This window comes from Chryseobacterium ginsengisoli, assembly GCF_039542325.1.
GTDB lineage: Bacteria > Bacteroidota > Bacteroidia > Flavobacteriales > Weeksellaceae > Chryseobacterium > Chryseobacterium ginsengisoli.
Genome location: NZ_BAABHX010000005.1, coordinates 1 through 115343, shown reverse-complemented (window position 1 = coordinate 115343; position 115343 = coordinate 1). Strand labels below are relative to the sequence as shown.

Below are 115343 nucleotides of genomic sequence, written 5' to 3'. Positions count from 1 at the left end.
ATATCTGCCCCTATTTTTCCATCTTTCAATAAATATTCGGAATTTAAAGAGTAAACCTGTGATTTCTCCGGTGAAGGCAGTTTTCTTACGGCTCTGTAATCTCCCATGTTTGGACCGACATATTCAAAAACACGTCCATTGTTGGTTGTTTGAGCTATTTTATATTCTCCCAAATTAGAGCCGAAATACGTGTAAGAAACCGTGTAAAGTGTTTGTATAGCATCCGTTGAAAATTCATAATAACTTCCACCCGGACTCTGAACCAAACGATATAAAATTTTATTAACATCATATTCAGTTATAACGCCGGAAGGAGCATACATCAGATTTGGATTGTTTCCAGCTTCAGCGAGAATTTTTTGATCTTCAGGAGAAAGATTTAGGGAAAGTGGTGCATTTTTATTGTCATTTTCCATGAACCAGTTTAAACCTAATCTTAATTTTTCTCTTTTATGTTCAACTTTTCCCGTGAATAAATATCTGGAATAATTTCTGTTCGCGTAATTGTAAGAAATAGTAATGAAGTTCTGTTGGAAAATCGGTCTGAAACTGGTAAAAGTAACTTCTCCGGTATTATAATTAATAATGTAATCCTGATTTTCTCCACGCTTCATCAAAATACCGTCAATAAAAACCTGCTCAGAACCTGAAATCAATGTGATAAACTGTTCGCCGTTTTTACCGGTCAAACGATAAGGTCCCTGATTTCCTTCAACCCCTTGGAAACGAATTCTGTGAAATTCACTTCGCGCCACACCCATAGAAACATCAACGAAAGTTTTATTTTCTTTTCCAAATTCTGTCTGGAATTCAAGCCCCATGCTTCGTCTCTGGTATTTTGCAAAATAATTCTTAGCTTCAACCAAATCTAAATGTCCGGCTCTAAGAATTGATTTGTCCTTAATGTTGAGCTGCATGTAAATTTTGTCGAATTCCTCCAAAGTCTGCGTATATCCGTCTGCCTGAATCGGCAAATTATGATCTGAAATACTGGCAAGAATAGTCACATCTTTAGAAAGTCGACCGGAGATCTGCAAATCCATTGAACTTTGAACAGACTGACCTTGATTATTACCAAAAGTAATTCCACGAATGATTGATCCTTTTGAATTTAGCTCTCCTAAAAATCTTTTTTTATCATTTTTGGCAAGAACACCTTCATCTACAATAATTCTGTTATTAGTTTTAACAAAATCCATTGTGTCTTTAGCAAAAATATCCTGCTCAAATTTCAGAGCAAGAATGCTGTCCTGTCTTATGCTGTCTTGCTTTAAACTGTCTTGAGGAAGGTTAGGATTTTTCCACGTGAAAACTTGGGCATTGGTAATTGTTATGCCCATAAATAATAACACGAATAATAAAATAAAATTCCGCAAGAACTTAAAAATAATTGGTAAAAATAACTAAAAATTGGTTACAATTATGGTTTTAGCATTATTAACAAAAATTTACACAAATTATTGTGCTAAAAATAAAAACGAGGCTAATTTAGCGGTGTAAATTATTAATAATTAAATATTAAAATCATGAAAAAGATTTATTCTCTTTTTGCAACAGTAATTTTTGCTTCTACGGTTTGTGCTCAGATTTTTAGTGCAAACTTTAGTGATTTGAATGGAACTGGAGGAAACGATGGTTCTTGGAGCGGTAATGTAGGGACAAGTTCTCTTAATACATACACTTCCGCGGGATGGACTTTTGGATCGGCTGGAGGAGCCGCGCAATGTGTAAAAGCTGGTTCGGGAAGTAATCCGGGATCTGTAACTACACCAGTTTTGGCAGGTCTTTCGGGAAATGCAGCTGTCAGCTTCAGAGCAGGAGGTTTTGGTACAGATGATACAACTTTAACAGTTTCTGTAACTGGCGGTGGAAGTGTGAGTGGAACAAAGACTTTTACACTTACTAATGGAGCGTTTACTACATTCAATACAAGTATTACAGGAGGAACGGCTTCTACAAAATTAGTATTTTCTTCTTCAGCGGGAGGCAGAAGATTTTTTATAGATGATATTATTGTTTCTGCAGGTAGTGTTCTTGCTGTTTCAGATATTAAAGGAAATAAAGTATCTCTTGTAAAAAATACATTAGTAGATAATAATATTGTATTCGGAACGAAATCTGAAATTAAAATTTTTGGAGCTACTGGAAATTTAGTTAAAACAGCATCGGTTTTTGAAAACGAGGTTTTAGATATTTCAGGTCTTCCGAAAGGGAATTATATTGTTTCAGGAATCGTAGCAGGAAAGCTTATTTCAGAGAAAATTCTTAAAAAGTAACTTTAACAATGTGTTAAATATGACCACCATTTGATATAAAATGGTGGTTTTTTTGTAATTTTGTTTTCGTAAATTATTAATAATTAAATTTTTAAATCATGAAGAAGATTTATTCTTTATTTGTTGCATTAGCAACAACGACAGTTATGTTCGCTCAAACGACTATAACTCAATGGAATTTTGATGCAAGCTCAAATGCTCCTTCAACAGGTTCTGGAACTGCTACTATTCTTGCAGCAACTGGAACGCCATCTTTTCCTGGAGGAAATCCAGCAGCTGGTAAAGCTTGGAGTACTACTGGGTTTCCAGCTCAAGGAACTGGTTCAGGAACGGCAGGATTTAATTTTGCAGTTAGTACTGTAGGTTATACAGGTATTTCTGTATCTTTAGATATTTCTGGCTCTAATACAGGATCAAAGTACTTCCAAATGCAATATACTACTAATGGGTCTACTTGGACAAATATTGGTTCTGCTACAGAAATTGGAGCTACAGGTGCTACGCCTGCAACATGGGTAACTATGACAAATGCAATACCAGCTGTAGCGAATAACAATGCTAACTTTGCTGTCAGAGTTGTATCTGTTTTCGATCCAGCTAACAATGCTACTTACACTGCAATTGGAGCAAGCAGTTCATACGGAACTGGGGGAACTGCAAGAGTTGATAATGTAACAATTTCAGGAACATCAGGTTCATTAGCTGTTTCTGATTTATCTTCTGTAAAAGGAAGCTTCGTGAAAAACACTTTCGTAAAAAACAATGAAATCACTTTCGGAGCTGAAGCTAAAGACGTGAAAGTTTACAACATGTTCGGACAGATTGTAAAATCTGCTTCTGTTAAAGAAAATGAATCTGTAAGCGTTGCAGAATTGGCAAAAGGGAACTATATTGTAACAGGTACAGTAAATAACAAGCCGGTTTCTCAGAAAATCTTGAAAGACTAAGAAATTAGTTTTTAATCATAATATAATCTCCGTTTCTTTTTGAAGCGGAGATTTTTGTTTTTGATACGTGACAGTATTTGATTGATAATTATTTATGTAATTCCCTTTGGAAGAGTATTTCATGAAGGTGGTATTGTTTTTGTATTTTTTCAATGACAACACAAAATAAATTATCATGAGAAAAACTTTTACTCTTATCGTATTCTTTTCCTTTATAATATTTAATGCTCAGATTGTAATTAATGAAATATATGGAGGCGGCGGAAATTCTGGTTCTTCCCTGAAAAATGATTATATCATTCTGAAAAATATAGGTTCTGAAACATCTTCCTTAAACGGAGCAACAATACAATATGCTTCTGCATCAGGAAAGTTCAACCAATATCACACTTTACCGAATATCGTATTAAATCCGGGACAAAGTTTTCTTATTCAGGAAGGTACAAGTGGTGGTGGTGCAACTGATCTTCCAACTCCTGATTTTATTGCAACTGATATTTTGAATTTTGATGGTTCATCAAATTCTTCTTTTGGGTTGCAAATTGCAACTAATTCAGGAAAAGTAGCCTTAGTAAATAATTCAACGCAAATTACAGATCTGAAAAGTTCAAGTATTATGGATTTAGTTGAATACGGAACAACTGAAAATCAATTGACAAATTCGGAATCAATACCTTCGCTTTCATCAACTACAGCACTTAGAAGAACCTCGGATAATTTACCAAATAACAATTTTATTCTTACAACTCCAAATCCGATCAATTCAACATATGGAAATCCGGCAATTGCAGATGTTGATTATAATTATTCAAAATTCAATTTTATCGTTAATTCTTTTGTGAAAGAAAATAACGAAGTTGTTTTTGGAGGAGAGGTTCAGGATGTAAAAGTTTATAATGAATTCGGGAAAGTTGTTTTAAAATCTCCTACTAAAACTGCATCTGGTTTAAATCTTATTGAACTTCCGAAAGGAAAATATACAGTTACGGGCATGATTAATAATTCTCCTGTTTCTCAACAAATTGTAAAAGATTAAAGTTAGTTTTTAGATATATTCAATTGATAGTTGTACAATTTTGTGCAACTATTTTTTTTAATACCAACCTCTTCTTGCAGCGTTGATGATGGAATTTAAATTTAGAACCAAGGTATATCTTATTCTTCTCGCATAATCTTTAAATCCAGGCTCAAATCCTAAAGAAGATTGAACCGGAAAATAAATTTCAAGGAAATCCGGAATGACTCTTACTTTCACACCGCTATCCCAAATAAATTTCGTCGGCTTATTTTTATTGTCGTAAACTCCAGCATCCGCATACACGTGGAAAATTTTCCAAACACTTGTATCAACATTTACAGAAGTAATCCATTTATTAACACTTCCGGGAAGGAAAGATTTAAAACCTCCGTCTGCCAAAATAAACTGTTGAGATAAAATTCCTCCTGTTGCACTTTGCCCTAAAAGATTGTAGGAAAAAGAGTAGTCGGAAACTCTGGAAATTCCATAATTGAAAGTACTGTTTCGGGTATCATTCTTTACAAAATATCCGGCAAATAATCTCAGACTTAGTTTTTGTCTCGGTGCAAATTCCCATCGATAATATCCTTCCGCAGTTACTTTGTGAAAATCTTCCATCCATTGGGTGCTTATTCCCAAACTTTTTTCATGGATACTTTGGCTGTCATTATATCCATAACCAACGCTCCAAAGATTATATTTATCATAATCGTTGTTAGCAATCATTAACGGACTCAGATCTCTTTCAAAATAATTGTAGGAAGCTGCAATGCTTCGACTCACCGTACTTCTCGGATTTTTTCTGAAATTAAGATTTGAATAAATTGAACCTTTACGATAAGCCAGATCATAATCATAATGAAAATATGAACCAGAAACGCCAAAAGTAAGACTTCGGATAATGCTTTCTGCAGGTAAAAATGAGTAGGCAACTGCTCCGGAACCCGTCAGTTTTCCTGTTCCTGTACTGTAAGTTGGTGTAAAAGAATACAAAAATTTCTGATCAAAAAAAGATTGATTTTTAAAATTAAATCCAATCAAAAATTTATCATACGTATTATTAAAGCGAACTCTCGGACTGATGTAAATTTCATTAAATTCGGGATTCGGAATGTCTTTAATCAGTTTTAATTTAATTTTCTTTGTGTTGGAAAAGAAGCCTTTAGCATACAAAAAATTATCTCTATAATTCGATTCAGGGAAAATATAATCGTCATTAAGAGTTATTTTGTAAGTATCCAAAGCCGGGATTGAAACGGTTTTTGTCTTTTCATTTTCCTCGGTTTCTACCCAATATTCTGTTGTTTTGCCATCTTTTGATGTAGTTTGTAGTTTTACAGGAATATTAGATAATGTATTTTTATTGATTTTGATATGTAAAGAATCACCTTCTTTTTTAAATCTTTTCAGTTGAAAATTAACTCTGTTTTTGTGTTGAATAAATTCCGACAAATAAGATGTTCTTTTGTCCTTTTCAGCTAATTCTTTTAAAAAATATTTTGGATCGACCTGTTTATCAGTGTTTTTTGCAATGAAACTCTGAACCAGATTGTCAAAATTCTCATATCCCATTTTGTCTGCAGAATAATTGAATAATGTTCCAGTTTCAAAATTACTGATCGCCATATCATTAAAATTACTCAGAACGGCATATCTTTCATCAATTTTCTGATCTAAGTTTTGAGACATAATATATTGATAAGCCAAACCATAACGCTCAATCAATTTTACATCAGAAGCATGGAATAATTTTAAAGGTTTTACACCGAAAATTTTAGTTTCAGGTAAAGTTCCCAATAATTTTGTGTCTGCGTAGAATTTTTTTAAATACTGAATTTCAAGATAAGATTTTAATCCACTTTTGAACCAGTGATAATTTTGCTTATCGGTAATGATACTTTCGTCTAAAACTTTTTTAGCAATAATCCCGAAATAATCGAGATCTGTATTTTCTTCAGGCGTAAATAACTGAAATCTGAATTTCAAGAAAGTAATATCATTATTTCCAAAAAAATCTTCTTTGTTTCTGAACTTTTCCGAGATAAAAATCCTTTCCGGAAGAAAGCCAATTCTTTCTTTAATGAATTTTAATTGTAAAGGAAGATAAAATTCTAAGTTCTGTTTTTCTTCAGGTCTTAAATTATATCCAAATTTCACTTCAGTATTGATTCCGTCAGTATTTATTTTAATAGAAGGATATTCGTTTTGTGAAATTAAAAATTCAGGGTCAGAATCCAGATAACCGTTGAAGGAATTCATTTGAGTCTGTGTCAAATTACTTTCAACGAAATAATTAATGGGAAGATCAAAATTTACAGTCCAGAAAGTGTTGAAACTTACGGATTCTTCAATGTCGTGATAATCTCTCTTGGAAATATTGTCCGGATCAAAACGATCCGGAACAATAAAGAAATATTTTAGTGCTATATTTTTATCAGAAGTCCCGTATCCTGTAAATTTTTTATCAGGAAGCTGAATCTGATATTGCAGCTGCAGTTTTACTTTTTCTCCCGGCTTTAAAATTTCTTTTAAAGGAAGAAAAAAACTTTCATCAGAAATATTGCTGACAGGAATTTCCTGATCAGAGCTTTTTACATTCAGGCTTAATAATTTACCAAGCTCATTTTTTTTTGCAAAATGAAGATCTGTATTTCTGTCTTCCAGTTTTCTGTAAACGAGTGAAGTTCCTCTTTTTTTATAAGCGGAAACCCAGTTTAAAAGCTTTACGGTGTTGAGATCTTTTTCAGAATTGTTATAATAAATTAATTCCTGATTAACGCTCAGCGTTTTTTTATCTGAAGACAATTTCGCTTCAATATAAATGCTGTCTTTTTGCGCAGAAACTTCTACAACACCCAAAAACAAAATAAGACAAATACTAATCCTTTTCAATATTCCTATGATAAAGTATCAAATATAACTTATTTTGCAGAAATTTCGTAATGATTTTAGTTCTGAATTGCTTTTTTTTCTAAAGAACTCAAATACGCATTCCAACCTTCATTTTTATATGTAATCGCAGCTTCTGCAGGATTTTCAGATTTATAAATTCCTCTTCCAACAATGATGAAATCTGTGTGAAGTGTTTTGAAAACATGTTCCGGAGTATTGTACTGCTGTCCTTTTCCATCACCTGAATCTGCAAGATTTACACCCGGAGTGAATAATAAAATTTCTTCAGGAAGTTCATTCTGAGAAACTCCTCCGATTACGTTTGGATGAGAAAGTACAACTTTTAATGCTTCTTCTCTATAAGAATTTGTCGTTAGAGTTCCTTTTGAAGACATGCCAATAATTGCAACAACACCTACATTTTTGAAGCAATCTAAAGATTCAAAACCTCCAATAACCTGTGAAGTCACGAAATCTGCCCAATCCGTAATTTTGAAAACTCCGCTTGTAAACTGAAGTTCTTGAGTATTTCCGATGTCTGCAAATTTTCTGTCTTCCATTAATAAGAAGTTGTGTTTTGCCGCCAAAGCTTTTAATGGAGGAATTGTTTTTTCGTATTCGAAATCAGAAAGAATATCGATGTGAGTTTTTAATGCAATAACGTGCGGACCAACTTTTTCAGCCAAATCCAATAATTCCTGAGTTGTTGTAACATCCGCAGAAGCAATTAGATTAGATTTTTTTGCTAATGCTGTTTCCAATAATTTTTTAGAAACCGAATGTTGAGCATTTTCAAATTTCTCCTGATAAGAAAGTCTTGTTTTTTCTTCAAACTGAATATGATTTCCCTGTAAGAAATCCTGAATTCTTTTTACTTCTTCGTCAGATAATTCGCCATTTTCCTGAAGAATTTCGCAAACTTCTGAAATATTAAAAAGTGTGTGAACTTTGTATCCTTTGCTTTCAAGAAGTTGTTTTCCGCCTTGTTCTCTGTCTAAAACAACAACAATATCGGCAACTTTAAGATCTTCCTGTTCAACTTCTGCAATCGTTTCGATCAAAGATTTTCCGGATGTGATAACATCTTCTACCAAAAGACAATTTTGTCCTTTCTGGTAAATTCCTTCGATTAGTTTTTTTGTACCGTAGTTTTTAGCTTCTTTTCTTTTAATAATTAATGGAATATAGCTTTCTAACGACATCGCTGTAGCCATCGGAAGCGCAGCGTAAGGAACTCCGCAGATCAGATCAAAATTATCCAAAGGAAGCATTTCCAATAAATAATTAGCCAAATTTTTCAAAATTTTCGGATCTGAAGCCAAAGGTCTTAAGTCTACATAAAATGGACTTTCAATACCGCTTTTTAATGTAAATCTTCCGAATTTGATGATGCCTAGTTTGTAGCACTCCAAAAAGAATTCTTTTTTACTTTCCATTATTTTTTATTAGATGTTGCAAATTTAAGGATTTGGAAGGGAACTGAGAAATATGACGAAATTTATTGCCCATTCATTATTCATTTTAAAAACTTCCCACAAAAAAACCATCCTTTAGAGATGGCTTTTAATTTATTTTACGATTTCGGCATCGATTATCTTCGTATTGCCTGTACTGTATTTTTGCTCAGCTTCCCAAAGCAGAAACTTATCTACTTCTCTTATCAGTTTCGGAATTGCAAGTGATAAAACTGCAAGGTCATCCAAAACTCCTATTACAGGAACTGCAACTTCCGGCAGAAGGTCAATCGGCGAGATTACATATAAAAGTCCTATCAAAGGCAAAATAATATCAATGGATCTCATGGGATAATTTCCTTTTCTCCACATTTTTACCATTCTGAAAATGTCAGGAATCTTTTTTACGAAACCTTTATGACTGATGGCTTCTTTTGCCAGGTTCAATTTTGAATACTTCATTTTTGTGTTTGAGTTTAAATAATTTTTTAACTCTGTAAATTTCGCAAATTCCGTACCAATAATCTATAAATTTTAGTTAAAATTATTTAATAATATTATCAATGAACTGATGGGTAGATTCTGTGTTCCAATCTCTTGAGGCATCTTCTTTAATTAAAATTCTTCCGTCTTTGTCTAATAAATAGGTTGTAGGAAACACTTTCGGAAGTATTTTCTCTGAAATCGGACTTTGAGCAATATAAACAGGAACGTTGTAATTATTCTCCTTTAAAAATTGTCTCACCGCATCTTCTTTATCTTCCATCGCAATCAAAACAAAATTTACATGATCTTTTCTTGTGTCATATAATTTCTGAATCGAAGGCCATTCTTTTCTGCATGGAGGACACCATGTTCCCCAAAAATTTAAGAAAACCGCTTTGTCCTTAAAAGTTTTAAGATTCGTACTCGGAACATTGATTCCTTTTAATTCAATATCGTAATCTTCATCGCTGATGTGAACGGCATTTTCAATTGTTGCAATCGGAAAGAAGGTATCCTTCAGTTTGTCTTTCACGCCCGGAACAAAAGCGATTACTCCGATGATGGCGATTAATACGAGATAAATTATGTTTTTTTTCATTTTACTTTTTAATAAAATTAATCACTCTGTTTGTCATTCCGTAGGAATCTCAACAAAATAATTAACAATAAATTTAATAAATTCAGCTTAGATTCCTACGGAATGACAAACTGAATGTAATATTGTTGATAAATAAATTAATAATTAAAATTTATAACAATTCCAAAATTTCCTGAACCGCGTCTTTTCCTCTGTTTTTAGCATAATAAATCTGCAAATCATTATAAAAATGATCTTTAGTGTAATTTTCAGGATCTGCTTTGTATTTCACTAACAATTCTTTACCATATTTTGGACGTGATCCCCAAGAATTTTTTACATTAAAATCTTTATCCAAAATAATAACTTTCGGGATAGATTCTGTTCCGTTGGTCTGAAATTGATTGATTAAACTTTTATCGCTGTCTCTAAGAAAAATTCTCACTTCGTTTTTGTCTTCAAAAAACTTAACCAAAGCCGGAACGGTAGAACTTGCATCACCACACCAAACTTCGGAAATAATTAAAATTTTTCCGTCAAAATTTTTAGATTCCAATTGCTTTAACTGGTCTTCATCGGCAACATATTTTTTTAATGTTCTGTCGATTCTCTGAAGTCCCAATTCGTAATATTGTTTATAATCGATCTCCTGTTGAGTTGCAGGATTTGCTAATCTTTGTTTTCCGATTTCAAGATATTCCTCGAAAGAAATACTTTTTTCCCAGTAATTTTCCATTACTAAAAATATTTATATTTAAAAATTATTGATATTTCTTGTTTTATTGATCAAAAATAAATCAGCCAAAACAAAAGCTGCTAAACTTTCCACCACAGGAACCGCTCTTGGAAGTACACAAGGATCATGACGTCCTTTTCCCTCTACAATTGCAGGATTTCCGTATTTGTCAACACTTTCCTGAGGTCTCAAAATCGTTGCGACAGGTTTGAAAGCCACTCGGAAATAAATATCCATTCCGTTAGAAATTCCACCTTGAATTCCACCTGAAAGATTGGATTTTGTTGTAAAATCTTCGTTGAAAAGATCGTTGTGTTCGCTACCTGTCATTTTTGCGCCACAGAATCCGCTTCCGTATTCAAAACCTTTTGCAGCATTGATATTCAGCATCGCTTTTCCTAATTCTGCCTGAAGTTTTGAGAAAACAGGTTCACCAATTCCTACAGGAACGTTTTTGATGACACAAGTGATTGTTCCACCGATCGTGTTGCCTTCTTTTTTGATCTCTTTAATTCTTTGGATCATTTTTTCGGCAGTTTCTCCATCAGGACAACGAACTTCATTGCTTTCCGTTTTAGAAAAATCTAAAGCCTGATAAGGTTTTTCACAGAAAATATCGCCAACCGAAGAAACATAAGCATTGATCTCAATATCTGACAATAATTGTTTTGCTAAAGCTCCTGCAACCACCCAGTTCATGGTTTCTCTTGCCGAAGATTTTCCTCCGCCACGATAATCTCTTAAGCCAAATTTTTGGTCATATGTAAAATCTGCATGACTCGGACGATAAGAATCCGCGATATGATCATAATCTTTTGATTTCTGATTTTCGTTTTCGATGATAAAACCAATGGGAGTTCCTGTAGTTTTTCCGTCAAAAATTCCTGACAGAAATTTTACCGTGTCACTTTCTTTTCTTTGGGTTACGATTGCGGATTGTCCGGGTTTTCTACGATCCAGTTCGTATTGAACTTTCTCAAAATCAACCGTTAAACCTGCCGGAAAATTATTAATGATTCCACCGTAAGCCAGACCATGACTCTCTCCAAATGTTGTAAGACTGAGAAGATTACCTAAAGTATTTAACATGATGCAAATTTACGGCTTTTTCTTCAGATGGAAACGCCATAAAATTTACTTCTGTTTATATGAATTGTTGATAGAATTGATAATGTTTTGTGCGTCTTTTTTTTCTTTTAAGTTTAATTTTTTCCAGATGAATCCTTTTTCGATATTTTTTTCGTCGATCATTTGAGGAAAAATTCCGGCTTTTACATCATCAAAAATATAACTTTCTGAAATTGCGGGTAATGGAGTCTCAAAATTATAAGGATACTTTTCAGAAACATTAAATTTCAAGTTTCCGATTTTATAAGAATTATAATTGTTATAATCGTAAGTTGAAGGTTTGTATAATTGTTTCATTTCAAATTTCCCCATAAAATTTCCGAGCCTGAAACTGGGTAAATAAGTTTGAAGAATATTCGGCGAAGTGAGAAATCCGATGAAAATGATACTTAAAACAGAAAATACGGTGATTGATTTTTTTTGATTAAAATAATTATAAAAGATCACAAAAAAGATCACAAAGAAGGCATCAATGAAAAATCTATACTGAGCGGAAAAAATTAAAACTAATGCCGTTTTTATTAATAATGAAACTAAGATTAAAGTGTAAATTCCTTTTTTCTTTATTGCTGCGTAACCTGTAAATATTAATAAAGATAAAATAAGGAGAATATTGATTTTAGATTTAATCCCTTTTATTAAAAACCAATTTTTAATAATATCTGTACTTGAAAATTTCTGAATTTCCTGATAAGAATACTGCATATCATAAGTCTTCAAAATTGCATACTGAGAAGATATTTTCAACACTTCAGGATTTGGTTTCCAGCTTACACCAAAATCTCCGATTGAAACAGGGAAAATTGGATAACCAAAAATGTAAATATTTTTAATGAAAAAGAGTAAAACGATTAAAATTCCAAGAATTAGATTTTTAAGATTTGATTTGACAATTAAAATAGAGTAGGAGAAACTTAAAATCGGAAGCCAAATCATTGTTGGTTTAATAGCAAATACAAAAACCGAGAAAGCAAATAGGAGAGAAGTGTTTTTATTTTCTTTTAAAATTTCATTGAGAATAATTAATGAGAAAATTATAACAGGCAAATCTGGACTTGGTGATTGTGAAAATAATAGTAAAACGGGAAGAAAACATAAATGAATCCAGTTTTTATTCTCTATTATATATAAGGTATAAACAATTAATAAAATTGAATTGATTCTTAAAAATGGATCTGAAAAATTTGAAAATCCAGCCTGAAAAATATGCCAGATCGACATTTGTCCTAAAGTAAGATCAAGATTTGAAATTCCTTTTATCAAACCAAATTCTGTGAGCCATTTTATCGATGGAACATAATACCCGAAATGATCTAATATATAAGGATAGAAAGATCCGCAAAATAAAATAACAAGTGAAATTATAAAAATTAATGAAAATTCTTTCTTCGAAAACGTATAAAATTCTTGGGATAATTTATCCTTAAAAAAATAAACCAATCCTATTAAAATCGTAGGAATTTCTACATAGATATTTGACGGGATAAAAAATGCAATTATTGTCCAAAATAAGCTGATTCCCAAAATTCCATGTAAAATCTTTCCTGAAATTCCGGCAATTAATATTCCTGAAAAATTTTCTACAATTTTCCCTAATCCCATTAAAACAGGAAGGAGTAAAACCGTCGAAAGAAGAATTAAAATCATAAAAAAAGATTGCCTAAAAATAAGCAATCTTTCTCTGTTATCGTGAAAAATAATTAATTACGTGGCTGAACACGACCGCTTTTTCTATCCTGCGATCTACCTAAAGTATAACCTGTAGCACCTCCAATGACACCACCAATTGCAGCACCGGCTCCAGGACTTTTTTTGTTAACAATAGCACCCAACGCGGCACCACCTACAGCACCAATGATGGTACCTTTTGCAGCTTCACTCATCCCTTTTTTCTTAGCTGTGGTTTGAGATGAAGTTCCGTTACTTGCAACCGATCCACTGTTTGAACTTTGGCTTGGTCTGTCTCTATAAACTGTATGTGTTTCTCTTATTACCTGTGGTCTTGCATTGGCAGCTGCTGTTTGAGCTTTTTGAACTTCTATCGTACTATCGGCTTTTTTCTGAGCTTCGTAAGCCATTTTTTCTTTTTCGATGGCTAATTTCTGTTTTTCAATTTCCAACTGTCTCATTTGGAACTCCATTTTCTGTTGTTCCAAAGATTGTTCGGCTATCTGATCATCTTTTTTATTACAGGCTGCCAATAAAAAAACTGACAATAATCCTGTTAACACTATATTTTTCATAATTCAAATTTTAATAAGGATGTTAAGTCAAGTTGACTTTGATTTTATAGTATTTCCAATTATGAAGCCAAGCTTTAGTTAAGTAATGTTAAAAAAGCTAAAAAAGTATTAAAAAGTAGATTTATTGATGTTGAATTAGAAGTGAAATGGAAGAATTTTTAATTAAATAAATGTATTGCTTTTTGTCTGAACTTACTTTCTAGAAGCTGATGTAAGATGTAACCTTTCGTTAATTTTCCCTTCTTATTGAATTAATATTAATTATCTAACTTTGATTCTACCAAATTACATTATTATGAAAAACCCAATTGTAAAAATCCTGTTTTTTACAGGTATGGCGCTTGTTGCAAGTTCTTTTTCAGGAAAAGAAAATGATACTCAAAAACATGAAAAGATCCCGAGAGAAGTCTCAAAAGCGAAAACATATAATATTCGTTACGGACTTCTTACAAAGAGTGGGGTAAAAACTCTTTCGGGAAGTTATGATGTAGGAAGTTTTGTGGCTACAAATACAGTAACCGGAGAAACTTTCGAAACTTATGCGGGAGGAGGAATGCAGTCTTTGCCGAAGTATTTTGATGGTCTTCCAGCGGGAAATTACACCTTCACAGCCATGCAGGGACAAGGTGGTTGGGTAGGATATGGATCTGTAACGGCTGAAGTTTCAGATGCGAAGATAGATGCGGATGGTTATGTAACTGTTTATGTACCTATCGCTTGGGAAGAATAGATTTGTTTTATGTCGTAGTGCAGTTTAAATTCATTTACAGTGTTTTTGATATGTTTTATTTCATAAAAACGATTCTTATTCATTGAAATAAATTTATTAAAACCTATAAATAAACTGAAAACGACGTATCAATGGACAATTTTGATTTTTCTTTAATTTTAATGCTAACTATTTTGCTTATCTCATTATTGCTTGTTATCTTTGGACTTTCTCGATTTCTTCAAAAGAGAAGTTATAAATCCGGATTTTTACATTACAATGATCATCCACACTGGAAGAAATATTGTAAAACTAAAATATAGCAGCATTTGCTGCAAACAAGCTCTGTTCAGAGCAATCTGAATAGATTTTTTTTCATCATTTGTGTTTTTACGGCCTCCTGAAAGGGAGGCTATTTTATTTGTATGTATCTGAAATTATTTGCTTTCTGTGTTATAATTCGGTTTATAGAAGTATTGGTTTTTAGGTCTCTGTTTTGAGAGGATTTTATTTTGAGTTATTTTAAAATTTATTGAAAATATAATTTATTTGAATTGAATTTTAGCTTTTGTAAATGCTTATAGTTTGTCAATTTTTTATTAAATAATAATAATTTAAAAGTTTGAGAATTGTTTAATTCATTTTTGATTAACAAATTGAAATCTCGAATATTATTAATCTGTTGACTTTTATGCTTTCAAAATAAATAACAGATACTAAAATTAAGTGCAGAACGTTTATCTTAAAACATGTATATATTCGTGTTTCAGTAAATTCTATATTGAAAATTATAATAATTTCTGTAAAAAACATTGTAATTTATACTATATATTATCAAAAAACGAATTAGATTTGCAATAACTAATAATAAATTTTTAGCCTATGATGAATTTTTTTACTTTTTTTCAACTTCATGACAAACGCAATCTTTTGAATGTATTAATTTCAAAGGATTATTCTCTAATTAAAATTTATAACTTTCATATCCTTAGAGGATCTAATATCTACTAATATGAAGAAAATTCTATTATTTTTTTTCTTGGCGCTTTCATATATAGTGAATGCACAAGTAAGTTCCTACAGCTTTGCACAGTCGTCGGGAACTTATACTCCTTTGCCAAGTACAGCGACAGTACTGGCAACAGCAACTGCTAATACGGGTGCAGCTTCGTTGGACAACGTTGTTTATCCCGTAACTCTTCCTTTTGCGGTTTCATTTAATGGAAGTAATTATACTTCTTTAAATGTTTCCACTAATGGTTTTATTACTTTTGGTGCTACGACTCCCGGAACTGCTACTTACAGTCCGATCTCAAGTACTGAAACATATGCAGGTGCAATATCTGCATGGGGAAAAGACCTTAATACTATTTTTAATCTTGGGTCTACAACTGGTAACATCAGTTGGAGTGTTGTTGGGACTGCTCCTAACAGAGAGGTTGTAATACAGTGGGCTGATTTCAGACCTGCTTATTCTACGTCTACAACTGCTGTTTATACTTTGTCTTTTCAAATCAGACTTAGAGAAACTACAAATACTATTGCTATAGTATACAAAGGTGGCTCGAATCTGGTGGGAACTACTTCTGCAAGTGGTACTATTCAAGTAGGATTAAGAGGAGCTACTAATGCTGATTTTAATCATAGACTTAATGCTACAACTGCATTGTTTACGAGTTCAACATTAGCAACTGCAAATACAAGCACTCAGTCATTTAATACTACAGCTGCTACACCAGGAATGCCAACGGATGGTTTAACTTATACTTGGACTCCGCCATCTTGTTTTGGTCCGTCTGGTTTTACTTCTACGGGAGTAACGGCTTCAAGTGCTACTGTTAGTTGGGCTACACCTTCTACAACTCCAGCTACTTATGATATATATTATAGCACAACTACAACTGCACCTACAACTCCACAGGTTACTGGTATTGCAGGAACAAGTACAAGCTATATAATTCCGGGGTTATCTGCTAACACAACATACTATATCTGGATTACGGCAAATTGTAGTTCAACTGCTAAAAGTGCATTGGTAGGGCCAATTAGTGTTTACACAGGATATTGTACTCCTACCGGAGGTTCATCTTCAACAAGTTATTATTTAAACAATATTACAACTACAGGAGGATGGACAAACCTAGCTTATACAGCTTCTTCACACCAAGGGTATGTAAACTCACCTGCAACTGTAATCAGTTCACCAGGATATAGTGTTGTTACAAACTTGGCTTCAGCTGGAGGTGGTACATATTATTACTATGTATGGGTTGACTGGAATAATGACCTTGATTTTAATGATCCAGGTGAAACTATTTTAGCGACAACTACATATACTGCAACAGGAACTGCAACAATTGCAATACCTGCAGCACAACCATTAGGAAATTATAGAGTTCGTACATCGTCTTCTTACATTGGAGCTGTTACAGCTTGTGGACCTGCATCATACGGAAACTATGTAGATTTTACATTATCTGTTGTTGCTCCTCCTACATGTTTACCTCCAACAGGTTTAACGATTACAACTACGACAACAAATAGTACTACAATCCAATGGACGGTTCCTACTCCGGCACCTACAGGTGGATATGACGTTTATTATAATACGACAGGTGTAGCTCCTACTGCAGCGACTATTCCTCAGTATACAGGTGTAACGGGACCTAGTCAGTTAATCTCTGGATTAACTTCAAATACTACTTATTATATTTGGGTAAGAGCTAGATGTAGCAGTACTGATATTAGTTATTGGTCTGGTCCTCGTACAGTTTTCACAAATTATTGTGCTCCTACGGGAGGTTCATCTTCAACGAGTTATTATTTGAATAATATTACAACTACTGGAGGTTGGACAAACCTAGCTTATACAGCTTCTTCATATCAGGCTTACGTAAACTCTCCTGGAGTTGTATTGAGCTCTCCTGGATTTAGTGTTGTTGCAAACTTAGCATCAGCTGGATCAGGTACTTATTATTATTATACATGGGTTGACTGGAATAATGACCTTGACTTTAATGATCCGGGAGAAACTATTCTAGCTACAACTACATATACTGCAACAGGAACTGCAACAATTGCAATACCTGCAGGACAAGCGTTAGGAAATTATAGAGTTCGTACATCGTCTTCTTATATTGGTGCTAATACAGCTTGCGGACCTGCACCATACGGAAACTATGTAGATTTTACATTATCTGTTGTTGCTCCTCCGACATGTTTACCTCCAACAGGTTTAGCTATTGGAGCTACAACAACAAACAGTACTACAATCCAATGGACGGTTCCGACTCCGGCGCCTGCAGGTGGATATGATGTTTATTATAATACAACGGGTGTAGCTCCTACTGCAGCAACTATTCCTCAGTATACAGGTGTAACAGGACCTAGCCAGTTGATTACTGGATTAGCTACAAGCACAACTTATTATATCTGGGTAAGAGCTAGATGTACAGGTACTGATATTAGCTATTGGTCTGGTCCTCGTTCGGTTTATACAAATTATTGTGTTCCGGCAGGAGGTTCGTCTTCAACATCTAATTATCTGAAGACTATTACAACTACAAATGGTTTTACTAATTTAAATTATACAGCTACTACATATAGTGCATATGTAAACAATTCTGCTACTAGTTTCTCTGTATTGCCAGGTGGAGTAGCAAACGTTTCAATGAATGCCGGAACGAGCACATACTATTATTATGTATGGATCGACTGGAACAATGATATGGTATTTGATACAGCTACTGAACAAGTATATTATTCAGGTGGTTATGTCAATTCAGTTACTAATGCACCAATTACTTCTGTAGGTCACCCTTCAGGTTCTTACAGAGCGCGTTTTGCGGCATCTTATATTGGTACTGTTACGCCGTGTGGACCTGCTCCTTATGGAAATTATGTAGACTTTACATTTGTTATTAAACCTTGTTCTACTACAGCTCCTACGAATGTTTATGTAGACGCAATTGCTCATAATGCAGCGACTGTACATTGGACAGCTTCTACAGACAATCTTGGTTTCAAAGTATATTGGAGAAAACAAGGGGTGACGACAGGATGGCCAAATTCATCTACAGTGTTAGCGCCACCTACGAACAGTTATATTATGACAACAGGTTTAGATCCTGCTACTACATATGAAGTAATGGTAGTTGCGGTTTGTAATAGTACTGAAGGAACAGCAACACCTAAAGTATTTACGACAAGATGTGATCCTACGCCTCCAAACGTAACGATTAGTAATATTGGTACTACTTCTGCTTTAATTACTTGGTCGCCATTGGCAACAAGTTCACATTATTTCTTGAGATATAGAATCGTAGGAAGTGGAACTGCTGGATGGAGCGCAAATATTGCTTTGCCTTTAGCTCCTGCAAACACTTATACGCTTGGTTCATTAACTCCATTAAGTGTTTATACTTCATATGAAGTTCAGGTTGCTAACATGTGTGATAATGAAACTACATTAAACACTTGGTCTAATCCTAAAGTATTTACTACAGAAAGAACTTGTGATATTGCTCCTCCGGGATTAACGATTACAAATATTACGACAACTACAGCTCAGGTTACTTGGGATCCTTTCCCTGGTGCTACATATATCTTAAGATATAGAAAAGTAGGTATTCCAAGCTGGACGACTGTTACATCTAATACAAATACTATTACATTAACAGGTTTATTAGAATTAACTCAGTACGAAATGCAGGTTGCAAACGTTTGTAGCGGAACTCCTGGAACATATACATTACCATATTTGTTCACTACACCAACAGTAGTTTATTGCCAATCACATTCTACGGCTTCTAATTCTGAATATATTTCAAAAGTTACCGTTACTCCAAATGGTAAACCTGAAATGATAAATACATCTTTGGCTTCAAATTATACAGATTATACAGGCGTTACTACTACGTTTATCGAATTAATCCAAGGTTCTTCGAACAACAAAATCACAATCGATAAAAAACTTACAGGTAACTCAAATGCAGGAGTTGCTGTATGGATTGATTTCAACAGAAACGGGTACTTTGATATCAACGAAAGAATATTAGTTGCAGGATCAAATACCGACCAAACTGTAAGCGGAACATTCACTGTACCTACAGATGCTTTCATCAGCATGACAGATTACAAATATGTTGTAATGAGAGTTGCGATGCAGAAAGACGGAATTCCTGTAAACTGTGCAAACTTCCCGACAGGAGAAGTAGAAGATTACACAGTAAGAATTTCTAAACCGATCGTTCCGAATCCAATCAATCAAACAGACATCTTGATTTATCCTAACCCGGTAAAAACAGTAATGTATGTTAAGAACGTTAGCAACAGAGCTAATTATAAGATTTACAACTCTGCGGGACAGATTGTATCATCAGGAATTATCTTAAACAATAAGATTGATGTACACGCATTAATCAATGGAGTTTATGTAATTGATATTGACGATGCAAAAGGAACTGCACAGAAGAAATTTATCAAAGAATAATCATTAATTGATAATTGAAAATAGAATAAGCTCTCATTTCTGAGAGCTTATTTTTTTATATATGCTAAATTTTTTTTTAACATTTGTTAAATGATTGTTTAACTTTTTGAAATATGTATTGACGTTTATTTATTCCCAGTATCAAAGGATATTTTGGCTAAAACACATCATTAACACCTTTTTAATTTTTGATAAAAATTGTTAATTGATTTAATTTATATTACAAATAGACCCATATAAAACATACATTTCTTAAATTTGCAGTCACTCATGTTTAATTTGAGTTTTCATGGTTATTAGTTTTTAATCCTCGTAGAAATACGGGGATTTTTTTATTCGTGAAAAATATATAGTTTTTCTTATCTGAATTATAAAACTTCCTGAACTGAATTTTTCGCAAAAAGGAATACTTTGAATTGAGAATCACTGCTGTATGTTTTACAGCTTTCGTCAAAAAAAGAAGATGGTGATTTTCGGAACTCATCCATATATTTTTGTCCTTCTTCTTTTATGGCAGGAATGATAATGTAATCGTAAAGAGTTTTTGTGAATTCACTTGAGTTTTTTAAAATGTTTTTCTTGTGTTTTAGTGCTTCGTTAAATGTCATGATTTTAGTTTGTGCAAATTTAATCAATATTGTGTGAAAAATTCAAAAAAAACAGCACCAAATTATAGATCTAAATCATAAATTTTCAAAAAAATAATTTGATACATTTATAATGATTCTCATATTTAAATGAGTTTTCATGATTATTAATTATCGTAGAAATACGAAGACTTTTTTATTGTTTGTGACCGGGGTCATAAAAGTTTCTATTCATTACTTTATATTTTTACACCAACAATAACACATATTTATTCTCAGTAAGTTTGCCTCTCACTATAAGGGGTTTTTATTTTGATAATTGTAGTCGGAGATGATAAAGTTGATTTTGTCTTAATTTTGTAACGGTCAAATTTCTATTTGTTTTAAACAGTTTTTTTACTTTTCAGACATCTGTGAAGGTAATGTATAGGAAACCTTTTATAATAGTTTAAAATTCACTTTCTTTGTGGAAAATTATTAACGATGAAGGATAAAATTACCGCAGGGCTTTTTGCCTTACTTTTAGGCGGTTTCGGTGTTCATAAATTCTATTTAAATAAACCTGTGCAGGGAATTATTTATATTCTGTTTTTCTGGACTTTTATACCTGCGCTTATTGCTTTAGTGGAAGGAATTATTTATTTAACGATGGATGATAATACATTCAACCTAAAATACAACGAAGGTCGTTCTAAGCCAATATCGTTCAGTAGTAACGTTGATGAGCTTGAAAAACTGGCAAAACTTAGAAATAGTGGTGCGATCTCTGAACAGGAGTATAATACTTTGAAGGAGAGAATGTTTAATTTATGATAACTTTCTAAGCTAATAAAATAGAATCCTTACCATTTTTTGGTGAGGATTTTTTTTAATTAAATACAATTTGTTTGTGGATATTAGTATGGAAATTTTAATACTAAAATTATTGTCGGGAAAATATCGGGAAACAAATAAATAAAAAACCTCTAATCTTTGATTAGAGGTTTTTACTAGGTGCATATCGTACCTAAACAAAAACATTTCATACATTCGAATACTTTATTAAAACACCTTTATTACGCTATTATAAGGGTTTTTGAATGTTTTTAAATATCATGAAGTTTTATTTAATTGCAAAAATGTAGACACAAATGTAGACACATATAAAAATAATTTCTATCTTCGTATTGTTCAAAATAAGTAAATGGCTACGATTAGATATTATTTGCGTAATAAGGCTGCAAATTCAAAAATACAGGTTCAATTGTCTATCTCAAGAGAATTGAAATTACGTACATCTACGGATCTCGTAGTGAATCATATTGATTGGAGTTCTGATACTAATCTTCCAAAACAAAACAATCCGGAAAATAAAATCCTTACTAAGCAATTAAGAGAATTATCTAATTATTTACTCAATGAGTATAATTCAGATTTTACTGCGGGTATAATATTCGATACAAATTGGCTTAAGGAGAAGCTAAACAAACAGTTTAACCGAATGGATGAAAAGGTAAATGATAGTATCTTCTTAAATTATCTCGCTGGTTTTATTGATTTCAAAAAAAGCATTGCTTCTTATACAGATTGTACAATTCGAAAGTTGAACAATTTAAAGGATCGTTTTGCAGCTTACGAGAAAAAGAAAAAAAAGCACTATTTAATTGAAGATATTAGTGGAAAGATATTAATTGACTTTAAAAACTACCTCATCGTAGATTGCGGATTAATGGAATCAACAGCAACACGATTTATCAAAAACTTTAAGACCGTAATATTTGATGCCCGAAATAATGGAAAACAAATACATCATCAAATTACCGGGTTTTCTGCAGGGAATACAAACAGTGAATATAAAGTTTTCTTATCCTTTGAAGAAATAGGAAAGATCAAGGACATCGTGACTTTAAATGAAGATTGGAATAAAGCTAAAGATTGGCTTATTTTAGGCTGTTATTTAGGGCAAAGAGCAAGTGATTTGCTTCGAATGAACAAACGTATGATCTATACAAAAACAGATTCAGAAGGAAATTCGTTTCGATTCCTTGAAATTACACAACAAAAGACAGGTGAGAAGGTTGTAATACCTTTACATGATGAGGTTGAAAATATACTTAAAAAATATAATGGTGATTTTCCTCCGGTATTTGCAACTAATTCAGGTTCTAATTCAGCATTATTTAACCGTCATATAAAAAAGATTTGTGAATTAGCTGGAATTCATGACATGGTAAAGGGAAAAGTGTATAATGAAAACACAAAAAAGAATGAGATTGTAGAAACAGAAAAATGTAAATTGATTTCTTCACACGTTTGCCGTCGATCCTTTGCAACAAACTTCTACGGAAATAAAATGTTTACTACACCTCAACTAATGTCGATAACCGGACATAAATCAGAACACATGTTTCTTCAATACATAGGAAGAACTGCAGATGATTGGGCGATGCAGACAGCGAAAACATTTAGGGAAATTTCAAATCAGAAAATATCATGAGTAATAAAGAATTGTCAAAATGACTAAAAAAAAGCACAAGAACTTATTCAAATGTGTGATCAGTTTGAAGAGTATACAATATCATTTACTGCCTTTGTTAAAGCTGAAATGAACGCTTATCTGGGTGGTGTGGGAACTGCCCGCGGTAAGCGAAAATCAATCTCAAAAGAAAAAGTTGAATTGGAAGCCAAAATAAGAGCACAGTTCAGAAGAAAATAAAAAAAGGCTATCCGTTGCAGCGGAGAGCCAAAGTTGAACAAATAAATATTTATTCGAATTATGGGAACAAAAGTACAAAAAAAATCAGATGAGGTAAAATTGAATAATCAACCATTTCCTGCATTGAGAAACATTGAATTAATAAATGGAAAATCAGGCTATTTTGATAGATTCAGAAGTGGTCTTTTAGATTTCACTTCAGTTTTAGATCATTACAATTGGAATTTTAATGATGATAAAGAATTGCCTCATTTTCACAGTCTTGGTTTGTCAATGACTGATTTAGATAGAGCCGGAGCAATCAGCAAATATCAGAGATTCTGTATTATAAAACTATCATCTATTCTTTACGATGCAAGACTATTATATGAAAATAACATAATAAGCTTTTCTGAGTTACGTAATATTGTAGCAAGAGTTAAGAAAGATGCTTACAAAAGATTTAAATCTATCGAAAAGTCTCATGCAAAAAATGAATTAAAGAATCAAAAATTAGATTCTGATTCTTTATTGATTTTACAGGCAAAATTAGCAATTCTAGAAAATGAAAATTGATGTTTCAACACTTAAAATGATTACTGAAGCTAGCTTATCAGTAGTCCCTGATGCAATTGAACAACTTGAAAAATATGACGACGATTATGCTAAATGTCTAATAAAGGTTTTTACAGACTTTCAAAATCATAAATCTTTTGAAAAAATGAGAAATGATTATAATGAGATTGATAATTCTTTCAATTATAGTCTTTACGGATTTAACGTAAACGCGTGTATTCAGGAAGTTATTTACCCTGCAATTTAATTTTTAAGCAATCAATAAGCAGAGAAATTTACGATCAGGATTAAGATTATTATCCGCTTCACATTTTGTGAAGCGGATTTTTTTTATTTAAATATTATCAAAATAGACTTTAACAATTGGGTAATAGATAAAAAGTATTAAAAATTAAAAAGTTGCATCAGCAAGACCAATTATAGACCTGAATACCTTTGAAACAGAATAAAACAAAAAAGAATTATAATGAAGACAATTCAATTTGTCGGGACATCGGATTCCGAATTATTACAAAGGTTTAAGGATGAAATTATTCCTGAATTAAAATTACAACTTGCAAAAGAGTTCCAGCCTAAAGAGCCGGATGAGTTTTTAACAAGAAATGAAGTTTGTGAACTTTTAAAAATCGATCTAAGTACGTTGCATAGATGGAGAAAAGACGGTATGATTCCTTCGTATGGCTTTGGTAATCGTGTTTATTTCAAAAGAAGTGAAGTAGAACAAATTATTAATAAAAATAAACTTAGTTAATAATTATGGCGACAATCACACCCAGACAGGAAGCGTATCTTAAAATTAAAGATACAATAACAGAAAGAATGAACGAAATTTTATCTGTTATAAAAAGGATCCAACCATGTACATACGAAGACATTGCCGACGAATTAAAGACAAGAACGAATTTAGTCACAAATCGACTTAATGAATTAGAAAAGACAGGTTTAATACGTGTATCAGATAGAATAAAACAAAAAGGAAATACCCGAAGTCTTTTCGTTGTCTGCAATGAAGATGAAACAAAAGAATTACAAGAAAAATTCTTTTTAAAATACCGAACAGAAAAAGAAGAATTGGAATCAGCATTTCTTCAAATACAAGACAATCCGGCAGCGAAAGACGTTATAAAAAGACGTGTTACCTATTGTAAATACAAACTGCGATTACTAAATAAATATGCCATTTAAGAACAAAAAAAAGGAGCCATTAGGTTCCCTCGTGTTCAAAATATGTGATGGCGACAACCGATCACAAAGCAAAGATAGGAAAATAATGCTTGATAATCTCAAATTTTCAATAACCGATCAGAGTATCGTACAAAGATTATTAGGTTTTGCGGAAAAGGAAATGATTTCTCGTAAACCTCAGAATAACAATTATGTATGCTATTCTAAGTTTGGTGCTTTAATGAGGTTTGATTTCCGTAAAAGTATGGAGAACGGTGTTTTGATCGGTTTTAGACACGTTGAGGTGTCAATTAGCCCGCATTACCACTTTAATAACTATTTGCACAATGGAAATGATTTTAAGCCTTTAAACTGCTTAAAAGCCTTAGAAGATATACTTACACTATTGCAGATCAGAAAAGCGGAATTTGATCTATTAAAAGTGGTGAATATTGAATACGGCTTAAATCTAGTTCCAGGTGTTGATATTAAAAACCTCATCGATGGCATTTCTTTCCATAAACGAACGTCTTTTATAATTCCAGATCTAACAAAACCCTATTTCAAAATCACAGATGCAACAAAGTATAAGCAAATTAAAGCTTATGCAAAAGGTCTGCAGTTTATTGATTATCCGGAATATGAAATTGATCTTAATACTTTTCGATTTGAGATAAAGAGTAAGCAAAGTAAATGTATTTCGAAAACCGGAATAAGAACCGTAAAAGATCTTTTTAATGAAAAAGTCTATGATGAATTGCTTCAGTCAATTTTGGATGAATGGGAATGCGTTTTAGTAGTAAATAATTGCTTACAAAATACACCGTACTTAAAAGAAGCAACTCAAGGAGACTTTTGGATAAAAATAATGGATGATAAGCACCGAATTAAATTTATTAGAGAAAGGGAAAAGTATTACAAAGAATTAACAGTAAAAAACAATTTTCATCACCAAATAAAACTGCTAATTATTGATAAAGTTACATCATTTCAAAATGTAACGAATTCCACACAGAAAATATCGATGAATAGGGAAAAAGTTAATATTAGGGGAAAACCATCTCCACTGATAAACTTGGAATCCGTTACAAACAGCCAAAATATTAGTAAGAATAATAGGTTTGGTTTCGGGACCTCATCAATATAGATGAAAAATAAATTTTGGGGTCAAAAAAAATAAATAATGGAATTTTTTGAGTCCATAAAAAGAAAAGAATTGACCGTTTCTCTTACCCATAAAAAATAGAGAAAAAGATCCGTTTTCTTACACATAAAAAAAGAATTACGAACAATGTATGTAAAGAGATTTTAATAAATAAAATTTTAACAAAAAAAAATAAATTATGATTCCAATAAGTCAATTAGCCTATCAAATGGGCGTTAAAAAAATATTTAGATTAGTTGTTCCCGATGGAGAATTTCAGGGAGAATACGAAATTATCGATCAGCCTGAAGGATGGGAAGAAGTCGATTCTGTAATTAATATGGATGAGGTTAATTTTAATATTACCGATTTTATTATTGGTGATAATTTGAAACTTAAGATCTCCGAGTATACTAATAAGAAAATCTTTGATTTGATCCGGAATGTTTACCGTGTTCACGGCGGCGACGGAAGAATAATATTCAAATGGATTGCTGTTAAAAATGGTATTGAATATGATCTTCTTGGAGATAATTTCGAAATTAACATGAATAAAGATAATGAGTCTTTTGATAAATCAATGATGTTGAGAGAAATCGAATTAATCAAAGCTGAATCGCAAAATAAATTCATCAACCGTCAGGAAACAACAATTGATCTGTTTGCGGTCAAAGATTTAGATAATAAAGATATAACCCCTGCAGTCGCAAAAACTATCGGATATAAAAGAGGGGAATCTACGTTGACAAATTTTTACGCTTATAATATTACACAACATCCAATAGCTAAATATTCATCAAGTGAAAAGTTCTTTGCTTTTACAGTTGCAAATAGGGAATTTGGAACAAATACTAATGAAGATTGTGGGAGAGATAATTATAAAGAGGTTCAAAGTGGAAAATGGTATAATGATTTAGATCCATTTGTTGAAACTGCAACTACTTTAACTCTTTTCAAATTACAGTTATCTAATTTTAAGGTAAACTGCTATACGCCTGGAAGAAATGTATTTCCTAATGTTAGACTTAGGATTGTTTATAGAAACGGTGTTAATCAGGTAGCCTACAAAGATTTAGTTACATATACAGAAGTCTTATCTGGAACTTCCGGAACAGAACATTATAGTCAAATCACAGTAAATGATACAACTTTTGAATTAGATAATGTTCAGCCAAATTGGAATGTGAATTTTCAGGTCATAGATCTTGACGGACATGATTTTTTAATGACAAATCTAAATGATGATTGTACGATAAAATTAACTACAAATATCGAACTTCCTTTAGTTAGGACAAAAGGCGTAAGATTAATCGATGCTTTAAATCAAATTGTAAAGAGTTCCACATCTTCTGAAATGTCAGCCATTAGCAATTATATAGGTGATGGAGGAATTTTTTATAATTCAGCGATTGCCACAGGAATGTATTTGCGTGGACTTCCTGAAGTTTATTTAAGCAATAAATTAAAGACAAATTTTAAAGATCTGTTTGATGATGGAATTTCGAAAATTATTCCGATGGGTTACGATGTTTTGTCTGATAAAGTAATATTTGAAGATTTGAGATATTTCTTCAAAGATATTCAAAGTTATGATTTGTCACAAAAAGAATATTTGACAGAAGATTTCAAAAAATACAATGATGAAGATCTGTCATATAACACTTTATTATTTGGCTCTAAAAAGATCTCGACAAAATCTCAGAATGATATTAAAAACTTTGTCACAACTTCCGAGATTACTACAACAATTACAAGTAAGAAAAATAAGTTTGATAAACAGACTAATTTGATCATTGATGAATATAAAATTCAGGAGTTAATAGATGATCAAACCAACCAAACAAATGACAATGATGACGATTTAGTTTTAATTGATTTGGTTGAAGTTGAAACTTTGACAGATGAAGGTGTTTTTGAAGATTGTGAACATTTGAACGAAAACGGGAACTTAGTACTTAAGTGCATTGCAAGACCTTTTGACACAACTATGATTGAAGTAGGATCATTGATAAAGATTAAAGAAGGAAAAAATGTAAATAATAATTCAACCGGTCCTTTTTATACTGTTTTAGCTATCACAGATCGTAAATTAAAATTAAGTAAAACATCACAAATCGAAACGGGAAAAGTTGACACTTTGATAACTTATACTTTATCCAATTTTACTAAGAATAGAACAAACGAGGGTTTTTCTGATCCTATAGAAATACGGAATCTTAAACTAGCGACAAACGTTAGACACAATCCAAAATATCAAACGTTTAGATGGTTTCCGTGGTTCGGTTCCGGATTACGGAAAAAACCGGGTACGGATATTTTAAAAACTACCAATTATAAAAATAATTCTTCTGCATCTGTTAAAATAGTTCCGCCGGAAATGGCTAATGAATTACAGGGGCAAATTGTAACCGGAGCGGATGAGACGTTGCAGCATTTTAGAGATCAGGCAACATCATTGTTTTCCGGAGAATTGATTGAGATTTCTTATAGACAAATCAGATTTGGTCAATTTATAGATATTTTCAACTTTTGGAGATATGGAATTGATAATGATAGAAATAAAAGCCGCGGTTATATAACTTGTAATACTCCTTTGGGATTATACGACGTTTATCCTTTTGGCAAAGAAATGTTTAAACATAGTCCCAATGACAACATATTAACGATAAAAGGAAAAATTAAAGGAAAGCATGTTGAAAATCCTGTTTTATTAACGGTTAATCAGGTTGATAAAAATACAGTTTCTTTAACATGGGATTACGTTATAGATTACGTTTATCCTGTGATAAAAATTCAGTATTCTTTAGATAGCTTCAATTGGACCACAGTCCATGAGGTTAATGATGTAAAAACGGTAACTTTCTCTAATCCTATCTTTGATACAATTCTTACAGGTGAAAACGTTCATTTCAGGATAATAGTTTCAACGGCTGATTATTACAATAAAGTTTCCAATGAATTAAGTCTCATTTGGCAGTTTAACGACTGGATTTTGAAGGAAATCTCAAGAAGTGAAAACACAAATTGCGGCTATAGTTATCTGACTTTTGAAGTAAGAGGAACTGTTAATTTGGAAATAACTTGGAATTATGAGGATAATCCGGGATCAGGAAGTTATTCTGTGATTGATTCAGTTGCGGGATTGCCTATTGCTTCGTTTGCCAGTCTTCCGGGAATAGGAGAAACTGATCAGCAAATTATTTCACTTTCTCTAACGAATGAAATAAGAGCGTTTTATGTTCAGTTAAAAAATGCTGATTCAATTGTATTTCCCTACGATAGACCTTTGAATTGTACAACGGGAAATCACACAATTTCAGTCTTGGCAAGTTTGGGAATTGAATTAAAGGATTTAGCAACAGACGATATTACTAATATTTCATTAAATACATTGACAACGAAAAAATATTTCTATCGACCTCCTAATCCAGGAGGAGGCGTTGAAATACCTTAATTTTTTACGGTATCAAGATTGGTTACAAGTCCAAACGAAATATTAACCTCAGCTTTATTTGCTGAGGTTTTTAAATGCGTATAATCAATTAAAATGAATAAAATCGAAACGGTACGCGCGTGCGCACGCGAGGGAATATTGATTTTTTGAATATTCCACTATCTGTTCACGCGTGAAAAGGATTAAAAAAATTGGCTTATTTGATTGAGGTTGAGGTTTTCCGTAAAGATAAAATATTATATATCTGTATATTGCGGAAAACTTTTAACATGAGAAATTTTATTTATTCTGCATTTCTAATTTTGAGTTTTAACTGCATTTCAGCTCAAGAAAGTGAGGATATGCAAAAACTTTCTTCTTTGATAAATAAAATAAAAAGTAATATGGATAATCCTTCAACACTTGATTCAATTGTTGTCGAAACAGAAAAAATTTACAAAAAATCAAATAGTCTTACAGTTAGAAATACTTCTAAGCAATTAATAGCACTAGCTGTAGATTCCAAAAACATAAGATATACTTCCAAGCCAATTATAGTAAATTTCGAATCCTTAGATAAAGATATTCAGAGAAAGTATTCATATAAATTTGATAAATTTAAAGATACGGGATTTATAGAAGTAAAAAGAGCGAGCCAAAACAAAATAAAGGGTTATCTGGTTATCAAAGAAAATAAAATTATGCTGAGATTAGTCACTTCGTATTCAGGTAACGAATGGCTTTTTTTTGACAAAGCAATATTTTTAATTGATGGGAAAAATTATCAGTATGATACACCATCTCCAAGAAGGGATATTTCTTCCGGCGCAAGAGTTGAAGAAACGTCTGATCTTGGAGTAAATGAAAATATGCTAACATTAATGAATGCAATAGCAAACTCAAATTCTAATTCCAAAATAGAATATAGACTAACAGGCGATAAATATTCTGATGCTAAATTAACAGAGAATGAAAAAGAGTGTATAGCATTAGTTCTTGACTTATATAATAAAATGACTAATTAGCATATATAAAAAGTTAATTGGTAAAATTAAAGGGTATTAATTTGATTCTTAAGTATAAATAAATGTGAATTTACGAACTCTGTATGTAAAGGACAAAGGAAAAGGAAACAATACGCGCACGCGCGAGGGAAACAATCTTCAGCAAAACGCAACTTTTTAGCTAAAATTATAAGACTAAAATAAAAATCCCCAGCCAAACCCAGGAAAATAATTTGAAAGGTATATAGTGGATTGATAAAAATTCTTTTCAAGTTTTATTCCGTTTTCGGATTTTTTGTATATTCGGAAAACTAAATTAAGATCATGGATCCGAAAAAATTAATAGAACTTTTTAATGAATACACTGCACAAAAAGAAGCAATGTCTTTACGTCATCTTGAGCACATAAAAGAGTTAAAAAGTAAAGATGTTCATGAGGCTAAAGTTCATGCTGCAAAATATAGAATAATTATAAATGTGATTAATGATGATTTCCTAAATAATGCAGCATCAAAAGCGGGGGTAGATCTAAATTTTGAACATATTAGAGAAAATGAAACTCCAATAACCTTGAGAGAAGCAATAATTAAAAACTCACTTCCTCTTTTGGATCAAACAATACTGAATAACTTCGATATAAATTTTAATAAGTTATTCAATTAAAAAAATTCCCCACCTAATAAAGCGGGGAATTTTGTTAGCTTTTATTTTTATTCTTGAATTCCTGAATATTCTTTACTAATTTATCCAGAACGTTTATTGCGTTTTTGAATATCAGTTTACAAAGCCTATATCATTTTGAAGTTTTAAAAGAAATTTTTTACAATCACTTAATGCAGAAGTGTAAATTAAGATTCGAATATCATAATCTTTTTTCCAAATTTCACTATCATAAACATTTTGTAATGATATGAATAATTCATTAATATCAGACTTTGTATTTTGGCTTATCAACAAAGATTGTTCAGAAATAGTGTCTTTTAATTTGTCATAGATAAGAAAAAAATTATCTCCATCTCTTCTTGCATAGTAAGAATTTCTGATTTTCTCCATACCACTCATAGTTTCGGTTATAATTCTCGCTATCTCCATGTAAGACTTTATCTTATACGTGAACAAATGTTCTCGGATCTTGTCTTTTCTCTGTAATCGAGAATTTAAGAATGCTCCAACTACAACACCAACAAGTGCAGCAATTGGTAGAGAAGCTTTAAAATATTCGATATTATCGGACATTGAAATTGGATTTAGTCAAATATAATTATTTATCACGCAGAAAATATAAAATATTTACTTCCCTGGCTTTGACTGGGGATTTTTGGTTATTTTTGAAGTCCTGAATATCTGTGATGGGTTATTTGTTATTGGTGTAATAAGTTAGGTGAGCCTAACAATTATGTTCAATAAAAAGAACCGATAAAACTAAAATGAAATCAGGTTTTCTTTGAGGTTGACACAAAAATAGACACAAAATAAAAACGCTTCCTTATAACTTATTGAAATTCAATATTGTATAAAGAAGCGATGAGGTGCCTAGCGGATTCGAACCGCTGTAGATGGTGTTGCAGACCACTGCCTAGCCGCTCGGCCAAAGCACCGTTTTTACCATTTTTAGGTGTGCAAATATAGCAAAATATATTATTCAACAAAAATTTTCATGCAATTTCTTTCGTGCCAATGCTCTCTATTTCGCTTTTTGACTGTGTTTCAGTCTTATAATTTTTAATATTAATTACTCTTGTGTCGCTCCAGCTGTCATGCCATCCATTTTCTCCGAAAAAAGAAAGCGCATCAAAAGGAACAATTCTCGAAAGATTTCGAATAACATAGTCATGAAATTTTGGTTCGGTACCATCTGTAGAAATCACTTTGCTTCCCGTAATATATTTTCCGACAGTTCTGCCTTTGGTAAAATATTCCATCAAGGTGAGATAAAGAAGATAAACCAACGTTGTAATTATAATATCCGTGAATTTATTTACTGACGCCAGTTTTTCAGCGATCTCAATAAAATATTCGATTCCAAGTAACTGATATGTTAAAGATGAGAAGACTCCGAAAGCGGCAAAAAGCGAAAAAACAACAATTCTGTCAATTATCAAATGTGCGAATCTGATCCATAAATTCGTTTTGTTGTATTCTACGACTCTTAATAATTTTTTCATGGTTTTGGTATTAGTTTAAATTCCGTTTAATATAAGTTTTAGCGTTGCATTTGTATCAATAACTGCGGTGATACCTGAAGGGTTCATAAGAATTTTGCTGGGCTTTAAATCGAAGACTTTTCCACTCATCTTCATACCTTTATAATATTCTTTATTGAAAGCTTCCTCAATACTTTTCCTTGAATTATTTTCGAGATCCTGCGTCGGAATTCCATATTCGTCCTCGATCATTTTTACAATTTTACCTTTAAATAGGAGAGTGGCGGTTTTCTGTAAAATATTGGCAGTTCTCAGATTAAATTTGGTGTTCGACAAAACAATTTTCTTTTTCGTATCATCATACACGGGAATTCCTGAAATAAAAGCTTTTCCGTTCACATAGCCCTCCGTTTCCGCCTCGATCATTACTCTGTCATCGACACCATAAACTCTTATATCTTTAATTTTAACTGAAGATCCTCTTACGTCGTATTCTTTATTTAAAAACATATTTCTGGCAATATTTGTAGCCTCTGTAAACGGAACATTTGCCGTTGTCTGAAGTAAAAATTTATCGCCTAAAACAGGAATAAAGCTAAAATTTGCTGCAGATTTAATCGGTTGTGAAGATTCGGGCTTGCTTCCTGTAAAAGTTTCAGAAAATACATCAATTCCTAGGTTTGTATTGATCTGATTGGCGTAGAATTTTAGAGGAGTGATATTTACATTGATCGGAGTTACTTTAAGCCATGTATTATATTCTTCCGAAATATTAAACGGATTTGAAAAAACATTCCAGGCCATCACAGCATACTGTTGGAAATTCAGTTGAGTTGCCATTTGCTGATCGATTGTTTTACAGAATTTTTCCTGTTGTTCTACCAAACTTTTTTCAACCAAAGAAGTGATCGGAATCTGAATCTTTCCATAATCCAATACAGGTTTCGTTACCCATCTGAAACCGTTTGGTTTCGTATTTGTCGTTATCGTCCAGTTATTTTGAAAGTTTAAAGAGGTGTTAAAAGACATCACCGTCTCAAAAGTCGTATTTTGATAACTGTAAACTCCCAATGTTCCGATACCTTTTTCTGCCCATATTTTTAATGGAACTTCTATCAGTAAATTTTGACTTGTCCCTCCAACCAAACGAATTGGTCGTGTTTTCCAGACTTTTACTTTAAACTGATCGTTATTATTATCCGTGTAAGAATCGTCCTGATAAATAAGTTCTTTTACCGAAGCATTGATCATATTGCTGATCTCCGAAAGCGGAATCGTCACAGGCATTGTAATGCTTGATCTCACTTTTGGGAAATTATAAGTCGCAACCTGATTATCAGCATTTGTTTGTCCAAAAACATTGATAAAAAGAGTCAGAAATAATATTTTAATGATTTTCAATTGTGTAATTTTTTTATAAAACTAAATTAGTAAAGATTAATTGGCAGGTTTAAAACTTCTTTCCAGTTCAATACTTGCACCTTTCATTTCACCTTTCATTGGTGGAGCCGTTTTGGTGATCTTTAATTTAATATAATCAACCTGCGGAAATCTGTCATGAATATTGGAAATGATTCTTCCTGCAACATGCTCCAATAACTTAGATTTGATTTTCATTTCGTCATGAATGATGTCGTTAATATCTGCATAACTTATCGTATCATTCAAATCATCGGATTCTGCGGCTTTCCACAAATCTGTGTGAATCTCTAAGTTTAGAATGTAATAAGTCCCAATAATATTTTCTGCGGGTAAAACTCCGTGATAAGCATATATTTTTACGTCTTCAAGATAAATCTTGCTCATGTTTTCTTAATTTTTATTTAAGCAAAAATCGTTTTAATTCTTCAAAATCGGGATTTATTTCTGTACTTTTTTTCTCTTTTTTTATTAATTGGGTTAATGATTCCGGGAGTTCAATTTTTAAATTGATGGCTTTTTCCACAGCATCAGGAAATTTTACAGGATGAGCGGTACTCAAAATAAATCCTTTTTTACCCGGATTTTCTTTCAAATATTGTTCCAGAGCAGAATAAGCAACGGTACTGTGAGGTTCAAGAACATAATTGTATTCTTGATAAACTTTTGTAATGGTTTGTAAAGTCTTTTTATCATCAATAGAATAACCGGAAATTTTATTTTTTAAATCTTCAAATTGATTATTAAAAAGCTCCAGAATTCTCACAAAATTACTTGGATTTCCTACATCCATCGCATTAGAAAGAGTTGCAACAGTTTTTTTTGGTTCTAATTTTTCACTTTTTAAATAATTCGGAACAACATCATTTTCATTACATGCCGCAATAAAATGTTCGGCAGAAAGTCCCCTGAAATAAGCAAGAAGTCCGGCACAAATATTCCCAAAATTTCCACTGGGAACGCAAATAACAGGATTTTGTTTTTCTAATTTCTGCCATTGTTTTAGTGCTAATAAATAATAAATCTGTTGAGGAAGCCATCTCGCAATGTTGATGGAATTGGCTGAAGTCAAAAATAAATTTGAATTAATTTCATCATCCGAAAAAGCCTGTTTTACCAAACTCTGACAATCATCAAAACTGCCATCAACTTCCAAAGCATAAATATTTTCACCTAAAGCTGTCAATTGTTTTTCCTGAACAGGACTTACTCTGTTTTTCGGATATAAAATCACAACGTTAATTCCTTGAGTTTTGTAAAATCCATTGGCAACGGCTCCTCCTGTATCTCCTGAAGTAGCAACCAAAACTGTAACTTTTTTATTTTCATCTTTCAGAAAATAAGAGAGACAGCGACTCATAAATCTTGCTCCGACATCCTTAAAAGCCAAAGTCGGTCCGTGAAAAAGTTCTAAGGAATAGATATTTTCATTAATTTTTTTCAAGGGAATCTCAAAATTGATAGTTTCTGAAACGATTTGCTTTAAAATATCAGAAGGAATTTCATCTCCGACAAAACCTTTCATACATTGAAAAGCAATTTCTTCGTCTGAATATTGATTAAGATTTTCAATAAAACTATTATCAAATTGTGGAATAAATTCAGGAAAAAATAAACCTTTTTCTTTGCCTTGACCTTTGATCGTTGCAGTTTTAAAATCTACAACTTCTTCTTTATCTTTTAAATTGTAATACTTCATTTTGGTTAATTTTTTAATCTTCAATGATTTTAATCCCCGACGGATTTATTTTAGAAACATACACGAAACTTTCAATGTTAATCTCATCATAAACAGATTTCATCATTTCTGCGATTTTGTGTGAAATTTCTTCTTTTTCCGAAAGCATAAAAATCGAAGGCCCTGAACCAGAAATTCCGCCACCTAAAGCTCCCAATTCCAGACTTTTTTCTTTGATTTCATTAAATTTCGGAATTAAAATACTTCTGATAGGTTCGACAATCACATCATTCAAACTTCTGCCGACCAATCCAAAATCATTTTTCTGAATTCCTGCAACCAATCCGGCAATATTTCCCCATTGTTCTATTGCGTCTTTCAAAAGAATATTTTTCTTTAAAATCTGTCTTGCATCGGAAGTTTTTACTTCAACCTGCGGATGAACTGCCGTCACAAATAAATCAGGAGAGTTTAACGGAATAATATCAACCGGATTTGAAGATTTAACCAAAGTTATCCCGCCAAAAATACAAGGCGCAATATTATCTGCATGTTTCACACCGGAAGCCAGCTCTTCGCCAAACATTGCAAAATATACGAGTTCCTCTTTAGTTAAAATATTTCCTAATAACTCATTAGCTCCGAATGCGGCTCCTGCAGCACTCGCAGCACTTGAACCAAGTCCGCTTCCCGGTTTTATTTTTTTATGAATGATGACTTCAAAGCCAGTTTTTAAATTTAATTCTTCCTGAATTTTCAACAAAACAACTCCGGCAACATTTTTTGAAGGCTCTTCAGGTAATCTGAAATTGTCTGTATGTTTGATGATGATTTCAGGAGTTTCGAGCAATCTCAATTCCATTTCATCATAAGGTTCATGAATTGCCATTCCCAAAATATCGAATCCACAAACCAGATTAGCAACGGTTGCAGGAACTTTTAATCTAATTTTTTTCATAATTTTAATTTTATATAGAACGAACAATATCCGCAAAAACGCCACTTGCAGTAACTTCCGCTCCAGCTCCGGCTCCTTTCACAACCAATGGCTGTTCAGAATATCTTAAAGTTTTAAAAATGACAATATTATCTTTTCCATACAGATGAAAAAGGTCACTTTCGGGAGCAATATGCTTTAATCCGACTTTTGCTTTTCCATCTTTAAATTCGGCAACGTATTTTAAAATTTTCCCGTCATTTTTGGCTTTTTCCAATAAATTTTTAAAATGACTTTCATATTTAGAAAGCGCTTTGTAAAAATCTTCGACACTTCCGTTCATACATTCTTCAGGAAGAAAACTTTCATTTTCAATTTCATTAAATTCAAGTGAATATCCTGCTTCTCTTGCCAAAATCAGTATTTTTCTGGCAACATCGGTTCCTGCCAAATCAAGTCTAGGATCTGGTTCTGTATAACCTTCCTTTTGAGCTTGAGTTACAATCTCAGAAAATGTTTTGCTTCCGTCATAATTATTAAAAACAAAGTTCAAAGTTCCGCTTAAAACCGCTTGAATAGATGTGATTTTATCACCACTTCTTATTAGATCGTTGATTGTTCCGATGATGGGAAGTCCGGCTCCAACGTTGGTTTCGAAGAAAAACTTACAACTGTGATTTCTGGCAATTGATTTTAAATTTTTATAATTTTCAAAATCAGAAGAAGCTGCAATTTTATTACACGCAACAATATTTATGCTCTTTTTCAATAATTTTTCATAAATATTCGGAATATCTGAACTTGCTGTAACGTCTACAAAAACAGAGTTTCTTAAGTTTCGTAAAATAATTTCCTGAGCAAATTTTTCTGGAGAAGATTCTTCACCGTTTTCATTAAAATCTGCAAATTCATTTTCTGAAATTCCTTTTTCAGAGAAAATCATTTTGCGACTGTTGGAAAGTCCTGCAATTCTTAAATTAATCAGAAGGTTTTCTTTAAGATATTCGTTCTGATCATAAATTTGCTGAATAAGTTTTTTTCCCACATTCCCTGTTCCGCAGATGTAAAGATGAACCTGTTTTATTTCCGATTCAAAAAATTCTTCATGTAAGACATTCACTGCTTTTTTAGTGTCTTTTTCCAAAATAACAATGCTGATGTTTTTTTCTGAAGAACCTTGTGCAATCGCACGAATATTGATTCCGTTATTTCCCAGGCAACCGAACATTTTGGCACTTACGCCGCTTCTGCTTTTCATATTTTCCCCAACCAAAGCAACGATGGCAAGATTGGTTTCAATTTTTACAGGCTCGACTCTTTTTAGTTTTAAATCATCTTCAAAAGCAGAATCGATAGCATTTTTTGCATTAAAAATATCTTTTTCATTGATGGCAATTGTAATTGAATGCTCAGATGAACTTTGAGTAATGAGAATAACATTTACCTTTTCATCACTTAAACATTGAAATAATTTCGCCGAAATCCCTGGAATTCCAATCATTCCGCTACCTTCTAAAGTCAGCAAAGCAATATTGCTCATGTTTGAAATTCCAACCGCAATCTGTTGGCTTTCAATTTCTGATTTTTTTAAATGATGAGAAATTAAAGTTCCCAAAGCGTCAGGTTCGAAAGTGTTTTTAATTCTAAGATCAATATTTTTCACCATTACAGGCTGAATTGTAGGAGGATACAAAACTTTTGCCCCAAAATGGGAGAGTTCCATCGCTTCAGAATAAGAAATCTCATGGATTGGTTTTGCATTGGAAACCAATCGGGGATCGGAAGTCATCATTCCACTTACATCTGTCCAGATCTGAAGTTCTTCCGCATTAATGGCAGAAGCAATAATTGATGCTGTGTAATCTGAACCGCCTCTTCCTAAAGTTGTGGAATTTCCTTTTTCATCTTTAGCGATAAATCCAGGAGCAATAATAATCTGATTATGGTTTTCGTTTAAAAATTGTATCAGATTTTTTTCAGTTGCTTCAAAATTTACCTTTGCATTTGTGAAGTTGCTGTTCGTAATTATATTGTCAGAAGAATTCATCCAAAGAACATCAAGCCCTTGAAATTTTATTCTTGCTGTGATAATATTTGATGAAAGAAATTCTCCATAGAAAGTAATTTTATCTTTAATTCTATCGGTAAATTCTCCTAAAACAAAAATTCCGTTACAAATATCTTCAATGTCGTTAAAATGCTTTTTAACAAAACTCAACCATGAACTTTGCTCTAAAATCGGAATCAGTTCTTTGACTAAATTTAAATGTTTTTCTTCAAGATCTTTAATAATCTGAAGATAATTTTCATCTTTTTGAGAAGCTGATTCTGCAGCTTTTATCAATTGATCTGTTACACCTTGAAGTGCTGAAACAACGACAATAATTCTGTTTTTTAGAGATTCTTTTTTTATAATATTCTCGACCAGCAATATATTTTGGGCATTGGCAACAGAAGTTCCGCCAAATTTTAAAACCTTCATTATGTTTTATTTTAAGTTATGAAAAATGAAATTTTTACTCTTTAAAAAAAGAGCATACGTGCTTGAGATTATATGTGAAATTTTACCCCGTTATGGGGTAGTTGTAGTTGTTGTAGAAGAAACGGAAGATATATCCAAAGTAGAAAACTTAGGAATAGAAATATCTGATATGTTTCTTAAAAAATTCATTATTATATATCAAATGTACAAATTATTTTGAAACGTAAACTAAATTAAGCATCAAATATTATTTAGTGAAAGCAATTTAACATAAAATAATATTTATCAATATGTAGTGATTTAATTAATTTAATTCTCTATTTTTAAAAAAGTTACTTAATAAAACTAAAATACTATGAAAAATCTTAAAAAATTAAACAGGCAAAACTTAAAAGCAATCGGTGGAGGAACAACTGATCAATGTCAAGTTGATGCGGATTGTGGTGCTGTAGGATGCGCAGTTTGTGTTACTATAAGAGGGACTTTTAAGACCTGTATGTTTGTTGTTGATCCACAACTTTGTTAATAACCTTAAAAATTAAAATACTATGAAAAATTTAAAAAAATTGAACAGACAAAATTTGAGAGCAATTAATGGTGGTGCAGGAGACGAATGTACTGTCGATCTTGATTGCGGACCTGCAGGTTGTGCATGGTGTACAGATCTAAAAGGACGTAAGGTTTGTCTTGTCTCTGCAAGTTATCCATTATGTCCGGATATTAATCCATAATTAATTACTATGAAAAAATTATCAAGATCAAAATTAAAAACCATTAAAGGTTCAACGAGTTGTGTAGGCTGTCCTGTTCAGAATAACTATGGAACCGGTTCCGAATATTCAAATACTTGTGCACAATATTTTGCATTATCTCAAAATTGTCAGGTGTGCGTAGATGTAAGCGCAGACTGTTTTGAAAATTAAATTGAAAGAAAAAAGCACTGTTTTTACAGTGCTTTTGATTTATTTTATACTTTTCGAAAGATCAAGCATGGCTTCAATCGGTTTCAAAGCTCTCAACCTTAAATCTTCATCAATAAGAATTTCAGGAAGTTCATATTTCATACATAAGTACAATTTCTCCATTGTATTACGTTTCATATAAAAACATTCTGAACAGTTACAGCTTTCGTCAAAAACCAAAGCAGGAATCAATTCTTTATGAGGAGCGCGTTTTTTCATTTCGTGCAGAATTCCCTCTTCAGTTGCAATGATAAATTTTTGACAATCTTCTTGTTCTACATAATTCAAAAGAGCAGAAGTAGAGCCGATAAAATGAGCCAGTTTCAACACAGATTCTTCACTTTCAGGGTGTGCAATTAATTTAGCATCAGGATTATCAGCCAATTGTTGTGCAATTCTTTCCATTGAAAATGCTTCGTGAACAATACAACTTCCATCCCAAAGAATCATATCACGACCCGTTTTTTGAGATAAATATCTTCCTAAATTTTTATCCGGAGCGAAAATAATCGGTCTGTCTTTCGGAAGAGCTTCAATAACTGTTTCAGCATTTGAACTTGTTACGATGATGTCACTTTCTGCTTTCGTTTCAGCATTACAGTTGATGTATGTTGCAATCAAAGCATTGGGATGTTGTTCACGCATTTTTCTCAAACCTTCTCCTGAACAACCGTCTGCCAAAGAACATCCTGCCATTGTATCAGGAAGAACTACTTTTTTCGTCGGGTTCAGAATTTTTGCCGCTTCTGCCATAAAATGTACTCCGCAGAACACGATCATATCAGCGTTTGTATCTTTTGCCTGTCTTGCCAATTGAAGGGAATCTCCAAGGAAATCAGCAATATCCTGAATTTCTCCAGGTTGGTAATAATGCGCTAAAATAACCGCATTTTTCTCTTCTTTCAATTGAAGAATGGCTTTCACCAAATCTTCTCCTTGAGGAATCACCAAATCTTTTATATCTAAAAATCCTCTTACAGGAATCGCAGATTTAGCTTTTTCTAATGTTTCGGTACTCATATTTACCTCAATGTTTTTGTTCATTAGAAATTAGAAGTTAGAAATTAGAAGTTAGAATTTTGACGTTGTTTAATAAACCTCAAACTTCCATCATCCAGCTTCAATCCTCTTAATTCCCAATAAAATTTTTTATTAAACTTTCTATTTCTTCTTTTGCAATATCTAAATCTGAATTAATCACGATTTTATCAAATTCCTTCGCATAAGACATTTCTTCTTCTGCCTTTTCTACGCGGATTTTGATGGTTTCTGTATCATCCGTGTTTCTTGAAATCAATCTTCGTTCCAATTCCTCAATAGAAGGCGGTTCAATGAAAATTGACAGAGCTTTTTCTCCAAAATATTTTTTCAGGGAAATTCCTCCTTTTACATCAACATCAAAAATTACCACTTTTCCCTGATTCCATATCTTTTCCACTTCAGATTTTAAAGTTCCGTAATATTTATCAGTATACACTTCTTCAAATTCTACAAAAGCGTCTTCCAAGATTTTCTGTCTGAATTCATCAGGACTCAAAAAATGATAATCCACAGCGTGAACTTCACTTCCTCTCGGCTGTCTCGTCGTACAAGAAATCGAGAACTGCAATTCATTAAAAACCTCCAAAGAATGTTTTACTAATGTAGTTTTTCCGCTTCCAGACGGTGCTGAAAATATGATAACTTTATTCATATTGTTGTTGGTTGATAGTTTTCAGTTGATAGTTTAAAAAAATTCCAACAACTATCAACTAAATTCCATCAACTAAATTATAATACGTTTAACGTCTGTTCTTTAATTTTTTCCAAATCATCTTTCATCATGACTACCAGTTTCTGGATTTCTGCATGATTGGCTTTTGAACCCAATGTATTGATTTCACGACCGATTTCCTGAGAAATAAAACCAAGTTTTTTTCCGTTGAAATCTTCATTATCCATTACTTCTTTGTAATATTTCAAATGCTGAGAAAGTCTTACTTTTTCTTCAGAAATATCTAATTTTTCTGTGAAATAAGCCATTTCCTGATAAAAACGAGTTTCATCAACATTTTCAAATTCTTTTAAAGATTTTTGATAACGTTCTTTTACCGCAATAATTCTGTCTTCTTCGTAAGGAATAACCTGATTCAAATACTTGTCAATATTCTGAATATTTCTTTCCAGTTCTTCATGCAAAATTTTACCTTCCGTCGTTCTGAATTCCATAAAACGGTCAACAGCATTTTGTACGATACCTGCCAAAGTTTCCCATTCACCTTCACAGATTTCGTCTGGTCTTGATGTAATGGCATCCGGAAGTCTTACCGCCATTTTCAGATATTCGAAATCGGGTCCGTCTGCAGCGACTTCACGAAGCTGATTCATATAAGAATCAATCAAAGCTTTATTGATTTTTACATCGTTGGTCTCCTCAAGATTTTCTATATTGATGTAGCAGTCTACTTTTCCACGAATGAGTCTATCGTTAAGAATTTTTCTGATTTCAAATTCTTTTTCTTTATAGCGTAAAGGAATTTTAATATTTAAATCAAAGCTTTTGCTGTTCAGAGATTTAATATCGATGGTAATCTTTTTCCCTTCAAAAACACCTTCGGCTCTACCAAAGCCTGTCATTGATAAAATCATAGTTTTTTATTGTCGTACAAAGATAAACATTTAAGTGTATGTATTAGCTATATTCCATTTTAACCACAAAAGCTACAAAAGATTTCCATTATGTTTTTAGATATTCAAAAGTTTAAAAAGTTTTCGTTCTGCTTTTTTGAACTTTTGGCAAACTAAATATTTTCACAATTTTCTTTTGTAGCTTTTGTGGTTAAAATAAAAAAATCAATTTTCGTAAATTAGCACTGTGAAAAAGAAAAATTTGATTTCTGTTGTAGGACCCACCGGAATTGGAAAAACGAGATTGGCAATTGATTTAGCTAAACATTTCGATACAGAAATTGTTTCCTGTGATTCGCGCCAGTTTTTTAATGAAATGAAAATCGGGACTGCGTCGCCTTCAAAAGAAGAATTGGCGGAAGCAACTCATCATTTTATAGGAAATCTTTCTGTTCATGAATATTATTCGATCGGACAATATGAGGAAGATGCTTTACAAAAACTCAACGAACTTTTTGAAAAGTATGATACCGTCATTTTAGTTGGTGGAAGCATGATGTATGAAAAAGCAGTGATTGAAGGTTTAAATGATTTGCCGGAAGCTGATGAAGACAATCAGAAAAAATTAAATGAAATTTTTGAAAACGAAGGAATTGATAAACTTCAGGAATTGCTAAAAGAACTCGATCCCGAATATTTTGCTGTAGTCGATTTTCATAATCATAGAAGGCTTTTACGGGCGATCGACGTAATTTGGCAAACGAATAAAAAATATTCTGAATTGATTGCAGTTTCACAAGATTCAAGAGATTTTAATACGATTCGAATTGGAATTGAAGCTCAGAGAGAAGAACTGTACGACAGAATCAATAAGAGAGTGGATATGATGATGGAGAAAGGTTTGTTGGAGGAGGCAAAAAGTTTAGAAAAATTTAAACATTTGACTGCTTTGAATACGGTTGGTTATGCTGAATTATTCAAATATTTTGATGGAGAATGGGACTTGGATTTTGCTGTTTCTGAAATTAAGAAAAACAGTCGAAGATACGCAAAACGTCAATTGACTTGGTCTCGAAAAGCGGATGATATTCATTATTTGCAGTTGGGATATTCGCAGGAGGATTTTGATGGGTTGATTGAATATATTAATAAAGAGATTTTGAAATAAGTTTAATTGTTGGAAAACGCAAAGGCGCAAAAAAATAATATTTTAAACATTTTGAAGACGCAAGGATTTTATCTTCGATAAAATTTTATGATGTTGAACTTTGCTGAAAATCTTGGATTTTCTTGCGCCTTAAAGCAGTTTGCTATTATAAATCTTTGCGCCTTTGCGTTTCCCAACAAGAATAAAAAAAAATGCGATCCCGAAAGACCGCATTCCATTAACAATATAATTAAATTTACTACTTCCAACCGCCACCTAAAGCTCGGTATAAATCTACAATACTGCTTAATCTCTGTCTTTTTACGGATGCAAGATTCAGTTCAGCCTGTAAAGAATTTCCCTGAGCAGTAATCACTTCTAAGTAATTTGCCATTCCGCCTTTGTAAAGCATTTCGGCACTTTTTATTCCATTTTTCAATGTTGTTACCTGTTCTGTTGCTTTTTGTTCTTGAACTTTTAAACTTTCGTTAGAAACCAATGCGTCAGAAACTTCGCCCACCGCATTCAAAACAGATTGACGGAACGCCAAAACGTTTTTCTCTCTCTGGATTTTAGCAACATTAAGATCCGTTTTCAATTGTCTTTTCTGGAAAATAGGCTGAGTCAATCCTCCTAAAACAGAACCGAACAATGAAGCCGGAATCTGAAACCAGTTATCAATTTTAAATGAATTCACACCTCCGTTTGCCGTGATTTTCAATGAAGGATACATATTTGCCTGAGCAATTCCCACGATTGAATTTGATTCTAACAAAACCAATTCCTGCTGACGAACATCTGGACGACGACTTACCATCGCTGCAGGAAGTCCCGCAGAAATATCTTGTGGTAAAGAAGTGTCGGACATTTCAATCGTTCTGTCAACTTTATTTGGATTTTCACCCACCAAAATACTCAACGCATTTTCCTGAATCGCAATATTTTGTTCCAATTGAGTAATCAAAAGTTCTGTAGACTGCTTTTGAGCTGTAGCTTGCTGAACTCCCAAAGAAGTGGTATCGCCGCTTTGCCACAATTTTTCAGTAAGAGAAAGGGTATTGTTGCTTAATTCTAAATTTGATTTTGCAATCTGTAATTGTTTATCAAGCATCAATAAATTATAATATCCTTGAGCAATCGCTGCAACAACCTGTGTCTGAATCGCTTTTGTAGCTTCGTAAGTTTGCAGATACTGCATTTTTGAAACTTCCTGCTGATTTTTTATTTTACCCCAAATATCAGCTTCCCAAGAAAGATTGAAGGCTGCATTGTAATCTTCAACATAGCTTTTTCCTAAAAATAGATTTAAGCTTTGTCCGTTCATACTATTTTTTGAAGGTTTTGAAATTTGCGCTGAAACTCCGAAACCGACATCAGGATACTGAAGGTATTTTGCCTGTTTTAATTTCTCTTGTGAAGAAGCAACCTGTTTTAATGCAATCTGTAAATCGTAATTGTTTTTAATTCCTTTTTCGATTAAATTTTGCAAGATCGGATCGCTGAAAAACTGTTTCCATTCCAAATTCGCTACACTTGCGGTATCTGCGGTTGCGGTATATTTGAACGTTTCCGGAAGCTCAAGTTCAGGCTCTTTGTATGCCAATTTTGACACGCAAGAGACCGAACCTAAAGCGAGTCCAAAAGCGAAGATGATATTTATTATTCTTTTCATAATTTTTAAATATGACTTTTAATTGACTACAAAACTTTGAGAAGTTATTTACGCAAAGATGTCTTTAGTAGGAGAAAGTGCTTTGCTTTTTATGATATAGTTTGAATAGTTTGCTTCTCAATTTTATCTCAAAGTTTTGTAAATCATTTTTTTATTAATGTGCAGTAGCTAAAAGTTCTGCCTCCAATTTTTGTTTTTGAAGTCTTTTGTTCTTTCTGCTCGGCATTTTTTCATGTAAATACTGGAAGATCACAAACATTACAGGAATAATGAAAATTCCGAATACAACTCCTGTAAACATTCCTCCAACGGTACTGATACCGATAGAATGGTTACCTTTTGCAGCCGCACCTTGAGACCAAACTAATGGAAGCATACCAACGATGAATGCAAAAGAGGTCATCAAAATAGGTCTTAAACGTAATCTTGAAGCCTGAAGCGCAGATTCGAGTAATGTTCTTCCTGCTTTTCTTCTTTGTACGGCAAATTCTACTATCAGAATCGCATTTTTCGCTAACAATCCGACGAGCATGATTAAACCAACCTGAACGTAAATGTTATTATCAATTCCAGCTAATCCTGTGAAAGCAAATACTCCGAAAATCCCTGTTGGAATCGTTAAAATAACCGCAAACGGAAGAATATAACTTTCATATTGAGCTGCCAATAAGAAGTAAACAAACAAAATACTTAATGCGAAGATGAAAGTCGTTTGTCCACCAGTTTTAATTTCCTCACGAGTAATTCCAGTCCATTCATATCCGAAACCTCTTGGAAGTGATTTCTGAGCAGTTTCTTCAACCGCTTTGATCGCATCTCCGGTACTGTAACCAGGTTTTGGTGTTCCGTTGATTGTAACGGCGTTGAATAGGTTATTTCTTGTCACCGTTTCAGGTCCGAAAGTTCTTTTTAAAGTCACTAATGTTTTTACAGGAACCATTTCTCCTGATTTATTTTTAACATAAATTCCTTCCAAAGAATTCGCATCCGTACGATAAGGAATATCCGCCTGAGCCATTACCCTATAGTATTTCCCGAATCTGTTGAAATCTGAAACAAAACTACTTCCGTAATAAATCTGCATAGTCTGCATTAATTCTGTAATCGAAACTCCCAATTGATTCGCTTTGTCTGAATCTACATCAATCGTAAATTGTGGATTTCCTGCTGCATACGTTGTAAAGGCAAACGCAATTTCCGGACGTTTCATTAATTCTCCAATAAATGCCTGAGTCGTTGTTCCTAATTGCTCAAAAGAACCGTTAGTTTTATCCTGAAGCATAAATTCAAAACCGGAAACGTTACCAAATCCCTGAATCGTAGGGAAGTTGAAGAAGAATGCATTCGCATCTTTCACTTGCGCTACTTTTCCTGTCAATCCCGCTGCAATCTGATCCGGATCGGTGATTTCACCACGTTGGTCATGATCTTTCAATTTAATGAAACCTGCAGAATATGGAGAAGCATTCGCATTACTGATGAAGTTCAGACCGTCTGCAACCCAAAGGTGATTTTTTGCTTTTTCACCGTTAATGATTTGATCAATCTGTTCAGTTGCTTTGTGTGTTCTGTCTAATGAACTTCCCGGAGGAGTATTTACAGCATATAAAATGAAACCTTGATCTTCTGTCGGAATAAATCCTGAAGGTGCTTTTTTAATTAAGAAAACACTTGAAGCAATGAGAAGGGCTAAACCACCGATTGCAACCCATTTATTTTTAATTAAAAATTTAAGGCTATAGATGTATTTTCTGGTCATGTTGTCAAAACTTGCATTGAAAGCATTGAAAAATCTTGCTCCAAAACCTGTTTTCTTCCCATGTTCACCGTGTTCTCCTTGAGGATCATTCAGGAACATTGCACATAAAGCCGGACTTAATGTTAAGGCGTTAACCGCAGAAATTAGAATCGCAATTACCAATGTAAAGGCAAACTGTCTGTAGAAAACTCCTGCAGGACCCTGCATGAAACCAACCGGAATAAATACGGCACACATCACCAATGTAATAGAGATAATCGCACCGGAAATTTCACTCATTGAACTCATTGTAGCATGCTCCACAGGCATTCCTGTACGTTCCATTTTGGAATGGACGGCTTCCACCACGACAATTGCGTCATCCACCACAATACCAATCGCGAGGACTAATGCGAACAATGTCAACATGTTGATACTAAATCCAAACAACTGAAGGAAAAAGAACGTACCGATAATCGCAACCGGAACGGCAATCGCAGGAATTAATGTAGATCTGAAATCCTGAAGGAAAATAAATACCACAATAAATACCAAAACGAACGCAATCACTAAAGTTTCAACTACCTGATGAATTGATGCATCTAAGAAATCTTTAGAATTGTACATGATGATCGGTTCAACTCCTTTTGGAAGGGTAGTTTTCATCTGATCAACCTGTTTTTCAATTTCAGTTAAGATTTCGTTGGCGTTTGAACCTGCAGTTTGAAGGATGGCAAATCCGGCAACGGGCTTACCATCCACTCTGTTAGCTGCTGTGTATGTGTAAGAACCAAATTCTACTCTTGCCACATCTTTCAATCTTAGGAAAGAACCGTCGCTGTTCGCTTTGATGGCAATGTTTTCGTAGTCTTCGTTTTTATTTAATTTACCTTTATACTTTAAGATATATTCGTAAGTTTCCTTACTTCCCTGTCCAAGACGACCGGGAGCTGCTTCCAGGTTATGGTCTTTTACTGCTGCCAAAACTTCCTGTGGAGAAAGATTGTTAGCTGCTAATCTGTCTGGTTTCAGCCAAAGTCTCATTGAATAATCTCTCGTTCCGAAAACCTGCGCCTGAGCAACTCCAGGAATACGCTGAATTTGTGGAATGACGTTGATTTTCAAATAATTCTGAAGGAAAAGCTCGTCATATTGTTTCGGGTCATCACTTGATAATCCCATAAACATAATCATACTGTTCTGAACCTTTTGTGTGGAAATTCCCGCCTGTACAACTTCCTGTGGAAGCTGGCTCATTGCTTTCGATACACGGTTTTGAACGTTTACGGCTGCATTATCTGCATCTGATCCTTGTTTGAAAAATACACTTAAGGTCATGGTTCCGTCGTTACTTGAATTTGAGGTCATGTACGTCATGTTCTCAACTCCGTTTACCGCTTCTTCAATCGGTGTCGCTACCGAACGAGCTACAACTTCCGCATTCGCTCCCGGATAAAATGCCGTCACCTGAACACTTGGAGGCGCAATATCCGGAAAGAGGGCGATGGGTAAATTAAAGAGGGACAACGCCCCCAATAATAAAAGTATTATGGAGATGACCGTTGAAAGTACCGGTCTTTCTATAAATTGTTTTAACATAAGAAGTTTATTTTTTAATGTCGCTTAAACTTTTTAGCCTAAATTTTAAATACTTAAGTTACTTTTAGCTTTAATTAAAAAGGTATTCTCGAAGTCCACTTTAGATGAAAATCAACGATTTTCAAAAAACTCATGTGTACTTTTTAAACAGATTATTTTTAACTTTAAATTACTTAAGTGCTAAAAGACTTTTGTATCTTTTGTGGTTAAAAAGCTTAAACAGTTATAACGGTTTTGCTTTAAGCAAACTGTCAGAAGAAATAGGTTTTGCTTTGATGGAAACTCCATCTTTTAAGCTGCCCAATCCTACATAAACTATTTTTTCTCCCGGCTGTAAACCTTCAGAAATAAAGTAATAGTTTTCAGTTTTTCCTGAAATTTTGATTGGTTTGCTGGTTACTTTCTGATCTTTTCCTACAACATAAACGTAAGTTTTATCTTGAATTTCGAAAGTAGATTCCTGTGGAATTACGACTGCATTTGACATTAATTGAGGCATACGAACACGTCCTGTGTTTCCTGTTCTCAATGTTCCGGCTGCATTTGGGAAAACTGCACGAACACTGATTGCACCTGTCGTTTTATCAAATTGTCCGTCAACAATCGTCATTTTGCCTTTTTGGGGATAAATGCTGTTGTCTGCGATCACCAATTCTACCATTGGCATATCTTTTAATTTTTCTTCTAAAGTTGCTCCCTGATATTTATTTTGAAAAGCGATAAAATCAAGTTCACTTAAAGAAAAGTAAGCGTAAATCTCGCTGATGTCCGACAATAAAGTCAATGGACTTGGGTCTGTTCTTGAAATCAGACTTCCTTTTTTGTAAGGAATTCTTCCGATGTATCCGCTTACTGGGGCTGTGATTGTTGTGAATCCAACGTTGATTCTTGCGCCACCAACAGAAGCTTTCGCCTGTGAAGCGGCTGCTACAGCGGCTGCATAATTTGCTTTTGCAGTTCTTAGTTGTACATCAGAAACTACTTTTGCAGCTACAAGAGGTTCCAGTCTGTCAACTTCTACTTTTGCTTTCTGAATGTTTGCATTTGCCACTTGTAAATTAGCATTTGCCATATTCATTTGCTCTCCGTAAGCTCTTGAATCTATTTTGAATAATGGTTGTCCGGCTCTTACATAAGCGCCTTCTTCCACATAAATTCTATCTAAATAACCGTCTACCTGCGATCTGATTTCCACATTGTTTTTTCCTTCCAAAGCGGTTGGAAATTCCTGATATGTTGTAGCTGGAGACGAAATTACTGTATAAACAGGCAGTTCTGGAGTTGGCGGAGCCATATTTGCTCCTTCAGCCGCCTTTGTGCAGTTTTGTAAAAGGATAATACTTGATATAAGTACGATAAACCTTATTTTTCCAGGTATTTTCATTTTTGATTTAAGTTTTTTAATGAAGTGTTAGATTAAGTAATAATGTTTTTAATTTAAATCCTGTTATATTTCCTAACGGTGTTAATGGTTAGTTCAAAAAAAATTGACAGAATTTTAATACTCGATTTTAGATCGGCGTTTTCATAATGAATTGTTTTTAATGTTGGTTTAAGTATAGTTAAGATGAGGTGTAATGTGTGTTATTTTTGCTAACAGTGTTAATTGTTAAAATAAAAAAATTTGCTTTTTTCTATTTAATTTTCAGAATCTTACATAATTGCTTTTAATTTTTAATTCGTTTTAAATGAATAATTTAAATTAATCCAGTGTTATTATTCCTAACGGTGTTAATTTTTAATTCAAAAAAAATTTACAAAGACTTAACGAAAGCAGAAACTGTTTCGTCCAGAGTCGTTTTGTTCATCGTAGAAGGAATATCATCGTTACGCATCATCATGATCGAGATCAATCCATGTACCGCTGAAAATAAAGCGTGAGACATGTGACAAGCGTTTTCCGGTTTTGATCCGTTTTTCTTAATAATTTCATACGTGCAATCATAAAGCATATCCTGAAACGACGAAAATTCTTCTTTCATCATTCCTTTTCCGCTACATTGCATCCCCAATCCGAACATCAGTTGATAATACTCCTTGTTTTTGAATGCAAATTTCCAGTAAGCATCCACAATAGCTTTCAATTGGTCTTCAGGATTGTCGTGTTCTCTCTGAGCTTTCAACAATTCTATATGTAAACAATGGAAACCATTCAACGAAATCTCGTATAAAATAGCTTCTTTGTTTTCAAAATGATCGTAAACTACCGGTGCACTGTACTCAATAGCATCGGCAATTTTTCTCATGGAAAGTGAAGCCCACCCTTCGGTTTTAGCCAAAGAAAAAGCCGCATCCAAAATATTGGCACGTATTGATTCTTTTTCTCTTTGACGACGTTCATGTAAACCCATGATTTTTATTTACTAACAGTGTTAGCAAAACTACAAACTTTTGAACATATCTTCCAAACAATTTTTAAAGTTTAACTTTAAACGAAAGATTTTCAAGTGTCTTTATAAAGTTCATAATACTTTAATAATGGGAGCTGGGTGATAATTTTAATTGATATTTTTTAGATTATTGTAAAAATTAATGTGACAGATAGCCTCTTTCAATTGAATTCTGATTGTTTGTATAATTGTGTAAACTTCTTTTTTTCTTGCCTTGAGCTTCCTTATTATATACCAAAAGAAATATTTATCTTTGTGCACAAATAAAAAAGATATGGACACTCCCTCAAATATGATAGAATTGGGTACAAAAGCACCGTTTTTTGAGCTTCCAAACCCATCAAAGACTAACGAAATTCAGTCACTAGATGACTTGAAAGGAGAAAAAGGAACATTAGTGATCTTCATGTGCAACCATTGCCCGTTTGTTCTTCATGTAATTGATAAACTTCATGAATTGTATGAAGATTATAACGAAAGAGGAATTGAATTTATCGCGATAAACTCCAATAATGTAGAAAAATATCCTGCAGATTCTCCGGAAAAAATGATCGAATTCCAGATCGAAAGAAATTTTGATTTTCCTTATTTATATGATGAAAGCCAAGCGATTGCAAAAGCTTATGATGCGGCTTGTACGCCTGATTTCTTTTTCTTTGATGAAAAATTAGATCTTATTTACAGAGGACAAATGGATGATTCAAGACCTGGGAATCATAAAGATGTGACAGGTGAAGATTTAATTATCGCTTTCGAAAATCTTTTGTTGGGAGAACCACAGGAAGAAATTCAGAGACCGAGTATGGGCTGTAACATTAAATGGAAATAATTTTTTGTTGATTGTTGCAGGTTGTTAGTTGACAGTTTGCAATTCAATAATATATAAAAAGCTGTTCTTTTTTGAATGGCTTTTTTTTGTTCCTTATTAGTTGATAATTTGAATGTTATGAAGTTATCCACAATGTTTTCCACAGACTTATCAACACTTATTTGTGGATAAATTCCAACATTTAATCATGAATTAATATTTTAGTTTTGATATCAAATCTATTAACATGTATGAAAACTAGATTTTATTAAACGTAAATAACTTATATTCTGTGTGTTAAATGTTGGGCTGAAAGTTATCCACAATGTTATCAACATACTTACTAACATTTATTTTTAGATAGTTGAGACTTTGCTAAAATTTTACTTCAAGATCAAATTTTTCAAATTGTGGATTATTTACGACTAAGTAAGTTTTATAAACATTTGATAATCTGTAATTTGTTTCGTTATTTGAAAAGTTATCCACATATCTACAATATACATTTTTGTGGATAAATGAACCATAATTATATCTTGCTTAAAAACTTGCTTTAATTTTTGTTTCCTTTTCAACTTTTAAATCTACATTCACCTTATGCGAGAAATTCTTAATAAACTCAGAGGGTGTTTTTTCTGTATATTTTTTAAACATTCTATTGAAATAAGTCACATTATTAAAGCCACAGCTATAACTACATTCTGAAATACTTTTGTCTTGCGCCATCAATAAACATGCTTTATTAATACGATATCGGTTCACAAATTCGGTAAAAGTGATCTGAGTTGCTTTTTTAAAAAAATTGCAGAAAGCAGGTAGTGTCAAATTTGCCAGTTTTGCTACATCTTCAATATTAATTTCTTTTTCGTAATTACGTTCAACATACGTGAAAATATTTTCCAGTCTCGTTTTGTTTTTTGAAATGATCGTATAAGGCATGATTTCGTTGTTCAAAAGCTCATAATCTTTTGATTTTGAAAGTTCGAAAAGTATTTCTAATAACAATAAATATCTTTTATAGCCTTCGGATTCTAACATCAATCTCAATTTGGGAATCATTGCTCTTTTAATTTTCCTATGAAATTTGATACCGTATTTTGAAAGTTCTAACAAGTCTTTAATTGATCTCGCCTCAACTTCCTGCTCCGGAAACTGCAAAATTTCCTGTTTAAATTGAAGGACAATTTCTTCATGCGGATCGATGGAATTCAATCCAAATCCGGAATGGGGAATATTGGAACCGATTAACACCAAATCGCCGTTTGTATAATTGCTTTTATGATAACCGACGTGACGTGTTCCACTCCCGGAAATCACGCACACGAGTTCAATTTCGGGATGATAATGATACTCCCATTTGAATTCTGAAATAGGAGAGTTGTTGTGAATCGTGCGAAAAGAGCTCTTTTCATCGGGGATAACTCGTTCAAATGTAACTTTCATTAAATTAATGATATTTTATCGACTAAAATAATAATTATATTAATATAGTTCAAATATTCATTTACTGTGTTAAATTAACGTTAACGAAAATGCTTCTATCTTAGCCAACAAGAAATTAAATGAATGAAGAATTTCAACATTAAGGCAGTTTTATTTTTAAATTATTTCGTTTTTGCGATTCTTTTGAATTCGGTAGGAACGGTGATTTTACAAATGCAGCAAAACTTCGGGATCTCAAAATCTTCCGCTAGTGTTTTGGAAGGTTTCAAAGATTTGCCGATTGCAATCTGTTCATTCATTTTGGCGTCATTTTTACCAAAAATCGGAATCAAAAACTCAATGTTGATCGCATTATTTTTGGTGAGTTGTATGTGTTTTGTGATGCCTTTTGCCAATGATTTCTGGTTTTTCAAATTATTATTTACAATTGTTGGGATTTCTTTTGCTTTAATTAAAATTTCAGTTTTCACTTCCATCGGATTGGTGACGAATACAGATAAGGAGCATTCAAGTTTTATGGGTTATCTGGAAGGGTTTTTCATGATCGGCGTATTAATGGGAAATGTTTTATTCAGCTTATTTATTGATGACCACAATCCAAGATCAACCCATTGGCTGAATGTTTATTGGGTGTTAGGCGGACTCTCAACATTGTCTTTTTTATTTTTATTCTTCACAAAACTGAATGAAAATGAAGCTAAAAGTGAAAAAACAGATTTGTTGGGCGATTTAAAGAACAGCATAAGCCTATTCAGTTACAAAAAAGTATTGTTCTTTTTGCTGTGTGCTTTCCTTTTCGTTTTGGTGGAACAAAGTTTCCAGACATGGACGCCGACTTTTTATAAAGAAATTTTAAAAGTTCCGACCTCGATGAGTATTCAGGCGGGAGCGGTTTTGGCGGGAGCATTTGCATTGGGAAGATTCTTATCAGGCTTTTTCTCAAAGAAATTTAGTTGGATTTACGTTGTTTCCTTTTGTGTGATTGGCTTTGCGATAAGTATTTTATTGGTTTTACCATTAACTCATAATACTCTTATTGATATAAACACAACGTGGCTAAATGCTCCGCTTGTAGTATATCTTTTTCCATTGATGGGAGGTTTATTGGCGCCGATTTATCCAAGTATTAATTCTGTGATATTAGCGTCAATTCCAAAATATTTACACAGTGCAATGTCTGGTTTGATCGTGGTTTTTTCTGCAGTAGGAGGTACAATCGGGTCGATTATCACAGGTTTTGTGTTTCAGGAATTCAGTGGACAACAAGCTTTTTACCTTTCATTGATTCCGCTTTCATTGTTGATCGTTTCAGCAATTATTATGAATAAATTAAAAATAAATCCTAAAAAATAAAGATGAGCAAACAATTATATATTAATGAAATTCAGAATCTTTTTGATGATGTTCAAAGATCGGAGGTTTTTGAAGATCAGAAGATGATGACCGATGCTGTTCCGTTGTTTCCGATTGCTGAAATTAATGCAAAATATGGAGAAGGAAAAAATACGCAAGGTTTTGATTTAAAAGAATTTGTATTTTCAAATTTTGACTTTTTAGGAGCGAAAATCTCTATTACAAGAGAAACTAAGTTGCCTATCAATGAACATATCGAAAAACTTTGGGATGAATTAACACGAACAGCCTATGAGGAAAAAGGAACATTATTGAAGCTTCCAAAACCTTACATTGTTCCGGGTGGTCGTTTTAATGAGTTTTTCTATTGGGACAGTTATTACATCATGCTTGGATTGCAGGTTTCGGGAAGAACTGAAATGATGGAAAATATTATTGAAAACTGTTCTTATTTAATTCAGACTGTGGGATTTGTACCGAATGCGAGCCGAACTCATTTTCTAAGCCGTTCTCAGCCGCCGTATTTTTCGTTGATGCTTGATTTGCTTTTTGAGACGACAAAAGACGAAAATATTTACATTAAATATCACGATACTTTAGAAAAAGAATACGCTTTTTGGATGAATGGCGAAAAAGACTTGGAAAATGGTTCAAGCGTAAAACGAGTGGTTAAAACTGTTAATGGAGATATTTTAAACAGATATTTTGATGCAGAAAACGAACCACGCCCTGAAAGTTATTTAATTGATATTGAAGACAGTGAAAATGCAGGAAAAGAATTTTACAGAAATATAAGAAGTGCGTGTGAATCGGGTTGGGATTTTTCCAGCAGATGGTTTGCAGACGGAGAAAATATACAGACTATTGAAACATTGAATCTTGCTGAAGTTGATCTGAATTGTCTTTTATGGCATTTGGAAAAAACATTAGCAAAATCTTCATCACTTCAAGATTTGTCTGAAAAAGAAAGAGATTTCAAAGAAAGAGCGGCAATTAGAAGACAGATGATCGATACCTATTTCTGGGATGAAAATTCCGGAACCTATAAAGATTATCACACAAAAAAACACATACAAACAACGTCTGAACATATTGCGGCTCTTTATCCTTTGTTTCTTGGTTTGGCTAGTGAAGATCAGGCAAAATCTATTGCTAAAAATATAGAAGAAAAATTTCTCTATCAAGGCGGATTGGTTACTACAACAAAAAAAACTGGACAACAATGGGATCTTCCAAACGCTTGGGCGCCATATCAATGGCTTGGCTTTCAATCAATGAAAAACTACAGATTTGATGATTTGGCTGAAAAAATTAAAAATAACTGGTGCGCAAACGTGGAAAGAGTTTACAATAACACAGGAAAATTAATGGAAAAATATAACGCATTAGACATTGAAACTGTTGCAGGAGGAGGAGAGTATCCCAATCAGGACGGTTTCGGATGGACAAATGGTGTTTATTTGAAATTAAAAAAGAATTAAAATTTAAAACAAAAATTAAAACTAACTATAAAAAATATATGGCTATGAAAAAAAGATCGATTTTCTTACTTGCCGGTATTGCAACACTTTATTTTAACAATACTTATGCACAAGAAACTACTCCACAGGATTCCACGAGAACTGCATCTATTGATCAGGTGGTTATTACAGGTAACTCCAGACCGAAACCAAAAATAGAATCCAGTACGGCGATTTCTACATTCAGTGCGAAGGAAATTCAGAAACAAAATCCGATCAGTGCGGCTGCTTTATTACAGAGAGTTCCCGGATTTGCGGTTGAAACTTCCGGTGGTGAGGTTGGAAATAACCTTTTCGCAAGAGGTATTCCTTCTGCTGGAGCTTATGAATTTGTACAGGTTCAGGAAGATGGCCTTCCAGTTTTTGAGGACGGTGCTTTACAGTTTGCGAATGCAGATAATTTCTTCCGTGTAGATAATTCTGTAAGCAGATTGGAGGCTTTGAGAGGAGGTTCAGGATCTATTTTTGCAACCAACTCTCCTGGAGGTTTGATCAACTTTATTACAAAAGAAGGAGGAAACGATTTCAAAGGAACAGCAAAACTTGAAACAAGTACTTATGGATTGATGCGTACTGATGTGAATTTGGGTGGAGCTTTGGTTAAGGATAAATTATTCTTCAATGTTGGAGGTTTTTACAGAACGGATGACGGAATCAGAAAAACTGGTTTTAAAGCTAATCAAGGAGGACAGATCAGAATGAATCTTAAGTATGTTTTCGATAAAGGTTATGCTAAAGTGTATTACAAAAAATTGGACGATAGAAATACATTCTACCTTCCGATTCCTTTGGTGCAAAATGGAAATGATCTGAAAGAATTTTCCGGTTTTGATGCTAATTACGGAACATACAGCTACAGAAATATCAGTCAATTAAATATTCCACAAGCTGGAGGAGGATTTTTCAGCAGAAACTTAGAAGACGGAATTCATCCGAAAGTTGATGTTTTAGGAGCTGAATTTAAATATGATCTTGGAAATAATTTCTCTGTTTTGAATAAAACAAGATATACCAATATCAATATGAATTACACGGGGATTTTCCCTTCAGGCGGACCGAAATCAGGGGCTGACTTTGCGGGATTGCCAGTTTCGCAGGGAGGTTTAGGAATGAGTAATTATCAATATTCTATGGTAAGCAGTGGTGCAATTGTGAATCCTGCCTATGTTCAGAAATTAGGATTTTGGGCAATCGACAAGCAGATGAACAACTTTGTAAATGATTTACAATTCAATTATAAATTTGATAAGGGAAATGTAACAGCAGGTTTCTACAAATCAAGCTGGAAGTCTCATCAAAACTGGAACTGGAGCAATGTTTTAGCTACGGCATCAGACAAGCCAGAGCTGCTTAATTTGGTTAACCCAGCTCTTTCTCCGAATGCTACAGGCTATTCTAAAACTTATAATGGAGTTATAGATATGTCTTTCTTACTTAGAGATTCTCAGGTTCAGGGAAGTTTGAATGATCTTTATGCAAATTTAGATTTTAACATTACAGATAATTTAAGCTTCAATGGAGGAATCCGTTACAGCCGTGATTTCTATAAGGGTTATGGAGTAAATACAACAACCGGAAATCTGAATAATTCTGGTTTAACAACAGATGGAACTCACAGTTTCTTAACAACTACTGCAGATGATAATATGTCTGTGTTGGGTAATAAATATACTTATTGGAACTATGATGTAAACAGAGTTTCTTTCACTACAGCTTTGAATTATAAAATTAATTCGGAAAATGCAGTGTATGCTCGTTTTTCAAATGGTTTCAGATCTCCGAATGAAGAAGCATATTATAATAATATGACAAATCTTTCAGCAATAAAGCCAGTAACAACCAATCAGTTGGAAGTTGGGTATAAATATTACTCAAGAACTTTTGATATTGCAGTGATTCCGTTCTATTCTACATTGAAAAATCTTTCATTTACAGATGTTTTCTCTGATGGAACTTCAGAAAATAAATTTGCGAATACAACCAACTATGGGGTAGAGCTGGAAGGTTATGCAAGATTGTTCAATAATTTGTTGGAAGTAACATTTAACGGAACAATTCAAAATCCGAAATACAAAGACTTTACGGGAAGAAATGCAGATGGATCAACATTTAATTATGATGATAACACGGTAAGAAGAATGCCGAAAGTATACTTTAATATTGCTCCGGCTGTAAATATTACAAAATCTTGGAGAGCATATGTAAGCATGAATTATTACGGAAAGCGTTTCCAGGATGAGAAAAATGCACAGACGTTGCCTTCGTTCTCAGAATTTGGGGCGGGAACTTCTTATCAGTTAGGAAAAATCCGCTTTGCTGTTGATGGAACGAATATCTTCAATACCATCGGTATTACGGAGGGTGATCCAAGAGCTGGATCTCCATCAGGAGACGGAACTATTATGGCAAGACCAATTATGGGTGCGGCTGTAAGAGCTTCTATTACATTGGATTTCTAAACACTTAGTTTTTTTTATTTAAATTGATAAAACCGTTAGAGATTTTCTGACGGTTTTTTATTTTTTGATGCTGTTTCGACAAATGAGAAACCTGTTTTGTTTATGAAGTATTTTTAATCGAGAGCCTTTATTTTTCAAACCATAATTTCTAATGCCTCCACTTTCCTTCAAATTCCCCATTACAGAATGTGCCGTCGCCTTTTGCTAAGATCTCACAATCAGGAAGCTTACTAGATATCTTTAAAAGACCTTCAAATGTATAATTGTTGCTCTGAACTTGAATAGTAATGTTTTCCATGTATTTTAATGCAGTTAATTTTTTCAAACCATCTTCAGTAATTGATGTTTCCTGAATTTGCAGATTGAGTAAATTTTCTAATTCTAGAAGATGTGAAATGCATTCGTCTGTAAGTTGTGAGTTGCCTTTTAATCGAAGATATTGCAGGAATTTTAGATTTTTTAAATATTTTATGCCATCGTTGGTAATTTCGGTGTCCTGTAAATTCAAATTTTCAATTTTACTGCAATTGGATACATGAGCCAATCCTTCGTCATTGAGGTTTGAATTGGTAAAACTGGCAGAAATGAGATTGGGAAACCGTTTCAGATAAGACAATTCCTTGAAATTACTTAAAGATTCTTCCCATTTCAGCAAGAAATGGTCACTGTTTACATCATAGTGATGATTTCCTATTTTTATTGAGTTTTCCATGTAATGATTATTTCAGCTTTTCTTTAAGTACGGCGAACTTGATGGTAATGGTTCAAATACATTATCACTTTCTTTTATGTTGTATGTTTCGTTCATCATTCAATATGAAAATTATTTCTGTTCATTTATCCAATTTTCAATCATAGCAACAGCAGAAATAGTAGCTTCTTCTAGTTCAAAATAACTTTCATGCGTTTTTGCAACAGGATTTTCATGATCATTATTTTTGATTATAGTAATATGATAACCTCTTTCAGAACCATGCCAACCCGCAGTAAGTGTATAATTGAAGGGATAGGAAACCTCTAACATATCTGATTTCAGATTTGATCTTGAAAAATCTTTTACAATATAGACTATCGTCCCAATTTTAAAATCGATATCTTCAAAAGGATTTTTAGGCATTTTAAATATTTCAGGGCTTACCGTGCCGTCCTGACTGTCATGCCATTCGAGAATCAATTTGACATTATAATTTGAAAATACTTTGTCTTGAATGCGTGGAGAAAACTTGTAGCCTCCTTCTTTCAGTTTTTCACTTTTCATAACTCCTATTCTTGGCTGTATAAAAATATTACTGGCTTGATCTGTCTCATATGATAAATGTAGCGTTTGATCATCAGAGATAATTTTTAAATAAAACAAAAAATGATAATCATCATCCGGTACAATATACCACAAGTAAAGTTTGTCTTTATAAATAATTTTTCTCTTTCGTTTATGTGATACTGCCATTTATTTATATCCGTAAACTTTTAGTCCTTCCTCTGTTATGTTATATTCAAATTGTCCTAAAGCATCCATTATTTGTTCAAGTTTTTCTAATGGCTGAAAAATAATTTCTGATGCTAGTTTTTCGTTTCTGTTCCAACGTTCTGTTTCATGTTTTGCGGGAATTAATATCCATTCAATTTCGTTAAACTTAAATGGTCCTAATTCGCTCACATCACCAAACCCTGTTTCGTTAAATCCTCCGAAATGAAATTTATACGTTCTGTCTGGCAGCAAGAATTTGATATGTGCTGAGTGAATTTTAATTTTTTCATTCTCAATTTCTGTAAATAATTTGAACCATTTTGCATTGCTCATAAAGGAAGTTCGGTTTAGAATTTCCTTTTCTAATCTATTTGCATTAATTGAATAAAGGTCTAATTCTTGTTTCATTTTCGTTAGTTTTTTAGGATTGTAAATAATGATTAATATGTTTCTTATGTCCAATCATAAGTAAATAATACAATACGACTTTCAGGTTCATAAAACATTAAAATAGAATCAGCTCCATCTCCGCAATAGTTGTATCCAGGTACTTCACCAACATAAATAAATTCTTTACCTTTGTATGAAATGGAAATTCCATCATTACGTAGATTTTCACCAGATTCGTTAATGCTCATTTCAAATGCCGATGGAACAGGTGCAGTATTTGTCCAGTTGCTATACCCCATTTCTCCGCCCAACCTATATAGAAAGTCTTGTGGATTATTATCTTGCCAAGGTAATAGCTGACCTTTTATTTTATATTTAGTTTTTACTTTTTGATAATTTTCCCGTATTGTTTTTATATGTGTTGTAAATTCATTATCAACTCTCTCCTTATGTTTTGAAGCTGATAGAAAATAATCTTCATTTCCCAAAAAAGCATATTTATTATCTTCTGTAAGCCGAAATGCAATCCAGTTTTCTGCACAAAATTCATTATGAAAATCTGTAGTTTTTTCACCAATAATTCCCTCATAGGGTTCTGTGGGATTGAGAAAATGTATTACAGTTCCTTTTAAATCGGGAGTCAAAATTTCTAAATTAATAGATATCATTGGTAATAAATAATTGCTTAGCCAAGATTGATCTGCAACAAATATATCTTCAGGAAAAGGAGTTAATCCTTCCTTTAATTCACTAATTTCTTCTTCGCAAAACTTTGATTCCATATTTTTAAGGTTTTGTATAAAATTTTGTTTGTTTGGATTAACTTATTGAATTAATCAAAACTGTAATGATCAAATATAAAAATAAATAGAGATGTTCTCTCAAAACAGCTTTATAAAAAGAAGTAAGTTATATCCTGGTTTTTTTCATTGCGCTTTTCAACTTTTCTAAATCGTGTCTTTTATATTTTTGCCTACCAGATAAATTTATTTCTTTTAAATTTTTAGGAAATAGATTTGGATTCAGATCTTTTAAGCCTGTATCACTAAGTCCTAAGCTTCTTAAGTTTTGCATTTGATTTAATGTTGTTGGCAATTTATCCAACCTGCAGTTTTCAATACGGAGCGTTTTTAAATTATTTAATTGACATATTGAATCTGGAATTGAATCTATTTCATTTCCTCTAACCATTAAATATTTTAATGATTTTATTTGAGTGAGCCATTCAGGAAAAGTTCTAAACGGAAGGTTTAGAAGCCAGATCTTTTTTAATTTTTTTAGACTAGCGATTTCTTTTGGAAGTTCAAAATCATCTAAATTATAAATAGAAGGATCAGCCTGAATTTCTAACGTTTTTAAGTTGATGAATTGTGAAAAAATAGCACCTTTATCTTTTAAGTTGTATTCTATGAATAATAGGCTTAGCTTTTTACAATTCTTTGGATTTTGAATTGCATCATTTAATGATGAAAATTTAGTTTTTTTTAAGAGAAACATTTTTTTTTACTTAAAAAACGGATTATACTCCTTCTCAAAACCAATCGTAGTCGGATTTCCGTGTCCGGAGAAAACCTGAGTTTTGTCATCAAGAATAAAAAGTTTGTTTTTAATTCCGTTGATTAATTGCTCGTGATTTCCTTTATAAAGATCCGTTCTTCCGATGCTTCCTTCAAACAAAACATCACCTGAAATCATGAAACTTTGATTTTCGTTATGATAAACCACACTCCCCGGAGAATGTCCCGGAACATGATAAATTTTGAATTTTTCTCCGTCAAGATCCAATTCATCACCTTCATTGATATATTTAATTTCTACATTTACAGGATTGATCTGAAATCCGAACCTCATTCCGCTTGCCTGTAGCATGTCTAAAACTTCTTTATCATCCTGATGCATAATTACGGGAACTTTAAATGTATCAAAAGCCCATTGTAAACCCAAAACATGATCGATATGAGCATGAGTAAGAAGGATTTTTTCGATTTTTAATTCATTTTCTGTAATGAAATTTTTGATAGTGTTGGTCTCCTGTTCATTCATATTTCCCGGATCGATCAGCCACGCATTTTTATTTTCATTATAAAGTATATAGGTGTTTTCGCTCGCAAAATTGAATACGAAACCTTGAATCTGAAGCATATTCTGAATATTTTTTATTAAAACAAATGTAGGTACAAAACTTTTGGTTTAAAACATTTTAATAAATTTTTAATTGATAAAGACCTGTATGTTTTGTGGTTTAAAAATGATTTTTTTGTTATCTTCGTCATAATGAAAACTTTGCGAATACTTTTACTTTCTTTAGGTGGATTGGTTTTTGGACAGAATATCCAAAGCATCCAGTTGTTCAATCCTCAGACTAATGATGAAACGCCTGTCATTAATTTCAGTCAGCAATTGGTTTTAAGTTTTGACGATCTTACCAACGCCAGTGAAATTTACAGATATACGATCAAACATTATAATAGAAACTGGGAAGACGACAATCTTTTTTTTACGGAAATTGCAAACGGAAGCCTGAATGGTTTGTTGGATAAATTTCAGTATTCTTTTAATACATTACAATCTTATACACATTATACACTTACGTTTCCGAACGAGAAAATACAGCCCAAGATTTCAGGGAATTTTGAACTGATTGTTTACAAAGATTCTGCAGAAAAACCGCTTTTCAAAAAAAGATTTTACCTTGTAGAAGATGCGGCAACTTTGGCTTTAAATATTTCAAGATATGCAGATGCGAGAAATCCGAATGCTAATCAAAGGGTAGAAGTGAAGGCTGTTTCAAAAGCAGGAGATTTGACTTCAAATGTAAATTCGATGTCATTGAATGTGATGCAGAATAACAATCAAAACGTTACGATTAACAATTTAAAACCAAGTACAACGATGGGAAATCAATTGATGTTCCAGCAAATGAATTTGGTTTTTCCGGGAAATAACGAATTTTATTATTTCGATAATAAAAATATGAATATGGCTGCAGATATGGTTCGTGCAACGGAGGTAAAAGACGGTGTAAACAATACTTTTCTGCATCCGGTTTGGGCTTTTCCATTGAATTACCAATATCAACCGGACGTAAACGGATCTTGGTATTATAGAAGAAATGATCTTGGAAACGAAAGAAATGCGGAAAGAGAAGCAGATTATTCTTGGGTATATTTCTCTTTAGATTCTGATCCTGTGGAAAGAGAAATTTATGTTTTGGGAGGCTTTAATAATTTTCAGCCAAGCAAAGAAAATCAGATGCAATATGATGCCTCAGCGAAAAAATATATAGCAAAAATTTATCTGAAGCAAGGTTTCTACAACTATATTTTAGCAACAAGACAAGGAAATGGACCATTAGATTTCGGAGAAATTAACGGAAATTTCTGGCAGACAGAAAATCTTTATCAGGCATTTTTATATTATACTCCTTTTGGTAGGAACTATGATGGATTAATGGGATATGGTGAATTTAGAACGCCTGTGAGGTAAATTTAATAAAGGTAAGAGAGTTTGAGAATTTTAGTGAAAATAAATGTTTTGAACTTTTTTAATTTCTTCTTTAAGTAAAATAAAATGCTTCGAGAACCTCAGCATGACATCGCTAATAAAAACAGTTAGTATTAGAAATGTCATGCTGAGGTTCTCGAAGCATTGGTAATAATATAGATTTTTTTTGATAAATTTTATAAAAACAAAAAACCTCACAGAAAAAATCCGTAAGGTTTCAATATAAAAATAGTCTGGAAGTCTGGAATTATTTAATCTTTAAACTTTAAAAATGGCGGTCACCAGTAAATTTTCTTCATCCTCAAAAATATAATGAATATTTACTGGGAAATTTTGCATGGCATTGACTGTAACTTCCTTATATCTTGTTTCATGGCTTTTTTCGTTTTGCAGAATTTTATTTATTGATTCCTTTAAATCTTCGAGAAAATCAATTCCTTTTTTTTCTTTTTCCGCGTTGAATACACGCATAAGAAGCCTTATGTCGTTTTTTGCAATGGAAGAGAGGAGAACGTTCATTTTATGCACAATTCTTTTTCAGCTCTGAAATATTTTCGTAAAAATCTAATTTTGTTGTCGGGTTTTCGTTGTGAAACTGAATTCTGTACAAAACCTCATCCAGTTGAAATTGTGGAATTGCAGGTCTGTTGTTCACTTCAAAACTTTCTACCATTTTAGCAAATGCTTCCAGAATTTCTGGACTGAAGTTTTCGATCTTTGTTTTTAAAATTTCGGCAGTTGCATTCATCATCTTTAAATTTTAAGGTTAATGGTGTTCTTTGATGGGGTAAAGGTATGAAAAATATTTAATTTTACAATTTTATTTTAAAATTATAGGGGTTAATTTTAAAATTTATTATTATTTTAAAATAATTAATATAAAATGAGGGGGTGTTGTAGAAAAAATATTTTTTTTATTTGTTTTTTTGAATGCTTCGACGGAGCTCAGCATGACAACGCTAAAAGTATGCTGTTAAAATCAACGGTTAGTATTAGAGATGTCATGCTGAGCTCCATCGAAGCATCTATAAATAATATGAACTATTAAAAAAACCTGATAACACAAAAAAATAACCTCCGTTTCCGAAGGTTAATATATTTAAACTAAATAAAATTCATTGAGTTTTTCTTCACAAAGCGTTTTCACGACTTCAATCCAGCGATCTTCATCATTAAGACAAGGAATATAATGGAAGTTCTCTCCGCCACCATTCATAAACTGATGTTTTCCTTCCACAGAAATTTCTTCCAACGTTTCCAGACAATCCGAAACAAAAGCCGGACAGACAATTGCTAAGTTTTTAATTCCTTTTTTGCCGATACTTTCAAGAGTTTCGTCTGTATAAGGTTCCATCCATTTGTCTTTTCCCAACCTCGACTGAAACGTAACCATTACTTTTTCTTTGGGCAACCCTAATTTTTTAATGACAGAATTGGTAACATCAAAACATTGATGACGATAGCAAAACTGATGACTCGGATTGTTCTCTCTTGAACAACAATCATTTAAATTACAAGTATTTGTAGGATCGGTTTTGTAAATATGTCTTTCCGGAACTCCGTGATAAGAAAATTGTAAAGCATCGAAATTTTCAGGAAGTTTTTCCTTAATACTTTCGGCTAAACAATTAATATAAATATCTCTATTGTAAAAAGGTTGAATATAATTGATCTTTACATTCGGGAATTTTTCTTTTCTTACTTCGTCTGCTTTTTCAATTACGGTTTCCGTTGTACTCATCGCATATTGCGGATACAAAGGAAAAAGCACGATTTCAGAAACGCCTTTATCAACTAATTTCTGAATTCCCGCTTCAATACTCGGTTGAGCATATCTCATCCCGATTTCCACAGGAACATCAACCAGTTTTTGAAGTTTTCTCTGAATTTGTTCTGTAATGACAATTAATGGTGAACCTTCATCTGTCCAAACCGTTTTATAAGCTTCGGCAGATTTTGCAGGTCTTGTATTTAAAATAATTCCGCGAACTAGTAATGCGCGAAAAATCCAGCGATAGTCGATCACTCTTTCATCCATCAGGAATTCATCCAGATATTCTTTTACGTCATTTACCGCTGTAGATTTTGGTGAACCAAGATTTACGAGTAAAATTCCTTTTTTAGCCAAAATTTTTTAATTTTAATTATCAATAGACTTTTCAAAATTCGTTATAAATTTTGAAATTTCGGTAAAGGTATCATTTTCTATTGAGCCGTTTTTGTCAAATTTTCCCTTTATACCTTTTATCAGCAATTGGTGGTCATCAACTTTTGCGCCAAGAGTTTTCAAAATTAATAATAATTCTTCGTGTCCTTTTTCTCCGTTAGCAGAAGCAGTCACAACTCCGACAGGTTTTTCACTAAAAATAGTAGTGGAAACACACCATTCCAATAAATTTTTTACCCTACTCGGAATACTGAAATATATTCCGGCGTAGAAAAAAGTACACCCGACGAACTATCGATATCTTCACGGATTTTCAATACTTCAGCAGGTGTATTATTATTTGTAAGTTCTGTATCAAAATGCGGGAGAATAGAAAGATCATCATAGATTACGAACTCAACATCGGTTTTCATTTCCAATGCTTTTTCCATTAATTTTAAATTGCTGGAATTTTTCGTAGCACTTCCAATAATGACAACTATTTTCTTTCTATCAGACATTTTATAGAAAATTATCCGTTTACAGCTTCCACTCTTTCTACTAAGTCAGGAACGAATTGTTTTAAAATATTTTCAATTCCTCCTTTTAATGTAGCAGTTGAACTTGGGCAACCGGAGCAAGCGCCTTGTAAAAGCATTTTTGCCGTTTTATTTTCCTTATCGTATTCCATTAAAGAAATTTTTCCGCCATCATTTTCTACTGCAGGAGCAACATATTCATTTAAAATATCAGAAATTTTCTGTTCGTCGTCGGTATAATCTCTGTTGATGATTTTTTCTACAGGATTTTCATGTTTTTGAGATTCGATGTTTGAAATTTCACCTCCGCCTTGAAGATATTCAGCGATAAAACCACGAACTGCCATCATTACTTGGTGCCATTCTACAGAATTATCTCTTGTCACAGCTACGAAATTATCAGAAATAAAAACTTCCTTCGCAAAATCAAACTCTTTAAAAATAGCCTGAGCCAAAGGAACTCCTTCTGCATCATCTTTTGATTTTACTTCTACGAAACCTTCCATTAATAATTTGCTGGAAACGAATTTCATTGCATTAGGATTCGGAGTCATTTCTGCATAGATCTGATACATTTCCTTTCTTTTTTGAAGATAAATTCTCGGATTTGCCAACAATTCGTCTTCAACAATGTTTTTTAGGCTTTCAACAACATGTTCCCATTCTACAGTATCCTGTTTTGCAACCGCCACAAAATTAGCTGTAATGAAAATTCTTTCCACAAAAGGATAATTGAAAAGTTCCTGTGCCAAAGGAATTTCTGAAATATCTGAATCTCTGTCCAACTCCAAAGATCCCGGAATCAGGTTGTAGTCGGCTACAAATTTCATCACTTTCGGATTTTCGGTTGGTTCTATAAGTATAGTATGCATTTTTTCTTTAAATTTGAGTTACAAAAATACGCATAAGAAGTGGGATTGAAGAAAGAGGATAGTTAGATTTTTGCTATTAGTGTTATTATTGATTTGAATCCATGAATTTCAGTTATAAAATTTCTTTATTTAATATTCTTGCTCCGATATTATTCATTTTTGCTTTGTATATAGCCTGCGGAATAAAAGGAGATTTTTTTATTCCGGGATTTCTTTTGTTTTTCGGGATTTTTGTGCCAATTTTATTACTTATAATTGATGTTAGATTTCAATATATTATTAAAAGTAAGCGAACTGTTCTTTTTTTAGAGTTGCTTTTATTATTAATAGGAGGATTGTTCATTTATCTTTATGTGTCATTTTTAAATTTTTTAAACTAAACTTTACATACAATATGGCTTTAATAAAAGAACTTTTAGGAAAAACACCACAAATAGGAGAGAACACTTTTTTGGCTGAAACAGCAACGATCATCGGCGATGTTACGATGGGAAAAGATTGCAGTATTTGGTACAATGCGGTGATCAGAGGTGATGTTCATTATATTAAAATGGGAAATAAGGTGAATGTTCAGGATAATGCAATGTTACACTGTACCTATCAGAAACATCCTTTAAATATTGGAAATAATGTATCGATTGGTCACAATGCAATCGTTCACGGATGTACAATTCAGGATAATGTTCTGATCGGAATGGGATCAATTGTTATGGATGCTTGTCTTGTTGAGGAAAATTCTATCGTTGGAGCTGGTTCTGTAGTTACTCAGGGAACTCATATCAAGTCCGGAGAAGTTTGGGGCGGTGTTCCTGCGAGAAAAATTAAAGATATTAATTCTTTATTGCTGGAAGGAGAAGTAAACAGAATTGCAGATAATTATGTAAAATATTCTTCATGGTATAAAGAAAATGTGAAACATGTGGAAGGATAATTTTTAACGTAAATAGAAAATTTTCCTTAAAATTAATTCACATTGTAATAATTCATAAAAAATCTCTGTCAACAAAACGACAGAGATTTTTTTATAATCTTTAGCGAAAGATTCCTCAAGTAATTTATATAAAAATAATATTTACGAATTGATAAGCTCAGCTTTTCCATTTACACATTTAATTCCGGTTGGCGGATTGATCATCATACAATCTGATATTATACCGTATTTTTGATTGAATGCTTTTACTTTTTCGGTATAATCATTGATCTTTTTCAGAATAGTTTCTTCTGATTTTTTCGGATAAGCAATATAAGATTGAGGTCCGCCACAAGCTTTTGCACCCATCGGAGCGAAAGTCCATTCATTCGCATCCGTACATTTTTCTTTTGCGATTTCAGATTCAATTGATGCTTTTATTTTATCTAGTTGTGCCTGATCGTATTTCTGACTGTTTTCATCGGCAGGTCTTTCCGAAATATCTTTAGGTAAATTTTCATTGGCTTTTTTAGCTGTTCCACATGAGAACATCAAAGTAGAACATAATAATGCAGCTGAAATATACTGAATTGGCTTTAACATAATAATTTTTCTGTTTCAAATTTTTCAAAAGTTATGCCAAGATAAAGAAATCAAATTCATTTTCCGTAATTTTGATGACGATGAACAATCATTTTTTTGACTTAATAGAACATACCAACCGAAGTGTATTTTTAACGGGGAAAGCCGGAACGGGAAAGACTACTTTCCTGAATGATTTTGTTAAACGCACACGCAAAAAGCACATTGTGGTCGCACCTACAGGAATTGCGGCAATCAATGCAGGAGGCGTTACCATTCATTCGATGTTTGGACTTCCGTTGAGAACTTTTTTACCGACAACCGAAAGAATAGATACCAGTTTAGCAAATAATATTGCTGATCTGATGCCTCATTTTAAATACAGAAAGGATAAGCTTAAACTTTTACGGGAAGTTGAAATTATCATTATCGATGAAGTTTCCATGCTTCGTTCCGATGTGTTGGATATGATGGATTTTTCTTTGAGATTTATCAGAAGAAACAATCAGCGTTTTGGTGGTGTTCAGATGTTGTTCATTGGGGATTTGTATCAGCTTCCGCCGGTGGTGAGAGATGAACACATTTTAAAAATGTATTACAATTCTCCCTTCTTTTTCGACAGTCATGCAATTAAAGAAATTCCTTTAATTACGATTGAATTAACGAAAGTTTACCGCCAATCCGATGAAGAATTTTTGGAAATTTTGAACGCAATTCGTGATGGTGATGTTGCCAATATTGATTTTAACCATTTAAATGAGAGATACAAACCTGATTTTGATATGGGAAGCGAATCCTACGTTTATCTGTGTTCACATAATAAAATGGCAGATGAAATTAATCAGGAAAAATTAACGGAAATAAAAGTCGGTGCTAAAAGCTACGAGGCAAAACTTTTTGGAGAATTTAAAGAAAATCAGTTTCCGAACGAGCAATTTTTAGAATTAAAATTAGGTGCTCAAATTATGTTTATCCGAAATGATATTTCTGGAGAAAAGAAATATTTCAATGGAAAATTAGGTGAAATTTCAGCGTTAGATGAAAACGAAATTAAAGTTATTCTCGACGGAAGCGAAAGGGAAATTACTGTAAAACGTGAAGTTTGGGAACAGAAAAAATATTTCCTTGATACCGATAAAAATATTAAGGAAGAGGTTTTGGGAAGCTTTGAACAGTTTCCGATAAAATTGGCTTGGGCTGTAACGATTCATAAAAGCCAGGGTTTGACGTTTGATAAAGTGATTATTGATGCAGGCAAAAGTTTCACGGCAGGTCAGGTTTATGTGGCGTTGTCACGTTGCCGAACGTTGGAAGGAATTATTTTAAAATCTAAAATCACTCCGGAAGTTATTTTTAAAGACAATAGAATTTTAAAATTTCAGGGTGAAACTCATGCGAATGATAACGTTGAGGCAATTTTAAATAAAGAAAAATACGATTACAGCATCAAAAAAGTGCTTCGAACAGTTGATTCTCAATGGCTTTTGAAAGAAGTTGAAGACTGGAATAATCTATCTATTGTTACAAAAAGTATTGATCATTTAAAAACGAAACAACTGTATGTTCAGTTGAAACCTGAGATTGTTAATCTTGGAAAAATTTTCGAAAAACTAGATCGTGTTATTTCTCAGAAGGTTAACAATTTTATTGAAAATAAAGAAGAATGGTCTGAAATTGAAAGCAAAACGAAAGGAGCCGTTAATTTCTTTTTTACTGAGATCAGGGACAAAGTTTTCAATCCGCTGAAAGAATTTTATGCTGAAATAAAAGGCGCAAAAGGCTTAAAACAATACAACGAAGATTTTAGGGTTTGGCTTGAAGATATTGAAGAATATTTGAATAGCTTAAAAGAAATTCATTTATTAGAAACGAAACTTTTAGAAGAAAAAAATGACAAGGAAATCAGCATGAAAATTGCAAAAGTTCCGTCACAAGTTTTAACATTTCAATTATTCGAACAGGGAAAAACTATTGGTGAAATTGCGTTGGAAAGAGGTTTGGTAAAAGAAACGGTAATCGGGCATCTTGCGAAATTTGCAGAACAGGGATTACTGGATATTTCGAGAGTGATTACTTCGGATAAGATCAGAGCATTTGAAGATATTTTCTACAAAACGCCACACGAAACGTTAACAGAATGGAAAAATGCGCTACCAAGTAATTTTGAATTTAATGAGATCAGGATTTTGATTAATCATTTTAATTATCAGAAGGAGAAAGCGAAATAATATTTAAGAAAGGTTTTAATAATCAAAGAATTACTAAAACCTTTTTTATTTTCTATTTATTTGACAAATCCTGGCTTACATTATATCCGACAATTTTTATATCACCGTTCTCATCTTTTTCCATACTGAAAGTTTCGTGTGTTGTTTCAGTACCTCTTTTTACATCGTAAGTGAAAAGATATTGGCTTCGGGCATCGCTTCCTTTTACAACCAAAGTTTCCCATTTTACAAGATAGAAATCCTGAATTGGACCAATATTATTAGTAGTACTAAGAAGTTCATTCAATTTTTCCTTATCGGTTACTTCAAAAAATTTTTCACTAAACAAATTGTAAATATTATCCTGAATACTACCATGTAAAATTTCCCAATAAAATTTTTGTGTAATCTGTTCTCCGTCTTTTTTATCAGATTCCTGGTCTTTGTAAATTTGGTTGAAGGAACAGCTTATTAAAAGAAATGAAAAAAGTAAGTAAATAATTGATTTCATGATTTTAAAATTAATATAGCAATATTAGTAAATTCGGTTATAAAAGAGATTGATGATTTTTTTTTATCTTTAATTATGTATTGAAATATAAATACCTTTATGATCGCTCAAAATATTCTTATCAACAAAAGATGTAGCTTCATCAATATTTTGCACAAAAGTATTAGGAATAATAATATGATCAATATTTTCTTTGATTTCTGAAGTTGTATTTATTAAATTTAATTCTTCAAAAAGATCTTTCAATGATTCTGTTATTTTAGAATTAATAGAAAAATTCTCCTCACTTTTTTTAAATGAAGTATTAAAATCTCCGACAATAAAAAGATTCGGATTCATCGAGTGAATATTTCTGCAATCTTGAATAGTATTTTGTAACTCATTATAAACAAAAGGTTTCCGATTGAACCAAGTTCCGATAATTGTACAATAGAAAACAATATTTCCTAATTCCGTCTCAAATTCTAATGCAAGATTAGTTTTGTCATCAGTTACCGGATATTTTTTTGAACAGGAAATTTTTGAATATAAAATAGTTCGGAACGCTTTTTCTCCTTTTAAATATTCTGTGTAATTGAGATTTTCGTAAACCGTGTTTTCAGGAATTTGAGAACAGGAATATTTGTACGGAAAATTTTTAAGATCAAGATTAACAGCTTCCGTTAAAATAAGAAAATCAAAATCAAGTTGATTTAAGAATTCTACAGTTTTTAAAGTGCCTTTTTTCCTTGCCCAGTCGATATTTAATGTTGCAATTTTCATTAATTTTTAGAACTTTTCAGAATTGGAATTCCGTAAGGTTTTGCATCAGATTTATTTCTGAAAAGTTTGATCATGTTTTTATTTTTATCAATTACTCCAAATTTATATTCAAATGCTTTTCTGGAATTAAAATAAACAGTGTCGCTCTTGATTGTATATTCACCTTTGATACGATCTATTCCAAAGCAGACACTTTCATAGATGAATTTTTCATCTTTCTTTAATTTTAAAGTTGTTGTACAGTTTGCTGCTCCTTCAGCTTGCGCGAAGATTTTGTCTTCTCCTTCTAATACACTTTCAAAATTGATGAGCCCTTTTGGCTTGATAGCAATTAAAGCTAAGCAGGAAAGCATAAATATTAAAAGAGTATTTCTCTTTTTTTCTCTGAATTTATCTCTGACAGAAATGTAAAGTTGCCTGATAAATTCTATAAATAGGAGGAAATAAATGATGAAAGCAATAATGATAACAATTAAAAAAAACAATCCAAGTTCACCTTCCCAAAAGTATGAAGTATTAATTGTCAAAAATAAAATTGAAGTCAAAATAAATTGTAAAGAAAATTTTTTCATTTGTGTAATTATCAATTCATGAATTATAGTTGTTGGGGTTAAATATAAATAATTTTAAGATTTGAATCATTAATCAATTTAAATTTTAATAAGAATTAATTCCAATAGTTTTTTCCTGAACAACCCAATCCATCCTATCAATTACAAAAAGTAACTAATGCAAAATATTAGCTTTACATTTGTTTGGTTTTAAACCTAAAATTTAAAATATGAAAAATTTTGAAATATCCGTGTTGGATCTTGCGCCTGTAAAACAGGATAAGACGATTCACGATACTTTTCAGGACAGTTTATCTTTAGCAAACCATACTGAAAATTTAGATTATAAAAGATTCTGGCTCGCAGAACATCACAATATGGAAAGCATTGCCAGTTCTGCAACTTCGGTTTTGATTGGTTTTATCGCCAACGGAACAAAAAAAATAAGAGTAGGATCAGGAGGAATCATGCTTCCAAATCACAGTTCGCTCGTTATTGCCGAACAATTTGGGACGTTGGAATCACTTTTCCCTGGAAGAATTGATCTTGGTTTGGGAAGAGCGCCCGGAACGGATGGTTTGACAGCTCAGGCTTTGGGAAGAAATCCTGCGATTATCAATCAACAATTTCCGAGACAGATTTTAGAATTACAGAAATATTTCTCCAAAGAAAATCGTGATGCTTTAGTTCGTGCAATTCCTGGTGAAGGTTTAGATATTCCTTTATATATTTTGGGTTCCAGTACAGACAGTGCATTTTTGGCAGCAGAATTGGGACTTCCATACGCTTTCGCGGGACATTTTGCTCCGGAACAAATGGAAATGGCTTTCAATATTTATAGACAGAATTTTGAACCTTCGAAATATTTAGATCAACCTTATATCATCGCTTGTGTGAATGGAGTAGCGGCAGAAACTTCGGAAGAAGCTCATAAAATGTCCACAACTTTATTTCAGGCTTTTATTAATATCGTAAGAAATAACAGAAAACCTTTTGCACCGCCGGTTGATGATATGGATGACATTTGGTCACCAATGGAAAAATCGATGGTGTTGCAGAAATTAAAATTTACTTTTATCGGAGATCAGTCGGAAATTGAAGAAAAGTTGAAAAGTTTTCAGGAAAAATTCAATGTGGATGAACTGATGATTAATTCTCATATTTACGATCATCAAAAAAGATTGGAATCGTACGAGATCATCAGAAAGGCAAAAGACTCGATATTCAAAGCGTAATAAACCATTTATATTAATTGGGAGATGCCTATTTTTATGAGTATCTTTGCGAAAATTTAAAGTAAAAATGTCTGATATTAAATTAAATACTATTCCAGAGGCTATCGAAGACCTTAAAAATGGTAAAATAATCATAGTAGTAGATGATGAAGACAGAGAAAACGAAGGTGATTTTCTTTGTGCTGCTGAATTAACGACTCCTGAATTGATCAACTTTATGGCAGTGCACGGAAGAGGTTTGATCTGTATGCCGCTTCCTGAAAAAAGATGTGATGAACTAGGATTGGAAGTAATGGTAAGCAGAAGCAGTGATCCTAAAGAAACGGCTTTTACAGTTTCCGTTGACCTTTTGGGGAACGGAACTTCTACAGGAATTTCTGCAGGTGACAGAGCAAAAACGATTTTAGCTTTGATGGATGAAAATTCTAAACCGACAGATTTCATGAGACCTGGTCACATTTTCCCGCTTCGTGCAAAAAAAGGTGGTGTTTTGAAAAGAGCAGGACATACAGAAGCAGCAATCGATCTTACTTGTTTGGCAGGTTTGAAAGAAGGTGGAGTAATCTGTGAAATTATGAATGAAGACGGATCAATGTCTCGTTTGCCGGATTTACAGGTTTTTGCTCAAAAACACGATATGAAAATTGTTTCTATTGAAGATTTGATTCATTATCAGCTTAAAAAAGGAAATCTTATTGAAAGAATTGAAGAAAGAAAAGTAAAAACTGCTTACGGAGATTACGATTTCTGTGCTTTCAGAGAGACTTCTAACGATCAGATTCACTTTGCTTTAACGAAAGGAAGTTGGACTGTTGATGAGCCAGTTTTGGTAAGAGTTCAGTCTTCTGATTCTTATTTTGATGTGTTAACAAGATTGAATAACGGTGAAAAACCTCTATTGGAGAAAGTTACCAACATGGTAAATGAAGCTGGAAAAGGCGCAATTATTTTTATCAATAACGTTTCAAATTCTGAAAATACATTGAGAAAATTACAGCAGTTCATCAATTATCAGGATGGTCAGCAAAAACATCCGACAGCTGCATTCAATTACAGAGATTACGGGATCGGAACTCAGATTTTAAAGAATCTTGGAATTAATAAGTTTAAAGTAATCACTCAAAATCCGGATATCAAACCTCAAGTTGGAGGATATGATGTTGAGGTGACCGAGATGGTGCAATTATAAAAAAGAAAATGGCTTGAGAAATCAAGCCATTTTTATTTCGTCGAAATTTCTGAAACCATTCAGAAAATCTTTGATATTCATTCTTTTCTTTCCTTCCAATTGCAATTCTAAAGGAAAATAAACACCGTCTCGAGTATAAATTTTAAATTCATTTTTTGAAATTTCTAAACTTCCTACAGTTTTTCCGTGATTTGAAATTTCAAATTTCCCTCCGAATATTTTTAATCCTTTTTCTTCTTCTCCAATTTTCAACGTTGTAAATGCAGCCGGATAAGGTGACATTCCTAAAATAAACTGGTGAACTTCTTTTGAATTTTTCGTCCAGTCTATCCTTGTATCTTCTTTGAAGATTTTAAAAGCATTTTTTGGATGCTCAACTTCTGGTTGAGGTTTTTCGATAATTGAATTTTCTGCTAATCCATCCAACGTTTTTACAACCAGTTTTGAACCCATTTCCATTAATCTGTCATGAAGACTTCCTGCATTTTCATCTTCCAACACCGGAATTTCTTCTTGCAATAAAATATTTCCTTCATCAATTTTTTCATTGATAAAAAAAGTAGTTGCACCTGATTTTGCTTCTCCATTAATCACAGCATAATTAATTGGAGCTGCACCTCTGTAATCGGGAAGTAAGGAAGCATGAAGATTGAAAGTTCCAAGTTTAGGCATTTCAAACAAAACTTTAGGCATCATTCTGAAAGCGACAACTACGAAAACATCAGCATCCAATTTTCTTAATTCATCCAAAAACTCAGGATTTCTCAATTTTTCAGGTTGAAAAACAGGAATATTATTTTCTACAGCAAAAACTTTTACAGGAGACTGATTTATTTTTTGTCCGCGTCCGCTCGCTTTATCCGCAACCGTTACAACGCCTACAACTTCATGATGAGATTGGTGAATGGCTTCCAACGAAGTCTTTGCAAACTCGGGAGTTCCTAAAAATACAACTTTCAATAATTTCATGGTGCAAAGATAAACTTTGTTTATGGATGTTTAAAATTTGAAGATTTAAATTAAATGAGTTTCATGTCATTCAGAACGGAACAAAGTGGAGTGAAGAATCTATCATAATTAATAGATTTCTCCTTCGTCGAAATGACAAGAAAAGACTTTATGTTAAAGAATACGTTCTAAAATTCAGCATTTTTACTTTTCCCGAATCTAACAAAAAAATCAAATTTTCAAGAATGTTTTCTTTTGAATGATAACTTAACTGAATAGATAATTCTTCGATCGTAGCAGGGTTTTTTGCCAATAAACTGATGATTTGCTTACCAATATTTTTGCCAAAAATGGACTGTTTATTTTTTTCACAAACCGAACATTGTCCACAGTTTTTAGAATTTTTTTCTCCAAAATATGCAAGAATCAATTTCATTTTACAATATTGATTGTCTTCAATATAAAACTTCATTTCTTCCCATTTCTGGATTTTGTTTTTTTGAATGTGTTCAAATAGCTTCCAATACAAAGAATTAGTAATTCTTTCGTCCCTTGGTTTTAAAAATTTAATACTGGATAGAGCGCCATCGATATATTCTAAATAACCTTTTTGCTGAAGTTCTTTCAATCTTTCTTTGATCAAAGCAATACCCACTCCAATTTTATTGCTGACCTGTTGTTCGCTGAAAACTACTTTATGAGTCGTAATTCCAGAAATCGTACGAAGCATTAATTCAATAAAATAAGCGTCTTTTTGAGGAAGTTGGTCGATTTCATCAGCCTGCATTAAAAGCTGTAGAGATGAAAGCGTCTTATTATCATTAAAGTAAATAATTTCCTGATTGTGGAGGAAATTCAGAACATTTTTAATCTTCGCGTTTGATAGTTTCGTGAAATTTTGAATTCCATTAATATTTAACTGAAAAACTTTTTCAGGAAGTTCAAATTCAGCCACCTGAAAAATAGAGTAGAGGTAAGTGATAATTTTTAAAAATTCAGCTTTATTTGGAATCTGATTTTTTAATATTTGATCAAAATTTAAAATTTCCTGTTTATCCCAAAGCAAAAATGCAAAACTTTCATTACCGTCTCTTCCGGATCTTCCGATTTCCTGATAATAATTTTCAATCGACGGAGCGGGAGAGTAGTGAATGACAAAACGAACATTATCTTTGTCAATTCCCATTCCGAAAGCATTTGTCGAGATCAAAACGTTACTGTTACTGTTATTCCAAGTAGTTTGTTTAGTGTTTTTTTCTTTTGTTGTTAAGCCAGCATGGAAAAAATCAACATTTTTTAAATTATTTCTACGTAAAAATTCGTTGAGAAGTTCTGCTTCTTTTCTTGTTCTGACATATATAATTCCCGATTCATTTGTGAATTTTAAAATATCAAGAATCCGTTGAAATTTATCAGAAACTTCTTCCGTGAAAATCCGTATATTTTCTCTTTTGAAACTTTTTTGAAAAACTTGGGGATTTTTTAATTCCAGTTTTAATTTTATCTCTTCTAAAACTTTTGGAGTTGCCGTTGCCGTCAAAGCCAAACAAGGGATTTTAGGATTATTATGTCTGAATGCTTTTATATTTTGGTAACTTGGTCGAAAATCCTGCCCCCATTCAGAAATACAGTGCGCTTCATCTACAGCAATAAATGATAATTCGATTTCCTCAATATTTTGAAGGAATTGTTTGTTGGTTAATCTTTCCGGAGAAACGTAAAGCATTTTTGTTAAACCTTCTTTACAACGGTTATAAATAGTTTCAGCATCATATTCATCTAGTTCTGAAGATAGATATTCGGCTTCAATTCCTCTGGATTTTAATTGGTTCACCTGATCTTTCATCAAAGCTAAAAGTGGCGAAATAATAAGGCATGTTCCTTCTTTTAACAAAGCCGGAAGTTGATAACAAAGTGATTTTCCGGCTCCCGTAGGCAAGAGAACAAGTGTATCTTTTTCGTTAATAACCGAATCAATAATAGCTTCCTGTGAATCACGGAAATTATCATAGCCCCAAAAATGTTTTAAGGTTTTAAATTTTAGCTCTTGAAAATCTTGCTGAGAAATCATGTGATAAAAATAAGGAAAGTAATATAATAAAAAAAGCCACGCAATGCATGGCTTTAATATAATTTAGTAAATAAATTTATTATTTAGCTTCGAAGTAAACTCTTCTGTTTGCTCTGTTTTTCCATTCAGGACATTTAGTAGCAGGATCACATTCTGGATATTTAAGGTCTTTTTCACCTCTACCTACTGAGTTTAGTTTACCAGATTGAACACCGTTTTTAATTAAATAATTTTTAACATTATTTGCTCTTCTTTCAGATAATTTTTGGTTGTAAGCGTCAGAAGCTCTTGTATCTGTTGCTCCAACTACAGTATAAGATCCTGTTGAAGAGTTAATATAATTAACAGCGTTGTTCAATATCGGTGTATTAGAAGGTAAAATTCTGTCTGAATTTAAGTCAAATTCAATACCATCTAATTTTGTTTCTTTTTCTTCAACTGGTCCAGCAATAGGAGCTGTTGTTGTAGGACAACCTTGGTTTTCTACAGGTCCAGGAACAGTTACACACTTATCGTAAAGGTCAATTACGCCATCAAGATCTGTATCAAGAGCAACACCAGCACCATCAACTCTTGCACCTGCAGGAGTATCAAGCTGTCTGTCCCAATCGTCGCAAACACCGTCATTATCAAGATCCCCTTTCTTACAAACTTCAATATCTTGGTTTTTGTTTGCCAATACATCTAATTTGTAATAGATTTCCTGAAGTGGATCATGCCACATTAAGTGAGATTCGTGTTTTCCTAATTTCAAAGAAACCCCCAAAGTTGCATTGAAGAAGTTATCAGAAACCTGCTCTTCACGTTGGTTGATTGCACTGTATTTGTCACCTCCACCATCAAATTCATCATCACCTGTAACGGCATACATTAATCTACCTTCGATATCGATTCTTCTGTTAACTTTGAATTTAACACCGGCACCAGCTTGAGCAAACATAGAACCAAGTTGGAATGGCTTTATTTCAGTTACCATTCTCTGTCCCGTTTCGTCTTTCTGGAAAGCTCTGTAAGCTAAAGTTCCGATACCTGCATATCCGTGTAATGCCCATCTGTAAGGAGAATGATTATCAACTCTTCTGAATAAATTTGAGAAATTGATATCTCCTAATAATGTGATTGCATCGTATTGAGTTCTTGCTGCTACATGCTGAGTTGCTGAAGCATTTGCAGGAGCTGCATTTTTAGTATTAAACCATCCCTGTCTCGTTTCCCCTCTATCATATTGTAAATTAATACCAAAAGCATGTGTAATAGCTTTATCGATACTGATATATGCAGAATAACCAAAAAGGTTCTTACCGTTACCGTTTTTTATAGATGTTAAGTCTGCAGATTGAATCAATGGTACACCAGCACCAATTGAAATCGCCCAATCATTGAATCTTTTCGATTTATTTGTAAATGGGGAAACATTCGCAGAGCCCGAAGAGAATGTATTTGGATATTCTCCATTTGAAACTACTGCAGTTGAGTCTTGTGCAAAGGCAACTGTAGGAACAGTTAACGCTAATGCAACAATTGCTAAACTTAATTTCATAGTGTATTTTTTATTTAGTTAATTAAATGATTTAGTTATTTAGTTGTGGTTGGACAACCATTGTTTTCTACTGGTCCAGGAACCGTTACACACTTATCGTATAAGTCGATAACACCATCCAGGTCCATATCTAAAGCAACACCTGCACCATCTACTCTTGCTCCGGCAGGAGTATCAAGTTGTCTGTCCCAATCATCGCAAACTCCGTCGTTGTCAAGATCTCCTTTTTCACAAACTACAAGATCTGTGCTTTGGTTTTCCAAAACATACGTTCTGTAATATGCTTCCTGTAAAGGGTCATGCCAAGCCAGGTGAGATGTATGCTTTCCTAATTTGAAAGAAACACCTAAGTTAACAGTCCATGCGTTATCAGACCTTCTTTTATCAATCATGTTGTACTTAGAAACTTTCGAAGTTACATCATAATCGGCAGGACCGGCATTTCCACCTCCGTCAAATTCATCATCACCACTGATGATATACATTGTTCTGGCTTCAATGTCGATAAGTTTTGAAACGTTATATTTCAAACCTACACCAAACTGATAATAGACTGAATTGATATCCAGTTTCTGATTAATAAATAAAGGGATTCTAGCGGGAGTAGTGCTCCATCTGAACTCATTATTATCGTGTAACGATGTATTGAAGTTCATTAAACCAATACCTGCATAACCATGCATAGCCCATCTAAAAGTAGAATGATTGTCAACTCTTCTGAAAATATTTGAAAAATTAACATCACCCATCAAGGCAACTTGGTTATACTTTGTTTTCGCTTCTGCAACTCCGGCAGCTATTCCTGCAGCTCCTTCAAGCTGAGCTTTCTGTGTTGTTTCACCTCTCTGATAGATAAGGCTGATTCCTACAACGTGAGTAAGTTGTTTGTCTAAACTTACATAGGTGTTGTATCCCCAATTGATCTTTTTATCCGTGATCGATTTTAGATCCGAGTGAGCCATAAAAGCTACACCCCCACCGACTGATACGGACCAATCGTTGAATCTTTTAGCCTTGTTGTTGAAAGGTTGAACATTGGCAGAACCTGAAGAGAACGTATTCGGATACTTATCATTCGAAGTAACAGCTATACTATCCTGTGCATAAGTAGCAATAGGCAATGTGGCCAATAATAATAAACCTAATTTCATACAATATGTTTTATGTTTTATTTCAGATAAAATCTTTTAATAATATCCTGGAAAACTCTCTTTCAAAAAGATGCTTTTTATGAGGGATTTCCAATCTTTCTGATACAAATTTTAATTCATTATATTTAACGATATCTATATCTATTATTCTGTCTGCATACCCTCCCGAGACTTTAGAATCGTTAATTCTTCCCATGTCCATTTCAATACTTTTAACAAAATCAAGCAGTTGAATTGGCGAAAGATGTGTAAATATTATCGTTGCAATATTACAAAAAATATTGGAACTGGCAAATTCTACGGGGTCAGATGTCAAAAATTCACTTAATTGTAATATTTCATTTCCGCCTTGTCTTATTTTTTCCAGAGCTGTTTCTAAATTTTTTTTTTGATCTCCAAGATTACTTCCGAGTAACAAAACCACTTTATGTTGCGACATATTGTAAAAATGATTGATTTATGAAAAGTTTTTTTAAAAACGTATTGGCAAATATAGTGGCTATTGTCATTTTATGCGCTGTGTTTTTCTTCTTTTTCATCATAATGCTTGTATTTAGTACGATGGGAAGTGAAAAATCTGTAGTGGTGAAAAAGAATTCCGTTCTTACAATTAATTTAAAAACAAATATAATAGACAGCCCGACCGAAGAGCAGAAGGGATTGTTTGGAATCAGTGACCAAAATAAAAGTGTTCTGATTTATGATGCGATTGAAGCAATTAATAAAGCTAAAACTGATGATAATATTAAAGGAATCAGTATTGAAGCCGATCAGTTGACTGCAGGAATTACGCAGATCGATGATCTTAGAAATGCAATCGAAGATTTTAAAAAGAGCGGAAAATTTGTATACGCTTACGGAAATGCGGTTTCGCAATCTTCTTATTACCTAGGTTCTGTCGCGGATCAATATTATTTGAATCCTGCGGGAATGATAGAGCTTAAAGGTCTTGCAACTGAAGTGGCTTTTTACAAAGATTTTGCTGATAAATACGGAATTGGAATCGAAGTTATTCGTCATGGAAAATTCAAATCTGCGGTTGAGCCTTTCTTAAGAAATGATATTTCTCCTGAAAATAAAGAACAATTGAGTACACTTTTGAATGATATCTGGAAAAATACTTCTTCAAGAATGGCAGTTTCCAGAAAAATCGATACGGCTCAATTCAGAACAGTTGTTGACAGTTTATATGGGATGATTCCTGAGTTAGGATTGAAATATAAATTAGCGGATAAATTAATTCAGAAAACAGAATATGATCAATTGATCAAATCAAAATTAAACTTAAAAGAGGATGATAAATTAAATAAAATCTCTTTAGGAAAATATATTGCATCTTATTCTAATGACGAAAAATCCGGTGATAAAGTTGCTGTTTTATATGCTTCAGGTTCTATCAACGGAGGTGATGAATACAACGATATTCACTCGGAAAAATATATCAAATATATCAAAGACCTTCAGGAAAACGATAAAGTAAAAGCCGTTGTGTTCAGAATTAATTCTCCGGGGGGAAGTGCGAATGCTTCTGATGAGATTTTGTTTGAGCTTCAACAGTTAAAAAAGAAAAAACCGCTTATCGTTTCATTCGGTGATTATGCAGCTTCTGGAGGATATTATATTGCAATGGCGGCTGATAAAATTTACTCGGAGCCGAATACACTTACGGGATCTATAGGGGTTTTCGGAGTGATTCCTTACTTTAAAGATATTGCCAATAAAAACGGAATTCGTTCAGATATTGTTGCTACAAATGCAAATTCTCAATATTATTCTTCTTTAAATGGAGTTACGCCTTACGGAGTAAGTTTAATTACAAGAAGTGTTGAGGGAACTTATAAAAGATTCGTACATTTTGTGACTCAAAACAGAAAAAAGACTTTCGAACAGATCGACAGCATTGGCGGTGGAAGAGTATGGAGCGGAACAAGAGCTAAACAAATCGGTCTTGTAGACGAATTGGGAACTTTAAATGATGCCGTAAAATTCGCAGCTCAAAAAGCTGGCTTGAAATCTTATGCAATTTCGTCTTATCCGAAAAGTATGACGCCTTTTGAACAGATATTTAAAAATCTTAATGAAGATGATATTTCTGCAAGAGTGGTTAAAAATAAAATTGGGAAAGCTAATTATGAATTATTGCAACAGATCGTAGAAGAAAGAAAACTACAGTCTGAAGTGAAAATGGAAATGCCTTACCAGATCAAAATCGACTAAACTAAATTATATTGTACAAAGAAACGGCAGATTTGAAATTTCAAATCCGCCGTTTTATTTTTTTTGTTTAGCTTAAGTTTAGCTTTTCTTTGTAAGCATTCCGTAGACCCACAGAACAATTAAAGCTCCTCCAATAGCTAATATCCAGCTTCTAAAGTTCCAGAAAGAATCTACATCTCCCCAATGAAGCAGATAAACACCTATTGAACCTCCTATAAAGGCTCCGATGATTCCTAAAATCATTGTAATAAGCATTCCTCCACCTTGTTTTCCAGGCATGATTGCTTTAGCAATTGCACCTGCTAATAGTCCGAAAATAATCCATGTTATAAATCCCATAATTGCATTTTTTAATGTTAATGTTTATATTTATGTTTAGTTCATTATTAATGTAGGGAAAACATGATTTTAACATCATCTTTTCTTGAAAAATGAATCTACAAACTCCGTACCATTAAATAACTGCAGATCCTGCATTTTTTCTCCAACACCAATATATTTCACAGGAATTTGGAATTGGTCTGAAATACCGATGACAACACCACCTTTTGCTGTTCCGTCTAATTTTGTTACAGCTAAAGCATTTACTTCTGTTGCTGCCGTAAACTGTTTCGCCTGTTCAAAAGCATTCTGTCCTGTAGAACCATCAAGAACCAACAAAATCTCGTGAGGTGCATCAGGAATCACCTTTTGCATTACTCTTTTGATTTTTGAAAGTTCATTCATCAAATTAATTTTATTGTGAAGTCTTCCTGCAGTATCAATAATAACGACGTCTGCATTTTGAGCAACAGCACTCTGTACCGTGTCAAAAGCAACAGAAGCCGGATCAGAGCCCATTTCCTGCTTTACGATCGGAACGCCGACTCTTTCACTCCAGATTACTAATTGATCAACTGCAGCGGCTCTAAACGTGTCTGCAGCTCCCAAAACAACTTTCTTTCCTTCAGATTTGAATTGATGTGCTAATTTTCCGATGGTTGTGGTTTTTCCAACGCCATTTACTCCGACAACCATTATGACATAAGGTTTTTTCGAAGCATCAATATTTCCTGTTCCCGCGTGAGGATTTTCAAGCAAAAGTCCTGAAATTTCTTCGCGGAGGATTTTATCAAGTTCATTTACGCCTACAAATTTATCTCTTGCAACACGTTCTTCAATTTTTTCTATGATTTTGATGGTTGTGGATGCGCCAACATCGGAAGCAATAAGAATTTCTTCCAGATCATCCAGAACTTCATCATCTACTTTGCTTTTGCCGACTACGGCTTTAGTCATTTTTTCGAAAAAACCCTGACTGGATTTTTCCAATCCTTTATCTAAAGTTTCTTTCTCTTCTTTTTTAAAAATATTTTTAAACCAACTCATTCTTATGAATTACGGAATTTTAAATTACAAATTATCAGCTATACATTTAGCGGGTGAATTCTTTATTCATCGATTCAATTAACAGCTCGTAATTAACTCAAAAGCAAAGATAACAAAAAAACTACCCAAAATATGAGTAGTTTTTTATATTGTAAATAAAGTAGGGATTATTTTTTCAAAAATCCGTCTACTTCGTCTGCATTCATTACTTTTTCTTCGAAAACGTAAGCTCCTGATTTAGAAGACTTCACCATTTTCACAACTTTAGTCATTTTTTTAGACTGTCCGCTTTGTAGGGTTGCTACTACTTTCTTTGCCATGGTAAATTATATTTATAAATTACTTGATTTCTTTGTGAAGGGTAGATCTTTTAAGAACAGGATTGTATTTTTTCAATTCCAATCTTTCTGTAGTGTTCTTTTTATTTTTAGTAGAAATGTATCTAGACATTCCTGGCATACCGCTTTCTTTGTGCTCTGTGCATTCAAGAATTACTTGAACTCTATTTCCTTTTTTTGCCATGATTTAGTTCTTTTTAATCAATCCGTTTCTAGTAGCTCTTTCAATAGCTTCCTCGATTCCAATCTTGTTAATCACTCTCAATCCATGAGCTGATACTTTCAGTGTTACGTGCTTATCTTGCTCTGGAAGGTAAAATTTCTTCTCCAATAAGTTAATTTCAAAACGACGCTTCGTTTTGTTATTAGCGTGAGAAACGTTGTTACCAACCATTGCACGCTTTCCTGTTATTTGGCAAATTCTTGACATATCTCGATGTTCTTTATTTGTATAATATTTGAGGTTGCAAAATAACGAAGAATTTTTGAGATAGACAAATCTTTTAGAAAATTATTTGTAAATAAATTACTCGTTTATAATCTTGATTTTGAGTTTAAAAATTCAAAAATGGTCAGATAGGAGAGGTTTAAAAGCCTTTTGTAGGAAAAAAAATATAAAATAAATTACTCCTTTTTCATTCTATTCTGAAATTTTTTAATCAAGAAATAGAACAACAAAAATCCCAATGCAAAAATTGAAAATCTAGAAAGTAAATCTCCGGCTCTCGAATAAAAAGTCATTTTATCATAAAGATTCACTTTTGCAAATAAAGCTGTTTTATCTCCGTAAAAAGTATCTTCAATAATTTCACCTTTTGCATTGATATGCGCGGAAATTCCACTGTTTGCAGCACGTGCAATTTCCCTTCTGGTTTCAATAGCTCTCAATTTTGCATAAGATAAAAGCTGTTTGTGTCCTTGTGTAACGCCCCACCAAGAATCATTGGTCATAATCGCAAGGAAATTTGCTCCTTTCTTCACATAATCACTCGTAAATTCTCCATAAATGCTTTCATAACAGATGATTGGCGCAATTTTTCCTTTATTGAAAGGATTCGAAAAAGCGACTCTTTCTTTGTCGGTTCCCAAAGAAGCAACAGTTCCTCCCAAATTGATCATTGCATCGCCTAAAAGGGGCTTTAAATAACTCATGTAAGGGAAAATTTCAACACCGGGAACCAGTTTTCCTTTGTGGTAAACTTCTACTTTCTGGTTCGGAACAACTTGAATTGCTGAGTTAAAACGTTCAACCCAAAGTCCCTGATTCAGTTGATAAGCTTCTTTTGGTAAATCTTGATTAGTAGTGTAAAACTTATGCGAAGAAATTCCTGTCGAGAAAACCGAACCGGGATGTTTTGATAAAAATCCTTTAATATTATTTAAAACCAAACTCTTTTCAAAAGCGGTTTCAGAAATGGATCCGTTTCCCGGAAGTGCAGTTTCAGGAGCAATGTAGTAATCTATTTTTTCTTTTGAATTTCTTTCAGCAAGATTTAAAAGATCGTTTTCTATTGTTAGACTATCCTGGGAATATTTTTCGCCGTAAGGATCAAGATCAGGCTGAAGCATTAAAACATTTACATTTCCGATTGGTTTCTCATCAAAATTATTAAATTTAATAACGGAAATAATCATCGGAATAATAATTAAAGCTGCAACGATAGAAGAGTTTTTAATTAAATCTTTTCTTTTTCTTCCGGCTTCCCAAGTTCTTACTGTGTAGAAAATCAGGATATTAATTAATAAAATCCAAAAACTTCCGCCTGTTGCGCCCAAAGTATCATACCATTGAACCAATTTCGGATAATCCGCAAATACGTTTCCAAGATTCAGCCAAGGCCAGGTTAATTCCCAACCTAGATGAAATTTCTCGAAACTCATCCAGATCGCAATGAAAAATCCTAATCCCCAATACGTTCCCTGTGCGTTTTTATACCAATGGTAGCATTGAAAAACAAGGGAGTATAAAAAAGCGTTTACCAAAACCGGAAATAAAACTGCCATCATAGAATGGCTTCCATCCGGATTTTTAGAACCATACAGCCAGCCTGTCGTTACAGCATTCCAAATCACAAAACATAAGTAAGAAAGTCCGAAAACTACCCAGCTTTTTCTGTTATAATTGGAGAATTTTGAAACACCATGTTCCATCATCAAAAGCGGAACAAGTGCAAAAAATATAAAAAACGGAACTCCGTATGTAGGCCACGAAATGGACAAAAGCATCGCCGAAATGAGCGTAAGTAAAACGTATTTCATTAAATTAATTTAACACACAAATTTAATGTTTTTGAAATGAATAAATTTGCAATCGATGTTAAAGAAATTTTATAAAATTATTATCGTTCCTTATACTTTGTTTTTGCTCTATCTCATGTTTTTCGGGATGGGCAGAACTCAGATGGAAGATAATTTATTAACAATGGAACCTGTATTTTCTACGATTAATTTCATCAAAGGATGTATTTCCTGGAAAGATATTGTGATCATCGTTGTCGGAAATGTTGTAATGTTTATTCCTTTTGGGTTTTTGGGATGGGTTTTTTCTAAACTTAAAGAGTTAAAAAGTTTACTTTTCACCTTTATTTCAGCAATTACAATTGTTGAAGCGCTTCAGTATTTTACAAGAATGGGAATTTTTGAAGTGGATGATATTATTCTGAATACTTTTGGAGTTTTTTTAGGGTTTTTAATCAAAAAGTTTGTGGAAAATAAATTTCCAAATTTAGTTATTTAATTCCATGTCTTTCAGTCCCCAATCCTGAATGACATTAATGACAGACATAAAAGATTCGCCATATTCTGTAAGATTGTATTCAACGCGTGGCGGGATTTCGGCAAAAATTTTTCTTTCAATAATAAGATCTTCCTCCAGTTCTCTTAATTGATTGATCAACATTTGTTTACTGATCATCGGGATTGCCTTTTGAAGCAAACTGAAACGGTTTACATTTTTGCTGATGCCATATAAGATCACCGTTTTCCATTTTCCTCCTACCTTATTGTAAAAATGTGTAACGGGACAATTGTGAGGATTGAAATCTTTATTTTTTCTTTTATTTTCCATTGGTCTAAAAAAATGTACTAAGTTTAAATTTTTAGCTTAATATCAATTATCAGACAAAAATATTAATTTTGAAATAATTAAAAATAATTTAAAAGATGGATAACAAAGGATTATTCTTAGAAGAAATAAAAAAAGATGCATTGGGTAATTGGAAAAGCATCGCAGTAGAAGTTCGTCCAAGTGCATTCAAAAATGAAGATGGGACTTTAAAACCATTTTATTTAACAAGATCATTCAGTTTTTTGCCGGAAGATAAATTTGAACTGGAAATCATTAATTATGCAGATGCTTTCGGGAAAATTCCTTTAGTGAAAATGCTTATAAAAGGTAAAATGGAATTTCAGGGCGATCATCCAATTGCAGAAGGCGCCCAAAAAGTAGATTTTACTGCAGATGAAAGTTATGAAGTAACTCCTTTGATTCAAAATTTTGCAGATGTATTGAATAATTTGGCAAAAGATGGTTTCGATCAATGGGAAATTGGAAAATCACAAAATATTCTAAAGAAAAAGTTTCTTCCTTTTGGTTTGAATGAAGGGGATGTTTTCAAAGAATTCGATTTGATTTATCTTTACAAAGACATGATGTTTTGGGGAGCAAGAAATGTAGATGGAAGAGGTTTTGATACGGAAGAAAATCGTCCGACAAACTTACAGATTCCAATGATCAGGAAATAATTTTTTAATTACAAAGAGATTATAAATTATCATTATCCATAAAATTTTTCGTTCCGTAGTAATCTAAATATTGTTTTAGAATTGCAAAATATGTGCTTAGATTACTACGGAATGAAAAATTGGACGTTAAAGTGCAATGGATTTTTTTACATACAACTTACTTAATAAAATTTTAAAAGTTCAAAATTTATCCATTCAGTTCTTTTGCGCGTTTTTCTGCATTAAGGATTCCCTCTTTTAAAGTTTCTTTTAAATTATTTTCATTAAAACTTTTCAGTGCGGCTTCTGTTGTTCCGCCTTTTGAAGCGACATCCTTAATTAATTCTTCCAGATTTTTATCAGAATTATTAATTAAATGATAAGCTCCCAACATCGTCTGTTTTACGAAAAGTTTTGATAGATTTTCTTCGATTCCCATCTCAACACCGGCTTTTATCATCGCGTCTACAATATAATAGAAATACGCAGGTCCGCTTCCGGAAAGAGCTGTAACACCATCCAAAAGCTCTTCATTTTCCAGATAAACTGATCTTCCGGTTGAGTTCAGTAATCTTTCAATATTGATCAGCTGACTGAAAGAAATTCCTTCCGCAGAAGTATAACCAGTAATTCCCATTCCGAGAAGGGTGGGGGAATTCGGCATCGCTCTTGCAACTAAAGGATGATTCAATAATTTTTGAATTTTTTCGATTTTAATTCCAGCCATGATCGACAAAACCATCTGATTTTCTTTTAACTGAAACTTGAAATTTTCAGCAACGTGCAGGAAATCCTGTGGTTTTACGGCGATAATAATCAAATCAGCGTCCAATTCCTGAACTTCATCAAAAGTTGAGATCTTCGATTTGGGAAATTCTTCTGATATCTTTGGAAATTTAGCCTGATTTCTTGTGATTAAATGTAGATTTTCAGGTTTTAAAAGTTCATATTTCAAAAATGATTTTGAAAAAGCTAAGCCCATATTTCCGGCTCCGAGAATGGCAATTTTCATGTTTTGTGTTGTTTTTATTTGATTGTTTTTATGAGATGCTTCGACAGGCTCAGCATGACATCGCTACAAATTTATCGCTAATAATGCAGTTAGTATTAGGATTGTCATGCTGAGTTTGTCGAAGCATTTAAATTTATTAAAATTTTAAATAATATTCACCTCTCTCTCCAGCTCAATCCCGAATTTTTCTTTCACAGAATTGATGATCTCCGTCGAAAAATCAAAAATTTCCTTTCCTGTAGCCAATCCGGATGTATTTACAATAACCAGAGACTGCAGTTTATGGGAAGCAACATTTCCAATTTGTCTTCCTTTCCAGCCACATTGTTCTATCAGCCAACCAGCCGGAACTTTCACAAAATCTCCATTCGGATAGCCTTGAATATTATCGAATTTCTGTTGTAATTCCTCGAATTGCGTTAAAAGAATCGTGGGATTTTTAAAGAAACTTCCTGCGTTTCCAATTTCTTTTGGATCAGGCAATTTGCTTTGTCTGATGTTGATAACAGCCTTCGAAATATCCTGAATGGTTGGATTTTGAATTCCCAAGTTTTCCAGTTCAGATTTTATCGCTCCGTATTCTGTTTTGATGTGATGATTTTGTCTTGTTAATTTAAAAGTAACTTCCAAAATCACATATTTTCCTTTGCCTTCCTGTTTAAAAACAGAATCTCTGTAACCAAATTTACATTGTTCCAAATTGAAAGTTTCCAATTGGAGGTTTTCCAAATTTAGAACGGTACAATTCACAAAAACATCCTTAATTTCCGTTCCGTAAGCTCCGATATTCTGCATTGGCGAAGTTCCTACATTGCCCGGAATTAAAGAAAGGTTTTCCAATCCGCCATAATTTTTATCTAAGCAAAACATTACGAATTCATGCCAGTTTTCTCCCGCTTTTGCAGTGACCAACACATGATTTTCGCTGATAATATCTTCGTGGATTCCTTTTAAGCTGATTTTAACAGCCAATCCGTCGAAATCTTTTGTCAGTAGAACATTGCTTCCGCCGCCAAGAAATAAAATTGGAAGAGATTCTGTGTTGGCAAAATCTATTACTTCTTTTAATTCTTCAATAGAATGAATTTCATTGAAATATCTTGCTTTTGCATCTACACCGAATGTATTGTATGGTTTTAGAGAAAAATTTTCGTGCATTGGTTTTATTTATAATCTGTTGGAAGAAGGATTTGAATTTGGTCTTTTAATTTCTGAAGTTGCTTGTAATAAACTGTATCTGCATACGAATTTACATAAGCATGATATTTTTTCGCAGTTTTGATTTGGAAGGTTTCATCGAATCCGTCTACAGACTGTTTGCTGGGCGAACTTTTAATTTTATCTAAAGTTTTTACATCAAGAGTTGATGTCAGTTTTCCCCAAATTTGTGGCGTGATTGCCGATTTCCATTCCTTATGGATTTTATTGTTTGTAATTCCTTCTTCAAGATGAATGGAATCTTTTGTGACTTTTACAATTTTGTAATTTCCGAGTTGTCCTCCAATATCCGAATATTTGATAGAAATAATCTCGTTCGGATTTGTTGAAGAAATATTTTCGGTCTTTTTGCTGTCACATGAAAAAAATATCAGCAATAAAACTGTTAGAAAGAAAATTTTCAAACTAAGATATTTTATTGCTGACATGAGTTTTAATTTAAATTAAAAATTGAATTCTAATTTATATTTTTCAAGCGCATCTTTCAAAATAGCTGCACTTCTTTTTAAATCTTCTTCTTTTAAAACGTAAGCGATTCTTACCTGTTTTTTACCCAATTCAGGATTGCTGTAGAAACCTCCTGCAGGTGCAACCATGATTGTCTCTCCGTTGAAAGAATATTTTTCCAATAACCACTGAGCGAATTTTTCTGTATCGTCAACCGGAAGTTCGGCAACGCAATAGAAAGCTCCTTTTGGCTTCGGACAGATAACTCCCGGAATCGCATTTAAAGCATCAACCAAGACATTTCTTCTGTGTGTATATTCTTCTCTTACGGCTCTGATGTAAGCTCCGTCATTTTGGTGAGCGGCAGTTGCGGCGATTTGTCCTAATAAAACAGGACTCAATCTTGCCTGTGCAAAAAGCATTGCAGCATCGTGGATTTTTTTAGAACGTGTAAGCATACATCCGATTCTCACACCACACATTGAATAACGCTTTGATTCTGAGTCGATAATGATACAGTTTTCTGCCAATTCAGGAAAAGCAAGCATCGAAACCTGTTGTTTTCCGTCATAAACATATTCTCTGTAAACTTCGTCTGAAATCACAACGATGTCATATTTCAAAGCAATTTCCGCTAATTTCTGAAGTTCTTCGCGTGTGTAAAGATAACCTGTTGGATTTCCAGGGTTACAAATAACGATTGCTCTTGTTTTTTCTGTAATTTTTTTCTCGAATTCTTCAATTGGAGGAAGTGCAAATCCTGTATCAATTGTTGAAGGAACGGCAACCACATTTACATTGAAAGTGCTCGTGAAACCGTTATAATTTGCATAATAAGGCTCAGGAATAATCACTTCATCACCGTCATCACATAAAGTTGAGATCGCGAAATTTAAAGCTTCTGATCCTCCGTTTGTTACAATGAAATTATCAGGAGTAAGATCTGTAAAATCTAAAGAGTGATAATATTCCGTAAGTGCTTTTCTGTATTCGATATTACCTTCAGAAAGAGCATATTCCAATACTTTTAAATCAATATTTTTTAAAGCATTAAGAGCCGTTTCCGGAGTTTCAATATCCGGTTGCCCGATATTCAGGTGATATACTTTTATTCCTTTTTGTTTCGCTTTAAGGGCAAAAGGAACCAGTTTTCTAACCGGCGACGGCGGCATGTGTTGTGCTCTGTTTGAAATATTCGGCATTGTTCAAAAAATTTGTATGGCAAAAATAAGATTTAATTTCTCAATAATAAAATAATGCTTGAAGTAAGAAAGTGTTTTTATTTGAATTAAAGAATCAATAACAAAATGATTGATATATAGTGAATTATTGGTATTTATTTTTGTTATTGTTTTTAATTAATATTTCAATTATTTGTGATTAAATATTGATTTATTTAATGGTATTTAAATATTTATATAAAAATTTTATCAAAATCGTTTTTATATTGTTTTTTTTATAAATTTACAGCGACAATAACTAGTAAATATGAAATTAAAACTATTTTTTGGAGCTATCAATGCGATGGCTCTACTAGCTGCAAGTTCTATGGCAGCTCAAAACTACCAACAAATGCCTATTGCTTCAGGCCTTACCGCTGATGTGATTGCAAACGGAATAGGATCTTCAAATGTTTCTACAAATAATGATGTAGACGGAGTTTCTTATGCTTTTGTAGCCAGAGACTTTCAATTAACATCTACAAGTGCAGCTATTACCTATGGTATTCCTGTTGATGGGATTATTAATTCTGTGGTGGCAACAACTCCCGGATTGAGCTATCAGTTAGCAAGTTTGAATGCAAATAATTCTTTGAGATTAGCTGCAGTAAATGATGCAGGAACTTTAACATTTACCACGCCTAAAGCAGCGACTAAATTGTATATGCTTGCCGTAAGTGGAAGTGGTACTTCTACTGTAAATGTAGTGGTGAATTTTACGGATGCTACTTCGCAAACATTTTCAGGCGTAAGTCTTGCAGACTGGTACGGCGGTACCAATTTTGCGGTTCAAGGAATTGGAAGAGTGAAAAAACCAGGTGCAACTCCCAATGCTGCTGATGACATTCCGTCCCCTGAAGGTGGAACAAATCCAAGATTGTATCAAAGTGAGTTGGCGATAGATGCTGCAAACCAAGCGAAACAAATACAAAGTGTAACTGTAACTAAAGCCAGCGGTTCGGGACTTCCAAATATTTTTGCTTTTTCAGTGGATGCTTATTCAACTTGTGTGCCTCCGGTTTTACAGGCGCCTGCAAGTATAACGGCTAATTCTGCGTTGGTCTCATGGACGGCTGTATCAAATGGTGTAACGTATGATGTGTATCACAGCACTAATAATACAATACCTGCGAATTCAGTAACACCTACATATTCTGGAGTATCGGGAACAAGTACTACGATTGGAGGTCTTAACTCGAATACAAACTATTATTATTGGGTAAGAACCAACTGTAGTTCCGGAACAAGCCAAAGTGCATGGTCTTTCGGTGGCACTTTTAAAACAGCTTGTTCTACGTTCACAGTTCCTTATACAGAAAATTTTGATACGACAAGTACGGGTTCTTCAACGAATAATAATGCACCAAGCTGTTGGGCATATTTAGAAAGTGCTTCGTTTGTGGGATATGGATATGTGGCTGCATCAAACCCTTATTCGTCACCTAATTCTTATTATTTATATAATTCGACTGCAACTACAGGTAACCAAATGTTAGTGTCACCTCCAACTGTAAATCTTTCAGATGGAACAAAGAGAGTTAGATTCTATGCAAAATCGAGTACTGCAAATTATACTTTATTGGTTGGTACTTTATCAAACCCTACAGATTCAAATTCATTTACACAAATTGGATCACCTATTACTTTAACGACTACTCAAACACAATATACTGTTAATATTCCATCAGGTTCTGATCTGCAATTGGCATTTAAACATGGATTAGGTGGTACAAACCGTTCTATTTATATTGATGATATTACAGTACAAAATATTCCTAGTTGTTTTGAGCCAACTGCAGTTACAGTTCCGGCTACTACCTCGAATTCGGCAACAGTTACCTGGACGGCGCCAACTCCGGCTCCGGCAAACGGATACGAAGTATACTACAGTACAAATACTACAGCTCCTACTTCAACTACTGTTTTAGATGCTACTAATTCTGTGACTTCTGCTACAACTACTGCAACTATAAATGGATTGGTGGCCGATACTAATTACTATGTATGGGTAAGATCTAAATGTATTGGTACAGATAGAAGTATTTGGAGTGAGGTTGTAGCTTCATTCAGAACAGGATATTGTGTTCCTTCATCTACTTCTCAGTCTTCTTGGGTTTCTTCTTTCAGTTCCACAGGAGCGGCTACAAATATGAATTATGCATCTTCTGCAAGTATAACCGGAGGATATCAAAATTTAACGGCAACGAGTAATAAAATATCTAATCCTGCAGGAGGAAATGCTTCTATATCTTTAACGGCTGGAGGTCCAACATGTGGATTTGCAATCTGGGTAGACTGGAATAATAATCTAACTTTTGAATCTGGTGAAAGAATGTTTGTAACTACAGGTTATGTAACCACTACTTCAGGATCTTTTGCTGTACCTGCGGGAACTCCTACAGGAAATTACAGAATGAGACTTGTTACAGATTACAATAGTACGGCACCTTCCAATCCTTGTGGAGCTATTTCAAGAGGAGAGTTCATCGACTTCATGTTTGAAGTGACTTCTTCTTTGGCAACTGCTGAAACGTCTGTTAAGAAAAATGAAATCAAAGTATATCCGAATCCATTCAAAGATGTTTTATACATTGCTGAAACTAAAGATGTAAAATCTGTTTCCATTGCAGATGTATCTGGAAGAGTTGTAAAAACTATCGAAAATCCTGGTAAAGAACTTCAGTTAAGTGAATTGAATTCAGGAGTGTATTTAGTGAGTTTTACTTTCAAAGATGGCTCTCAGTCAACAACAAAAGCGATTAAAAAATAATTTTTAGATTTAATAATTTACACCCAAACAGCTAGACAATATGTTTAGCTGTTTTTTATTTTAATTAAAAGTTATTGTCATCAAAATTTTGTTAATTTGACAATTATTAAACTGAATTAAAACCCCAGAAATTCTGTAGAAGAGAATAATGGATTACTATTTATGAGACCAATTTTAAAAAGAAATATTTTTTTACTGAAAATCGCTGCATGTATTTTTCTCTTAAACTTGATTTTAAGCTGTAAAAGTTCACAAACTTCCGGATTAAAGAACGGAGATCTACTTTTCGTTACCGCAAAAGAAACGGGACTTTCTGGAGCAATAAATAATGTCACTCAAAAACAAAAAAATGCTTCTTTCGATCATATCGGAATTTTAGAAAAAAGTAAAGACGGAGTTTTTGTTCTCCACGCAGCTCCGAAAGGTGGTTCTCAAAAACAAAATTTAAAAGATTTTCTGAAAGATCAGGCAAATGACGAACAAAGCGTAATTGTCTATCGATTAAAACCTGAATATCAAAAAACAATTCCTGATGCAATTTCAAAGGCTGAATTGATGTTGGGAAAACCGTATAATTTCAATTATATTTTGGATGAAAATTCATATTACTGTTCGGATTTTATTGAAAGAGCTTTTAGAAAAGATCATATTTTCAAATTGGAACCAATGACTTTCGTTGATCCGAAAACTGGAAAAATAAATACTTTCTGGGAAGAATTTTACCAAAAGAAAAATTTAAAAGTTCCTGAAGGTGAATTGGGTTGCAATCCCAATGGTTTGGCAGCTTCCGATAAACTGGAAAGAATAAAAGAATTAAAATAATTTTACAGAAAAATATTTACATCACTTGAAACGGACTTTAGTCCGTTTTTTTATGAACAAATTTGACCAATTTTAACCGAAATTTAAACTTCAAAGAAAAATATTTAGTTAAAATTAAAAAATATTATCCTACTAATTTGGTAGACTAATATTTTTTTATATTTTTGTCAAAGATTTAGCGCAACAGAGCGGGAATCTAAGTGTTTAACCAAAAAAAATGTTTTGTTATGATTACACCAAATCCAAACCTGCAGGTTTTACAAAACAAACTCAACCTGCCAAAAAAAGAATTGATACTGGAAGTAGAATTAAATGGAAAAATGAAATTCGAGCATTTGATGAATACCATTTATAATCAGTTCGGGATATGTCACAGGGTGTTGTCGGCAAACGTTGAATATGTGAACGGGCTGAGTTTCGGATCTGTTCAGTTATATATAAATGTAAATTCAGAGGATTTCGAACAGCTGGAATTTTATCTGAATAAAAATAAACTTTTAAGTACTTCTGTAGAATATACTTGCAGAAAATACTTATAGGTGAGATTCATATAGTTTTAATTACAAAAAGCGTTCAGTGAAAACTGAACGCTTTTGATTTATAAATAATTAAAGGGGAAAACTAGTTTCTAACCTCTAATTTCTAACTTCTTTTTTGAATTAAATTCTTTCAATATCCGCTCCGATTGCTTTCAATCTTCCATCGATATTTTCATAACCTCTGTCGATTTGCTCGATATTGTGGATAATAGATTTTCCTTCCGCAGAAAGTGCAGCAATTAGAAGTGCATTTCCTGCTCTGATATCTGGAGAAACCATTGTTGTTCCTCTCAACGGAGCTTCTTGGTTTAAACCAATAACAGTTGCTCTGTGCGGATCACAAAGGATGATTTGAGCTCCCATGTCGATCAATTTATCCACAAAGAATAATCTTGATTCAAACATTTTCTGGTGAACCAAAAGACTTCCTTTCGCCTGAGTGGCAACTACTAAAATGATAGATAACAAATCCGGCGTAAATCCTGGCCAAGGCGCATCAGAAATAGTTAAAATAGATCCATCAATAAATTTCTGGATTTTATAATTTTCCTGAGCTGGAATGAAAATATCATCATTACTTTGCTCAAGTTCAATTCCTAATTTTCTGAATGTATTTGGAATAACACCAAGCTGATTCCAGTTTACATTTTTGATTGTGATTTCAGATTTTGTCATGGCAGCAAGACCGATCCAAGATCCGATTTCTACCATGTCGGGAAGCATTGTATGTTCAGTTCCGTGAAGATATTCAACCCCTTCGATTGTTAATAAATTCGAACCGATTCCTGAAATATTGGCTCCCATTCTGTTTAACATTTTACAAAGTTGCTGAAGATATGGTTCACAAGCTGCGTTGTAAATTCTTGTTTTTCCTTTTGCTAAAGCTGCAGCCATCACGATGTTTGCTGTTCCTGTTACAGAAGCTTCTTCAAGCAAAATAAATTTACCGTTAAGTTCTTTAGCCTTTAATGAATAAAAGAATTCCTCTTCATCATAATGAAATTCTGCACCTAATTCTACAAGTCCTTGAAAGTGAGTGTCTAATCTTCTTCTTCCGATTTTGTCACCTCCCGGAGTCGGCATGTATGCTTCACCATATCTTGCTAACATTGGACCCATCAACATGATTGAACCTCTCAGTTTTGCTCCGTCTTTTTTAAACTCGTTTGATTTTATATAATCAAAATTAACTTTATCTGCTTTGAAAGTATAATCTCCGTGTCCGTTTTTAGTCACTTTTACACCAAAGTCTCCTAAAATTTCAATTAATCGATTAACGTCGTGGATATCCGGAATATTTTTAATCCTTACATCCTCATCTGTTAATAGAACGGCACAAAGAATCTGTAGAGCTTCATTTTTTGCTCCTTGTGGAGTGATTTCACCTTGCAGTCTCTTTCCTCCTCTTATTTGAAATGTTCCACTCATGTCTACTTTCTTTTATTATGATTATTGTTGTTGTTATTATTGTTATTGTGTCTTCTTTTGTTATTTTGGTTGTTTCGGTTGTTGTTCCGGTTATTATTCTGGTTGTTGTTTCGGTTGTTGTTATTGGTCGTGTAATAGATCTTACTTTTTTCAAGAGAATCTATTCCCGTAAGATCCAGTCTGTTTTCCGAAAGTTCTTTCAGGTGACGGAAGATCACATCATCCGTTACGTGTTCCTTATTATATACGTTGTACGATTTCTTCATATTGTTGGCAATCACTTCGATCAAAGCTTCTTTTTCGTCGCCTTGTTCCAGTTCGATTGCTTTTTCAATTAACTGAAGAATACTTTTCCCATAGAATTTAAAGTCACCCTGAAGTTTTGGATATTCCATTCTTTTAGGTTTTTCTTCAAGTTCTTCTTTCGTAGGAAAAGGGTAGGGAGAATCTACATCCAATTCATGATTGGCCAAAATATATAGATGATCCCAAAGTTTATGTTTATAATTTTCTTCGTCGCGGAGTTGCGGGTTTCTTTGACCCATAAAATCAATGATTGCCATTGCCATTTCGTTTCTTTCTTCTTTTGAAGAAAGCTCCTTGCAACGCTCAACCAACTGTTGTATAATTCTGCCATATTCCGGCAAATGAAGCTGAGTTTTTTGGGTATTGTATTCCATAGTCTGCAAATATATGGATTAATGGAAAAATTGTACCGAAAATCTTAAAAGTTTATGATTTTTTAATGAAAATTGTAAATAATGATTTGATGAGGTTTATTGATAAAAATAAAAATTATTTCACCTCGAATGGAATTTATTTCAAAAAAAATGTAATTTAGTTAATAGTTTAATAATTAAAACTTTCGATATGAAAAAAACACATTTTCTACTTTCTTTATTGGCTTTGGGCTTTGTGAGCTCTTGTCAGAACAATGATGAAATTGTTAACGAAAATGCTAAACAGTTAGAGATTCACGACAAAATTGTGAATGTTACTAATCATGACGGTCGTCCTTTCAGTACAGGAACTTCTTCTAATGTTAATGCCAAATTTGTTGCCGGACCAGGTGGAAGCGTCCTGATGCAGGGATTTTATTGGGATGTTCCCGATGGAGGAAACTGGTGGAATACTGTAAAAGGAAAAGTTACCGATTGGTCGAATGCAGGAATTGGCGCAATCTGGTTGCCTCCCGCTTCAAAAGCACAGAATGGAGCGTATTCGATGGGGTATGATCCTACTGATTATTATGATTTTGGAAATTATAATCAGAATGGAAGTGTAGAAACGCGTTTTGGTTCAAGAGCGGAATTAGAAGCATTAATTACTCAGGCTCACACTGAAAATATGCAGGTTTACGCAGATATTGTTATTAATCATAACAGTGGCGGACAATCTCAGGCAAATCCTTTTACGGGAACAAATACATGGACAGATTTTTCAGGTGTTGCATCAGGAAAATTTCCTAGAAGTTACAATGATTTTTATAAAAATTCTTATGGAAATAATGATGAAGGAGCTTTCGGTGGCTTTCCGGATCTTTGTCATGCGAATCCTTATGTTCAGGATTGGCTTTGGGGAAGAGATGATTCTGTCGCAAAATATTATAAGAACGTAATGAAATTCGACGGATGGAGATTCGATTATGTAAAAGGTTTCGGACCTTGGGTTGTGAATACTTGGAATGCCAATGTAGGAGGGTTTTCTGTCGGAGAACTATGGGATTCTAATGTAAACACTTTAGAATGGTGGGCAAATAATGCCAACAGTTCTGTGTTCGATTTTGCAGCTTATTACAAAATGGATGAAGCGTTTGATAATAATAATTTAAATGCTCTTAATGATGACATGATGTGGAAAAGGAATCCTTACAAAGCTGTAACCTTTGTTTCGAACCACGATACGGATATCATTTATAATAAAATGTTGGCGTATGCTTATATTTTAACGCATGAAGGTTATCCGACAATTTTCTATAGAGATTATGAAGAATGGCTGAATAAAGAAAGATTAAACAACCTGATTTGGATTCACAACAATAAAGCAACCGGAACAACTTCGATTCTTTATACTGATAACGACGAATATATCGCAAGAAGAAACGGCTACAACGGAAATCCGGGATTGGTTGTTTACATCAATAATTCTTCAAGTTGGCAGGAAAGATGGATCCAAACGAATTGGGCAAGTCAGCAAATTAAAGATTTTACGGGAAGCTCGAGTTGGTATCCTACAACGCAGGGTGATAAGTGGGTGAAAATTCAATGTGCACCGAATTCTTATTCTGTTTGGTCTTTGAATCAATAAATTAAAATAAAAAAATCTGCGTAATCAAATCAGTTTGATCTGCGAGAATAAAAAAGACTGTTTCTTAATTGAAGCAGTCTTTATATTTTTGCAATCTGTCATTTCGACGAAGGAGAAATCTATCTAAAGCAAGAAAAAAATAGATTCTTCACTCCAATTTGTTCCGTTCTGAATGACAAAGTTTACGTATATATTTAAAAATTTTATCAGTGTTATTCGTGAAAAAATTAGTGCTTAAACAAAAAATCAAACCTCAATAAATTTCTTCCTTTCTTTCGGTGTAGGCAAGTAACACTTTTGATTTGCCAGTTTCATTCTGTTTCTCGAAATAACATCGTAAATTTTATCTCTTAAAAATTTGGGAAACAGTTTTCCTATTCCTGAAAGCTTGTAGATTCCGCCAAGTAAATTCGCAATTTGTAAAACAGCACTGGATTTTACAAGATAATAATGTTTAGGTTTCCAAAGATACATCGTATTGAAAACATTAGTTTCCAAATCTCTTTCAGATAAAAATTTCTGACCAAACTCTGATTGAAGAGAAGCAAACATAAACTGATCTTTTTTATCTCTCTCTAAAATCCACTGTACCCAGAAATTGCAGACTCCACAATCTCCGTCAAAAAATACAATATGCTTTTCCTGCCAGTTTTCTTCCATGATCTTTAATTTTTAAAGTGCCATTTTTCGTTCCGTTTCTGCTTTCTCTTTTTTGAAATAGTCGATTAAAATCTTTCTTTGATCATCCGTCAGTTTTGCATCCTGATGTCCTACAAAATAAGATTCCAAAGGCATTTCCTTTTTCTCGATCATTTCAATACATTCTTCGAGTTTATGAGCCTGTTGTTTTGGTTCGTATGTTGCAAAGGTAGAGAAATTCAGATGTTTTCTTCCCTCATTAATATGATTTTTCAAAAGCCAGGAAGCAGGTGCAATATTAGAATACCAAGGATATCTTGATTCATTGGAATGGCAGTCGTAGCAGGAAGAATTGATCAATTTTGCAACATCTTCAGGTACATTTTTGATTTTTAAAAAGTCCATTCCGGGAGTTGGAGCAGGATTGGTTTTATCAATAGGAAAGAACTGAATGATAATAAATGCGACGAGAATGACAACTAATACTTTTTTCATATCCTGAATTTCATGTTTTGTAAATAGATAAAGTTAATTAAATTTTTGATAATTAAAAAGTTTAAAATTTATGAAACTCTTAACATTGTCTTGAATAATTCTAAATATGTTTGTTTGTCTTTGGTTTTCATTCAAATTAATATAAAATTTTATTAACTTAATTGAATTATTAAACCTTTTATGCTTATGCTTTCAGTAAATCAATGAATTAGACTTTATTATTGTTTTTAACTATTGTAAAAATATTTTTGATAGATTGTATTTATTTTACAACTATTGTAAGTTTGCCTTGTTCTTAAGAAAGAATTTAAACTATAAAATCAACATAAAAATTTAAACGATATGGAAAATACTTCAGGAGACATCAGTAAATGCCCATTCCACAACGGAACAATGAAAAAAGAAAATGTTGCGGGTGGCGGTACTCAAAATAAAGATTGGTGGCCGGAACAATTAAGAGTTGATATTCTTCGTCAGCATTCTCATCTTTCAAATCCGATGGACAGCGATTTCAATTATGCAGAAGCGTTCAAAAGTCTTGATCTTGAAGCTGTAAAACAGGATCTTCATGCATTAATGACAGATTCTCAAGATTGGTGGCCTGCAGATTTTGGACATTACGGTCCGTTGTTTATCCGTATGGCTTGGCACAGCGCAGGAACGTATCGTGTTGGAGACGGAAGAGGTGGAGCAGGAGCAGGACAACAACGTTTTGCACCATTGAACAGTTGGCCCGATAACGTAAGTTTAGATAAAGCGAGAAGATTATTGTGGCCAATCAAACAAAAATATGGAAAGAAAATTTCCTGGGCAGATTTAATGATTTTGACAGGAAATATCGCTTTGGAATCAATGGGTTTCAAAACTTTTGGATTTGCAGGAGGTCGTGAAGATGTTTGGGAACCGGATCAGGATGTATATTGGGGAACAGAAAAAACATGGTTGGGCGGAGATCTTCGTTATGCTCACGGTTCGCCGGGAGTTGAAGGTCATGGTGTTCTTCCGATGGATGATAATTCTGAAGTTAATCATTCCAGAGATCTAGAAAAACCTTTGGCAGCAGTACAAATGGGATTGATTTATGTAAATCCTGAAGGTCCGGACGGAAATCCGGATCCGATCGCAGCGGCAAAAGATATTCGTGATACATTCGGAAGAATGGCGATGAATGATGAAGAAACAGTTGCTTTGATCGCGGGAGGTCACACTTTTGGAAAAACTCACGGAGCGGGACCTGCAGATCATGTAGGAAAAGAGCCGGAAGCAGCAGGAATTGAATCGCAGGGTTTTGGATGGAACAGTTCTTATAAATCAGGGAAAGGAACGGATGCAATTTCCAGCGGCCTGGAAGTGACATGGACAGAAACTCCAACACAATGGAGCAATTATTTCTTTAAAAACTTGTTCGAAAACGAATGGGAATTAAAGAAAAGTCCGGCAGGAGCTCAGCAATGGGTGGCGAAAAATGGAGAAGAAATTATTCCTGATGCTTTTGATCCGAATAAAAAACACAGACCGACGATGCTGACAACGGATTTATCATTAAGAATCGATCCGGTTTATGAAAAGATTTCAAGAAGATTTTACGAAAATCCTGAAGAATTTGCAGATGCATTTTCAAGAGCTTGGTATAAACTTACGCACAGAGATATGGGACCGAAAGCCCGTTATTTGGGACCGGATGTTCCTGCAGAAGAATTGATTTGGCAGGATCCTATTCCTGAAGTGGATCATGTTTTAATTAATAATTCTGATGTTGAAGCTTTAAAATCGAAAATTTTAGATTCAGGTCTGAGTGTTTCCGAATTGGTTTCCACAGCTTGGGCGTCGGCTTCTACATTCAGAGGAAGTGATAAGAGGGGAGGTGCAAATGGTGCAAGAATCCGTTTGGCTCCACAGAGATATTGGGCGGTAAATAATCCTGCTCAGCTTCAGAAAGTTTTAGGGGTTTTAGAAAATATTCAGAAAGAATTTAATGAAAATCAGACAGCAGGTAAAAAAGTTTCATTGGCTGACTTGATCGTTTTGGCGGGAAGTGCAGCGATAGAAAAATCAGCAAAAAATGCAGGTCATAATCTGATTGTTCCTTTTGTACCCGGAAGAATGGATGCTTCACAAGAACAGACTGATGTAGAATCGATGGGATATCTTGAGCCTGCAGCAGATGGATTCAGAAATTATTTAAAGAAAAAATTCTCTGTTTCTACGGAATCTTTATTAATTGATAAAGCTCAGTTATTGAATCTTACCGCTCCTGAATTAACTGTATTGATTGGAGGAATGAGAGCTTTAAATACAAATTTTGACGGTTCTTCTCACGGAATTTTTACACACAATACCGAAACTCTTACCAACGATTTCTTTGTGAATCTTTTAGACATGAGTACTCAATGGAAAGCAGCTTCCAATGATAATGAATTATATGAAGGAACTGATCGTAAAAGCGGTGAGAAAAAATGGACGGCAACTCGTGCAGATCTTGTTTTTGGTTCAAATTCTGAGCTGAGGTCTATTGCTGAGGTTTATGCAAGTTCAGATGCTCAGGAAAAATTTGTAAATGACTTTGTTTCGGCTTGGGTAAAAATAATGAATGCAGACAGATTTGATTTAAATTAATTTAACATAATGTAGTTATTTAACATAATAATTGAAAGGCAGTCGTTTGATTGCCTTTTTTTGATGTGAATTTGTTAAATTTTAATAGTAAAAATTAGTAGATGTTTAAATAAAGTATAATTTTGTAATTGAAAAAAACAAATTTTAAAACAAATGATAAAATTATTATTTCCTGTTTTACTAATAGGGGTATTTGCCAATGCTCAAGTTGGGGTTAATACAGAAGCTCCGAATGCTACTTTCGATGTAGTAGGAAAACCAGCCGATACGAATAAATTTGATGGTATTATTGCGCCGAGAATTTTGGGAAATCAGCTGAAACTGAAAAACTATACTTCCTCTCAGACAGGAGCTTTAGTTTATGTTACGGATGCAGATACAAGTCCATCAGGACAAACCATTGATGTTACTTCTTCGGGATATTATTATTTTAACGGAGATTTAAATAAATGGATAAAAATAGCATCCGGAAATTTGTCAGAACCGTGGAAAGTTCAGGGAACCAATACTGTTTCTACCCAAAATACAGAAAATATTTACCAACAGGGGAAAGTGTCAATTGGTACGACTTCCTCATCAGCTGTCAGTACAAAACAATTGGAGGTTGCAGGTGATTTTAAATCAAAATATACGGATGGAACAAATTATTATGGTCTTGAGACTAATTCATTAGACTTTGGAATTCCTATCAATATGATGTATTCTTCTAATAATGCAGATTTGACTTCTGCTACACAAAGCAGTGTAATTTCCGTATATCCCGGAATGAGCACATTACAGACAAATAACGGACAGGGAGGCGGAAGTATGGCGGCTTTTTCGAGTGCGACGGGAGGAAATTTTGCGTTGGTTGCTAATAATCCGGATCAAAGTATATCATCATCAATTTGGGGGCATAATGATGCGACTGCAAGTAATTTATATTTAAGCCACAGCAAAGCGAGCGCTGAATCCACATCTGTAACAATTGATAAAACGAAAGGTATTGTATTTAATTTTTCAGATTCTTCAGGGAATTTTCAGGGAGCTTATGGTTTTCCAAGAAATAATGGCTCTGTCAATCAGGTTTTAGTAACCGATGGATCGGATGCAACAGCAAATTTATCATGGAAAGACGCTTCTTCTCTTAATTTAAAAATAAGAACTTTGACATCGGGAACGGTTGCAACAGATGATTATACGATTCTTGTTTCCGGAAATATTTCGCTTCCTGCAGCAAGCTCTTCCAATTTGGGGAAAGTTTATAATTTAATAAATGATACAACAGGAAACATTACGATAACCGGAACATTTAGAATTAATGGAGGGAATTTTTCCAATTATGGTTTAAATAACAGTGATATGGGAAGAGGAATTGTGGTGCAAAGTACAGGTTCTGCATGGGCTGTGATTTCCAGATATTAATTTTTGATTTACTCTAAATAATTAAAAATGAAAAACCATCTTCATGAAGATGGTTTTTTCTCTCTCTAAATTGTATCAGAACTCAAATGATACTGTATTGTTGAATTTCTGGATCAAAACGATTTAAAAATCAACAACCAATTTGTCAATTATACCAGAACTAACTTTATCTTGTTGTGTAACCTCCATTAGCGAAAATAGTCTGACCGGTAATCCACCAGCCTTCTGTAACTAAAAATTCTACCAAAGGAGCAATATCTTTAATATTTGTAAGTCCGCTAAGAGCAGATGCAGATTTGTGATAAGCAACAGCGTCATCAGCTTCCTGTCCGTAGAAGAAAGGCGTATCCATTGGACCAGGAGCAACTGCCGTTACAGAAATTCCTCTGGAACCAAATTCCTTAGAAGCAGCTCTTGTAAAATGTTCAACAGGAGCTTTCATACCTGCATAAGTTGAATATAAACCTGTGTAAGCAGCTAATAACGATGTTACTATCGTACAGATTTTACCACTATCATTAATTTTTTTTCCTGCTTCCTGAATGAAGAAGTAAGCTACTTTAGAATTGATATTAGACATCGTATCATATTCTTCTTCTGTTGTATCAACAAATGGTTTTTTCAGTACCATTCCGACTGTATTGATGGCAATATCGATTCCTCCGTATTTTGAAATTGTTTCATCAAAGAATTTTGTGATATTCTCTATTTTTGTTAGATCTCCCTGAAACAAAAATGCTTCTGCACCAAGAGCCTGTACTTCACTAAGTGTTTTTTCACTTTCTTCTCTTGAACTCTCGCTATTGTAATGGATTGCTAATTTAGCACCTTTAGCTGCAAAACCCCTGCTTAATAAACCTCCTAAATTTTTACCACCTCCGGCAATTAAAACTACTTTACCGTTTAAATTTTTTTCTGACATAATACTGTTTTTTTATGTACACAAATATGTGAATGAAATTTATATAAACAGCAATATTTATCTGAGAAGGTGTTGGTAATTCGAAATTTCTTCTACTAAATTGATGATAAAATCATATTTTGTAACCCCTGCTAAATTAGGGATAAGTGTCTGGAAACTCATGGTTAATCTCAGTATTTTGATTTAAACTGAAAATTTGAAACAACTTCTAATTGATAAGTCAAAAAAGGTAAAACAATTATCAAATAATTTCCAATATTCTTCTATTATTTTTATATTTTAAATTATTGATTTTAAGAGCTTTGTATTTATTTTAAGTTGTGTTAAAAAAAACATAATATTTCCATAAAAAATGTTTTTTTTTCCGAATTTATCTTGATAATCAGTTGTGTTTCGTGCTTTCTTAACATAATATTGTTAAACCTATTAGGCAAAACGATTCTAAGACACACTGAAAAAAATGAGAACACTAATGATTGAAAAAGGTAAAGGAAGATCTTCCCTAGCTACAAGGGGGAGATTCTTTCTTCTTTTTATTTCAATGGTTTCGTTTTTTCAACCTTTGAATGCAAATGTTCCTGATGATCATGAAAATGAAAAAACTGTTGAAGCAGATTCTCTCAGAACTTTTAATAATGTTCAAGATGATAATGTTGCCAAAATCTATGTAACAGGTGGTGCTCAGTTTACTAATTTAGACAATTCAATTACTACGCCAATTGTTATCATTAAAATCGATACTAAAAAAGAAATCTCGAAAAAAAAGGAAAAAGAGAAATCACACAGTAACACAAAAGATAAAAAAAGTACAAAGAAGTCTGTGCAAAAATCACCTTCTGTTCCTCAGTTTTATTTTACCAATCCTCACGATAAAGAATTTACCCATTTTGATGTCGGGCTGGATAAAGCGGTGGTAACAACTACTCAACAGCTCAAATTATTTTCAATAAATAAATTTTTCGTTTTAAACTTAATGCTTTTCGTGAGCATATACTTGGTGTGTTTTTTCAAAGAAAACACTTTTTTTATTTCACTTATAGGCAAAAATTTTCAACGACCCCCACCTTATTTTTCCATTCAATTATTTTAGAGAAAAAAGGACATGATTAATAGAGGAAAAAAGATCTATTGGTTATCGTCCCTGTTATTTTGCAGCTTCTTTGTTCCCAAATTAAGAAGCTGCGAAATACAAAAAGTAATAACTAAATAATTAAATAATGAGAAAAATATTAACTTTCTTAATAGCAGTATCATCGCCATTACTGCTGTTTGGACAATCGCCGGGAGGAGTGGTTCCGGCAGCCTGGTACAAAGCGGATGCTTCGGGTACATTGTTTTCAGATGCGGGAGTTACGGGCTCTGCCAATAATTCGACAGTTTATCAATGGAATGATGCTCAGGGTAACGGATATAATCTCTTACAGGCAACTGCGGGATTACGCCCTACATTTTCCAATACGACCACATTGGCCAACTTTAATCCCACCGTTACATTTCAAAGCAAATGGATGGAGTTTCAACCCGGAACAGGAATTAATATCATAGACCGTACAAATGGAACATTATTTACGGCAGGATATTTAAATACATTAACACAGGGCGGTATTTTCGGATTTGATTCCACAATGGATTATCCGGGATTACACACTTCCAACAACGGACTGAACAACTTATTGTTTTTTACAGGAGGTCCTGGTTATCAAGGGGTAACGAGTAATAGCTTTCAAAGTAACTATTATTTCAGTGCAGGAGCCAACTGGCAAAACGGAGCAGGTACAAATGCTGCGTATGCCGCTGCTACAGTATCACTGAACGGAAACAGAACAGATTATTCGGGAAGCCAGCTGCAGAATGCCATTCTTGATGTAAATGCAAGAGATATTCGTGTAGGTGGAGATACCAATTACGGTTCTATTAACGGACAGGTAAACGAAATGCTTATTTTCGAAAACAGACTTTCTAGCGATGAAATGGATAGAGTTGAGTCTTATTTGGCAATAAAGTACGGAACTACCTATGCTCAGGGAACCAGAGATTACAAAAATTCATCCAGTGGTGTAGTTTGGAGTACTTCAGGAAACACCGGGTATAATAATAACATTGCAGGTATTGCAAGAGATGCTACAGGACTAAACCAAAAGCAATCATGGAGTACTAATTCCGGTAAGCAGATATTAATTTCAACAACCGGATTAGCAAATACCAATGCAGCAAATACAACTTCTCTTACAGCCGGACAATACCTTGTTTGGGGAGATAACGGTTTGACTAAAAGATCGACGGTTGCTATCTCCGGAATTTCTGGAGTGAATTATCGTTTTGCGGCAATTTGGAAAGCTCAAAATACAGGAAGTGTAGGAGCAGTTCGTATTGCATGGCCTGCTACTTTAAAAAATCCTAAGCTTGTTCAAAGTAATGATGCGGTATTTGACGGAACAGATACGGTTACAGATATGAGTGCAAATACTCAGACTGTAAACGGTGTTACTTATAACTATGCTGACGTAACATTGGCAGACGGACAATATTTTACTTTGGCTTCCTATGTTCAGGCTCCAGGAGGTGTTGTGAACGGATTGACACAATGGTATAAAGCTGGTACAGCTGCTGTGAATACAGGAGACGGGACTGATGTTACATCTTGGACAGATCAGATTTCATCTACAGTTTCTTCGCAGTTGTCTACAGCTCCACTACCAAAATATAAAACCGGGGCTATAGATTATTTCAACTTTAACCCGGGAGTTAATTTTACAGCTATTCAGCAAATGATCGGAAATATTACAGATCCGACATTAAATAATACTAATTACGATATTATCACTCTTACAAAGGAGGGAATGACGGGAAGCCGTTTCTTTAATATCGGGATGGATAATACCACATTTAATGGAGCCAATTGGGATCAGCCGGGGCTTTATGCAGATGGGACAGTAGGTTTCAGAAATAATGCAGGAAGTGGTACTGTATATTCAGCCAATCCGGGATCTGTTGCCTTTGATGCCAATATTCCAAGCATGATGTACTATACCTTTACAGATACATCTTTAAGTAAAGGAGTAAATGGTAATGCCAATGGAACAACAGCGACTCACGGAGCTATCGGATTAGTAACCGGAGGGCATATTTTCGGAGCTAATGGAGGGTATAATCCTCCCGGTGGTGACGATTTAGGTTTTACAGGTAATATCGGAGAAATCGCCGTATATGGTGATGGAAGCATTACAGCTGCGGAAAGAAGAAGAGTGGATTCTTATCTTGCCATTAAGTACGGTATAACATTAGGAAGAGTGGCTACGGATAATTATCTTTCTTCATCAGGTACTGTCATTTGGGACGGTGCTGCGAATAGTGCTTACAATAATAATATTGCAGGTATTGCTAATGATGATGCTTCAGCACTTAATCAAAAACAATCGATAAGTGTAAATGCAGGAAAGCAGCTTATTATTTCAACCACAGGATTTGCGGTTAATAATGCAGCAAATGTAACTTCTCTTACAAATGGGCAATATCTTATCTGGGGAGACAACGGTTTACAAAAAACGCCTACCGTTGCAATTTCTGGAATTTCTGGAATTAACTATCGCTTTGCCTCAATCTGGAAAGCTCAGAATACAGGAAGTGTAGGAACAGTAAGAGTAACTTGGCCAGCTGGTTTGACTAACCTAAGACTTATACAGAGTAGTGATGCTGTATTTGATAATAGTGATACTGTTACAAATATGAGCACCAATACTCAGACTGTGAATGGAGTAACATACAATTATGCTGATGTAACATTGTCAAATGGTCAATATTTTACTTTCGCTGCTTTTGTACAGGCTCCTGGTGGAGTAGTAGGTGATCTGAGAGTATGGTTGAAACCTGATAATGGATTTACGCCTTCTACTTGGCAGGATAAATCAATCAATTCAAACGACTTTACTCAAACGAATGCTACTCGTCAGCCTTTTGTTGCTACAACTCTTTATAACTTTAATCCTGTTGTGGATTTTGGAGGAACAGCATCTGCAGATGGACGTTTTATGGTTTATCCTTCGGGAGGACCTTTTACTGCTAATGGATTAAGTGGTACGTTTTTCTCAACTACATTAACGAGAACAGGAGGAACAAGTGGTTATAGAGATATATGGGGATTTGGCGGAACAACTACTACAGCTTCTCTTCCTCAAGCTAATACGCCAACAATAACTAAACTGAATAATGATATTGTATTATTTGATTCTACAACATCAGCATTTTCAGGACAATATCCGGATAACCAGTTTTTATTAGCGGATATGTCTTATACGGTGAACGTAGCCGGAATAAAATATGGTCTTAACGGAGCTACGGCAAACACGACTCAAACACGAGTTACTGGTAACTCTCTTCAGGCTAGTGGTAGCGTACTTGGTTCTCAGCCAGAAGTAATGAACGGAGTAATGGGTGATATGATTGCTTATGAAAGAGATCTTACAACTGCTGAAAAAATTAAAGTAAGAACTTACAACGGTGTAAAGTATGGAATTACACTACCTCACGATTATGTAGCTTCTTCTAATCAGGTTGTTTGGGATAATGCTGCAAACACTACTTATAGTAATAATATTTTTGGTATTGCTAATGATTTTGTTTCTTCATTGGATCAGAAACAATCTACAAGTATTAATAGTGGGCAAAAATTAGTTGTAGGGAATGGAAATTCTTTATTCAACACAAATGCTCTTAATACCAATACCCTTACAGATGGACAATTCTTATTGGTTGGAGATAATGGATTAAAACAAGCACCTTCTGTTGCTTTGGCAAACCCTGCAGCTCCCGGAGGAGGAATTAACTATCGTTTTGGATCTATTTGGAAAGTTCAAAATACTTCAGGTGTAGGAACTGTTACTTTAGCTTGGCCGGCAACAGGCATGGAAAACTTACATTTAGTTCGCTCCACGGATGCTACATTTGATGCTACGGATACATTTATTCCAATGTCTGGAACAACAATCATTAATGGAGTTACATACAATACAGCAGCTGTAACTTTAGGTAATGGACAGTACTTTACATTTGCAGCCTATGTTCATGCTCCGGGAGGTGTACTTTCTTCACTTTGGTATAGAGCTGATAAAGGGCTATTACCTGCAGCTGGTGCTGTTACAACCTGGACAGATTATTCTGCAGGTCAAGTACCTGTTTCTCCTGTATTGGCAAATACTACATCTGCGCCAACTTCAGTAAGTGGAATCGGGCTAAATTTGAACTTTAATCCAGGTATTACATTTACTGCTGCAAATGCTTTAGGAAATACAAATGTATTAAATGCACTGTCAGGAGGAAACTATACTGTTTATACAAGTACTACTCCGGTTACGGGAAGTGGTTGGGATAGAGTTGTAGGATTAAATTATTCAAATTTAACAGGCGGGAATTCTTATGATAGTCCTGGTCTTGGAGCTGATAATGTAATAATTAGAAATAATACATCAGCTGCTCCTTTGTTTACTACAGTTGCTACTGGCTATAGATATAATCAGTTTACGAATACTACAATTGTAAGAAACAGCTTTACCAACACATTGTTTACAAGAGCGTTTAATGGTGCTGTTGCGGAAGGAAATGTAACATATGCCAGTACAACAACAGGCGCAGACGGAGGAATTATATTTGGTAGAAATGCCAATAATGGCGGAGATGATAACGGAACTGCAATGACAATGGCGGAAACTATTGTTTTTGATGGTGCTCTTTCTGTAAATGATGTAAACAAGGTAGATTCTTATCTTGCTATTAAAGGAGGGATAACATTAGATGTTACCAATACGCCTAATTATTTGAGCAGTAGCTCTGCTAATGTATGGAGTGGTTCTGTAAATACAGGTTATAACAATAATATTTTTGGTATTGCTAATGACTTCTTGTCTGCATTACATCAAAAGCAATCTAAGAGTATCAATGACGGACAAAAATTAATCATTGGACGTGGGACATTAACTAACACTAATGATTTAAACACAAGTAGTTTAACAGACGGTCAATTCTTAATGGTAGGAGACAACGGTTTAAGACAAAGTCTTTCAGTTTCTATTAGCGGAATTACAGGAGTTAATTACCGTTTTGAATCGATCTGGAAAGCTCAGAATACAGGAACTATTGGAACGGTACGTGTAGCTTGGCCTGCAGGCTTAGCAGCTATGAGATTGATCCAGAGTCCTGATGCTGTATTTGATAATACAGATACCGTAACAGATATGTCTGTTAATACGCAAACGGTAAACGGCGTTACTTACAATTATGCAGATGTAACATTGGCAAATGGTCAGTTTTTTACTTTCGCGGCGTTTGCACATGCTCCGGGAGGGGTTATTAATGGACTGAGCCAGTGGTACAGAGCTGATATTGATGCTACTAACACAGGAAATGGTTCAGATGTAACTTCATGGAAAGATTATTTTGCAGGAACAATTTCGGCTCAGATTGCTGGAAAAGCATTGCCTAAATATAAAATCGGAGATGTTACTTCTTTCAATTATAACCCTGGAGTTAGCTTCACGGCAGTTACTCAAACGTTAGGTAATAATACTGTTCAGACGATTACCAATACAAGCAATGATATATTCACGTTGACTAAAAACGGAATAACAACTCCGGGAAGTCCAAACCCTCACATCTTTAGTATCACTGCAGATAATGCAACGACTGATGCTTCGGCTTGGGATTATACAGGATTTCTTCCAAGTACAGTAATTGAAAGAAGAGTTGTAGGAGGTGGAACACAATTACCTGGTTCAGGAATAGATTATTCTACGACTATTCCAAGTATCATGTACAATACATTTACCAATACAACATTGGCAAGAGGATTGAACGGTGCTGCCAATGGTACCACAGTAAATACAGCGGCAATGGGACTTGCTTTAGGAGGTCACGTATTTGGAGATACACGATGGACAGGCAACACAAGTGATAACGGAGGTATTGTGGGAGATATTGGAGAAACCATCATCTATGGTGGAGGAAACCTTACAGCAGCAGAAAGAAGAAAAGTTGATACTTATATGGCAATCAAATATGGTATTACATTAGGACGTGTTGCTACAGACAACTATATCTCTACTGCAGACGGTACTGTTTGGAGTGGTTCGTTGAATATCACTTATAACAATAACATTTTTGGATTGGCAAAAGACGATATTGAATCTTTACATCAAAAGGTTTCTAAGAGTGTGAATGCCGGAACGATCCTTACCATGGCAACGAATAATGATTTCGTTTCTCAGAATATTGATGCATCCAGAACTGCATTGACAGGAGATCTGAAATATTTCGTGGCAGGAGATAATAATATAGCAGCTACTGCACTAAGTAATATTACTGTTAACGGTTCTGCAGGACAACGTATTCAAAGAACATGGTTGTCACAACGTACGAATACCACGGGAACAGTTTACTTTGCAGCAGATCTTTCTACTTACGGAGCTTCTTTTGCAAGCGGAAATAATGTAAGAATGATTATTGCTGATGATGCAGCATTCACTATCAATGTAGTATCTGTACCGGGTGTTTACAGCGGTGGAAAATGGGTTCATAGTCACAGTTTTGATTCTGAAAATACTGGTAGGTATATTACGTATACAACATTGCCACTTGATACCGACAATGATGGTATCGCAGATTTATACGATCTGGATACTGATAATGATGGAATTCCAAATGTCAATGAATGTAATACTGACTTGGGAACTGTTGTTTCATGGATGTATAATGATAGTACCCGTAACGCTACCGTACTTTCTCCTATAGCTTCAGGAACAGCATCTACTAATGGTTCAGGTCTTACTACTGTAAATCCTGACGCATCTAATACTCATTTAAGAATAAGTAATATTGATGCTACAACTCTTAGCCAGGCGATTACAAATAATGAATATATACAATATACGTTTACGACAGGAAACTGGGTTGCAAGTACACACAATTATTTCTATGACAGAACATCCTTCTTAAATCGTTTAGGGTATCCAGCACATAATTTTACAGTGGCAATCTCAGAAAATGATTTTGTAACCTCTGGGACTAATCTTTTGACTGATATTAATTGGCCTGGTACAGTTCCAAGTGCTGATATAATATTTAATAATGCAGCAAGCATCAGCATGAAGCCAAATACTTTGTATACTGTAAGGATTTATTTCTATAATGTATCAGGAGGAGCATCAGCTACCATAATGCATGATGATTATAAAGTTTACCTAAGAGATTATTGCGATACAAATGGAGACGGTATTCCGGATTATCTTGATTTAGATTCTGATAATGATGGTTGTTTAGACGCAATTGAAGGGGATGAAAACGTAACCGCTTCAATGTTGGTAACAGCAGCACCTGGTCTTAGTGTAGGTACAGGAT

102 protein-coding genes and 1 tRNA gene (1 of these 103 running past the window's edge) are annotated in these 115343 nt (G+C 33.5%); 40 read left to right on the top strand and 63 right to left on the bottom strand.

What is annotated here, in order from left to right; all coding sequences use genetic code 11:
• Window positions 1–1340, bottom strand: the start of a protein-coding gene (locus ABD940_RS15675; RefSeq protein ID WP_345205943.1) for a hypothetical protein. The gene continues 1873 nt to the left of window position 1, outside the view; 1340 of the gene's 3213 nt are visible here — the first part of the coding sequence; it begins with the start codon at window positions 1338–1340; its stop codon lies beyond the left edge, outside the window.
• Between the two features lie 186 nt (window positions 1341–1526).
• Here ABD940_RS15675 and ABD940_RS15670 point away from each other — a divergent pair, with 186 nt between their 5' ends.
• The 3 genes from ABD940_RS15670 to ABD940_RS15660 all read left to right on the top strand — a co-directional run bounded on the left by ABD940_RS15670 (window position 1527) and on the right by ABD940_RS15660 (window position 4259).
• Window positions 1527–2276 (top strand): T9SS-dependent surface endonuclease, AS87_RS02955 family, encoded by a 750-nt coding sequence (locus ABD940_RS15670; protein ID WP_345205942.1) that lies wholly within the window; start codon window positions 1527–1529, stop codon window positions 2274–2276.
• Window positions 2277–2374: 98 nt separating this feature from the next.
• The gene (locus ABD940_RS15665; protein ID WP_345205941.1) at window positions 2375–3223 is read left to right on the top strand and encodes a T9SS type A sorting domain-containing protein; all 849 of its coding nucleotides are present in this window, start codon (window positions 2375–2377) and stop codon (window positions 3221–3223) included.
• Between the two features lie 175 nt (window positions 3224–3398).
• A complete protein-coding gene (locus ABD940_RS15660) occupies window positions 3399–4259 on the top strand; it encodes a lamin tail domain-containing protein (RefSeq protein WP_345205940.1) in 861 nt (286 codons plus the stop codon).
• 57 nt (window positions 4260–4316) lie between these two features.
• On the opposite strand, the gene ABD940_RS15655 is transcribed toward ABD940_RS15660, so the two are convergent.
• The 8 genes from ABD940_RS15655 to ABD940_RS15620 form a co-directional block, all read right to left on the bottom strand.
• Window positions 4317–7133, bottom strand: a complete 2817-nt coding sequence (locus ABD940_RS15655; RefSeq protein ID WP_345205938.1) for a gluzincin family metallopeptidase — start codon at window positions 7131–7133, stop codon at window positions 4317–4319.
• A gap of 56 nt (window positions 7134–7189) precedes the next feature.
• Window positions 7190–8569 (bottom strand): orotidine-5'-phosphate decarboxylase, encoded by a 1380-nt coding sequence (gene pyrF, locus ABD940_RS15650; RefSeq protein WP_345205935.1) that lies wholly within the window; start codon window positions 8567–8569, stop codon window positions 7190–7192.
• A 132-nt stretch (window positions 8570–8701) separates the two neighbouring features.
• Window positions 8702–9049: a YkvA family protein gene (locus ABD940_RS15645; protein WP_345205933.1), complete on the bottom strand. Its 348-nt coding sequence runs from the start codon at window positions 9047–9049 to the stop codon at window positions 8702–8704.
• An 82-nt stretch (window positions 9050–9131) separates the two neighbouring features.
• Window positions 9132–9671 carry a TlpA family protein disulfide reductase gene (locus ABD940_RS15640; protein WP_345205931.1) on the bottom strand — a complete coding sequence of 180 codons (540 nt, stop codon included), beginning with the start codon at window positions 9669–9671 and terminating at the stop codon, window positions 9132–9134.
• Window positions 9672–9822: 151 nt separating this feature from the next.
• Window positions 9823–10386, bottom strand: coding sequence for a thioredoxin family protein (locus ABD940_RS15635; protein ID WP_345205928.1), 564 nt, complete (start codon window positions 10384–10386; stop codon window positions 9823–9825).
• A gap of 18 nt (window positions 10387–10404) precedes the next feature.
• The gene (gene aroC, locus ABD940_RS15630) at window positions 10405–11475 is read right to left on the bottom strand and encodes a chorismate synthase (protein ID WP_345205926.1); all 1071 of its coding nucleotides are present in this window, start codon (window positions 11473–11475) and stop codon (window positions 10405–10407) included.
• Between the two features lie 45 nt (window positions 11476–11520).
• The gene (locus ABD940_RS15625; RefSeq protein WP_345205922.1) at window positions 11521–13161 is read right to left on the bottom strand and encodes an LIC_10190 family membrane protein; all 1641 of its coding nucleotides are present in this window, start codon (window positions 13159–13161) and stop codon (window positions 11521–11523) included.
• A 53-nt stretch (window positions 13162–13214) separates the two neighbouring features.
• The gene (locus ABD940_RS15620) at window positions 13215–13757 is read right to left on the bottom strand and encodes a YMGG-like glycine zipper-containing protein (RefSeq protein WP_345205920.1); all 543 of its coding nucleotides are present in this window, start codon (window positions 13755–13757) and stop codon (window positions 13215–13217) included.
• Window positions 13758–14052: 295 nt separating this feature from the next.
• Between ABD940_RS15620 and ABD940_RS15615 the strand changes: the two genes are divergently transcribed.
• Both ABD940_RS15615 and ABD940_RS15610 read left to right on the top strand, forming a co-directional pair.
• On the top strand, window positions 14053–14487 hold the full coding sequence (locus tag ABD940_RS15615) for a hypothetical protein (RefSeq protein ID WP_345205918.1): 435 nt from the start codon (window positions 14053–14055) through the stop codon (window positions 14485–14487).
• Between the two features lie 991 nt (window positions 14488–15478).
• On the top strand, window positions 15479–19957 hold the full coding sequence (locus ABD940_RS15610) for a GEVED domain-containing protein (protein ID WP_345205916.1): 4479 nt from the start codon (window positions 15479–15481) through the stop codon (window positions 19955–19957).
• Between the two features lie 368 nt (window positions 19958–20325).
• Here the strand turns inward: ABD940_RS15610 and ABD940_RS15605 are convergent, their stop codons facing one another.
• On the bottom strand, window positions 20326–20565 hold the full coding sequence (locus tag ABD940_RS15605) for a hypothetical protein (protein ID WP_345205913.1): 240 nt from the start codon (window positions 20563–20565) through the stop codon (window positions 20326–20328).
• Window positions 20566–21027: 462 nt separating this feature from the next.
• Between ABD940_RS15605 and ABD940_RS15600 the strand changes: the two genes are divergently transcribed.
• From ABD940_RS15600 to ABD940_RS15550, 11 genes are all read left to right on the top strand, one after another.
• On the top strand, window positions 21028–21357 hold the full coding sequence (locus tag ABD940_RS15600; RefSeq protein ID WP_345205911.1) for an NINE protein: 330 nt from the start codon (window positions 21028–21030) through the stop codon (window positions 21355–21357).
• 370 nt (window positions 21358–21727) lie between these two features.
• Window positions 21728–23020, top strand: a complete 1293-nt coding sequence (locus tag ABD940_RS15595) for a tyrosine-type recombinase/integrase (RefSeq protein ID WP_345205908.1) — start codon at window positions 21728–21730, stop codon at window positions 23018–23020.
• Window positions 23021–23071: 51 nt separating this feature from the next.
• On the top strand, window positions 23072–23239 hold the full coding sequence (locus tag ABD940_RS15590; protein ID WP_345205906.1) for a hypothetical protein: 168 nt from the start codon (window positions 23072–23074) through the stop codon (window positions 23237–23239).
• Window positions 23240–23299: 60 nt separating this feature from the next.
• Complete coding sequence (locus tag ABD940_RS15585; protein WP_345205904.1) at window positions 23300–23794, top strand: hypothetical protein; 495 nt, start codon at window positions 23300–23302, stop codon at window positions 23792–23794.
• A gap of 16 nt (window positions 23795–23810) precedes the next feature.
• On the top strand, window positions 23811–24041 hold the full coding sequence (locus ABD940_RS15580) for a hypothetical protein (RefSeq protein ID WP_345205901.1): 231 nt from the start codon (window positions 23811–23813) through the stop codon (window positions 24039–24041).
• A gap of 219 nt (window positions 24042–24260) precedes the next feature.
• Window positions 24261–24545 (top strand): helix-turn-helix domain-containing protein, encoded by a 285-nt coding sequence (locus ABD940_RS15575; RefSeq protein WP_345205898.1) that lies wholly within the window; start codon window positions 24261–24263, stop codon window positions 24543–24545.
• Between the two features lie 5 nt (window positions 24546–24550).
• Window positions 24551–24979, top strand: a complete 429-nt coding sequence (locus tag ABD940_RS15570; protein ID WP_345205895.1) for a MarR family transcriptional regulator — start codon at window positions 24551–24553, stop codon at window positions 24977–24979.
• Between the two features lie 244 nt (window positions 24980–25223).
• Window positions 25224–26105, top strand: coding sequence for a hypothetical protein (locus ABD940_RS15565; RefSeq protein ID WP_345205891.1), 882 nt, complete (start codon window positions 25224–25226; stop codon window positions 26103–26105).
• A 196-nt stretch (window positions 26106–26301) separates the two neighbouring features.
• Window positions 26302–29556, top strand: a complete 3255-nt coding sequence (locus ABD940_RS15560) for a fibronectin type III domain-containing protein (protein ID WP_345205888.1) — start codon at window positions 26302–26304, stop codon at window positions 29554–29556.
• A gap of 269 nt (window positions 29557–29825) precedes the next feature.
• A complete protein-coding gene (locus ABD940_RS15555; RefSeq protein ID WP_345205885.1) occupies window positions 29826–30560 on the top strand; it encodes a hypothetical protein in 735 nt (244 codons plus the stop codon).
• 303 nt (window positions 30561–30863) lie between these two features.
• Window positions 30864–31202, top strand: a complete 339-nt coding sequence (locus ABD940_RS15550; RefSeq protein WP_345205882.1) for a hypothetical protein — start codon at window positions 30864–30866, stop codon at window positions 31200–31202.
• 111 nt (window positions 31203–31313) lie between these two features.
• Here the strand turns inward: ABD940_RS15550 and ABD940_RS15545 are convergent, their stop codons facing one another.
• The 8 genes from ABD940_RS15545 to thrA form a co-directional block, all read right to left on the bottom strand.
• Window positions 31314–31775 (bottom strand): hypothetical protein, encoded by a 462-nt coding sequence (locus ABD940_RS15545; RefSeq protein ID WP_345205879.1) that lies wholly within the window; start codon window positions 31773–31775, stop codon window positions 31314–31316.
• A 291-nt stretch (window positions 31776–32066) separates the two neighbouring features.
• Window positions 32067–32137: transfer RNA gene (locus tag ABD940_RS15540), tRNA-Cys, on the bottom strand.
• 57 nt (window positions 32138–32194) lie between these two features.
• Window positions 32195–32704: an RDD family protein gene (locus tag ABD940_RS15535; protein WP_345205876.1), complete on the bottom strand. Its 510-nt coding sequence runs from the start codon at window positions 32702–32704 to the stop codon at window positions 32195–32197.
• A 15-nt stretch (window positions 32705–32719) separates the two neighbouring features.
• Entirely contained in the window at window positions 32720–34084 is a 1365-nt protein-coding gene (locus ABD940_RS15530; RefSeq protein ID WP_345205873.1) for a DUF4403 family protein, read from the bottom strand.
• A 36-nt stretch (window positions 34085–34120) separates the two neighbouring features.
• Window positions 34121–34489: a dihydroneopterin aldolase gene (folB, locus tag ABD940_RS15525; protein ID WP_345205870.1), complete on the bottom strand. Its 369-nt coding sequence runs from the start codon at window positions 34487–34489 to the stop codon at window positions 34121–34123.
• Between the two features lie 13 nt (window positions 34490–34502).
• Window positions 34503–35801, bottom strand: coding sequence for a threonine synthase (thrC, locus tag ABD940_RS15520; RefSeq protein ID WP_345205867.1), 1299 nt, complete (start codon window positions 35799–35801; stop codon window positions 34503–34505).
• Between the two features lie 13 nt (window positions 35802–35814).
• Window positions 35815–36738, bottom strand: a complete 924-nt coding sequence (locus ABD940_RS15515; RefSeq protein WP_345205864.1) for a homoserine kinase — start codon at window positions 36736–36738, stop codon at window positions 35815–35817.
• Between the two features lie 10 nt (window positions 36739–36748).
• Window positions 36749–39199 (bottom strand): bifunctional aspartate kinase/homoserine dehydrogenase I, encoded by a 2451-nt coding sequence (thrA, locus tag ABD940_RS15510; protein ID WP_345205860.1) that lies wholly within the window; start codon window positions 39197–39199, stop codon window positions 36749–36751.
• Between the two features lie 355 nt (window positions 39200–39554).
• Here thrA and ABD940_RS15505 point away from each other — a divergent pair, with 355 nt between their 5' ends.
• The 3 genes from ABD940_RS15505 to ABD940_RS15495 are packed head-to-tail and all read left to right on the top strand — an operon-like array spanning window position 39555 to window position 40122.
• On the top strand, window positions 39555–39725 hold the full coding sequence (locus ABD940_RS15505) for a bacteriocin-like protein (protein ID WP_345205857.1): 171 nt from the start codon (window positions 39555–39557) through the stop codon (window positions 39723–39725).
• A gap of 22 nt (window positions 39726–39747) precedes the next feature.
• Window positions 39748–39930: a bacteriocin-like protein gene (locus tag ABD940_RS15500; protein ID WP_345205854.1), complete on the top strand. Its 183-nt coding sequence runs from the start codon at window positions 39748–39750 to the stop codon at window positions 39928–39930.
• A gap of 9 nt (window positions 39931–39939) precedes the next feature.
• Window positions 39940–40122: a hypothetical protein gene (locus ABD940_RS15495; protein ID WP_345205852.1), complete on the top strand. Its 183-nt coding sequence runs from the start codon at window positions 39940–39942 to the stop codon at window positions 40120–40122.
• Window positions 40123–40161: 39 nt separating this feature from the next.
• On the opposite strand, the gene nadA is transcribed toward ABD940_RS15495, so the two are convergent.
• The 3 genes from nadA to ABD940_RS15480 all read right to left on the bottom strand — a co-directional run bounded on the left by nadA (window position 40162) and on the right by ABD940_RS15480 (window position 42789).
• Window positions 40162–41181, bottom strand: a complete 1020-nt coding sequence (nadA, locus tag ABD940_RS15490) for a quinolinate synthase NadA (RefSeq protein WP_345206500.1) — start codon at window positions 41179–41181, stop codon at window positions 40162–40164.
• Between the two features lie 109 nt (window positions 41182–41290).
• Window positions 41291–41854, bottom strand: coding sequence for a guanylate kinase (gene gmk, locus ABD940_RS15485; RefSeq protein ID WP_345205848.1), 564 nt, complete (start codon window positions 41852–41854; stop codon window positions 41291–41293).
• A 77-nt stretch (window positions 41855–41931) separates the two neighbouring features.
• Window positions 41932–42789 (bottom strand): YicC/YloC family endoribonuclease, encoded by an 858-nt coding sequence (locus ABD940_RS15480; RefSeq protein ID WP_345205845.1) that lies wholly within the window; start codon window positions 42787–42789, stop codon window positions 41932–41934.
• A 226-nt stretch (window positions 42790–43015) separates the two neighbouring features.
• On the opposite strand from ABD940_RS15480, the gene miaA reads away from it, so the two are divergent.
• Entirely contained in the window at window positions 43016–43936 is a 921-nt protein-coding gene (gene miaA / locus ABD940_RS15475; protein WP_345205842.1) for a tRNA (adenosine(37)-N6)-dimethylallyltransferase MiaA, read from the top strand.
• 238 nt (window positions 43937–44174) lie between these two features.
• On the opposite strand, the gene ABD940_RS15470 is transcribed toward miaA, so the two are convergent.
• From ABD940_RS15470 to ABD940_RS15455, 4 genes are all read right to left on the bottom strand, one after another.
• Window positions 44175–45587: an efflux transporter outer membrane subunit gene (locus ABD940_RS15470; RefSeq protein ID WP_345205838.1), complete on the bottom strand. Its 1413-nt coding sequence runs from the start codon at window positions 45585–45587 to the stop codon at window positions 44175–44177.
• 154 nt (window positions 45588–45741) lie between these two features.
• A complete protein-coding gene (locus ABD940_RS15465; RefSeq protein ID WP_345205836.1) occupies window positions 45742–48924 on the bottom strand; it encodes an efflux RND transporter permease subunit in 3183 nt (1060 codons plus the stop codon).
• A gap of 223 nt (window positions 48925–49147) precedes the next feature.
• The gene (locus tag ABD940_RS15460; protein WP_345205833.1) at window positions 49148–50308 is read right to left on the bottom strand and encodes an efflux RND transporter periplasmic adaptor subunit; all 1161 of its coding nucleotides are present in this window, start codon (window positions 50306–50308) and stop codon (window positions 49148–49150) included.
• A 370-nt stretch (window positions 50309–50678) separates the two neighbouring features.
• On the bottom strand, window positions 50679–51275 hold the full coding sequence (locus tag ABD940_RS15455; protein ID WP_345205831.1) for a TetR/AcrR family transcriptional regulator: 597 nt from the start codon (window positions 51273–51275) through the stop codon (window positions 50679–50681).
• Window positions 51276–51588: 313 nt separating this feature from the next.
• Between ABD940_RS15455 and ABD940_RS15450 the strand changes: the two genes are divergently transcribed.
• Window positions 51589–52143 (top strand): thioredoxin family protein, encoded by a 555-nt coding sequence (locus ABD940_RS15450; protein ID WP_345205828.1) that lies wholly within the window; start codon window positions 51589–51591, stop codon window positions 52141–52143.
• 519 nt (window positions 52144–52662) lie between these two features.
• Here the strand turns inward: ABD940_RS15450 and ABD940_RS15445 are convergent.
• On the bottom strand, window positions 52663–53565 hold the full coding sequence (locus ABD940_RS15445; protein ID WP_345205825.1) for an AraC family transcriptional regulator: 903 nt from the start codon (window positions 53563–53565) through the stop codon (window positions 52663–52665).
• A gap of 123 nt (window positions 53566–53688) precedes the next feature.
• Here ABD940_RS15445 and ABD940_RS15440 point away from each other — a divergent pair, with 123 nt between their 5' ends.
• From ABD940_RS15440 to ABD940_RS15430, 3 genes are read left to right on the top strand one after another with little or no spacing between them, the layout of a single operon-like run.
• Window positions 53689–54918 (top strand): MFS transporter, encoded by a 1230-nt coding sequence (locus ABD940_RS15440; RefSeq protein ID WP_345205822.1) that lies wholly within the window; start codon window positions 53689–53691, stop codon window positions 54916–54918.
• A 2-nt stretch (window positions 54919–54920) separates the two neighbouring features.
• Window positions 54921–56399: a trehalase family glycosidase gene (locus tag ABD940_RS15435; RefSeq protein WP_345205820.1), complete on the top strand. Its 1479-nt coding sequence runs from the start codon at window positions 54921–54923 to the stop codon at window positions 56397–56399.
• Between the two features lie 44 nt (window positions 56400–56443).
• Window positions 56444–58897 carry a TonB-dependent receptor gene (locus ABD940_RS15430; protein ID WP_345205817.1) on the top strand — a complete coding sequence of 818 codons (2454 nt, stop codon included), beginning with the start codon at window positions 56444–56446 and terminating at the stop codon, window positions 58895–58897.
• A gap of 148 nt (window positions 58898–59045) precedes the next feature.
• On the opposite strand, the gene ABD940_RS15425 is transcribed toward ABD940_RS15430, so the two are convergent.
• From ABD940_RS15425 to ABD940_RS15400, 6 genes are all read right to left on the bottom strand, one after another.
• Window positions 59046–59609, bottom strand: coding sequence for a leucine-rich repeat domain-containing protein (locus ABD940_RS15425; protein ID WP_345205814.1), 564 nt, complete (start codon window positions 59607–59609; stop codon window positions 59046–59048).
• Window positions 59610–59720: 111 nt separating this feature from the next.
• Window positions 59721–60155 carry a hypothetical protein gene (locus tag ABD940_RS15420; protein ID WP_345205812.1) on the bottom strand — a complete coding sequence of 145 codons (435 nt, stop codon included), beginning with the start codon at window positions 60153–60155 and terminating at the stop codon, window positions 59721–59723.
• Window positions 60156–60344: 189 nt separating this feature from the next.
• Window positions 60345–60773 carry a DUF6678 family protein gene (locus ABD940_RS15415; RefSeq protein ID WP_345205809.1) on the bottom strand — a complete coding sequence of 143 codons (429 nt, stop codon included), beginning with the start codon at window positions 60771–60773 and terminating at the stop codon, window positions 60345–60347.
• A 44-nt stretch (window positions 60774–60817) separates the two neighbouring features.
• Window positions 60818–61537: a hypothetical protein gene (locus tag ABD940_RS15410; RefSeq protein WP_345205806.1), complete on the bottom strand. Its 720-nt coding sequence runs from the start codon at window positions 61535–61537 to the stop codon at window positions 60818–60820.
• A 127-nt stretch (window positions 61538–61664) separates the two neighbouring features.
• Window positions 61665–62252 carry a leucine-rich repeat domain-containing protein gene (locus tag ABD940_RS15405; RefSeq protein WP_345205804.1) on the bottom strand — a complete coding sequence of 196 codons (588 nt, stop codon included), beginning with the start codon at window positions 62250–62252 and terminating at the stop codon, window positions 61665–61667.
• Between the two features lie 6 nt (window positions 62253–62258).
• Window positions 62259–62897, bottom strand: a complete 639-nt coding sequence (locus ABD940_RS15400; RefSeq protein ID WP_345205801.1) for an MBL fold metallo-hydrolase — start codon at window positions 62895–62897, stop codon at window positions 62259–62261.
• Window positions 62898–63029: 132 nt separating this feature from the next.
• Here ABD940_RS15400 and ABD940_RS15395 point away from each other — a divergent pair, with 132 nt between their 5' ends.
• A complete protein-coding gene (locus ABD940_RS15395) occupies window positions 63030–64241 on the top strand; it encodes a type IX secretion system plug protein (protein ID WP_345205799.1) in 1212 nt (403 codons plus the stop codon).
• A gap of 276 nt (window positions 64242–64517) precedes the next feature.
• On the opposite strand, the gene ABD940_RS15390 is transcribed toward ABD940_RS15395, so the two are convergent.
• The 6 genes from ABD940_RS15390 to ABD940_RS15365 form a co-directional block, all read right to left on the bottom strand.
• Entirely contained in the window at window positions 64518–64778 is a 261-nt protein-coding gene (locus tag ABD940_RS15390; protein WP_345205796.1) for a hypothetical protein, read from the bottom strand.
• A gap of 1 nt (window position 64779) precedes the next feature.
• On the bottom strand, window positions 64780–65010 hold the full coding sequence (locus ABD940_RS15385; RefSeq protein ID WP_345205794.1) for a hypothetical protein: 231 nt from the start codon (window positions 65008–65010) through the stop codon (window positions 64780–64782).
• Between the two features lie 348 nt (window positions 65011–65358).
• On the bottom strand, window positions 65359–66387 hold the full coding sequence (hemH, locus tag ABD940_RS15380) for a ferrochelatase (protein WP_345205791.1): 1029 nt from the start codon (window positions 66385–66387) through the stop codon (window positions 65359–65361).
• A 12-nt stretch (window positions 66388–66399) separates the two neighbouring features.
• Window positions 66400–66651: a hypothetical protein gene (locus ABD940_RS15375; protein WP_345205788.1), complete on the bottom strand. Its 252-nt coding sequence runs from the start codon at window positions 66649–66651 to the stop codon at window positions 66400–66402.
• 8 nt (window positions 66652–66659) lie between these two features.
• Complete coding sequence (locus ABD940_RS15370) at window positions 66660–66926, bottom strand: NADPH-dependent FMN reductase (RefSeq protein WP_345205785.1); 267 nt, start codon at window positions 66924–66926, stop codon at window positions 66660–66662.
• An 11-nt stretch (window positions 66927–66937) separates the two neighbouring features.
• Entirely contained in the window at window positions 66938–67816 is an 879-nt protein-coding gene (locus ABD940_RS15365; RefSeq protein ID WP_345205782.1) for a NifU family protein, read from the bottom strand.
• Window positions 67817–68210: 394 nt separating this feature from the next.
• Here ABD940_RS15365 and ABD940_RS15360 point away from each other — a divergent pair, with 394 nt between their 5' ends.
• The gene (locus ABD940_RS15360; RefSeq protein WP_345205778.1) at window positions 68211–68747 is read left to right on the top strand and encodes a gamma carbonic anhydrase family protein; all 537 of its coding nucleotides are present in this window, start codon (window positions 68211–68213) and stop codon (window positions 68745–68747) included.
• 141 nt (window positions 68748–68888) lie between these two features.
• Here the strand turns inward: ABD940_RS15360 and ABD940_RS15355 are convergent, their stop codons facing one another.
• Window positions 68889–69329, bottom strand: coding sequence for a hypothetical protein (locus tag ABD940_RS15355; protein WP_345205775.1), 441 nt, complete (start codon window positions 69327–69329; stop codon window positions 68889–68891).
• An 80-nt stretch (window positions 69330–69409) separates the two neighbouring features.
• Between ABD940_RS15355 and ABD940_RS15350 the strand changes: the two genes are divergently transcribed.
• Entirely contained in the window at window positions 69410–71536 is a 2127-nt protein-coding gene (locus ABD940_RS15350; protein WP_345205772.1) for a helix-turn-helix domain-containing protein, read from the top strand.
• 52 nt (window positions 71537–71588) lie between these two features.
• Here ABD940_RS15350 and ABD940_RS15345 read toward each other — a convergent pair whose 3' ends face one another.
• From ABD940_RS15345 to ABD940_RS15335, 3 genes are all read right to left on the bottom strand, one after another.
• A complete protein-coding gene (locus ABD940_RS15345) occupies window positions 71589–72026 on the bottom strand; it encodes a hypothetical protein (protein ID WP_345205769.1) in 438 nt (145 codons plus the stop codon).
• Between the two features lie 69 nt (window positions 72027–72095).
• Complete coding sequence (locus ABD940_RS15340; RefSeq protein WP_345205766.1) at window positions 72096–72788, bottom strand: hypothetical protein; 693 nt, start codon at window positions 72786–72788, stop codon at window positions 72096–72098.
• The gene (locus ABD940_RS15335) at window positions 72788–73360 is read right to left on the bottom strand and encodes a hypothetical protein (RefSeq protein ID WP_345205763.1); all 573 of its coding nucleotides are present in this window, start codon (window positions 73358–73360) and stop codon (window positions 72788–72790) included. Before ABD940_RS15335 ends, ABD940_RS15340 begins: the two co-directional genes overlap by 1 nt.
• Before the next feature lie 209 nt (window positions 73361–73569).
• Between ABD940_RS15335 and ABD940_RS15330 the strand changes: the two genes are divergently transcribed.
• Both ABD940_RS15330 and ribB read left to right on the top strand, forming a co-directional pair.
• A complete protein-coding gene (locus ABD940_RS15330; RefSeq protein ID WP_345205760.1) occupies window positions 73570–74574 on the top strand; it encodes an LLM class flavin-dependent oxidoreductase in 1005 nt (334 codons plus the stop codon).
• 67 nt (window positions 74575–74641) lie between these two features.
• Window positions 74642–75763, top strand: a complete 1122-nt coding sequence (gene ribB, locus ABD940_RS15325; protein WP_345205757.1) for a 3,4-dihydroxy-2-butanone-4-phosphate synthase — start codon at window positions 74642–74644, stop codon at window positions 75761–75763.
• Window positions 75764–75784: 21 nt separating this feature from the next.
• On the opposite strand, the gene fmt is transcribed toward ribB, so the two are convergent.
• From fmt to folK, 5 genes are all read right to left on the bottom strand, one after another.
• Complete coding sequence (gene fmt / locus ABD940_RS15320; RefSeq protein WP_345205754.1) at window positions 75785–76732, bottom strand: methionyl-tRNA formyltransferase; 948 nt, start codon at window positions 76730–76732, stop codon at window positions 75785–75787.
• A 148-nt stretch (window positions 76733–76880) separates the two neighbouring features.
• Window positions 76881–78782, bottom strand: a complete 1902-nt coding sequence (locus tag ABD940_RS15315) for a RecQ family ATP-dependent DNA helicase (protein WP_345205752.1) — start codon at window positions 78780–78782, stop codon at window positions 76881–76883.
• 79 nt (window positions 78783–78861) lie between these two features.
• Entirely contained in the window at window positions 78862–80322 is a 1461-nt protein-coding gene (locus tag ABD940_RS15310; protein ID WP_345205751.1) for an OmpA family protein, read from the bottom strand.
• 35 nt (window positions 80323–80357) lie between these two features.
• Window positions 80358–81473: an OmpA family protein gene (locus ABD940_RS15305; RefSeq protein WP_345205750.1), complete on the bottom strand. Its 1116-nt coding sequence runs from the start codon at window positions 81471–81473 to the stop codon at window positions 80358–80360.
• Between the two features lie 22 nt (window positions 81474–81495).
• The gene (gene folK / locus ABD940_RS15300) at window positions 81496–81912 is read right to left on the bottom strand and encodes a 2-amino-4-hydroxy-6-hydroxymethyldihydropteridine diphosphokinase (RefSeq protein WP_345205748.1); all 417 of its coding nucleotides are present in this window, start codon (window positions 81910–81912) and stop codon (window positions 81496–81498) included.
• 20 nt (window positions 81913–81932) lie between these two features.
• Between folK and sppA the strand changes: the two genes are divergently transcribed.
• Window positions 81933–83690, top strand: coding sequence for a signal peptide peptidase SppA (gene sppA, locus ABD940_RS15295; RefSeq protein WP_345205745.1), 1758 nt, complete (start codon window positions 81933–81935; stop codon window positions 83688–83690).
• Between the two features lie 78 nt (window positions 83691–83768).
• Here the strand turns inward: sppA and ABD940_RS15290 are convergent, their stop codons facing one another.
• The 6 genes from ABD940_RS15290 to lnt all read right to left on the bottom strand — a co-directional run bounded on the left by ABD940_RS15290 (window position 83769) and on the right by lnt (window position 87655).
• On the bottom strand, window positions 83769–84029 hold the full coding sequence (locus ABD940_RS15290; RefSeq protein WP_345205742.1) for a GlsB/YeaQ/YmgE family stress response membrane protein: 261 nt from the start codon (window positions 84027–84029) through the stop codon (window positions 83769–83771).
• A gap of 75 nt (window positions 84030–84104) precedes the next feature.
• Complete coding sequence (ftsY, locus tag ABD940_RS15285) at window positions 84105–85058, bottom strand: signal recognition particle-docking protein FtsY (protein WP_345205740.1); 954 nt, start codon at window positions 85056–85058, stop codon at window positions 84105–84107.
• Between the two features lie 167 nt (window positions 85059–85225).
• Entirely contained in the window at window positions 85226–85378 is a 153-nt protein-coding gene (locus ABD940_RS15280; protein ID WP_065399141.1) for a DUF4295 domain-containing protein, read from the bottom strand.
• A 19-nt stretch (window positions 85379–85397) separates the two neighbouring features.
• Window positions 85398–85580, bottom strand: coding sequence for a 50S ribosomal protein L33 (rpmG, locus tag ABD940_RS15275; RefSeq protein WP_027373683.1), 183 nt, complete (start codon window positions 85578–85580; stop codon window positions 85398–85400).
• A gap of 3 nt (window positions 85581–85583) precedes the next feature.
• A complete protein-coding gene (rpmB, locus tag ABD940_RS15270) occupies window positions 85584–85826 on the bottom strand; it encodes a 50S ribosomal protein L28 (RefSeq protein ID WP_002976757.1) in 243 nt (80 codons plus the stop codon).
• A gap of 194 nt (window positions 85827–86020) precedes the next feature.
• Entirely contained in the window at window positions 86021–87655 is a 1635-nt protein-coding gene (gene lnt / locus ABD940_RS15265; protein ID WP_345205733.1) for an apolipoprotein N-acyltransferase, read from the bottom strand.
• 55 nt (window positions 87656–87710) lie between these two features.
• Between lnt and ABD940_RS15260 the strand changes: the two genes are divergently transcribed.
• Complete coding sequence (locus ABD940_RS15260; RefSeq protein WP_345205731.1) at window positions 87711–88133, top strand: VanZ family protein; 423 nt, start codon at window positions 87711–87713, stop codon at window positions 88131–88133.
• Here ABD940_RS15260 and ABD940_RS15255 read toward each other — a convergent pair.
• A complete protein-coding gene (locus tag ABD940_RS15255) occupies window positions 88122–88463 on the bottom strand; it encodes a winged helix-turn-helix transcriptional regulator (RefSeq protein WP_345205727.1) in 342 nt (113 codons plus the stop codon). The two genes, ABD940_RS15260 and ABD940_RS15255, sit on opposite strands and share 12 nt — an antisense overlap.
• 95 nt (window positions 88464–88558) lie before the next feature.
• Between ABD940_RS15255 and ABD940_RS15250 the strand changes: the two genes are divergently transcribed.
• Entirely contained in the window at window positions 88559–89140 is a 582-nt protein-coding gene (locus tag ABD940_RS15250) for a hypothetical protein (RefSeq protein ID WP_345205724.1), read from the top strand.
• A gap of 187 nt (window positions 89141–89327) precedes the next feature.
• On the opposite strand, the gene proC is transcribed toward ABD940_RS15250, so the two are convergent.
• The 4 genes from proC to ABD940_RS15230 form a co-directional block, all read right to left on the bottom strand.
• Window positions 89328–90131 carry a pyrroline-5-carboxylate reductase gene (gene proC / locus ABD940_RS15245; protein WP_345205720.1) on the bottom strand — a complete coding sequence of 268 codons (804 nt, stop codon included), beginning with the start codon at window positions 90129–90131 and terminating at the stop codon, window positions 89328–89330.
• Window positions 90132–90275: 144 nt separating this feature from the next.
• Window positions 90276–91289, bottom strand: coding sequence for a UDP-N-acetylmuramate dehydrogenase (gene murB, locus ABD940_RS15240; protein WP_345205717.1), 1014 nt, complete (start codon window positions 91287–91289; stop codon window positions 90276–90278).
• A gap of 5 nt (window positions 91290–91294) precedes the next feature.
• Entirely contained in the window at window positions 91295–91777 is a 483-nt protein-coding gene (locus ABD940_RS15235) for a hypothetical protein (protein WP_345205714.1), read from the bottom strand.
• Window positions 91778–91792: 15 nt separating this feature from the next.
• Window positions 91793–92998, bottom strand: coding sequence for a pyridoxal phosphate-dependent aminotransferase (locus ABD940_RS15230; RefSeq protein WP_345205710.1), 1206 nt, complete (start codon window positions 92996–92998; stop codon window positions 91793–91795).
• 286 nt (window positions 92999–93284) lie between these two features.
• Between ABD940_RS15230 and ABD940_RS15225 the strand changes: the two genes are divergently transcribed.
• The 3 genes from ABD940_RS15225 (at window position 93285) to ABD940_RS15215 (ending at window position 97147) form a co-directional block, all read left to right on the top strand.
• Entirely contained in the window at window positions 93285–95786 is a 2502-nt protein-coding gene (locus ABD940_RS15225) for a GEVED domain-containing protein (RefSeq protein ID WP_345205708.1), read from the top strand.
• 162 nt (window positions 95787–95948) lie between these two features.
• A complete protein-coding gene (locus ABD940_RS15220; protein ID WP_345205704.1) occupies window positions 95949–96608 on the top strand; it encodes a YiiX/YebB-like N1pC/P60 family cysteine hydrolase in 660 nt (219 codons plus the stop codon).
• Between the two features lie 227 nt (window positions 96609–96835).
• On the top strand, window positions 96836–97147 hold the full coding sequence (locus ABD940_RS15215) for an NIL domain-containing protein (RefSeq protein WP_345205702.1): 312 nt from the start codon (window positions 96836–96838) through the stop codon (window positions 97145–97147).
• A 120-nt stretch (window positions 97148–97267) separates the two neighbouring features.
• On the opposite strand, the gene murA is transcribed toward ABD940_RS15215, so the two are convergent.
• On the bottom strand, window positions 97268–98575 hold the full coding sequence (gene murA, locus ABD940_RS15210; protein WP_345205698.1) for a UDP-N-acetylglucosamine 1-carboxyvinyltransferase: 1308 nt from the start codon (window positions 98573–98575) through the stop codon (window positions 97268–97270).
• 2 nt (window positions 98576–98577) lie between these two features.
• Window positions 98578–99255 carry a DUF4290 domain-containing protein gene (locus ABD940_RS15205; protein WP_345205695.1) on the bottom strand — a complete coding sequence of 226 codons (678 nt, stop codon included), beginning with the start codon at window positions 99253–99255 and terminating at the stop codon, window positions 98578–98580.
• Window positions 99256–99445: 190 nt separating this feature from the next.
• Here ABD940_RS15205 and ABD940_RS15200 point away from each other — a divergent pair, with 190 nt between their 5' ends.
• Window positions 99446–100882, top strand: coding sequence for an alpha-amylase (locus ABD940_RS15200; protein ID WP_345205691.1), 1437 nt, complete (start codon window positions 99446–99448; stop codon window positions 100880–100882).
• A gap of 246 nt (window positions 100883–101128) precedes the next feature.
• Here ABD940_RS15200 and ABD940_RS15195 read toward each other — a convergent pair whose 3' ends face one another.
• Window positions 101129–101542: a thiol-disulfide oxidoreductase DCC family protein gene (locus tag ABD940_RS15195; RefSeq protein WP_345205689.1), complete on the bottom strand. Its 414-nt coding sequence runs from the start codon at window positions 101540–101542 to the stop codon at window positions 101129–101131.
• A gap of 12 nt (window positions 101543–101554) precedes the next feature.
• Window positions 101555–102016, bottom strand: a complete 462-nt coding sequence (locus tag ABD940_RS15190; RefSeq protein ID WP_345205686.1) for a heme-binding domain-containing protein — start codon at window positions 102014–102016, stop codon at window positions 101555–101557.
• A gap of 342 nt (window positions 102017–102358) precedes the next feature.
• Between ABD940_RS15190 and katG the strand changes: the two genes are divergently transcribed.
• On the top strand, window positions 102359–104632 hold the full coding sequence (katG, locus tag ABD940_RS15185; RefSeq protein ID WP_345205684.1) for a catalase/peroxidase HPI: 2274 nt from the start codon (window positions 102359–102361) through the stop codon (window positions 104630–104632).
• A gap of 153 nt (window positions 104633–104785) precedes the next feature.
• Complete coding sequence (locus ABD940_RS15180) at window positions 104786–106036, top strand: hypothetical protein (protein ID WP_345205681.1); 1251 nt, start codon at window positions 104786–104788, stop codon at window positions 106034–106036.
• 166 nt (window positions 106037–106202) lie between these two features.
• On the opposite strand, the gene ABD940_RS15175 is transcribed toward ABD940_RS15180, so the two are convergent.
• Window positions 106203–106958: an SDR family oxidoreductase gene (locus ABD940_RS15175; protein WP_345205679.1), complete on the bottom strand. Its 756-nt coding sequence runs from the start codon at window positions 106956–106958 to the stop codon at window positions 106203–106205.
• Between the two features lie 460 nt (window positions 106959–107418).
• Between ABD940_RS15175 and ABD940_RS15170 the strand changes: the two genes are divergently transcribed.
• Window positions 107419–108048 carry a hypothetical protein gene (locus tag ABD940_RS15170; RefSeq protein ID WP_345205676.1) on the top strand — a complete coding sequence of 210 codons (630 nt, stop codon included), beginning with the start codon at window positions 107419–107421 and terminating at the stop codon, window positions 108046–108048.
• A gap of 127 nt (window positions 108049–108175) precedes the next feature.
• A partial coding sequence (locus ABD940_RS15165) for a beta strand repeat-containing protein (protein ID WP_345205673.1) occupies window positions 108176–115343 on the top strand: 7168 nt, incomplete at its 3' end.

Bases quoted from the DNA above. Each gene is read 5' to 3' on its own strand.
- ABD940_RS15670 (WP_345205942.1), top strand. From the start codon at position 1,527: ATGAAAAAGATTTATTCTCTTTTTGCAACAGTAATTTTTGCTTCTACG.
- ABD940_RS15665 (WP_345205941.1), top strand. From the start codon at position 2,375: ATGAAGAAGATTTATTCTTTATTTGTTGCATTAGCAACAACGACAGTT.
- ABD940_RS15660 (WP_345205940.1), top strand. From the start codon at position 3,399: ATGAGAAAAACTTTTACTCTTATCGTATTCTTTTCCTTTATAATATTT.
- pyrF (WP_345205935.1), bottom strand. From the start codon at position 8,569: ATGGAAAGTAAAAAAGAATTCTTTTTGGAGTGCTACAAACTAGGCATC.
- ABD940_RS15645 (WP_345205933.1), bottom strand. From the start codon at position 9,049: ATGAAGTATTCAAAATTGAACCTGGCAAAAGAAGCCATCAGTCATAAA.
- ABD940_RS15640 (WP_345205931.1), bottom strand. From the start codon at position 9,671: ATGAAAAAAAACATAATTTATCTCGTATTAATCGCCATCATCGGAGTA.
- ABD940_RS15635 (WP_345205928.1), bottom strand. From the start codon at position 10,386: ATGGAAAATTACTGGGAAAAAAGTATTTCTTTCGAGGAATATCTTGAA.
- aroC (WP_345205926.1), bottom strand. From the start codon at position 11,475: ATGTTAAATACTTTAGGTAATCTTCTCAGTCTTACAACATTTGGAGAG.
- ABD940_RS15625 (WP_345205922.1), bottom strand. From the start codon at position 13,161: ATGATTTTAATTCTTCTTTCGACGGTTTTACTCCTTCCTGTTTTAATG.
- ABD940_RS15620 (WP_345205920.1), bottom strand. From the start codon at position 13,757: ATGAAAAATATAGTGTTAACAGGATTATTGTCAGTTTTTTTATTGGCA.
- ABD940_RS15615 (WP_345205918.1), top strand. From the start codon at position 14,053: ATGAAAAACCCAATTGTAAAAATCCTGTTTTTTACAGGTATGGCGCTT.
- ABD940_RS15610 (WP_345205916.1), top strand. From the start codon at position 15,479: ATGAAGAAAATTCTATTATTTTTTTTCTTGGCGCTTTCATATATAGTG.
- ABD940_RS15605 (WP_345205913.1), bottom strand. From the start codon at position 20,565: ATGACATTTAACGAAGCACTAAAACACAAGAAAAACATTTTAAAAAAC.
- ABD940_RS15600 (WP_345205911.1), top strand. From the start codon at position 21,028: ATGAAGGATAAAATTACCGCAGGGCTTTTTGCCTTACTTTTAGGCGGT.
- ABD940_RS15595 (WP_345205908.1), top strand. From the start codon at position 21,728: ATGGCTACGATTAGATATTATTTGCGTAATAAGGCTGCAAATTCAAAA.
- ABD940_RS15590 (WP_345205906.1), top strand. From the start codon at position 23,072: ATGTGTGATCAGTTTGAAGAGTATACAATATCATTTACTGCCTTTGTT.
- ABD940_RS15585 (WP_345205904.1), top strand. From the start codon at position 23,300: ATGGGAACAAAAGTACAAAAAAAATCAGATGAGGTAAAATTGAATAAT.
- ABD940_RS15580 (WP_345205901.1), top strand. From the start codon at position 23,811: ATGATTACTGAAGCTAGCTTATCAGTAGTCCCTGATGCAATTGAACAA.
- ABD940_RS15575 (WP_345205898.1), top strand. From the start codon at position 24,261: ATGAAGACAATTCAATTTGTCGGGACATCGGATTCCGAATTATTACAA.
- ABD940_RS15570 (WP_345205895.1), top strand. From the start codon at position 24,551: ATGGCGACAATCACACCCAGACAGGAAGCGTATCTTAAAATTAAAGAT.
- ABD940_RS15565 (WP_345205891.1), top strand. From the start codon at position 25,224: ATGGAGAACGGTGTTTTGATCGGTTTTAGACACGTTGAGGTGTCAATT.
- ABD940_RS15560 (WP_345205888.1), top strand. From the start codon at position 26,302: ATGATTCCAATAAGTCAATTAGCCTATCAAATGGGCGTTAAAAAAATA.
- ABD940_RS15555 (WP_345205885.1), top strand. From the start codon at position 29,826: ATGAGAAATTTTATTTATTCTGCATTTCTAATTTTGAGTTTTAACTGC.
- ABD940_RS15550 (WP_345205882.1), top strand. From the start codon at position 30,864: ATGGATCCGAAAAAATTAATAGAACTTTTTAATGAATACACTGCACAA.
- ABD940_RS15545 (WP_345205879.1), bottom strand. From the start codon at position 31,775: ATGTCCGATAATATCGAATATTTTAAAGCTTCTCTACCAATTGCTGCA.
- ABD940_RS15535 (WP_345205876.1), bottom strand. From the start codon at position 32,704: ATGAAAAAATTATTAAGAGTCGTAGAATACAACAAAACGAATTTATGG.
- folB (WP_345205870.1), bottom strand. From the start codon at position 34,489: ATGAGCAAGATTTATCTTGAAGACGTAAAAATATATGCTTATCACGGA.
- thrC (WP_345205867.1), bottom strand. From the start codon at position 35,801: ATGAAGTATTACAATTTAAAAGATAAAGAAGAAGTTGTAGATTTTAAA.
- ABD940_RS15515 (WP_345205864.1), bottom strand. From the start codon at position 36,738: ATGAAAAAAATTAGATTAAAAGTTCCTGCAACCGTTGCTAATCTGGTT.
- thrA (WP_345205860.1), bottom strand. From the start codon at position 39,199: ATGAAGGTTTTAAAATTTGGCGGAACTTCTGTTGCCAATGCCCAAAAT.
- ABD940_RS15505 (WP_345205857.1), top strand. From the start codon at position 39,555: ATGAAAAATCTTAAAAAATTAAACAGGCAAAACTTAAAAGCAATCGGT.
- ABD940_RS15500 (WP_345205854.1), top strand. From the start codon at position 39,748: ATGAAAAATTTAAAAAAATTGAACAGACAAAATTTGAGAGCAATTAAT.
- ABD940_RS15495 (WP_345205852.1), top strand. From the start codon at position 39,940: ATGAAAAAATTATCAAGATCAAAATTAAAAACCATTAAAGGTTCAACG.
- nadA (WP_345206500.1), bottom strand. From the start codon at position 41,181: ATGAGTACCGAAACATTAGAAAAAGCTAAATCTGCGATTCCTGTAAGA.
- gmk (WP_345205848.1), bottom strand. From the start codon at position 41,854: ATGAATAAAGTTATCATATTTTCAGCACCGTCTGGAAGCGGAAAAACT.
- ABD940_RS15480 (WP_345205845.1), bottom strand. From the start codon at position 42,789: ATGATTTTATCAATGACAGGCTTTGGTAGAGCCGAAGGTGTTTTTGAA.
- ABD940_RS15470 (WP_345205838.1), bottom strand. From the start codon at position 45,587: ATGAAAAGAATAATAAATATCATCTTCGCTTTTGGACTCGCTTTAGGT.
- ABD940_RS15465 (WP_345205836.1), bottom strand. From the start codon at position 48,924: ATGTTAAAACAATTTATAGAAAGACCGGTACTTTCAACGGTCATCTCC.
- ABD940_RS15460 (WP_345205833.1), bottom strand. From the start codon at position 50,308: ATGAAAATACCTGGAAAAATAAGGTTTATCGTACTTATATCAAGTATT.
- ABD940_RS15455 (WP_345205831.1), bottom strand. From the start codon at position 51,275: ATGGGTTTACATGAACGTCGTCAAAGAGAAAAAGAATCAATACGTGCC.
- ABD940_RS15450 (WP_345205828.1), top strand. From the start codon at position 51,589: ATGGACACTCCCTCAAATATGATAGAATTGGGTACAAAAGCACCGTTT.
- ABD940_RS15445 (WP_345205825.1), bottom strand. From the start codon at position 53,565: ATGAAAGTTACATTTGAACGAGTTATCCCCGATGAAAAGAGCTCTTTT.
- ABD940_RS15440 (WP_345205822.1), top strand. From the start codon at position 53,689: ATGAAGAATTTCAACATTAAGGCAGTTTTATTTTTAAATTATTTCGTT.
- ABD940_RS15435 (WP_345205820.1), top strand. From the start codon at position 54,921: ATGAGCAAACAATTATATATTAATGAAATTCAGAATCTTTTTGATGAT.
- ABD940_RS15430 (WP_345205817.1), top strand. From the start codon at position 56,444: ATGAAAAAAAGATCGATTTTCTTACTTGCCGGTATTGCAACACTTTAT.
- ABD940_RS15425 (WP_345205814.1), bottom strand. From the start codon at position 59,609: ATGGAAAACTCAATAAAAATAGGAAATCATCACTATGATGTAAACAGT.
- ABD940_RS15420 (WP_345205812.1), bottom strand. From the start codon at position 60,155: ATGAAAAGTGAAAAACTGAAAGAAGGAGGCTACAAGTTTTCTCCACGC.
- ABD940_RS15415 (WP_345205809.1), bottom strand. From the start codon at position 60,773: ATGAAACAAGAATTAGACCTTTATTCAATTAATGCAAATAGATTAGAA.
- ABD940_RS15410 (WP_345205806.1), bottom strand. From the start codon at position 61,537: ATGGAATCAAAGTTTTGCGAAGAAGAAATTAGTGAATTAAAGGAAGGA.
- ABD940_RS15405 (WP_345205804.1), bottom strand. From the start codon at position 62,252: ATGTTTCTCTTAAAAAAAACTAAATTTTCATCATTAAATGATGCAATT.
- ABD940_RS15400 (WP_345205801.1), bottom strand. From the start codon at position 62,897: ATGCTTCAGATTCAAGGTTTCGTATTCAATTTTGCGAGCGAAAACACC.
- ABD940_RS15395 (WP_345205799.1), top strand. From the start codon at position 63,030: ATGAAAACTTTGCGAATACTTTTACTTTCTTTAGGTGGATTGGTTTTT.
- ABD940_RS15390 (WP_345205796.1), bottom strand. From the start codon at position 64,778: ATGAACGTTCTCCTCTCTTCCATTGCAAAAAACGACATAAGGCTTCTT.
- ABD940_RS15385 (WP_345205794.1), bottom strand. From the start codon at position 65,010: ATGATGAATGCAACTGCCGAAATTTTAAAAACAAAGATCGAAAACTTC.
- ABD940_RS15370 (WP_345205785.1), bottom strand. From the start codon at position 66,926: ATGTCTGATAGAAAGAAAATAGTTGTCATTATTGGAAGTGCTACGAAA.
- ABD940_RS15365 (WP_345205782.1), bottom strand. From the start codon at position 67,816: ATGCATACTATACTTATAGAACCAACCGAAAATCCGAAAGTGATGAAA.
- ABD940_RS15360 (WP_345205778.1), top strand. From the start codon at position 68,211: ATGGCTTTAATAAAAGAACTTTTAGGAAAAACACCACAAATAGGAGAG.
- ABD940_RS15355 (WP_345205775.1), bottom strand. From the start codon at position 69,329: ATGTTAAAGCCAATTCAGTATATTTCAGCTGCATTATTATGTTCTACT.
- ABD940_RS15350 (WP_345205772.1), top strand. From the start codon at position 69,410: ATGAACAATCATTTTTTTGACTTAATAGAACATACCAACCGAAGTGTA.
- ABD940_RS15345 (WP_345205769.1), bottom strand. From the start codon at position 72,026: ATGAAATCAATTATTTACTTACTTTTTTCATTTCTTTTAATAAGCTGT.
- ABD940_RS15340 (WP_345205766.1), bottom strand. From the start codon at position 72,788: ATGAAAATTGCAACATTAAATATCGACTGGGCAAGGAAAAAAGGCACT.
- ABD940_RS15335 (WP_345205763.1), bottom strand. From the start codon at position 73,360: ATGAAAAAATTTTCTTTACAATTTATTTTGACTTCAATTTTATTTTTG.
- ABD940_RS15330 (WP_345205760.1), top strand. From the start codon at position 73,570: ATGAAAAATTTTGAAATATCCGTGTTGGATCTTGCGCCTGTAAAACAG.
- ribB (WP_345205757.1), top strand. From the start codon at position 74,642: ATGTCTGATATTAAATTAAATACTATTCCAGAGGCTATCGAAGACCTT.
- fmt (WP_345205754.1), bottom strand. From the start codon at position 76,732: ATGAAATTATTGAAAGTTGTATTTTTAGGAACTCCCGAGTTTGCAAAG.
- ABD940_RS15315 (WP_345205752.1), bottom strand. From the start codon at position 78,782: ATGATTTCTCAGCAAGATTTTCAAGAGCTAAAATTTAAAACCTTAAAA.
- ABD940_RS15310 (WP_345205751.1), bottom strand. From the start codon at position 80,322: ATGAAATTAAGTTTAGCAATTGTTGCATTAGCGTTAACTGTTCCTACA.
- ABD940_RS15305 (WP_345205750.1), bottom strand. From the start codon at position 81,473: ATGAAATTAGGTTTATTATTATTGGCCACATTGCCTATTGCTACTTAT.
- folK (WP_345205748.1), bottom strand. From the start codon at position 81,912: ATGTCGCAACATAAAGTGGTTTTGTTACTCGGAAGTAATCTTGGAGAT.
- sppA (WP_345205745.1), top strand. From the start codon at position 81,933: ATGAAAAGTTTTTTTAAAAACGTATTGGCAAATATAGTGGCTATTGTC.
- ABD940_RS15290 (WP_345205742.1), bottom strand. From the start codon at position 84,029: ATGGGATTTATAACATGGATTATTTTCGGACTATTAGCAGGTGCAATT.
- ftsY (WP_345205740.1), bottom strand. From the start codon at position 85,058: ATGAGTTGGTTTAAAAATATTTTTAAAAAAGAAGAGAAAGAAACTTTA.
- ABD940_RS15280 (WP_065399141.1), bottom strand. From the start codon at position 85,378: ATGGCAAAGAAAGTAGTAGCAACCCTACAAAGCGGACAGTCTAAAAAA.
- rpmG (WP_027373683.1), bottom strand. From the start codon at position 85,580: ATGGCAAAAAAAGGAAATAGAGTTCAAGTAATTCTTGAATGCACAGAG.
- rpmB (WP_002976757.1), bottom strand. From the start codon at position 85,826: ATGTCAAGAATTTGCCAAATAACAGGAAAGCGTGCAATGGTTGGTAAC.
- lnt (WP_345205733.1), bottom strand. From the start codon at position 87,655: ATGAAATACGTTTTACTTACGCTCATTTCGGCGATGCTTTTGTCCATT.
- ABD940_RS15260 (WP_345205731.1), top strand. From the start codon at position 87,711: ATGTTAAAGAAATTTTATAAAATTATTATCGTTCCTTATACTTTGTTT.
- ABD940_RS15255 (WP_345205727.1), bottom strand. From the start codon at position 88,463: ATGGAAAATAAAAGAAAAAATAAAGATTTCAATCCTCACAATTGTCCC.
- ABD940_RS15250 (WP_345205724.1), top strand. From the start codon at position 88,559: ATGGATAACAAAGGATTATTCTTAGAAGAAATAAAAAAAGATGCATTG.
- proC (WP_345205720.1), bottom strand. From the start codon at position 90,131: ATGAAAATTGCCATTCTCGGAGCCGGAAATATGGGCTTAGCTTTTTCA.
- murB (WP_345205717.1), bottom strand. From the start codon at position 91,289: ATGCACGAAAATTTTTCTCTAAAACCATACAATACATTCGGTGTAGAT.
- ABD940_RS15235 (WP_345205714.1), bottom strand. From the start codon at position 91,777: ATGTCAGCAATAAAATATCTTAGTTTGAAAATTTTCTTTCTAACAGTT.
- ABD940_RS15230 (WP_345205710.1), bottom strand. From the start codon at position 92,998: ATGCCGAATATTTCAAACAGAGCACAACACATGCCGCCGTCGCCGGTT.
- ABD940_RS15225 (WP_345205708.1), top strand. From the start codon at position 93,285: ATGAAATTAAAACTATTTTTTGGAGCTATCAATGCGATGGCTCTACTA.
- ABD940_RS15220 (WP_345205704.1), top strand. From the start codon at position 95,949: ATGAGACCAATTTTAAAAAGAAATATTTTTTTACTGAAAATCGCTGCA.
- ABD940_RS15215 (WP_345205702.1), top strand. From the start codon at position 96,836: ATGATTACACCAAATCCAAACCTGCAGGTTTTACAAAACAAACTCAAC.
- murA (WP_345205698.1), bottom strand. From the start codon at position 98,575: ATGAGTGGAACATTTCAAATAAGAGGAGGAAAGAGACTGCAAGGTGAA.
- ABD940_RS15205 (WP_345205695.1), bottom strand. From the start codon at position 99,255: ATGGAATACAATACCCAAAAAACTCAGCTTCATTTGCCGGAATATGGC.
- ABD940_RS15200 (WP_345205691.1), top strand. From the start codon at position 99,446: ATGAAAAAAACACATTTTCTACTTTCTTTATTGGCTTTGGGCTTTGTG.
- ABD940_RS15195 (WP_345205689.1), bottom strand. From the start codon at position 101,542: ATGGAAGAAAACTGGCAGGAAAAGCATATTGTATTTTTTGACGGAGAT.
- ABD940_RS15190 (WP_345205686.1), bottom strand. From the start codon at position 102,016: ATGAAAAAAGTATTAGTTGTCATTCTCGTCGCATTTATTATCATTCAG.
- katG (WP_345205684.1), top strand. From the start codon at position 102,359: ATGGAAAATACTTCAGGAGACATCAGTAAATGCCCATTCCACAACGGA.
- ABD940_RS15180 (WP_345205681.1), top strand. From the start codon at position 104,786: ATGATAAAATTATTATTTCCTGTTTTACTAATAGGGGTATTTGCCAAT.
- ABD940_RS15175 (WP_345205679.1), bottom strand. From the start codon at position 106,958: ATGTCAGAAAAAAATTTAAACGGTAAAGTAGTTTTAATTGCCGGAGGT.
- ABD940_RS15170 (WP_345205676.1), top strand. From the start codon at position 107,419: ATGAGAACACTAATGATTGAAAAAGGTAAAGGAAGATCTTCCCTAGCT.